General features: G+C 71.5%; 79 protein-coding genes and 1 pseudogene (1 of these 80 cut by a window edge). 41 read left to right on the top strand and 39 right to left on the bottom strand.

Annotation, left to right across the window (positions count from 1 at the left end; genetic code table 11):
* Window positions 1-128 precede the first annotated feature (128 nt).
* Window positions 129-1,046 (top strand): class A beta-lactamase, encoded by a 918-nt coding sequence (gene bla, locus ACZ6SD_RS05510; protein ID WP_465315692.1) that lies wholly within the window; start codon window positions 129-131, stop codon window positions 1,044-1,046.
* A gap of 22 nt (window positions 1,047-1,068) precedes the next feature.
* Window positions 1,069-2,067 (top strand): glycosyltransferase, encoded by a 999-nt coding sequence (locus ACZ6SD_RS05505; protein WP_465315691.1) that lies wholly within the window; start codon window positions 1,069-1,071, stop codon window positions 2,065-2,067.
* 30 nt (window positions 2,068-2,097) lie between these two features.
* On the opposite strand, the gene ACZ6SD_RS05500 is transcribed toward ACZ6SD_RS05505, so the two are convergent.
* Window positions 2,098-2,595, bottom strand: coding sequence for an FBP domain-containing protein (locus ACZ6SD_RS05500; protein WP_465315690.1), 498 nt, complete (start codon window positions 2,593-2,595; stop codon window positions 2,098-2,100).
* 80 nt (window positions 2,596-2,675) lie between these two features.
* Between ACZ6SD_RS05500 and ACZ6SD_RS05495 the strand changes: the two genes are divergently transcribed.
* Entirely contained in the window at window positions 2,676-3,257 is a 582-nt protein-coding gene (locus ACZ6SD_RS05495) for a TetR/AcrR family transcriptional regulator (RefSeq protein WP_465315689.1), read from the top strand.
* A 226-nt stretch (window positions 3,258-3,483) separates the two neighbouring features.
* On the top strand, window positions 3,484-4,902 hold the full coding sequence (argG, locus tag ACZ6SD_RS05490; RefSeq protein ID WP_465315688.1) for an argininosuccinate synthase: 1,419 nt from the start codon (window positions 3,484-3,486) through the stop codon (window positions 4,900-4,902).
* 82 nt (window positions 4,903-4,984) lie between these two features.
* Here the strand turns inward: argG and ACZ6SD_RS05485 are convergent, their stop codons facing one another.
* From ACZ6SD_RS05485 to ACZ6SD_RS05475, 3 genes are all read right to left on the bottom strand, one after another.
* Window positions 4,985-9,106, bottom strand: coding sequence for a caspase, EACC1-associated type (locus ACZ6SD_RS05485; protein ID WP_465315687.1), 4,122 nt, complete (start codon window positions 9,104-9,106; stop codon window positions 4,985-4,987).
* A 101-nt stretch (window positions 9,107-9,207) separates the two neighbouring features.
* Entirely contained in the window at window positions 9,208-9,729 is a 522-nt protein-coding gene (locus ACZ6SD_RS05480; protein WP_465315686.1) for an OsmC family protein, read from the bottom strand.
* A gap of 137 nt (window positions 9,730-9,866) precedes the next feature.
* Window positions 9,867-10,541, bottom strand: a complete 675-nt coding sequence (locus tag ACZ6SD_RS05475; RefSeq protein WP_465315685.1) for a helix-turn-helix transcriptional regulator — start codon at window positions 10,539-10,541, stop codon at window positions 9,867-9,869.
* A gap of 164 nt (window positions 10,542-10,705) precedes the next feature.
* Between ACZ6SD_RS05475 and folE the strand changes: the two genes are divergently transcribed.
* The gene (folE, locus tag ACZ6SD_RS05470) at window positions 10,706-11,257 is read left to right on the top strand and encodes a GTP cyclohydrolase I FolE (RefSeq protein WP_465315702.1); all 552 of its coding nucleotides are present in this window, start codon (window positions 10,706-10,708) and stop codon (window positions 11,255-11,257) included.
* Window positions 11,258-11,319: 62 nt separating this feature from the next.
* Complete coding sequence (locus tag ACZ6SD_RS05465) at window positions 11,320-11,967, top strand: dienelactone hydrolase family protein (RefSeq protein WP_465315684.1); 648 nt, start codon at window positions 11,320-11,322, stop codon at window positions 11,965-11,967.
* A 12-nt stretch (window positions 11,968-11,979) separates the two neighbouring features.
* Here ACZ6SD_RS05465 and ACZ6SD_RS05460 read toward each other — a convergent pair whose 3' ends face one another.
* The 3 genes from ACZ6SD_RS05460 to ACZ6SD_RS05450 form a co-directional block, all read right to left on the bottom strand.
* Window positions 11,980-13,101 carry a DUF6801 domain-containing protein gene (locus tag ACZ6SD_RS05460; protein WP_465315683.1) on the bottom strand — a complete coding sequence of 374 codons (1,122 nt, stop codon included), beginning with the start codon at window positions 13,099-13,101 and terminating at the stop codon, window positions 11,980-11,982.
* 183 nt (window positions 13,102-13,284) lie between these two features.
* Window positions 13,285-14,733 (bottom strand): ATP-binding protein, encoded by a 1,449-nt coding sequence (locus tag ACZ6SD_RS05455; RefSeq protein WP_465315682.1) that lies wholly within the window; start codon window positions 14,731-14,733, stop codon window positions 13,285-13,287.
* On the bottom strand, window positions 14,730-16,436 hold the full coding sequence (locus tag ACZ6SD_RS05450) for an NAD(P)/FAD-dependent oxidoreductase (RefSeq protein WP_465315681.1): 1,707 nt from the start codon (window positions 16,434-16,436) through the stop codon (window positions 14,730-14,732). Before ACZ6SD_RS05450 ends, ACZ6SD_RS05455 begins: the two co-directional genes overlap by 4 nt.
* 383 nt (window positions 16,437-16,819) lie before the next feature.
* Between ACZ6SD_RS05450 and ACZ6SD_RS05445 the strand changes: the two genes are divergently transcribed.
* Both ACZ6SD_RS05445 and ACZ6SD_RS05440 read left to right on the top strand, forming a co-directional pair.
* The gene (locus ACZ6SD_RS05445) at window positions 16,820-18,184 is read left to right on the top strand and encodes an FAD-dependent oxidoreductase (protein WP_465315680.1); all 1,365 of its coding nucleotides are present in this window, start codon (window positions 16,820-16,822) and stop codon (window positions 18,182-18,184) included.
* Window positions 18,181-19,131 carry a terpene synthase family protein gene (locus ACZ6SD_RS05440; protein WP_465315679.1) on the top strand — a complete coding sequence of 317 codons (951 nt, stop codon included), beginning with the start codon at window positions 18,181-18,183 and terminating at the stop codon, window positions 19,129-19,131. The genes ACZ6SD_RS05445 and ACZ6SD_RS05440 overlap by 4 nt, the downstream gene beginning before the upstream one ends.
* Here the strand turns inward: ACZ6SD_RS05440 and ACZ6SD_RS05435 are convergent.
* Complete coding sequence (locus tag ACZ6SD_RS05435; protein ID WP_465315678.1) at window positions 19,119-19,658, bottom strand: EF-hand domain-containing protein; 540 nt, start codon at window positions 19,656-19,658, stop codon at window positions 19,119-19,121. The genes ACZ6SD_RS05440 and ACZ6SD_RS05435 overlap by 13 nt on opposite strands.
* A gap of 367 nt (window positions 19,659-20,025) precedes the next feature.
* Here ACZ6SD_RS05435 and ACZ6SD_RS05430 point away from each other — a divergent pair, with 367 nt between their 5' ends.
* The 3 genes from ACZ6SD_RS05430 (at window position 20,026) to ACZ6SD_RS05420 (ending at window position 22,155) form a co-directional block, all read left to right on the top strand.
* Window positions 20,026-20,493: a DUF6194 family protein gene (locus ACZ6SD_RS05430; RefSeq protein ID WP_465315677.1), complete on the top strand. Its 468-nt coding sequence runs from the start codon at window positions 20,026-20,028 to the stop codon at window positions 20,491-20,493.
* A gap of 64 nt (window positions 20,494-20,557) precedes the next feature.
* Window positions 20,558-21,454: an alpha/beta fold hydrolase gene (locus ACZ6SD_RS05425; RefSeq protein WP_465315676.1), complete on the top strand. Its 897-nt coding sequence runs from the start codon at window positions 20,558-20,560 to the stop codon at window positions 21,452-21,454.
* A gap of 44 nt (window positions 21,455-21,498) precedes the next feature.
* Complete coding sequence (locus ACZ6SD_RS05420) at window positions 21,499-22,155, top strand: single stranded DNA-binding domain-containing protein (protein WP_465315675.1); 657 nt, start codon at window positions 21,499-21,501, stop codon at window positions 22,153-22,155.
* 45 nt (window positions 22,156-22,200) lie between these two features.
* Here the strand turns inward: ACZ6SD_RS05420 and ACZ6SD_RS05415 are convergent, their stop codons facing one another.
* Together ACZ6SD_RS05415 and ACZ6SD_RS05410 are read right to left on the bottom strand one after the other, a co-directional pair.
* Window positions 22,201-22,791 carry a dihydrofolate reductase family protein gene (locus tag ACZ6SD_RS05415; RefSeq protein ID WP_465315674.1) on the bottom strand — a complete coding sequence of 197 codons (591 nt, stop codon included), beginning with the start codon at window positions 22,789-22,791 and terminating at the stop codon, window positions 22,201-22,203.
* A 46-nt stretch (window positions 22,792-22,837) separates the two neighbouring features.
* Complete coding sequence (locus ACZ6SD_RS05410) at window positions 22,838-23,191, bottom strand: DUF6191 domain-containing protein (RefSeq protein WP_465315673.1); 354 nt, start codon at window positions 23,189-23,191, stop codon at window positions 22,838-22,840.
* A 52-nt stretch (window positions 23,192-23,243) separates the two neighbouring features.
* On the opposite strand from ACZ6SD_RS05410, the gene ACZ6SD_RS05405 reads away from it, so the two are divergent.
* Window positions 23,244-23,579, top strand: coding sequence for a J domain-containing protein (locus tag ACZ6SD_RS05405; RefSeq protein WP_465315672.1), 336 nt, complete (start codon window positions 23,244-23,246; stop codon window positions 23,577-23,579).
* 12 nt (window positions 23,580-23,591) lie between these two features.
* Here ACZ6SD_RS05405 and ACZ6SD_RS05400 read toward each other — a convergent pair whose 3' ends face one another.
* Window positions 23,592-23,789: a hypothetical protein gene (locus ACZ6SD_RS05400; RefSeq protein WP_465315671.1), complete on the bottom strand. Its 198-nt coding sequence runs from the start codon at window positions 23,787-23,789 to the stop codon at window positions 23,592-23,594.
* 169 nt (window positions 23,790-23,958) lie between these two features.
* On the bottom strand, window positions 23,959-24,195 hold the full coding sequence (locus ACZ6SD_RS05395) for a hypothetical protein (RefSeq protein WP_465315670.1): 237 nt from the start codon (window positions 24,193-24,195) through the stop codon (window positions 23,959-23,961).
* Between the two features lie 116 nt (window positions 24,196-24,311).
* Here ACZ6SD_RS05395 and ACZ6SD_RS05390 point away from each other — a divergent pair, with 116 nt between their 5' ends.
* Window positions 24,312-24,644: a helix-turn-helix domain-containing protein gene (locus ACZ6SD_RS05390; protein WP_465315669.1), complete on the top strand. Its 333-nt coding sequence runs from the start codon at window positions 24,312-24,314 to the stop codon at window positions 24,642-24,644.
* Between the two features lie 88 nt (window positions 24,645-24,732).
* On the opposite strand, the gene ACZ6SD_RS05385 is transcribed toward ACZ6SD_RS05390, so the two are convergent.
* From ACZ6SD_RS05385 to ACZ6SD_RS05360, 6 genes are all read right to left on the bottom strand, one after another.
* Window positions 24,733-26,190 (bottom strand): hypothetical protein, encoded by a 1,458-nt coding sequence (locus ACZ6SD_RS05385; RefSeq protein ID WP_465315668.1) that lies wholly within the window; start codon window positions 26,188-26,190, stop codon window positions 24,733-24,735.
* Window positions 26,191-26,219: 29 nt separating this feature from the next.
* Window positions 26,220-26,426, bottom strand: coding sequence for a hypothetical protein (locus tag ACZ6SD_RS05380; protein ID WP_465315667.1), 207 nt, complete (start codon window positions 26,424-26,426; stop codon window positions 26,220-26,222).
* Between the two features lie 72 nt (window positions 26,427-26,498).
* Window positions 26,499-26,663, bottom strand: coding sequence for a hypothetical protein (locus ACZ6SD_RS05375; RefSeq protein WP_465315666.1), 165 nt, complete (start codon window positions 26,661-26,663; stop codon window positions 26,499-26,501).
* Window positions 26,664-26,711: 48 nt separating this feature from the next.
* A complete protein-coding gene (locus tag ACZ6SD_RS05370) occupies window positions 26,712-26,885 on the bottom strand; it encodes a hypothetical protein (protein ID WP_465315665.1) in 174 nt (57 codons plus the stop codon).
* Between the two features lie 818 nt (window positions 26,886-27,703).
* Window positions 27,704-28,792 (bottom strand): ferritin-like domain-containing protein, encoded by a 1,089-nt coding sequence (locus tag ACZ6SD_RS05365; RefSeq protein WP_465315664.1) that lies wholly within the window; start codon window positions 28,790-28,792, stop codon window positions 27,704-27,706.
* A gap of 11 nt (window positions 28,793-28,803) precedes the next feature.
* Window positions 28,804-30,684: an alpha-keto acid decarboxylase family protein gene (locus tag ACZ6SD_RS05360; protein WP_465315663.1), complete on the bottom strand. Its 1,881-nt coding sequence runs from the start codon at window positions 30,682-30,684 to the stop codon at window positions 28,804-28,806.
* A gap of 318 nt (window positions 30,685-31,002) precedes the next feature.
* Between ACZ6SD_RS05360 and aspS the strand changes: the two genes are divergently transcribed.
* From aspS to ACZ6SD_RS05345, 3 genes are all read left to right on the top strand, one after another.
* Entirely contained in the window at window positions 31,003-32,310 is a 1,308-nt protein-coding gene (aspS, locus tag ACZ6SD_RS05355) for an aspartate--tRNA(Asn) ligase (protein ID WP_465315662.1), read from the top strand.
* A gap of 118 nt (window positions 32,311-32,428) precedes the next feature.
* Window positions 32,429-34,750, top strand: a complete 2,322-nt coding sequence (locus tag ACZ6SD_RS05350; protein WP_465315661.1) for an Orn/Lys/Arg family decarboxylase — start codon at window positions 32,429-32,431, stop codon at window positions 34,748-34,750.
* A 92-nt stretch (window positions 34,751-34,842) separates the two neighbouring features.
* Complete coding sequence (locus ACZ6SD_RS05345) at window positions 34,843-35,583, top strand: hypothetical protein (RefSeq protein WP_465315660.1); 741 nt, start codon at window positions 34,843-34,845, stop codon at window positions 35,581-35,583.
* 23 nt (window positions 35,584-35,606) lie between these two features.
* Here ACZ6SD_RS05345 and ACZ6SD_RS05340 read toward each other — a convergent pair whose 3' ends face one another.
* From ACZ6SD_RS05340 to ACZ6SD_RS05330, 3 genes are all read right to left on the bottom strand, one after another.
* The gene (locus ACZ6SD_RS05340; RefSeq protein WP_465315659.1) at window positions 35,607-36,977 is read right to left on the bottom strand and encodes a putative glycoside hydrolase; all 1,371 of its coding nucleotides are present in this window, start codon (window positions 36,975-36,977) and stop codon (window positions 35,607-35,609) included.
* 263 nt (window positions 36,978-37,240) lie between these two features.
* On the bottom strand, window positions 37,241-38,005 hold the full coding sequence (locus tag ACZ6SD_RS05335; RefSeq protein ID WP_465315701.1) for an SDR family oxidoreductase: 765 nt from the start codon (window positions 38,003-38,005) through the stop codon (window positions 37,241-37,243).
* Window positions 38,006-38,134: 129 nt separating this feature from the next.
* On the bottom strand, window positions 38,135-39,109 hold the full coding sequence (locus ACZ6SD_RS05330) for a sigma-70 family RNA polymerase sigma factor (RefSeq protein WP_465315658.1): 975 nt from the start codon (window positions 39,107-39,109) through the stop codon (window positions 38,135-38,137).
* A gap of 222 nt (window positions 39,110-39,331) precedes the next feature.
* Between ACZ6SD_RS05330 and ACZ6SD_RS05325 the strand changes: the two genes are divergently transcribed.
* A complete protein-coding gene (locus ACZ6SD_RS05325) occupies window positions 39,332-40,555 on the top strand; it encodes a hypothetical protein (protein WP_465315657.1) in 1,224 nt (407 codons plus the stop codon).
* Between the two features lie 72 nt (window positions 40,556-40,627).
* On the opposite strand, the gene ACZ6SD_RS05320 is transcribed toward ACZ6SD_RS05325, so the two are convergent.
* Window positions 40,628-42,070, bottom strand: coding sequence for a M20/M25/M40 family metallo-hydrolase (locus tag ACZ6SD_RS05320; RefSeq protein ID WP_465315656.1), 1,443 nt, complete (start codon window positions 42,068-42,070; stop codon window positions 40,628-40,630).
* Window positions 42,071-42,390: 320 nt separating this feature from the next.
* Here ACZ6SD_RS05320 and ACZ6SD_RS05315 point away from each other — a divergent pair, with 320 nt between their 5' ends.
* Together ACZ6SD_RS05315 and ACZ6SD_RS05310 are read left to right on the top strand one after the other, a co-directional pair.
* Entirely contained in the window at window positions 42,391-42,990 is a 600-nt protein-coding gene (locus tag ACZ6SD_RS05315; protein ID WP_465315655.1) for a TetR/AcrR family transcriptional regulator, read from the top strand.
* Window positions 42,991-43,111: 121 nt separating this feature from the next.
* The gene (locus tag ACZ6SD_RS05310; protein WP_465315654.1) at window positions 43,112-44,356 is read left to right on the top strand and encodes a PucR family transcriptional regulator; all 1,245 of its coding nucleotides are present in this window, start codon (window positions 43,112-43,114) and stop codon (window positions 44,354-44,356) included.
* A gap of 273 nt (window positions 44,357-44,629) precedes the next feature.
* Here ACZ6SD_RS05310 and ACZ6SD_RS05305 read toward each other — a convergent pair whose 3' ends face one another.
* Complete coding sequence (locus ACZ6SD_RS05305; RefSeq protein ID WP_465315653.1) at window positions 44,630-45,139, bottom strand: RNA polymerase sigma factor; 510 nt, start codon at window positions 45,137-45,139, stop codon at window positions 44,630-44,632.
* Between the two features lie 208 nt (window positions 45,140-45,347).
* On the opposite strand from ACZ6SD_RS05305, the gene ACZ6SD_RS05300 reads away from it, so the two are divergent.
* On the top strand, window positions 45,348-45,815 hold the full coding sequence (locus ACZ6SD_RS05300; protein WP_465315652.1) for a hypothetical protein: 468 nt from the start codon (window positions 45,348-45,350) through the stop codon (window positions 45,813-45,815).
* Window positions 45,816-45,943: 128 nt separating this feature from the next.
* On the opposite strand, the gene ACZ6SD_RS05295 is transcribed toward ACZ6SD_RS05300, so the two are convergent.
* From ACZ6SD_RS05295 to ACZ6SD_RS05270, 6 genes are all read right to left on the bottom strand, one after another.
* Entirely contained in the window at window positions 45,944-47,152 is a 1,209-nt protein-coding gene (locus ACZ6SD_RS05295) for a cytochrome P450 (RefSeq protein ID WP_465315651.1), read from the bottom strand.
* 31 nt (window positions 47,153-47,183) lie between these two features.
* Window positions 47,184-47,891: a TetR/AcrR family transcriptional regulator gene (locus ACZ6SD_RS05290; protein WP_465315650.1), complete on the bottom strand. Its 708-nt coding sequence runs from the start codon at window positions 47,889-47,891 to the stop codon at window positions 47,184-47,186.
* Between the two features lie 857 nt (window positions 47,892-48,748).
* Window positions 48,749-49,330 carry an SRPBCC family protein gene (locus tag ACZ6SD_RS05285; protein ID WP_465315700.1) on the bottom strand — a complete coding sequence of 194 codons (582 nt, stop codon included), beginning with the start codon at window positions 49,328-49,330 and terminating at the stop codon, window positions 48,749-48,751.
* A gap of 175 nt (window positions 49,331-49,505) precedes the next feature.
* Window positions 49,506-49,742, bottom strand: a complete 237-nt coding sequence (locus ACZ6SD_RS05280) for a hypothetical protein (protein WP_465315649.1) — start codon at window positions 49,740-49,742, stop codon at window positions 49,506-49,508.
* A 12-nt stretch (window positions 49,743-49,754) separates the two neighbouring features.
* A complete protein-coding gene (locus ACZ6SD_RS05275) occupies window positions 49,755-49,952 on the bottom strand; it encodes a hypothetical protein (protein WP_465315648.1) in 198 nt (65 codons plus the stop codon).
* Window positions 49,953-50,140: 188 nt separating this feature from the next.
* Window positions 50,141-50,941, bottom strand: a complete 801-nt coding sequence (locus ACZ6SD_RS05270; protein WP_465315647.1) for an alpha/beta fold hydrolase — start codon at window positions 50,939-50,941, stop codon at window positions 50,141-50,143.
* Between the two features lie 159 nt (window positions 50,942-51,100).
* Here ACZ6SD_RS05270 and ACZ6SD_RS05265 point away from each other — a divergent pair, with 159 nt between their 5' ends.
* Window positions 51,101-52,315, top strand: coding sequence for a vanadium-dependent haloperoxidase (locus tag ACZ6SD_RS05265; protein ID WP_465315646.1), 1,215 nt, complete (start codon window positions 51,101-51,103; stop codon window positions 52,313-52,315).
* A 460-nt stretch (window positions 52,316-52,775) separates the two neighbouring features.
* On the opposite strand, the gene ACZ6SD_RS05260 is transcribed toward ACZ6SD_RS05265, so the two are convergent.
* Together ACZ6SD_RS05260 and ACZ6SD_RS05255 are read right to left on the bottom strand one after the other, a co-directional pair.
* The gene (locus tag ACZ6SD_RS05260; protein WP_465315645.1) at window positions 52,776-53,861 is read right to left on the bottom strand and encodes a branched-chain amino acid aminotransferase; all 1,086 of its coding nucleotides are present in this window, start codon (window positions 53,859-53,861) and stop codon (window positions 52,776-52,778) included.
* Window positions 53,862-54,102: 241 nt separating this feature from the next.
* Window positions 54,103-54,888 carry an AfsR/SARP family transcriptional regulator gene (locus ACZ6SD_RS05255; RefSeq protein ID WP_465315644.1) on the bottom strand — a complete coding sequence of 262 codons (786 nt, stop codon included), beginning with the start codon at window positions 54,886-54,888 and terminating at the stop codon, window positions 54,103-54,105.
* Window positions 54,889-55,402: 514 nt separating this feature from the next.
* Here ACZ6SD_RS05255 and ACZ6SD_RS05250 point away from each other — a divergent pair.
* A complete protein-coding gene (locus ACZ6SD_RS05250; RefSeq protein WP_465315643.1) occupies window positions 55,403-56,623 on the top strand; it encodes an FAD-dependent oxidoreductase in 1,221 nt (406 codons plus the stop codon).
* Window positions 56,624-56,708: 85 nt separating this feature from the next.
* On the opposite strand, the gene ubiG is transcribed toward ACZ6SD_RS05250, so the two are convergent.
* Window positions 56,709-57,449, bottom strand: a complete 741-nt coding sequence (gene ubiG, locus ACZ6SD_RS05245; RefSeq protein WP_465315642.1) for a bifunctional 2-polyprenyl-6-hydroxyphenol methylase/3-demethylubiquinol 3-O-methyltransferase UbiG — start codon at window positions 57,447-57,449, stop codon at window positions 56,709-56,711.
* Window positions 57,450-57,647: 198 nt separating this feature from the next.
* Between ubiG and ACZ6SD_RS05240 the strand changes: the two genes are divergently transcribed.
* The 13 genes and pseudogenes from ACZ6SD_RS05240 to ACZ6SD_RS05180 all read left to right on the top strand — a co-directional run bounded on the left by ACZ6SD_RS05240 (window position 57,648) and on the right by ACZ6SD_RS05180 (window position 72,844).
* Window positions 57,648-59,369, top strand: coding sequence for a fatty acyl-AMP ligase (locus ACZ6SD_RS05240; protein ID WP_465315641.1), 1,722 nt, complete (start codon window positions 57,648-57,650; stop codon window positions 59,367-59,369).
* Window positions 59,366-61,111 (top strand): acyl-CoA dehydrogenase family protein, encoded by a 1,746-nt coding sequence (locus tag ACZ6SD_RS05235; protein WP_465315640.1) that lies wholly within the window; start codon window positions 59,366-59,368, stop codon window positions 61,109-61,111. Before ACZ6SD_RS05240 ends, ACZ6SD_RS05235 begins: the two co-directional genes overlap by 4 nt.
* Entirely contained in the window at window positions 61,108-62,784 is a 1,677-nt protein-coding gene (locus tag ACZ6SD_RS05230) for an acyl-CoA dehydrogenase (protein ID WP_465315639.1), read from the top strand. The genes ACZ6SD_RS05235 and ACZ6SD_RS05230 overlap by 4 nt, the downstream gene beginning before the upstream one ends.
* A gap of 36 nt (window positions 62,785-62,820) precedes the next feature.
* Window positions 62,821-63,126 carry an acyl carrier protein gene (locus ACZ6SD_RS05225; protein ID WP_465315638.1) on the top strand — a complete coding sequence of 102 codons (306 nt, stop codon included), beginning with the start codon at window positions 62,821-62,823 and terminating at the stop codon, window positions 63,124-63,126.
* Window positions 63,126-66,095: a type I polyketide synthase gene (locus ACZ6SD_RS05220; RefSeq protein ID WP_465315637.1), complete on the top strand. Its 2,970-nt coding sequence runs from the start codon at window positions 63,126-63,128 to the stop codon at window positions 66,093-66,095. The genes ACZ6SD_RS05225 and ACZ6SD_RS05220 overlap by 1 nt, the downstream gene beginning before the upstream one ends.
* Complete coding sequence (locus ACZ6SD_RS05215; RefSeq protein ID WP_465315636.1) at window positions 66,092-67,117, top strand: 3-oxoacyl-ACP synthase III family protein; 1,026 nt, start codon at window positions 66,092-66,094, stop codon at window positions 67,115-67,117. The genes ACZ6SD_RS05220 and ACZ6SD_RS05215 overlap by 4 nt, the downstream gene beginning before the upstream one ends.
* Complete coding sequence (locus ACZ6SD_RS05210; protein WP_465315635.1) at window positions 67,114-68,964, top strand: HAD-IIIC family phosphatase; 1,851 nt, start codon at window positions 67,114-67,116, stop codon at window positions 68,962-68,964. Before ACZ6SD_RS05215 ends, ACZ6SD_RS05210 begins: the two co-directional genes overlap by 4 nt.
* A gap of 11 nt (window positions 68,965-68,975) precedes the next feature.
* Complete coding sequence (locus ACZ6SD_RS05205; protein WP_465315634.1) at window positions 68,976-69,200, top strand: acyl carrier protein; 225 nt, start codon at window positions 68,976-68,978, stop codon at window positions 69,198-69,200.
* Between the two features lie 70 nt (window positions 69,201-69,270).
* On the top strand, window positions 69,271-70,137 hold the full coding sequence (locus tag ACZ6SD_RS05200) for a 2-oxo acid dehydrogenase subunit E2 (RefSeq protein ID WP_465315633.1): 867 nt from the start codon (window positions 69,271-69,273) through the stop codon (window positions 70,135-70,137).
* Window positions 70,109-70,648 carry a 4'-phosphopantetheinyl transferase family protein gene (locus ACZ6SD_RS05195; protein ID WP_465315632.1) on the top strand — a complete coding sequence of 180 codons (540 nt, stop codon included), beginning with the start codon at window positions 70,109-70,111 and terminating at the stop codon, window positions 70,646-70,648. The genes ACZ6SD_RS05200 and ACZ6SD_RS05195 overlap by 29 nt, the downstream gene beginning before the upstream one ends.
* A 1-nt stretch (window position 70,649) precedes the next feature.
* Entirely contained in the window at window positions 70,650-71,768 is a 1,119-nt protein-coding gene (locus ACZ6SD_RS05190) for an alpha/beta fold hydrolase (protein ID WP_465315631.1), read from the top strand.
* A pseudogene (locus ACZ6SD_RS05185) lies at window positions 71,737-71,979 on the top strand (hypothetical protein); the annotation flags it as partial. The gene ACZ6SD_RS05190 and the pseudogene ACZ6SD_RS05185, both read left to right, overlap by 32 nt.
* Window positions 71,960-72,844: a thioesterase II family protein gene (locus ACZ6SD_RS05180; RefSeq protein WP_465315699.1), complete on the top strand. Its 885-nt coding sequence runs from the start codon at window positions 71,960-71,962 to the stop codon at window positions 72,842-72,844. The pseudogene ACZ6SD_RS05185 and the gene ACZ6SD_RS05180, both read left to right, overlap by 20 nt.
* On the opposite strand, the gene ACZ6SD_RS05175 is transcribed toward ACZ6SD_RS05180, so the two are convergent.
* The 3 genes from ACZ6SD_RS05175 to ACZ6SD_RS05165 all read right to left on the bottom strand — a co-directional run bounded on the left by ACZ6SD_RS05175 (window position 72,768) and on the right by ACZ6SD_RS05165 (window position 75,064).
* Entirely contained in the window at window positions 72,768-73,163 is a 396-nt protein-coding gene (locus ACZ6SD_RS05175; RefSeq protein WP_465315630.1) for a hypothetical protein, read from the bottom strand. The genes ACZ6SD_RS05180 and ACZ6SD_RS05175 overlap by 77 nt on opposite strands.
* A gap of 26 nt (window positions 73,164-73,189) precedes the next feature.
* Window positions 73,190-73,522 (bottom strand): hypothetical protein, encoded by a 333-nt coding sequence (locus tag ACZ6SD_RS05170; RefSeq protein ID WP_465315629.1) that lies wholly within the window; start codon window positions 73,520-73,522, stop codon window positions 73,190-73,192.
* A gap of 456 nt (window positions 73,523-73,978) precedes the next feature.
* Complete coding sequence (locus ACZ6SD_RS05165) at window positions 73,979-75,064, bottom strand: glycosyltransferase family 4 protein (protein WP_465315628.1); 1,086 nt, start codon at window positions 75,062-75,064, stop codon at window positions 73,979-73,981.
* A gap of 214 nt (window positions 75,065-75,278) precedes the next feature.
* On the opposite strand from ACZ6SD_RS05165, the gene ACZ6SD_RS05160 reads away from it, so the two are divergent.
* Complete coding sequence (locus tag ACZ6SD_RS05160; RefSeq protein WP_465315627.1) at window positions 75,279-77,411, top strand: amylo-alpha-1,6-glucosidase; 2,133 nt, start codon at window positions 75,279-75,281, stop codon at window positions 77,409-77,411.
* A 171-nt stretch (window positions 77,412-77,582) separates the two neighbouring features.
* Here the strand turns inward: ACZ6SD_RS05160 and ACZ6SD_RS05155 are convergent, their stop codons facing one another.
* Window positions 77,583-80,936 (bottom strand): effector-associated domain EAD1-containing protein, encoded by a 3,354-nt coding sequence (locus ACZ6SD_RS05155; protein WP_465315626.1) that lies wholly within the window; start codon window positions 80,934-80,936, stop codon window positions 77,583-77,585.
* A 29-nt stretch (window positions 80,937-80,965) separates the two neighbouring features.
* Window positions 80,966-81,931, bottom strand: coding sequence for a trypsin-like peptidase domain-containing protein (locus ACZ6SD_RS05150; RefSeq protein ID WP_465315625.1), 966 nt, complete (start codon window positions 81,929-81,931; stop codon window positions 80,966-80,968).
* 375 nt (window positions 81,932-82,306) lie between these two features.
* Between ACZ6SD_RS05150 and ACZ6SD_RS05145 the strand changes: the two genes are divergently transcribed.
* The 4 genes from ACZ6SD_RS05145 to ACZ6SD_RS05130 all read left to right on the top strand — a co-directional run bounded on the left by ACZ6SD_RS05145 (window position 82,307) and on the right by ACZ6SD_RS05130 (window position 85,550).
* Window positions 82,307-82,792, top strand: coding sequence for a hypothetical protein (locus tag ACZ6SD_RS05145; RefSeq protein WP_465315624.1), 486 nt, complete (start codon window positions 82,307-82,309; stop codon window positions 82,790-82,792).
* A gap of 71 nt (window positions 82,793-82,863) precedes the next feature.
* Complete coding sequence (locus ACZ6SD_RS05140; RefSeq protein ID WP_465315623.1) at window positions 82,864-83,367, top strand: hypothetical protein; 504 nt, start codon at window positions 82,864-82,866, stop codon at window positions 83,365-83,367.
* A gap of 90 nt (window positions 83,368-83,457) precedes the next feature.
* Window positions 83,458-84,639, top strand: coding sequence for an MAB_1171c family putative transporter (locus ACZ6SD_RS05135; protein ID WP_465315622.1), 1,182 nt, complete (start codon window positions 83,458-83,460; stop codon window positions 84,637-84,639).
* Window positions 84,636-85,550 carry a class I SAM-dependent methyltransferase gene (locus tag ACZ6SD_RS05130; protein ID WP_465315621.1) on the top strand — a complete coding sequence of 305 codons (915 nt, stop codon included), beginning with the start codon at window positions 84,636-84,638 and terminating at the stop codon, window positions 85,548-85,550. The genes ACZ6SD_RS05135 and ACZ6SD_RS05130 overlap by 4 nt, the downstream gene beginning before the upstream one ends.
* Window positions 85,551-85,621: 71 nt before the next feature.
* Here ACZ6SD_RS05130 and ACZ6SD_RS05125 read toward each other — a convergent pair whose 3' ends face one another.
* Together ACZ6SD_RS05125 and ACZ6SD_RS05120 are read right to left on the bottom strand one after the other, a co-directional pair.
* Complete coding sequence (locus ACZ6SD_RS05125) at window positions 85,622-86,863, bottom strand: cytochrome P450 (protein ID WP_465315620.1); 1,242 nt, start codon at window positions 86,861-86,863, stop codon at window positions 85,622-85,624.
* Window positions 86,864-86,957: 94 nt separating this feature from the next.
* Entirely contained in the window at window positions 86,958-89,183 is a 2,226-nt protein-coding gene (locus ACZ6SD_RS05120) for an ATP-binding protein (protein ID WP_465315619.1), read from the bottom strand.
* A gap of 296 nt (window positions 89,184-89,479) precedes the next feature.
* Between ACZ6SD_RS05120 and ACZ6SD_RS05115 the strand changes: the two genes are divergently transcribed.
* Window positions 89,480-89,698: the 5' end (the start) of a hypothetical protein gene (locus ACZ6SD_RS05115; RefSeq protein ID WP_465315618.1), read on the top strand. 792 nt of this gene lie beyond the right edge of the window; the window shows 219 of its 1,011 coding nt (coding positions 1-219); the start codon lies at window positions 89,480-89,482; its stop codon lies beyond the right edge, outside the window.

Genomic DNA, 89,698 nt, shown 5'->3' with positions numbered 1-89,698 from the left:
CTCCGCACGTGTGAGGCCGAAGGCATCCCACCCGTCTTTCACACGGCGATCTTCCTTCGTAGGGGCCCCGAAGAAACCACTCCACCCCATCGAGCGCACCCCCGAGCCAGCCACCACGAGAGCCCCCAGTGACACGCCCCATCACCCGCCGCACCCTCCTCACCACAACACCACTCCTACCACTGGCCGCATGCACCCAAGGGCCATCCCAAAAAGCACCCCCAGCACCCCCAGCACCTCCAACAACCCCACCACCCTCCACCAAAGAAACCCACCACACCCTCACAGAACTGGAACACAAGTTCACCGCCCGCCTAGGCGTCTACGCACTCAACACCGCCACCGGCACCACAATCACCCACCGCCCCGACGACCGCTTCGCCTTCTGCTCAGCCTTCAAAGCACTGGCAGCGGCCGCCATCCTGCACCACAACCCACTGTCCCATCTGGACACAATCATCAAATACTCCACTACCGACCTAATGAAACACTCCCCCATCACCGCAAAACATGTCACCACCGGCATGACCATCCGCGACCTCTGCGACGCCGCGATCCGCTTCAGTGACGGCACCGCAGGCAATCTCCTGCTCCGCGACCTCGGCGGCCCACCCGCGCTCACCGAGTACGTTCGCAGCCTCGGCGACACAGTCACCCGCATGGACCGAACCGAGCCCGCCATCACCGAAGCCACTCCCGGCGATCCCCGGGACACCAGCTCCCCCCGCGCGTTCGGCTCCACCTATCACCGAATCCTGCTGGGCGACGCGCTCCCCACCGACAAGCGCGATTTCCTCCTCGACCTCCTGGATCGCGGCGTCGCGGGCGCCGACCGTATTCGGGCGGGGGTGCCGAAGGACTGGCCCGTGGCGCACAAGAGCGGGACCGGCGATTACGGCACCCTCAACGACTTCGCCGTCGTGCGACCGCCGAACGCCGCTCCTCTGGTCGTTTCGATCATGTCCAGCAAAGCCGACCGCGACGCCGATTCCGATCCCGCTCTGCTCGCCGAGGCCGCCGCGTACCTGGTGTCCGCGCTGACGTAGGCGCCCAGGTAGGTTCGACCGCATGCGCGTGCTGTTCGCCAGCCTGGGGTCGGTCGGCCACACCTACCCGCTGATCCCGTTGGCGATCGCGGCGCGGGAAGCCGGGCACGAGGTTCACTTCGCGGTGGGTGAAGAGGTGCACGAGCCGTTGTCAGCCAATGGGTTGCGGCCTTTTCGTCCCGCGAACGCGTTCTACGAGATTTACGCCGAAGACCTCGAACCGGAACTGGCGCGGCTGCGGCCGGACCTCGTCGTCCACGAGTGGGGGCTGCCGGGCGCCGCGGTGGCCGCGCACCGCGCGGGGATTCCCGGGCTGTGGCACGGTTTCGGCCGCATGTTCCCCGAGGGCATCGGCCTCCAGCCGCCCACGGCGACCGCGGGCCTGCCCGCGGTCCCGCACCTCGACATCTGTCCACCTTCGTTGCAGGACAAGGACTTCCTCGCCACCGAGGAACGGATCGAGCTGCGGCCCGTCCCGTTTCCGACTCCGGCCCCCAGCGGCGCGCGCGGCGCCAAGCCGCTGGTCTACCTGACGCTCGGCACCGCGTTCGGGACGCCCGCGCTGCTGGCCACGGCCATCGAGGGGCTGGCGCGGCTGGACGCGCAGATCGTGGTCGCCGCGGGCCGGGTGCCGGTGGGGAGCCTGGGCGACCTGCCGGACAACGTCTTCGCGCAGACCTGGGTGCGGCAGTCGGACCTGCTGCCGCGCGTCGATGTGGCCGTGCACCACGGTGGCAGCGGCACAACGCTCGGCGCGCTCGCCGTCGGCGCCCCGCAATTAGTCCTGCCGCAGGGCGCCGACCAGTTCGCCAACGCCGAGGCCGTGCGAGCGGCGGGCGCGGGCCTGCGCCTGCTCCCCGCCGAGTTCAGCGCGGACGCCGTCACCGAGCACGCCCGGAAGCTGTTGCCCCGGACCGGAAACCCCGACTACCGCGCCGCGGCCCAGGTGATCGCCGACGAGATCGCCCGGATGCCCGCGCCAGCCGAGGTGGCCCGCCGACTCCCGGACTACGCCGCCTGATTCACCGCGCTCAGCCCCGAATCACTACGGTCAAGCGCCCATCACCTTGTCCAGGAACGCGGCCAGGTTCGCCGTGGTTCGGTCGATCTGCTCTGCCAGGGTGAGTGACTCGCGGAGCCTGCCGCCGGGCTCGACCTCCTTCTTTCCGCGCAGGTAGAGCGAGCAGGCCAAATCGGCGCACAGGTAGGAGCCCACGGAGTTGCCCTGTTGCCCGGACTGCCCCGCCCGGCGCGCGGTCATCAGCGCGACGCCGCCGCCCGGGTGCGTGGTCAGGCACAGCGCGCACATGCTCCGCCGGGCACGCCCGCCCTGCGCGGTCGCCTGCCGCAGCGCCACGCCGACCAGCCGGTCGCCGGACTCGGCGACCAGGTAGGCCCGCTGCGGGGCGGCCGGGTCGCGCCAGCCGAGGAAGTCCAGGTCGTCCCAGGGCTGGGCGGCTAGATCCTTGGGCACGGCCAGCCGCTTCGCCTCGCCCTTGGTGCAGTTGACGAAGGACGCGCGGAGGTCGCGCTCGGCTATCGGTTTCATAGGCAACACGCTACCTCGCCTAGGGGTGACGAGCGACTAATTATGTAATATCCTAGGCACCCTAGGAAGGAAGGTGACAGATGGCCCGTGCGGGATTGACCGCTGAGCGCCTGGTCCAGGCGGCGGCGGACTTGGCCGACGAGATCGGCTTCGAGCAGGTGACCGCCGCCGCCCTGGCGCGGCGCTTCGAGGTCAAGGACGCGAGCCTGTACGCGCACGTCAAGAGCGTGCGGGAGCTGAAGGCGCAGGTCGCGGCGCTCGCCCTGGCCGAACTCGCCGACCGGGTCGCCACCGCGCTGGCGGGCCGCGCGGGCAAGGACGCCCTGGTCGCCTTCGCCAACGCCTACCGCGACTACGCCCGCGAGCACCCCGGACGCTACGCCGCGATGCGCATGGACCTCGCCCCGGAGTCCGCCGGGGCGGACGCGGCGCGGCGGCATTCGGCGATGACCCGAGCGCTGCTGCGCGACTACCGGCTGTCCGAGCCCGACCAGACCGACGCCGTGCGCCTGCTGCACGGCGCCCTCCACGGCTACGCGAACCTGGAGGCGTCCGGCGGCATGGGCCACCACCCGCGCTCGCTGGACGCCTCGTGGTCGCGGGCTTTGGACGCCCTCGACGTCGCTCTCCGAAACTGGCCCGCCACCGAAGCGAACGAATAATTATACGAAGGAAACCACCCGAGAAACGCATTCCCAGCGGCCCACGGATTTTCCGGCCGTAAATCAAAACCCTTGGACAGAGCCCAATCCGCCGCGCGCTGTCCTCAATGCACTGTCGTCCGGCCCGCGTGACCCGCGTTACGCGGAATCCGGACGCACGGCACGGTGTACGGTCGCCGCCTGCCCCGCCACCGCGCGAACCAGGGCCGTTCACTACGCTGAGCGCATGTCGAAGGTCCTCAGTGAACTTCCGGTCGGCGAGCGCGTCGGTATCGCGTTCTCCGGCGGGTTGGACACCTCAGTCGCTGTGGCGTGGATGCGCGAACGCGGCGCCATCCCCTACTCCTACACCGCCAACATCGGCCAGTACGACGAGCCGAACCTCGACGCCGTGCCCGACCGAGCGCTCGCGTACGGGGCCGAGGAGGCGCGCCTGGTCGACTGCCGCACGGCCCTGGTCGAGGAAGGTCTCGCCGCGCTGGCGTGCGGTGCGTTCCACCTGCGCTCCGCCGGGCAGACCTACTTCAACACCACCCCGCTCGGCCGCGCGGTGGTCGGGACCCTGCTGGTCCGCGCGATGCGCGCCGACGACGTCTCCATCTGGGGCGACGGGTCCACCTTCAAGGGCAACGACATCGAGCGGTTCTACCGCTACGGCCTGCTCGCCAACCCGAGCCTGCGGATCTACAAGCCCTGGCTCGACCGGGCGTTCGTCGAGGAACTCGGCGGCAGGCACGAGATGTCGGTGTGGCTGGAGCAGCGCGATCTGCCCTACCGTGACTCTGCGGAGAAGGCGTACTCGACCGACGCGAACATCTGGGGCGCCACGCACGAGGCCAAGCGGCTGGAGCACCTCGACACCTCGATGGAGATCGTGTCGCCGATCATGGGTGTCGCGTTCTGGGACCCCGAGGTCGAGATCCAGACCGAGGACGTCACCGTGGAGTTCGCCCAGGGGCGGCCGGTGGCCATCAACGGGCAGGCGTTCGACTCGGCGGTCGACCTGGTGATGGCGGCCAACAGCATCGGCGGCAGGCACGGGCTCGGCATGGCCGACCAGATCGAGAACCGCATCATCGAGGCCAAGAGCCGCGGCATCTACGAGGCTCCGGGCATGGCGCTGCTGCACATCGCCTACGAGCGGCTGCTCAACGCCATCCACAACGAGGACACCGTGGCCACCTACCACGTCGAGGGCCGCCGTCTCGGGCGGCTGCTCTACGAGGGCCGCTGGTTCGACCCGCAGGCGCTCATGCTGCGCGAGAGCATGCAGCGCTGGATCGGTTTCCCGGTCACCGGCAGCGTCACGCTGCGGCTGCGCCGAGGGCAGGACTACACGATCCTCGACACGCAGGGCCCGGAGCTGAGCTACCACCCGGAGAAGCTGTCGATGGAGCGCAGCGCCGACCCGGCGTTCAGCCCCGGCGACCGCATCGGCCAGCTCACCATGCGCAACCTCGACATCGCCGACTCGCGCAGCAAGCTGGAGCAGTACGCGGCGCACGGCCAGCTCACCGCCTGGGACGGGCTCATCGGCGAGCTGCCCCCGGGCGGGGCCGCGGCCATCGCCCAAGCCGACCACGAGGGCGAGGCGGCCGAGCCCGACGCGCTCGACCGCGCCGCGATCGAGTCCGGCGCCGACTAAGTCCCGGCGCCCGTAGCCGACAAACACCGGCTCCCCTTCGGTTTCCGAGGGGGAGCCGGTGTTTTGTCGTGCCGGGGGCGGATTACGGCGGTGGGGCGAGGCGGTCGGCGAGGACGTCGAAATGGCGCTGCGCCGACCACGCCGCGCGGTCGCCGATGACGTAGAGCCTGCGTTTGGCGCGGCTGGCGGCGACGTTGAGCAGGTTGGGCTTGCTCGCCGCCCAGCGGCGGGAGCCGGGGCGGCGGGGATCGCCGCCGAGGACGAGGATCACGATGTCCGCCTGCTTGCCCTGGGCGACGTGGATCGTGCCCGCCACTAGGCCGGGGTAGTCGCTTCTGCGCTTGCGCACCTCGTCGGCGACCTCGCGGAACGGGGCGATCACCAGCACCTCGGACATGTCGAACGACGACTCGGCGAGGAAGGCGAGGATCTTGCCGAGCCAGTCGCCCTCGGCGGGAATCCAGTGCCCCCGGGCCTTCTCGGCCTTGACGTCGATCCACTTCGACTCGGGCAGCTTCGGGTGCCGCTCGGCGAAGGCCCGCGCCTGGCCGGTTCCGGTGGCGTGGATCATCAGGCCGTCGTAGGCGATGTCGTTGGCGATGCCGAACATCGGCTCGTCGCACCGGCGGTGCACGCTCAGCGGCGTCCCCACCCAGATTTCGCCGTCCTCTGTAGACAGTGCGGTGCCCAACGGGGAGAGACGGTCGGCCAGCCGCTGCACGGATGTGCGGCGGGTGAGCCACTGCTCGTCCACGCCGAGTTCGTCGCGAATGGACTGTTCGGCGCGCAGCGGCACCGTCGTGATCGGTTCGAGTTGCAGCGGGTCGCCGACGATCACCGCGCGCTTGGCCCGCCAGAGCGCGCCGACGGCGCTCTGCGGGGTCGCCTGCCCCGCCTCATCGATCAGCAGCCAGCCCAGCGCGCCGTGGCGCAGGTGGGCGAACATGCGGGCGAACGAGGAGAACGTGGTCGAGACCACCGGGACCACCAGGAACAGCGCCTGCCACGCGGCCAGCGCCGCGTCCTCGGCCACGTCTTGCGGGGCCTCGCCGGAGAGGATGTCCATGGCGCCGTGCAGGGTCTGCCGCATCTTGTGCGCGTTGTGCCCCAGGAAAGCCTTGTGCAGCCGCAGCGCGGCCAGGAACGTCTCGGTGCGCGCGGTGTTCCACTGGGGGTCGGTCCACAGGGCGGTCAGCTCACGGCGGCGGCGGTTGGTGAACCAGTCCTCGTCGGGAAAGTGCTCGCCCAGCGAGGCTTGCGCCAGCGCCAGGGTGTTCAGCAGCGCGTCCAAGTCGCTTTCGGCGCGTTGGGCCGCGAACCCCAACCGGTCCACGGCCCCAGCCGCGGCGGAGACCTCGTTCACCAGCCCGGCCACCGCGGCCCGCGCCGCGCTTTCCGCCTGCTCGGCGGCCGCGACCTCGGCGGCCAGGTGGTCGTCCAGGCTCTGCCACTCCCGCAGCTTCCTGCCCCAGGAAACCAGCCATTGCAGGAATCCCGGCCGGAACCGCTGGTGCTCGGTGCGCTTGGCCAGCCGGTTGCCCCGTTCGGCCTGCCAGGCCACGGCGGCGTTCTGGGCTTCGGCGAGCCGCGCGCGCACGGTGTCGTGGTGCTGTCGGGCGGTGGCGACGTCCTGATGGGCTTGCCGAACCCGGTCCTCGGCCTGCGCTTTCCCGCACACGGCTTGGAAAACGCGGTCGCGCTCGGCGGCGACCGATTCCGCGCGCTTGAGCACCCGGCGGAAGTCGGCCACCGCGTCCGACCAGGACTGCCGCGGCGGGAACTCGGCGTAGTCCTTGAGGATCGCCAGCAGACCGGACTTGGCGTGGTCGGGCCTGCCGCCCTCGGCAGCACCGCGCGGCGCGGGGGCCTTGCGGTACCAAAACGCCTCGGTGAAGCGGCCCCGGTTGGCCTTGTTGCCCAGGCGCGCGGCCAGCAGCGCCCACGCGGAGTCCGCCGTCGACTCGTCAGCGGATTCCCGGGAGTCCTTGGCCGCGGCGAGCAATGCCGAGCCGACGCCGGTGAAGTAGTCCAGGCTCTCGGCTTGCGCGGGCCATGGCTCATCGATGGCCGCCCGGCCCGGGATCTCGTCGGTCACGTTCTCCACCGCGCCGTTGTTGGCCGACGCGACGACCATCTCGAACCCGGTCAGCTCGGGGCGCAACTGGTGGATCACCCGCGAGTAGTCGCCGACCTTCCACCCGCGCGCCTTACCGGCGAACGCGTCGTCCGGCTTGGCCAGCTCCGCCAGCGCGCGGGCCCGCTCCACGACCAGCGCGGCGACCAGGTCGCGCAGCATCGTCGTCTTGCCCGTGCCCGGCGGCCCGTTGACCGCGACGATCGGGTCGTCGCCGTCGCGGCCGCTCACCGCGCTGTTCACGGCCAGCTGCTGCCCGAGCGCCAGCGACCGGGTCGGGTCGCTCGGCCACCGGCCCAGCGGGACGCGCGCGGGCGCGGCGGCCATGAGCACCTCGGCCAAGCGCTTGCGCACGTCCACCCGCCGCCCCCGGTCGAGTTCGGCGTCCGGCCGCAGGTACTCCGCCAGCGCGCGGCCCGTCTCGCCTTCGCGGACCGCGGCGGCGACGGCCGCCAGGTCCTCGGCGATCATGCTGTTGACGAACTCGGTCCCGTCGGTGCTGGTGGCGTTGCGCTGGGAAACGATCTGGCTGTGCACGCGGATCTCGCCGTGCGGCACGGCCTCGCCCAGGCGCACGAGGTCCTCGGCGACCCGGAAGCAGGCGGCGAGCGTCCGCTCCCCGAGCACGTCCGTCAGCTCGGACAGGTCGTCGCCGTCGCGGCGCGCTTCCCGCACGGCGTCGGGGTCGGGGACCACCAGCCGCTCGAACAGGTCCGCGAACTCAGCGGTGGTCTCATCGAACCCGCTGAGCCAGCCCGGGGTGTCCGGCCCGGGGCTCAACGTCCGGCCGGTCGCCCAGGCGCACCCGGACAGCACCTGGGAGTCCAGCAGGGGGCGGCCGTCCGCGGTGACCACGAACGAGGCCAAGGCGCTTTCCCCCGACTGGCGGTCGTCGTGGCTGTTCTCGTCGGCGGGGAAAACGGCGCGCAGGACGTCGAACATCGGCTCCAAGCGGTGCACTCCCAGGTACACCACGTGCCGCCAGGTCTGCCGCTCGGTCAACCGGTGCCGCCGGGTCAGCGGGTGCCCCGGCTCCCACGGCAGCGGCTTGCCCGGCTCCACGACGGACACCAGTTTGCGCGGGTCCGCCTTGGGCGCCTTGCCCGGGCTGAACAGCTCGACGGCGCTCCAGAACTCGATGATGCGCGCCCGGTCCTCGTCCGGTCCCAGGCTCGGCCGCAGGCCAGCCGTCACCGGGCGCTGCCTGCGAACCGGCGTCACCGGTCGCGAGACCGCCGCCTGGGCAAGCACTTCCGCCAACGGGCTCGCACTGCTGCGCACCGGCGGCGGGGGTGGCGCGGCGTTGACGGCCGGGGCGTCCTCCACCGCGCCGGACCGGCCCGTGCCGCGCACGAGCACGACCCGGTTGGCGCTGTTCGTCGCCCGGCGCTGCGGCGCGGGCAGGCCGAGCCCGGTCAGCTCGGCCCGCACGTGCTCGTAGACCTCTTCCAAGGTCAGCGGCCCGGGTTCGGCCAGCGCCCGCAGCAGGGCGGCGGTGAACGCGGTCCGGTCGGCCCCCGGCGGGGCGTGCGAGGGGTCAGTCGCCGGACTGGAGGTGAGCGTGTAGGTGCCGCTGAAGTCGAGTTGGCCCGCGACCAGACTGTCCGGGGCGGCCATCGCGGCGATGGCGCGGCCGGAGAAGCAGCAGTCGAGGATCAGCACCCTGGCCCGGGCGCGGGCCTGGCCGAGGTCCTGCTTGATCCGCGAGACCGGGACGCCGGTGTAGCCGAGGTTCCACTGCTCGGTGTCGGTGAGCCCGAGGTGCAGGCTCCCGTCGTCGTCCAGCAGGCCGTGGCCCGCGTAGTAGACGACCAGCAGGTCCGTGGCCTCCCCGGCGGCCCGGCTCAGCGCCGTGCCGACCCCGGCCATGGTGGCGGGCCGGTCGAGCCCCTCGACCAGGCAGTGCTCGGGGCTGACCAGGCCGCCGGACGGGTCGGTCAACGCGTCCCGCAACGCCCGGAGATTCCCCCGCACGGCGGGAATCTCCGGCAGCTCCGGCGACTGGTAGTCGCTCGCGCCGATCAGCACGACGCGCGACGATCCACTTGCGGGAAGCCAGGGCTGGGTCATCGCACCAGGCCCCACCGAGGGCGCAACACCATGATCCGCATCATGCCAGCGGTCTCGTTCGCCCGGGAGCGGATTCCGGACACGCGGCTACCGCAGGGCGATCACGCCAAGGCGATGTCGACCGGAACCGCGGTGCCGAGCGTGTGGCCGACCGGGGAAGTGCGGGTGACCTTGGCGTGCAGGGCCTCGATGTCCGCGCGCGGGGCCGGGGACTCGATCCGGACCTTCGCGGTGATCGAGTCGAAGCCAGCGTGGCCTTCGGCGAGGCCGAGGAACACCCGCAGGTCGATGTCGCCCTTGAGGTCGATCACCAGCTTGTCGATCGCGATCCCGGCCACCGTCGCGTTCGCCGCGTAGCCCACCGCGAGGCAGTTGCCCAGCGCGCTCAACAGCTGTTCGACGGGATTCGCGGCGGTGTCCCCGCCGCCGAGCGCGGCAGGCTCGTCCGAGGGCGTCGGCGCGAACCCGCGCACCCGCGCCTCGGACTGGAACCCGCCTTTCCAGGTGACGTGCGCCGCCCAGGTGGTCTTGGCCTTGGCGTCGTCGGCCTGAATCGCGGCGACGAGATTTCCGACCGCCTCGATATTCACCGCGTTCAGGGCGTGCTGCGCTTCCACGGTCATCTGTTTCTCCTTCTGCGGGGGTGGCGAACGCCCCTCACCATGCCCGCGGGCGGCGGGAATGGCGACGGCAACCGCACTGTGGAAGCAGGTGACGGGAGGAACCGCTCGTGGTAGCGGCAGGGACCGAGGTCGACCGGTCAGGCGGGAGCGGACTGGTCGACGCGGACGCAGCAGTGGCCGGGTCGGGGGGCGAGGCGGGCGGTGCGGTCGGTGGCGGCGAGGCCGTCGAGGACGCCGCCGACCAGGCACAGGTTCATCCCGCAGACCAGTTCGGTGTGCCGCTGGGCGAGGCTGTGGAACGGGCAGTTGCCCAGCACCACCGCGGTTCCCTCGGCCCGGGGCGCGAAGCCCAGGGACCGCAGCGCGTCCATCAGCGCGGCGCCGCGGGCCGCCGCGCCGAGGTCGCGGCCGAGGTCGCGGGCAAGCCGGTGCAGGACGGCGCGGACCGGCTCGCCGGTGGCGTGGGACTCCTGGCAGGCGTCGGCGAGCAGGCGGGCGGCGAGTTCGTAGCGCTGCTCGGGCAGTGAGACGTCGATCCGCGCTGCCGAGCGGCGGTACAGCTTCGCGGGGCGGCCCGCGCCGGGGCCGCTGCGGCCGGTGCGGCGCTCGTAGACGACGTCGAGCAGCCCTTCCGCGACCAGTTTGTCCAGGTGGAAGGCGACCGTGGTGCGCGCGGCCCCGACCGCGGCCGCGGCGTCGTCGCGGCTCACCGGGGCCGGGTGGTCCACCACGAACTCGTACAGCCGCCGCCGGGTCGGCTCGTCGAGCGCGGCGACGGCGGAGACGCGCGCGGCCCAGGCTTCGTCGGCCATTCTAAAATCCACCTTCGTTGACGAAATGTCGGGAGGGCTTCTAAGGTTAGCCTGAGTTGTCGATAGAAGGAGGACTCGTGACCGCAGAGGCGCCCAGCGTCCACCCGACGGAGTGGCCAGCCGACTTCCCGGCGCTCACCCCGCCCTCCCGGGCCCACGGGGACATCGACCTCGACGCCGCGGGCCGGGCCGTGGCCGATCTGCTCGTCGCCCTCGGCCGGGCCCCGGGCGCCGAGCACCTGGCCGACACCCCCCGGCGCGTCGCGCACGCCTACGCCGAGATGCTCACGCCCCGCGAGTTCACCCTGACGACGTTCCCGAACGACGAGGGCTACGACGAGCTTGTGCTGGCCCGCGACATTCCCGTGCAGTCGCTGTGCGAGCACCACCTGCTGCCGTTCCATGGCGTCGCCCACGTCGGCTACCTGCCCGGCGAGCGCATCCTCGGCCTGTCGAAGCTCGCCCGCGTGGTGGAGCTGTTCGCCCGCGACCTGCAGGTCCAGGAGCGGCTGACCAAGCAGGTGGCCGACTGGCTGCTGACCCGGCTCGCGCCGCGCGGCGTCGGCGTGGTGATCGAGGCAGAGCACCTGTGCATGTCCCTGCGCGGGGTGCGCGCCACCGGGTCCAGCACGGTGACCTCGACCCTGCACGGCGCGCTGCGGGAGGACGCCCGGTCGCGGCAGGAGTTCTTCGCCCTGGCGGGCCTGCGCGGCTGAGGCCGCAAGGGTTTTCCGCGCCCCTGGGCGGGTAGGCCGATCGGACGACCGAGGGAGGCGGGATGGCCACCGTCGAGATCCCCACCGCGGGCGCGCGGCTCGCCGCGGCCGTCACCGTGCCCGCCGACGCCGTGGGCTTGGTGCTGTTCGCCCACGGCAGCGGCAGTTCACGGCACAGCCCCCGCAACCAGGCCGTCGCCGCCACGCTCACCCGGCACGGGCTGGCCACGGTGCTGATGGACCTGCTCACAACGGCCGAGGAACGCGTGGACGCGGTGGACCGGCGGGCGCGCTTCGCCGTCGACATGCTCGCCGACCGGCTCATTGGCGCCGTCGACTGGCTCATGGGCCAGCCCGACACCAGGGACCTGCCAGTCGGCCTGTTCGGGGCCAGCACCGGCGCGGGCGCGGCGCTGATCGCCGCCGCGGCCCGGCCGGACGCCGTGCGGTCGGTGGTGTCCCGGGGCGGACGACCGGACCTGGCGGGCCCGGCGCTGCCCGGGGTGCGCGCGGCGACCTTGCTCATCGTCGGGGACCGCGACCCGGAGGTGCTCGACCTCAACCGCCGCGCCCTCGCCGCGCTCACCGCGCCCGCCGAGCTGCGCACTGTCCCCGGCGCCACGCACCTGTTCGAGGAACCAGGGACCCTGGACGAGGTCGCCAGCCTGGCCGCCGAGTGGTTCACCCACCACCTCGGCGGAAACCGTTGACAGCGCTGGAACCTACGCGCCCGCGGCGGTGAGGCTGAGGGTGTTCCCCGGACCGGACAGCAGGTTGTTCAGGAAGCCGGTGTGCGGGCCGCAGCCGGTGAAGGCGGGAATGGCGTAGTCACCGCTCAACGGACCGCCGTCGGCCAGGGTGAAGCCGGGACCGGAAGTGACAGTGAGCGTGGTGGGCGCGGTCTGGCAGTCCGCGTCGGCGCGGATGAGCGGGACGCCGAGCACCGCGAGATCGGTGACCTTGACCGTCAGCGGCGCCTCAGCGCGCAGGACGCCGTCGCGGAACTGGCCCTTGACGGGCCCGCTCTGTGCCAAGTGGATGGTGGCGGTGGCGGGAAAGAGCCCCAGAAAAGCGAAGTCGGCCCGGACCGGCTCATCGAGCCGAAGCGCGCCGGTCACCGAGTCGTCGGCGTGGTCGAGGTCGGCGACCAGCGTCCCCGGCCCGGTGGCCGCCTCGACGCCGGGCCGCGCGAGCCGGGTGCTGCCGGAGACGGCCAACTCGGCGTGCTCGACGCGCGGCAGGACGTCAAGCCAGTGCCAGGGCTCGAAGTACGGGACGAAGATGCAACTGGTGTGCACGACGCCCAGGCTGGTGAGGGAGCCGTCAGCCTTGCGCGGGGTGAACCTGAAACCGAAACCGCCCTGGTGGACGGCGGGTCGCCTGCCGGGAGCGGGCATGGTGATCGGCCGCAGGGAACCCGCCCCCGACCACGGTTCCCGCACGGCCGAGTCGAGCGGCAGGCCGGTCACCGACCAGGTCGCGGGCGTGTACTTGTCCGGGCCGGTGCCGCCGTCGAGGTAGAAGGACACGTCCGCGGTGGCGTCCACCGTCGTCGCGCCCACCCGGAGGAACTCGGCGGCGAACTCATCGATGCGCGCCGACGCGGTGAACGGCGTGGGCCGAGTCGGCACCTCCGCGTAGGCGAGATCGGGGAAATCCAGGGAAATCTCGATACTCGTCCGGTATTTCGCCGTCTCGTCGCTGGAGAGCCTGCACGTGCTGCCCAACGGCCTCGTCACGGTGGTCGCGTCGGCTATCGCGGCGCCCGTCACGGCAAGCGCGCTCGCCGTCGAGACCGTGACCAGGAAACCCGCGAACGCTCTGCGCGCCTTCGTCAACCGCATGTGCTCTCCCCAGTGTTGGACGGCCCCGACGTCGCCGCGAACATAGCCTTTTCGGGAAATGCCCTCCAGAAACAAGGCGGGCATTTCGGAAAATGCCCACCCACCGCTAACCAGGGGCAGGTGAAGATGGCACGCGATGACAAACGCCGAATACGGCGATCGGCGTATCGCGCGGCATTCGGCCTATCGCGCGGCGAGCCCTTCGGTGGGCGGCGGGGCGGCGAGGGGCAGCCACACCTGGAACCGGGTGTCACCGGGGACGGACTCGAACCTCAGGTCCCCGTGGTGCTTGTCGACCACGATGCGCCAGGAGATGTCCAGGCCGAGGCCGGTGCCCTCGCCGACCGGCTTGGTGGTGAAGAACGGCTCGAAGACCCGGCTCGCGGTCTCGGGCGGGATGCCCGGACCGGTGTCGCCGATCTCGACCACCGCGAAGCCGTTCCGCTGGAACGTGCGCACGGTCAGGGTGCCGGAGCCGCCCATGGCGCCGATCGCGTTGTCGATCAGGTTGGTCCACACCTGGTTGAGCTCGGCCGCGTACCCGGCCAGCGGCGGCAGCGCGCGGTCGTAGTCCTTCACGACCCGCACGTCGTCGCCGATTTTGCGGCCGAGCATGACCAGGGTGGAGTCGAGCAGGTCGTGCACGTCGACCTCCTGGAACGGCGCCCGGTCGAGCTGCGAGTACTGCTTGGCCGCGCCGACCAGCGTCGACACCCGGGTGGTCGCGTCCTCGATCTCGCTCATCAGCGACTCGGTCTCCACCGTGTAGGCCAGCCAGCGCACGGCCGCCTCGGTGACCGAGCCTGGGCACAGGGCGGCGGCCTCGGCCAGCCACTCGACATCGAGCCCGGCCGCGACCAGGGTGGGCGCGAGGTCCCAACCGCCCGCGACGCCGTACTCGTCGAGCCAGTCGGCGACCTCGTCCTCGCGGTCGCTGGTCTCCATCGGCCCGAGCTTGGGCGCCGTCGCGACCCGCTCCACCGCGCTTTCCTGAAGCTTCACCAGGGCGGGCAGGGTGGCCGGGTCGATCGCGCCGTCGGCGAGCATGGCGAGCTTGTGCCGCATCCCGGCGACGCGTTCGCGCAGCGCGCCGGTCGCCCGCACCGCGGCGGCGGCCGGGTTGTTCAGCTCGTGGGTCAGCCCGGCCGACAGCGCGCCCAGGGCCAGCAGCCGCTCCCGCTGGCCGACCGTCGCCTCGGCGTTCCGCATCCCGAAGAACAGCCCCTCCAGCAGGTGCATGGCCATCGGGAACCAGGCGCGGACGACGTGGCCGAAGTCCGCGGCGGGGAGCCGGTAGAACCGCGTGTCGGTGATCGACTCGACGGTCATCTGGTAGATCGTCTTCGACGCGACGTCGGCTTCCAGGTACGCCTGGGTGGCGCCGAAGTACGCGCCGCGGTGGTCGGTGCGGTTGACCTCGACGCGGGCGCCGCCGATGGTGCGGCAGAGCGCGACCGTGCCGTCGAGCAGCACGGAGAAGAACTCGGCCGGGTCGCCCTCGCGGAGCACGCACGTGCCCGCGGCGGCGTGCTCGACCTGGCCGTGCTCGGCCAGCCAGGCAAGCTGGTCGGCGTCGAGGCGCTCGAACAGGAACAACTCGCCTAGCTCGTCCGCCGTCAGTCGCTCCGTCATGACACCTCCAGATAACGGTGGACCAGGGTGACGGCCATCGCGCCCTCGCCGACCGCGGAGGCGACCCGCTTGACCGACGTCGCGCGCACGTCGCCCGCGACGAACACGCCCGGCACGCTCGTCTCCAGGTGGTAGGGGGCGCGGTCGAGCGGCCAGCCCGCCGGGGCGGCCCCCTCGGCGACCAGGTCCGGCCCGGCGAGCACGAAGCCGTGCTTGTCGCGGGCGAGGGTGCCCGCCAGCCAGTCCGTTCGCGGCGCTGCGCCGATGAAGGCGAACAGCCAGGAGGCGGGCACGGTCGTCGTCTCGCCCGTCTGGTTGTCGCGCAGCGTCAGCGTCTCCAGGTGGTCCTCGCCAGAGCCCGCGACGACCTCGGTGTGGCCGCGCACCTCGATGTTGTCCACCCCGGCGATCTGGTCGATCAGGTAGCTCGACATGGACTGCTCCAGCGACGGGCCGCGCACCAGCAGCACGACCTGGCTGGCGTGCTTGGCGAAGTGCATGGCGGCCTGGCCAGCGGAGTTGGCCCCGCCGACGAGGTAGACGACCTGCCCGGCGCAGTGCGGCGCCTCGGTGGTCGCCGCGCCGTAGAACACGCCGCGCCCGGCCAGCCGGTCCAGCCCCGGCGCGGCGAGCATCCGGTAGGACACGCCGGTGGCCAGCAGGACGGTGTGCGCGGCCAGTTCGCTGCCGTCCTCGAACCGCACCACCCGCGCCGAGCCGCGCGCCTCCAGCGCCACCACGTCGCGCGTGGTGAGCATCTCGACGCCGAACTTCTGCGCCTGCCTGCGGGCGCGCTCGGTGAGCTGCCCGCCGGAGACGCCGTCCGGGAAGCCCAGGTAGTTCTCGATCCGGCTGCTGGTGCCCGCCTGCCCGCCGGTGGCCATCCGCTCCACCAGGACGGTCCGCAGCCCCTCCGAGCCGCCGTAGACCGCCGCGCCCAACCCTGCGGGCCCGCCGCCGACCACGATCAGGTCGTAGAAGTCCGCCGACGGCCGCGTGGTGAGCCCGACCCGGCCCGCCAACTCGGTGTCCGAGGGCTGCACCAGCGCGTCGCCGTCCGCGGTCACCACCACCGGGAGCTTGGCGCCGTCCTGGCCCGCGGCCTCCAGCAGCCGAGCGGCCTCGGCGTCGGCGCCGTCAAGGGCGTGCCAGCGGAACGGGACGGAGTTGCGGGCCAGGAAGTCGCGCACCTCATACGACCGCGGCGACCAGCGGTGCCCGATCACCTTGACCTGCCGCTGCGGCTGCCGGTCGGTCACCGACCAGGCCCGCAGCAGCTCGTCGAGCACGGGGTAGAGCTTCTCCTCCGGCGGGTCCCACGGCTTGAGCAGGTAGTGGTCGAGGTCGACCACGTTGATCGCGGCGATGGCCGCGTCGGTGTCGGCGTAGGCGGTCAGCAGCACCCGGCGGGCGTGCGGGAATAGGTCCATCGCCGCCTCAAGGAACTCGATGCCGTTCATCTGCGGCATCCGGTGGTCGGCGAGCAGCACGGCCACCTCCTCGCCGCGCAGCTTGATCTCCCGCAGCGCGGCCAGCGCCTGCTCCCCCGACTCCGCCCGCACGATCCGGTAGTGCTCGCCGTACTGCTTGCGCAGGTCGCGGGCCACCGCCCGGGACACGCCGGGGTCGTCGTCCACGGTGAGGATCGAGGGCCGCGCGGCCCGGGCGGACTCGGTTGCCTGCGGTGGCGTGGGTGGCGTCATGGCACCAGTGTGCGTCAGCGGCGCCGTCCACTGCCGACACCCCGGTGTGACCCTCGCCCCGCGCGGAGTCCGTCCGCGCGGACCGGCTCCGCGCCCCCGTTCAGCGGACCGCCGAACAGCTCATCGGGCCCGGTGGGACCCGCTCCCGCGGGCAGTGGGCCCGCCGCCGCTGCTCCAAGCGGGTTGGACCGCTACTGGATCGGCCCAACCTGTGCCACGGTTGCGTTATGCGGGGGGTAGTCGAGGCGGCTGGAGCGCCAGTGCCGCCAGAGTCGTCGGCGGCAGAGTCGTCCGGGTCGTCTGGGTCGTCCGGGTCGTCTGAGTCGTCGCCGTCAAGGTCGGCAGAGTCGGCGCGGCCGGGGTCGCTGTCGTCGCGCTCGGCGGTGCGGGGCCGGTGGCCGCGCCGGGCCGCCCGGGGGCGCGCGCGGTGGCGGCACGCGGTCGTGGTGGGCGCCGGGTTCGCCGGGCTGTCGGCCGCCCGGGTGCTGGCCGACCGGTTCGAGCGGGTCACCCTGGTGGAGCGGGACACCCTCGACGCGGACACCGAATACCGCAGCGGCGTCCCGCAGGCCCGGCACACGCACGCGCTGCTCGCCCGCGGCGCGGCCATCTTGGAGGAGCTGTTCCCTGGGCTGCGGGCCGAACTCGCCGGGCGGGGCGCGCCGGTGTTCGACCTCGGCGAGTCCGGGCGGCTGCTGCTGCCCACCGGCTGGGCGCCGCGCGGCGCCATCGGCGTTCCGATCCAGAGCGTCACCCGGGTCGCGCTGGAGGCGGGCATCCGCCGCCGGGTCATGGCGAATCCGGCGGTCACGGTCCTGGGCGGCGTGCGCGTCGAGGGGCTGTGCTGGGACGGCGACCGGGTCACCGGGGTGCGCGGCGGCGGGCGGACGATCGAGGCGGACCTGGTGGTCGACGCCAGCGGCCGGACGTCCACGCTGACCACCGACGCGTTGGCCGAAGCCGGGCGCCCGCCGCAGACCGAGCGCGTCGTGCGGGGCGATTTGTCTTACAGCTCAAGGCTTTTCCGGGTGCCCGCGGACTTCCACGCCGACTGGACCGCGACCGCGTGCATCACCTACGCGCCCGCCGCCCGCCGGGGCGCGGTCGTCTTCCCGGTCGAGGGCGGGCGGTGGCTGATCACCCTGATCGGCGCGGGCGGGGAGATCACCCCGGCCGACGACGCGGGATTCCTTGCCTACGCCCAATCCCTGCCCAACCCGCACATCGCGGCCAGCGTCGCCGCGGCCGAGCCGGTCGCCCCGCTGTACCGGGCCGTCAAGCTGAACAACCGGTGGACCCTGTTCCACCGGGCGCCGCGCTGGCCCGAGCGCCTGCTGTGCGTCGGCGACGTCGTGTGCGCGCTGAACCCGGTGTACGGGCAGGGAATGACGGTCGCGGCGATGCAGGCGCTGGCCCTGCGCGGCCTGCTCGACGACCACGCCCGGCGCGGCGACCTGACCGGTCTGGCGCGCCGGTTCCAGCGCCGGGTCGCGCGGGACCTGCGGCTGCCCTGGCTGATGGCGACCAGCTCGGACCTGGCCTGGAACCTGGACGAGGCGGCGGCGCACACCCGGCTCGCGCACTGGTACTTCGACCGGGTGCTCGACCTGATCCCCGGCGACCGCGACCTGTTCCGGCGCTTCTACCTCACCGCCCACATGGCGGCGAGCCCCGCGGCTCTGCTGCACCCCCGGGTCGTGGCGGCCATCGTGGCGATCTCGTTGCGGCGACTGGGAAGCGCGGCATGACCGGTCCCGTCGGCTCCTGCGTGCGCCCGCCGCAGGAGGTCCCGGAGACAGTCGCCCCCGACTGGCGCGCGGCCGCGGACGGCCACGTGGCCTGGATTCGGCTGCGCGACCTGGTGCCCGGGCGGGAAATCCACCGCTACCAGGCGCAGGAGCTGTGGAAGCTCATCGCCTACAGCTACCCGGACGCGCGCGGCGCGGCCCGGCTGCTCCTCATGGATATCCTCGGCTGGTTCACCGTCTTGGACGACCACTTCGACGGTCCGCGCGGCCACGACCCGGAACAGGCCCGCGCCCTGGTCGACCTGCTGGTGGACGACCCGGCCGACGCCCCAGCCGACCTACGGTCCGCCGCGATTCTCACCGCATGGCAGGACATTCGCCGCCGCCAGCGCCTCGGCATGTCCGACGCGTGGGCGCGGCGGACGGCGGCCGAGTGGGCGCTCTGCCTGGACACGTTCGTCACCGAGGCCCGCCACCGCGCCGACGGGACGCTGCCCACACCGGAGGAGGCTGTTCCGCTGCGCCGCCACGCGAGCTGCCTGTATCCGTTCATGAGCATGCTCGAACGCGTGCGCGGCGCGGAGCTGCCAGACGAGGTGCATGCCGACCCCGCGTTCCACCGGCTGCGCGCGCACACCGCCGACGCCGCCACCCTGATCAACGACGTGTTCTCGCTGCGGCGGGAGGAGGAGCGCGACAGCCCGTTCAATATGGTCGTGGTCCTCCAGCGCCACCAAGGCGGCGACCGGGCCGCCGCGCTGGCCGAGGTGCGCGCCCGCATTCAGGATCTGTGCCGGAAAAGCGACGCGCTGCGGGACAGTCTCAGCCGCGACTATCCGGAGCAGAGCTGGTACCTACGGCGCACCGCGCGGCTGGTCGACGGCGTGCACCGGTGGAGCAGCACCACGTTCCGCTACCACCACACGGCGACCGGTCACCCGAACTGAGCGACCGGGGCGGTGGCGTCGGTGTCCAGGTAGAAGTCCCGGATGAGCGCGCTGAGCTCGGCGCTGGTGATGAACCCGTCGCCGTCGCCGTCCAGGTCGCGGAAAACCCCCGCGATGTCGACGTCGCCGAAGCCGGCCACGGTCAGGTAGTCGCCGAACTCCTGCTCGTCCAGCCTGCCGTCGCCGTTCTCGGCCACCACCCCCACGATGGCGTCCGCGACCGGCTGCGCGACCCGCGACCACGGCTCGCTGGCGACGTCTTGGGGAAACCCGAGGAACAGGTCGATGTACTCCTCACGGGAGATCCGCCCGACGCTGTCGATCTCGGCCTGGTTGCGCAGCCACTCCCACAGCCCGTAGAACCGCTTCTCCAGCGTCTCGTGCCGCTCGGTGCCCGAGTCGGCGAACCGGGTGTTGAGGCGGTCGATGAACTGCTTCCAGTCCCGCCATTCCAGGTAGCCGCTGCGCGTCACATCGAGGGCGTCGAACTGGCTTTCGATCCGGCGGCGGATGTCTTCGAGGGGCATGGGCACTCCCGGGGTGTCACGAGGCGTGAGCGTGGCTAAACCCAACACGGCGGGGGAACCTTCCGCGCAGGGGGAAGCCACAGTAGTGCACGGTAAAGCACCCACCCCCGATCTTCACCCGATCGAGGCTTTCGTGACAGTGAGTAGCGGCGCGCTGCCCGCAGTGGTGGACCGCATCACCCAGCGTCATGACCGCCAGGACGAGCAGCCCGGCCCTTTCCCGATCGCGGCGCCGGTCTCGCGGATATGACTCCCCAGTTGAGGGTTTGCGCGAGTTGTCCTGCCGTTTCTTCTGCGAAGTCTCACCGGGTTGGTCAATGACACACTTGAGGGGTCAGCTTCCTGTGGCCGGAAGGAGTGATCGGCGTTGGACGCCGACGAGATGACGCGCTACATCCGTGAGAGTTTTCCCGGAGTCCGAGTCGCGGAGAACGCCGGGGACGCGTTCTTCATTTACGATCCGGACGGCGATTTGCCCCCGGAACGGGAGTTTCCCTTCGCGACGGTCGTGACCGGCGATCACTACGACCACGTCTCCCGATTGGACCGGCGGGGCGTCTACCGGGTCAACATCGGTCTCACCAAAGCGGGCTACAACGAGCTTTTGGGAACCACACCGACCATCCGCGACGAACACGGTGTGTGGGAATCTGGTGTCGATTACTCCACAGTGGACACTCTGTTGCCGCATCCGGTGTACGCGGTCCAGCACTGGGTTTGCGTGGTCGCGCCCGGGGCGGCGACGCTGGGCGTGGTGCGGGACCTGTTGGCACAGGCCCACCGGTTCGCGGTTCGCAAGCACGCCAACCAACGCGCCCGGCGGGGCACGGCATGACCGGCGTTGCGCCGCTCGCCACAATCCCGGGCGCGCGGGTGTGCTCGCTGGTGGAATCGAGGGCATGGGCGACCTGCTGCCACCCGAGTTCACCCGGCACACCGTCGACGCCGACGGGGTGCGCATAAATGTCCGCGTCGCCGGAAGCGGCCCGCCACTCCTGCTGCTGCACGGCTACCCGCAGACCCACCTGATCTGGCACCACATCGCGCCGAAGCTCACCGCAACCCACACCGTGGTCCTGACCGACCTGCGCGGCTACGGCGACAGCGACAAACCGCCGTCCACCCCCGACCACGCCCCGTACTCGAAACGCGCGATGGCCCACGACCAGTTGCTGGTCATGCGGAACCTGGGCTTCGAGCGGTTCGCCGTCGCGGGCCACGACCGCGGCGGCCGGGTCGGGCACCGCCTCGCCCTGGACCACCCGGACGCGGTCTCCGCCCTGGCGGTACTGGACATCGTGCCGACCCGGCACACGTTCCGCACCGCCGACACCGCCTTCGGCCTCGGCTACTTCCACTGGTTCTTCCTGGCCGCGGGCGGCGGCATCCCCGAACACCTGATCGGCAAGGACCCGGAGTTCTGGGTCCGCACCCGAATGGAGATCCGACACAGCGGCAGCACCCCGTTCTCCCCCGCCGCGCAGGCCGAGTACGTCCGCTGCTTCGCCACCCCGGAAGCCATCCACGCCTCCTGCGAGGACTACCGCGCGGCCGCCACCATCGACCTCGCCCACGACGACGCGGACGCGGAGGCGGGCCGCCGTATCACCGCGCCGCTGCTGGCCATCTGGGGCGAGCACAGTTTCGTGGGCCGCCACTACGACATCCTCGACGTCTGGCGCGACTACGCGGACGACGTGCGCGGCCATTCCGTGCCCAGCGACCACTACGTGCCGGAAGAGGCTCCGGAACCCACCGCACGAGGACTCGCGGATTTCTTGGCGGCAGTGGGATAATCGCAGTGGGATAATCACCGCCCGATGCCGAGGGAAGGCCCGCCATGGCGGCACTGCGCACGCTGCTGTTCCTCGCCCTGCTGACGACCGCCCTGGTCACCCCACCCGCGGCGGCCACCCCGACCCGAACCATTCCCATCGGCACCGCGAGGACTCTCCCACTGGGCACGGTGGTCACCGTGAGCGGCACGGTGACCACCCCGTCCGGCGCGTTCGAGTCCAGCTTCTTCGACCAGGGCTTCGCCCTGCAAGACGCGAGCGCGGGCATCTACATCAGCCTGCCGACCAACCTCGACGTCAAACCCGGCCGCCGCGCCCGAGTGACCGGCGCCCTGCGCGACAGCTTCGGCCTGCTGATCCTCGCACCCACCTCCGACGCCGACGTCACACTGGGCCACCCCGGTCCACCGGTGCCACCACAATGGGTGTCCACCTCCGCCATCAGCGAGTCAACCGAGGGTAGCCTCGTCCGAGTGTTCGCCACGGTGACCCGGGCGCCCATCAGCGACCTCCCCTTCGGCCACAAGTTCTGGATAAACGACGGCTCAGGCGAGACCCAGGTCTTCGTCAACCTCGAAACCAACATCGATGTCACCACTTTCCACACCGGCCAACGAATGCTCGTGACCGGCTTCAGCGGCCAATTCGACGCCGACTACGAAATCCTCCCCCGCTCCCCCCACGACATCCGCACGCGTTAACCCTGCGCTCCCACGTCCACCGCGCCTTCCGGGACGGCTCGCCGCTCAGCAGGCGTAGGTGAGATGGGTGACCAGGCCGGTGTGCCGCACGCCGAGCGGGGTGAGGTCGATCCGGCCGACCCCCTCGAACAGCCGCTCCCCGCGCCCGAGCAGCACGGGCGCGACGTGCAGGCGCAGCTCGTCGATGAGCCCGGCGGCCAGGAACTGGTTCACCGTGGCCGCGCCGCCCGCGATCGCGACGTCCCGGTCGCCCGCCGCCGCCCGGGCGCGCTCCATGGCCTCGGCGATGCCGCCGGTCACGAAGTGGAACGTCGTGCCACCGGCCATCGGCAGCGGCGCGCGCTCGTGGTGGGTGAGAACGAAGACCGGGGCGTGGTACGGCGGCTCGTCACCCCACCAGCCGGTCCAGTCCGGATCCCACGCGCCGCGCCCGGGGCTGAACATGTTGCGCCCCATGATGAACGCGCCCGCGTCGGTGATCTTGGCCAGTTCGGCGGCGTTCGCGTCGGGCTCCTCGAACATCCACCGGTGCAGGCTCGGCTCGGCCCCCTCGCCCAACGGCTGGTCCAGCCGCTGGTCCGGGCCCGCAACGTAACCGTCCACCGAGACCGAGATGTCGCAGGTGACCTTGCCCATCGCGCGCTCCTCCTGTCAGGCGGGACGCCGTCGCCCCGCGCTGCCCTTAAGACGGAGCGGAGCGACGGGTCTCGACGTCCTCGGGAGGAATACCCGGGACGGGCAGAACCACCACCCCGCGTTCCAGGTCGACACCGTGCGCGGGCGGACCGCCCTGGGCGTCGTCTTCGCGCATCATCGACATGGAGTCGCGGTGGTCCAGTTCCATTCGCTTGGTGCCGTAGAAGATGGCGGTGAACTCGTTGACGTAGGTGGCGGTGACGGGGGTCCCGGGCCGTCCGCGCCGCCGCTGCCGCCGCAGCTCGTACACCCCGCCAGCCACCAGCAGCAGCGTGCTGCCCGGGATGGCCAGGCTCAGCACCAACTCCGTCGTGTCCACCCAGCGGCAACGATCGGTCACCCGAACGGGTTCCGGGGCGGAACCGGGGCGGCTGCCGGGTCGTTGTCTTGGCGTGGCGGAGCAGGACCTCTACGCGGTCCTCGGGGTGGCGCCCACCGCGTCGGCCGAGGAGATCGGCCGCGCCTACCGGGACCTGGTCCGCAGGCTCCACCCGGACACCCGAGCCGGGGGCGATGCCGCGGCGGCCGAGCGGACGCTGGCCCGGGTGATCGCCGCGTACGAGACGCTGCGCGACCCAGCGCGCCGCACGGTGTACGACCGGGACCACGGCATCATCCGCGCCACACCGGCCGACACCAGCGCCAGGGACGACCTCGCACGCCGCGTCGCGGCCCGTCGTGTGCGGGAGCCGTTCATCCGCGTCGGGCCGGTCCGCCGCCACCGGTGATCCGGGCGAAGCTCAGGGCCACGGCTCAGGGCGCTCCGGGACCGGGCGGTGCTGGTCGGCGACGTCGGCCGGGTCGGCCTCGCCGACGATGGCCTCGTCCAAGTCCTGGGTCTGCTCCGCGTCGTCAATCTCGTCGCGCACTCGGGCGAACCGCTGCTGCTCAACGACATCGGCGATCGGCTTGTCGAAATCCTGGTCAGGAAGATCCATTGTGGACACCCCATCGAGTCGTCCGCGACCCGGGCACGCGGGATGGTCCCGGTGGCCGTCTCGGAAAAGCGTCTCCTGGACGCGAGGGCGCCCGCTGGGGGTTCACCACACCGGACCGGACAGCCACGGGACCGCACCCGCTCGGCACTGGGCTCACTACGGTTCGCGCTCAGCACCGCGCGGCCGGAGGCGACCGCTGCCGGGAGTCGGCGGCGGGTGTCGACCGGCCCGCGCGCCGCTCCACCGGACCGGACACCGGCCGGACCCGGACGCCGGGGACGTCGGGGCGCTCGCGCGACACCTCGCCGAAGTTGGCGGCGACGATGGCGTCGAACTCCGCCCGCACCCAGTCCTCGTCGTGGGACACCAGGTCCGCGAATGTCCAGTCCTGCCTCAGGTTCAGCACGTCGGCTCACTCCCCGGAAACATCACCAGGCAACTAACCGATGTAAGATTTGTATAGCAACGGCTGTAGGTTTCGTCAAGCACCGACTGCCGCTATCACCGGGAAGGGGAACGGCCGTGGGGCTGAGCGACCTCGATGACGAGGACTATCCCGCCTACACGACCGGCCAGGCCGCCGACCTGCTCGGCGTGCGGCAGGCGTTCCTGCGCAGCCTCGACGCGGCCGGAATGCTGGTGCCGCACCGGTCTTCCGGCGGCCACCGCCGGTACTCGCGCCGCCAGCTGGCGTTCGCGGTGCGCTTCCGCGCCCTGTTCGACGACGGCCACACCCTCACCGCGGCCGCCCGCATCCTGCGGCTGGAGGACGACCTGGCCGCCGCCCGCACCGAGATCGCCGAACTCCGCGTCCGCCTCGGCGACAGCGCGACCACCGACGACAGCACCGGGTAGGGCGTCGCCAGGTCGAAGCCAGGCGCGAGGCGGCGAAACTGGGCCGTCCGCGGCGGCTCCTCTCGGCATCACCCGGGATGTCCCCACATCAGAACAACTGCCGGTCGCGGTCGGCGGAGAGAACCGAGCCCTGTTCGGAGTGCGGCGCGTCGGCGCTGACGGGCAGCACGAAGGGAAACAGGTTCAGCCGCCGCCACCGTGGGAAACCCGCTGGTCGCAAGGATTCCGGTGTGGACTTCGGGGTCGCCCACACGATGAACTCTCGGCCCTCGAAGCGGATACTGGCCACCACCGTCACCGGCCGCCGCACCGCGACGCACACCCGGTGCAGTGCCTCGAAAAAGAAGTACGGCCGAAGCTCGAAGGCCCCCGGTTGCGAGAGGACGGTCCAGGCCAGTTCCGCAGCCTGGTCGCCGTCGAGTTCAGCCGCCGAGGGCAGCCCCTTGATCCGCTCGACGGTGAGATACCTGGCCCCGTCCCAGCGCCGCCACCGCGCGGGGAAAACCAGGTGATTCCACTTGGTGCAGTGCAGGTTGCTGAACATCGCCATGCTGAACTCGGTCTTGACGCCCAGATACGGGGCAACCCCGTTGACCGCGTACAGGCCGAGCACCAGCGCGAGCGGCACCCATAATCCAACCGGCACCTGATGATCCGCGACACCGGGATCGGCGAAAGTCTGCGCCACCGCCAACAGAAACGACGCGGTGAGCAGCCCGAACACCGTCTGGATCACCCACGCCGCACCACGGTGCCGGTAGGGCAGGTTCCAGTTGGCCCGGTGCGGGGTCACCAACCACACCAGCGCGACGGCGGCCACCCCCGCGACCGCACCCGTGACGTCGAGCGGGAGCGCGGGCCAGTCCGATTGGGCCGCCCACGGCAGAAAGGCGGCGAGCCCGGCGTACATCACGGCCGAGAAGTTCACGATGCCGACCAAAGCGAGGCCAAAGTGGAACGCGATGCCCACCAGCATCCCCACCCCTCGGGTCTGCGGCACGATCAGCAACACCGGCACAGCGAGTTCACACACCAGCGTGCCCGCGATCGCGCAGCGCTTGATCCGCTCGATCAGCCGCGGCTCGCGAACGCCGCGGTCCCAGCACACGAACGCCGCGAGCGCCCCCGCGTACCCGTCCAGGGAAAGAAAACCGCGGTTGAGCTTGTGCGTGAACGCCAGCAGGTAGGTGAGAATCACCAGCCATTGAACGCCAATCACCTGCACCGCCTGGCTTTCCGCCCCCGACGCGCCCACCAGCGCGGCCCCGTCGGCCAGCAGAATCACCGCGAGCATGAACAGCGCCAACACCAGATGGTTCGACACCCGCAGCGAGTAGCTAGCGATCACCAGGAGCAGCAACGCGAAGACCGCCAGATGTGCGAGCGCCGACGACGGCTGAACCGTCATCCAGACACAGGCCGCCATGAACGCCAGGTGCAGCACGGCATGCGTCCGGGAGCGCAGCCGCAAGCCCAGTGTGGGAACGAAACAGCGCCGCAGATACTCGCCACCATCGCGGGCCAGGTAAAGCAGTTCGTGCGCCAACAGCGCAGCACCGAGAAAACAGGCCACAATCACAACGACCGCCTACCCAAGACGACCGCGCGGCGGCCAAGCCCCCACGTGGCCTCGATACCGGTGCGGCCCGCGCCGTCAAGCAGGGTGGCGATCTCACCGAGATCCGCGACCGCAGGCAGGTCGGAGTCCGGAATCATTCTCGGCAGCACGCACCACCCCTGCTCGTGGACTCGTTCGGCGAGCGGGTCGAGATCGTCGGTCACCAGGGCCGTTCCTAGAGTTCGATGAGGTCGGAAAACTCACCGCTGCCGTTGGCCGCCCACGGCGGCCTCGGTCTACTCGACGGTGATACGGTTGAAATTGGCCAGCCTGCCCGAACAGAAGAACCGAATGCGCTCGCCCCCCTGGCTCGACTTCGGGGCGAACAGATGCAGGCGCAGCCGGGCCCGGATTTCGCCGATATTCACCTGCACAAGATGGTCGATCAGGTGTTCCCACACACCCCCATCGCCGCATCCCCTTTTCCGACCGAACGGAATACCCGAAAATCAGCGACCCGTGGTCTCCAGCTCAACAAAGTGGGCATTCCACGCACGGCATGACGACTCAAGCGGCCCATCCACCACCGCGACATCCGACTCCTCCGGCACGGAGGCAAGCACCGCTTCCTGGCCAGACGACAGCTCAAAAGAAAGCGTTTCCCACATTCTCACCACGGTCACCCCTAATCATTCACCCTGATCCCCATGCCACCACCGGATAGCGGCGCGGGCCATGACGTTACCGGCACACCGTGCACACAGCGATTCCCCGTTCGAGCGGTGCAGGATTCACCCAGGTAGCCCAAAGCCGTCACCACAACAACCACTGACATTGCCCATTCGGACCCCCAAACAAGCCCGATGACCGATAACCGCCAACCAGATCCAGCCCGCCAGCCTGCCACCGGACCAAAATCCCCAGAGGACGAGCAGAACGACAAAAATAAGGTGCGAGACGAGGTCAAGGAACACCCCCAGCCCCCCCCCCCGCGATAGCCGCACCCGACCCCCACCAAGCCGAACCAACGCCCGCCCAGTGCTCGATGGGGCGGAACGAGCAGCAGCAAACCCACGCCCCCAACCAGGCCGCACCGAGCCTGCCAGGTGCTCGACAGGAGCGGACAGCACAGCCGAGCATCTGCCAGGCCGCACCCACGCTCGCCCAGTGCTCGATGGGGTGGAGTGGTTTCTTTGGGGGTGAAGGAAGATCCCTAAACTCGCCGTGGTCGTGGGGCCGAAGGCTCCCCACCCGTCTTTCCCACGACGGGATCTTCCTTCGTAGGGGCCCCAAAGAAACCACTCCACCCCATCGAGCAGACAGACCCAGCCAGCCACCCGGGAACCCGCTCCACCCCCATCGAGCAACCCCACGCAAGCCAACCACCGGCGCCCCGGGGCAGTCTCGTAGTGCAGATCCCAGTGCGGCAGCCGAGCAGGTCAAAACCAGCCGGCGGCAGGCCGCCACCCTATCCACACGGGTGGCGGCCTGCCGCCGGTTTCTACGGGGTAGCGCCGTCGACGTACCGGAACTCCGGGCAGTAGCGCCAGCCGCTCTCATCGGGCAAGGGGAAGGTCATGATGTCCCTGGCCAGTTCGCGCATCTCGCCCATGCGGCCGATGGCGTTGCCCACCAGCGCCATGGCGCGGGCGGGATCGGTGGCGCGCCAGGCTTCCTGAAGGCTCAGGAGCATGCCGCTGTAGGCGTAGTTGAACGAATAGAGGGTGTCGAGCACATGCGGGTGGTGCTCGGGGATCCCGGGGTCGGCGGCCCACCCGCCCGCGGGGACCTCGGCCGCGGCGTAGGTCCGGGGCATGCCGATGGGGTCGCCGGTGAACGCCCAGATCCCCGCGGGCCCCTTGACGAGCTTGCGGCCGTGGTAGAGCTCGCGGAACGCGTAGTAGTGCGAGAGCTCGCCTTTGGTGAGGTAGTACGGGTTCTCCGGCGAGGTCGAGGTGCCTTCGCCCTGTTCGGTGATGATGTCGAGGCATTTCAGGACCGTGGTCAGGTTGGCCATCGGGATGATGGCGTTGCCCTCGCCGTGCTTCTGCGACAGGTCGAAGCTGAGCTGGCGCTCGGGCCGGATCAGCGTCGGGTCGATGGCCAGGAACGCGGCCTTGATCTTGGCGTAGAAGGCGCCGATCGACGGGTAGTGCTCGGAGTCGAGGGAGACGATGGGCACGTCCGGCTTCTCGATCTGGGAGTACATGTCCAGGCTCGCCCTGGTCAGCCCGCCGAGGCGGACCTCAAGTTCCGGGCGCACCCCGCCGGGGAGTCGGCCGGGGTAGTGGGGGACCACGTCCTGGCCCGTCAGCAGCGGCTCGCCGCCGAGGGCGGTGAGCATGTTGCCGACCAGCCCCAGGTGCGACATCTCATCGAAGATGATCTCGCGGATCGTCCGGTGGACGTTCTTGTCCCGCTCCGGGTCGATGATCGACCACAGCCCGCACGAGTAGGGCGGGATGGTCGCCAGTTCCAGGATGATCGCGTGCTGCAGCGCGGTCCGCAGCCAATCGACGTCCAGGTCCTCGTCCGCGGTGGCCATCAGGGTCGCGATGGACGTGTCCTGCCCGGCCGATGTGGTGGTCATGGTCGCCTCGCTCAGGTCGCCGGGATGGTGGTCGCGCCAACCGGCCGCGCGGATTCCACGCTTTCGGCCTGGGTGGGCACGGTGATCGAGCATTCGTCCACTTTGTACTGGATGGCCGCCGGGTAGTCGTCGCGGCGCAGCCGGACGCGGACCAGGATCGGGCCCTTGTTGATCTCGTCGGCCGGGTTGTCGATCCGGCCGAACGCCTGTTCGACCTGGTCGAGGTCGCGCACGTCGAACGCGGTCATCCTCGTCTCGTCCGTGGTGAACACCTCGGCGAGCGCCTGGTAGTTCCAGCGGTGCAGGATGTTGTAGAAGTCGGCGTCGGCCGCGGGCGGCTTCGTGTAGTAGCAGGATTGCACCAGCATCTGCTCGATGCCGTAGAAGCCCTCGTTGTCCAGCACGAAGATCACCGGCCGCAGGCCGTGCCGCACGTGCGTGGACAGCTCCTGGCAGGTCTCCTGGAACGAGCCGTCGCCGACGAACACCAGCGGCCGCCGGTCGCCGCGGGCCATGGCCGCCCCGGAGGTCGCGCCAACCGAGTAGCCGATGGACAGCCAGCTGTTCTGCGCCAGGTAGGTGTCCGGCTCGGCCATGTGCAGGTTCATCGAGCCCAGCAGCGCGAACGCCGCGTCGGACACCACGGTGTACCGGCCGGGCGAGTCGCGCAGCAGCCGGTTGACGCGGCAGAACAGGCTGTCGTAGGTCAGCTCGTTGCCTTGCGGTGCGGCGAAAGTCTCGCTCCGGTAGGCGGCGACGCTGTCCGGCACGTCCAAGCCGGTGGCGTTGCCGATGCTGAAGTAGTCGGCCTCGAAGGAGCGCGGGCCGAACCGCTCGACCAGGCGTGCCCGCAGCGCCTTGATGAACTCGCCCAGCTGCACGTCCGGGAAGTAGGAGGCGCCGACGCTGACGCCTTCCTTGGCCGCGACGACCCAGTCGGAGCCGACGCTCTGCTCGCCGCCCAGGTTCTTCGACGTGGCCCAGGACCCCATGCCGATCCGGCATCCCGCCACGTTCTTGAAAATGTCGCGGACCTTCGGCAGGCTGGCCTTGCCGTTGTAGACGCCGACGAAATCCGGGTTGTCCTCCGACAGCACGGCTTTGCCGCCGATGGTGGTGCAGAAGGGAATGCCGGTGGCGGCGACCAGGTCGGCGAACTCGCCCGCGAGGTCGAACCGGTCGATCTCCTCGCCCGCCCACAGGATCGGCGTGCCGAAGTCCTCGATCAGGTCGACCGCCGCGGTGACGGCCTTGTCGAGCATCTTGCGGTTGGCCGCGGTGACCGGCCGCCGCCGCGCGGTCAGCGTGCCCTGCGGCGCCTCGCACGGCGCGGTCCAGACGTCCTCCATGACCTCCAGGTACACCGGGCGGCGCTCGGACAGGCACGCCACGATCGCGCTGTCGATCTGCATCGGGGCCAGCCCGGGGTTGGAGATCACCTGGGCGTCCACGGTGACCTGCCGGTAGACCTCCAGGTTGCTCTCCCTGCGCTGGCTCATGTGCGAGGTGAGCAGCCCGATGGCCTGGTAGTTCAGCCACTGCTCGTAGGTCGGCGACGCGTTGATCGCGATGATCGGGATGTACTCGACGTACGCGCCGCCGATGGGGTTGAGCAGGCTGAACGACCCGACGCTGTAGGTGGTGGCCGCCGCGCCGATCCTCGGGTGCGCGCTGTCCACGCGCCGGGTGCGGGCGTAGGCGTCCGCGGCGAAACCGGCGCCGATCTCGGTCGGCGTGCCGACCCATTTCACCGAGGTGTGTTTATGCAGGATTTCCAGGAACGGGCCGAGGTGGTTGCCGGGAACACCGAACAGGTGTCGGATTCCGAGCTGTTCCAGCCTGGTCGCCAGGTATCGGCCGACTGTCCATTCGCTACTGTTCGTCTCCGCCATGAGATCATGGTGTCAGCGTCGCGGGAAACCGGGAACCGCCCACGCGGGCGGACGTCCGTTTGCCACCGAGCCGAACCCGATCAAGTGAGGCATTCGCTACCCACCGCTGCGGGAAAAGCGAATTCGCCTACCCGCGACCCGCATATGGGGGACAACGAAAGAAATCCGATCCGACAATGTGTGTCCGAGTGTGTCCGACGCCCGACAGCCGCGCGCCTGCCCGGCCGCCGCCGACGTCAGGACCGCCCGCACCCGCCGCCGGACGGCTCAACTAGGCTGGGCGGGGCTGGTAGTGATGGCAACCACGAGGATGTGCGAATGTCCAGGACACTTGTGCGGGATCTTTCCGCGCACGTCGGTGAGCGGGTGACCGTCTACGGTTGGGTCAACACGTCCCGGCTGCAGCGGAAGATGCAGTTCATCGTGGTCCGGGATCACACCGGGATGGTGCAGGTCACCAACAAGCGCACCGAGCCCGCGTCCGAAGTGGAGGAGACCTTCGAGCGGGTCCCCACCGAGTCCGCGGTGAAGGTGACCGGCACGGTGGTGGCCAACCCCATCGTCAAGCTGGGCGGGGTCGAGCTGGTGCCGGACGCGGTCGAGGTCGTCAACGCCGCCGTGTCGCCGCTGCCGATCAACGACCAGACCGGCATCGACCAGCGGCTGGACTGGCGCTTCCTGGACATCCGCCACCCGGCGCGGCAGCTGATCTTCCAGGTGCAGACCACGGTCGAGGCGGCCATGCGCGAGTTCGCCTATGCCGAGGGCGCGACCGAGCTGCACACCCCGAAGTTCATGGGCACCGCGTCGGAGTCCGGCGCCGAGGTGTTCAAGGTCAAGTACTTCGACCGCAACGCCTACCTGGCGCAGTCGCCGCAGTTCTACAAGCAGATGGCGATCTCCGGCGGCATCGACAAGGTCTTCGAGATCGGCCCGGTGTTCCGCGCGGAGCCCTCGTTCACCTCGCGGCACGCCACCGAGTTCATCAGCATCGACGTCGAGCTGGCCTGGATCGACGGCGTCGAGGACGTGATGAGCTTCGAGGAGCGGATGCTCGCGCACGTGCTCGCGGCGGTCGCCGACAAGCACGGCGAGGAGATCCGCGAGCTGCTCGGCGCCGAGGTCGTCGTCCCCGAGCTGCCCTTCCCGCGCATCCCGATGCACGAGGCCATCGAGTTGCTGACCGCCCAGGGCTGGAAGCCGGAGAAGGTCAAGGGCGACCTCGACCCGGAGGGCGAGCGGTCCATCTCGGCCCTGGTCAAGGAGCGGTTCGGGCACGAGTTCGTGTTCATCACCGAGTTCCCGGCCGGGGTCCGGCCGTTCTACCACATGCGCGCCGAGGGCAACCCGGACGTGACCGAGAGCTTCGACCTGCTCTGGAAGGGCATCGAGATCACCACCGGCGCGCAGCGCGAGCACCGCTACGACGTGCTGGTGAAGCAGGCCGAGGAGAAGGGGATGGACCTGGAGCCGCTGAGCTCTTACACCAACTCCTTCCGGTTCGGCACCCCGCCGCACGGCGGGCTCGGCGCCGGGCTCAGCCGCATCCTGATGGTCATGCTCGGCTTGGACAGCATCCGCGAGACCACGTTCCTGTTCCGCGGCCCGAACCGCCTGGAGCCGTAAAGCACAAGCCGTATGGCTGAGGATTCACCACATCGGTCATAGTTTTGTCCGGATCTCATCTCCGGCGTTTATTCTCGGCGGACGCGGTCGAGCGATATTCGCCGGAGATGAGTCCATTATGACCACTAAGTCGACCATTCTGATCGCCACGAACGGGACGACCGGCGCCAGTCGTGTTTACCGGGGCAAAATCGAGCAGCTCTGCCACACCCTTCGCGAGAGCGGGCACCGGGTGCTGGAGGTCGACACCGCGGGCGACGCCGCGTCGGTGGTCGCCTCCCAGGCCGACCTGGCCGCGGCCTTGGTGAGCTGGGACAGCTGGGACAGCTCGGATTTCGGGGACCCCGCCCACGACAAGTGCAGGCCCGCCGAGGGCATCTTGCAGTCGCTGCTGCACCGGTACTCCGCGCGCCTGCCGGTGTTCCTGCTGACCACCGGCGAGTACGACGACCACACGCCGCTGTGGGTGTCGGAGGTGGTCAACGGGTGGGTGTGGCTGCTGGAGGACACCCCGGAGTTCATCGCCGGGCGGATCGATTTCGCCGCCCGGCAGTACCTTGAGCACATTCTGCCGCCGTTCTTCGGGCAGCTTCGCCGGTTCGAGGACACGCACGCGTACTCCTGGCACACCCCCGCGCACGCCGGTGGCGTCGCGTTCCTGAAATCCCCGGTCGGGCGCGCGTTCTTCGACTACTACGGCGAGCCGCTGTTCCGCACGGACATCTCGGTCTCGGTGGGCGAACTCGGCTCCCTGCTGGAGCACAGCGGCCCCATCGGCGCGGCCGAGCGCAACGCGGCCAGGGTGTTCGGCGCGGACCGGACGTACTTCGTGCTGCACGGCTCGTCCACCTCGGACCGGATGATCGTGCACAGCGTGGTGCCCGACGACCGGATCGCGCTGCTCGACCGCAACTGCCACATGGCGATCAACCACGGCGCCATGATCACCCGCGCCCGCCCGGTGTACCTGGTGCCGACCCGCAACGGCTACGGCATCACCGGCCCGGTCCCGCCCAAGCGGCTCGCCGCGTCGGCCATCAGCGCGGCGATCGAGGCGAGCCCCACCGCGTCGGCGGCGCCGGACAAGGCCCCGGTGTACGCGGTGATCACGAACTCGACCTACGACGGGCTCGCCTACGACGCGGGCCGGGTCGCCGAGCTGCTCGGCCAGTCGACACCGGTGCTGCACTTCGATGAGGCGTGGTTCGCCTACGCCCACTTCAACCCGCTCTACGCGGGCCGCTACGGCATGTCGGTCGACGGGCAAACGCGGCCCACGGTGTTCGCCACGCACTCCTCGCACAAGCTGCTCGCCGCGCTGTCGCAGTCGGCGATGATCCACGTGAAGGAGGGGACCGCGGCTCCGTTCGACCACGAGCGGTTCAACGAGACCTACGCGATGCACTCGACCACGTCCCCGCTGTACCCGATGATCGCCTCCTGCGACGTCGCCGCGGGCATGATGGACGCGGGCGCGGGCGCCTGGCTGACCACCGAGGCGATCACCGAGGCCATCCGGTTCCGCAAGGCCATGATCGGGCTGGCCCGGCAGCTGGCCGCGGTCGAGGACCGGCCGCCGTGGTTCTTCGGGGTGTGGCAGCCGACCGAGGTCACCGACCCGCGCACCGGCCGCACCACCGACCTCTACGACGCGCCGCTGGACCTGCTGCGCACCGAGCCAAGCTGCTGGACCCTCGACCCGGCGGCGGACTGGCACGGCTTCCCCGACCTCGAACCGGGTTTCTGCCAGCTCGACCCGACCAAGGCGACGATCACCTGTCCCGGCGTGGACGCCGCGGGCGGGGTCGCCGACACCGGCATTCCGGCCCGCATCGTCACCGCGTACCTGGACCGGCGCCGGATCGTGGTCGAGAAGACCGACGCCTACACGTTCCTGGTGCTGTTCTCGATCGGCATCACCAAGGGCAAGTGGGGCACCCTGCTCGACGCCCTCACCGACTTCAAGCACTTCTACGACAACGCCGCCCCGCTCGCCGACGTGCTTCCCGACCTGGTGAGCGCCCACCCCAAGCGGTACGGAAACCTGACCCTGTTCGACCTCTGCGACGAGATGCACCGCTACCTGTCGGCCAAGGACGTCATCGGCCTGCTCAACCGGGCGTTCACCAACCCCACCCCGCCGACGCCGGTGCTGACCCCCGCGCAGACCTACCAGCGCCTCATCGGCGGCGAGACCGAACTCGTGCCGCTCGCGGACCTGGCGGAACGGGTCGTCGCCACTCAGATCACCGCCTACCCGCCAGGCATCCCGGTCCTGATGCCCGGCGAGCGCACCGGCCCGCACGACGGCCCGCTGCTGACGTACCTGCGCGTGCTGGAGGACTTCGACCAGCGCTTCCCCGGGTTCACCACCGAAACCCACGGCGTGCGCAAGGAAAAGGGAAAGTACTGGATCTCCTGCGTCACCGGCCTCGACTGACCCGTGCCGCTGGGCAAGGCGGACCCCTACCGAACTCGGCAGGCAGTGGCCATTGCGCGAAAGCCTTGTGCGCGACCGCTTACACTGCGCGCGTGGGCGAGTCGGGCGGAACGCGCAACGAGATCGGCGGCCCGGTCGACGGGGGAACCGTCATCCAGGCCGGGGTGATCCACGGCGGGGTGCGGATCGCCGCGCCCGGCTGGCGGCGGCCGGTTGTCGCATCGACCGCGCTCGTGGGGCTGCTCGGCGCGGCGGCCGTGTGGTGGCCGAGGCCGCCGGACGCCCCGGCCCCGCCGCCCCCGGCGGCGCTGGACGTCTCGGCTCGGGTGACAACCCAATGCGCGTACCGGCTCATCGGCGACGGCAGGCCAGCGGGCGTGCCGCCCGCGCTCACCGACAGCGCGGTCCTCCACCTCACGGCCCAGAACCGCAGCGAGGAGGAGGTGCTGATCCTCGCCGTGCGGATCGTGGTGCACCGCCGGGAACCGCCGCCCAAGACCGGCCGCCTCATCGCGGAAGGCTGCCCGTCGTCGGGGCTGCCTGTCCGGGACCTTGCGGTCGACCTCGACGCCGATCCTCCGCCGGTCCGGCCGGGACCTGCGCCCCCGGAGCCGCGACCGTCCGGCGCTTCGCCCGCGCCGAAAGCGGCCGCTTTCCCCTTCAAGGTCAGCCGGGGCGATCCGGAGGTCTTCCGGCTGGGCTTCACCGCGAAAACCTGCGACTGCACGTTCACGACGATCGTGGACTGGGTGTCCGGCGGCGAGACCCACGAGTCCTCGGTGGGCCCGCACCGGATCGTGCCCAAGGTCGACGCGCTCATCCGCCGTGAATGAGCGCGCCGACCGGATCGAGCGTCTTAACAGGTCTTTCGCAGGACCGAGCCGGAGGTGCCCGCCAGCGACACCGACGTGACGGAAGCTCCGTCCGGGCCGACGAACGAGCGGCCAAGCTGGACGTTCACCGCGCCCGTGCCGGTCTTGTTGGCGTTGACCACGGCCACTCCGCAGGCGAAGTCCCGGCGGAAGACGTTGGTCGCCACCGCCTGGTAGGGGCCGGTCGGGGCGCCGAGGTCCCAGTCGTACTCGGGGTGCCAGGGGGGCGGGTCGCCGTAAGCGTCGGTTTGGGCGACCTCGGCGATGGCGGTGTTGCCGCCCGTGGCCATCAGGTAGCTGGCGAGGACGTAGCGGAACGCCTGGTCGTCGCCGGTGTTGAAGTGCGGCTGCACCCAGGTGGTCTTGCCCGCGGCCTCGTTGGCGGCGATCTGGGCGACCTGCCTGCTCCACCCCTCGGGGTATTCCGAGAGCAGGTTGCCGCTGCTGAAGGCCAGCCACCACTCGTCGAAGCCGCCGTCGAGGTTGGCCATGTAGGCGTCCCACGCGCCGGTGTGCAGCCGCGCGTTCGACAGGTTGGCGACCGTCTTGAGGCCCGCCGCGGTGAACTTGGCGCGGGTGTTGGCGAACATCGCCCGGTACGCGTCCTGGATGGCGGCGTTGGTCGGGTACTTCGCCGGGCAGACGCCCGCGTGGTAGGCGTCGCAGGGGAACAGGGCGTTGTCCATGAACACGCCGTCGAAGCCGGACGCGGTGCTGCTGGCGATCACGTTGTCCGCCCAGGCGTTCTGGTACGCGGTGTTGCCGACGTCCATCTGCCAGTGTCCGGAGTAGCCGCTGTACTCGAAGCGCTGCCCGTCGGGGCCGAGCAGGAACCAGTCGGGGTGGTTGTTCTCCGCGTCGCAGTAGCCGACGCCGGTGGGCAGGTGCTGGTCATCGACGCCGTTGCGGCAGGCGTAGCTGCGGGTCGAGGTCAGGTCCTTGTAGACGAACACCTGGATCGCCGGGTTCGCCGCTTTGAGCTTGGCGACCAGCCCGCCCTCCCAGGCGTTGAGGACGATGTGGCTGCGCCGCTTCGCCTCGGTGGCGAGCATGGCATCGGTCGTGGGGGTGCTGTTCATGTGCAGCCAGAACGAGCGCACCCGCCCGGCCGTGGCGTCGAGCACGGGGGCGGGGGCCTGCCCGGACCCGGGCGCTGGGACGGACGTCGGGGCGGGGGCGGGGGCGGGCGCTGGGGCGGACCCGGGCGCAGGCGTTGGCGCGGGCCTGGTCGCCGAGGGGCGGTCGGGGCGCCGCCAGTCCGCTGCCGTCTCCGGCGCGGCCACCAGCGACGTGGTCAGGCCCGCGAGAGCCAGCACGGCCGCGACGAGCGCATGGGCAGACGGGAACCAGGGCATGACGAACTCCTTGCGCGGCGGCGGGCGGGCCATCGGGCAACGCCGGGCGAGCCGCGGTGTGACGGTGGGGACCGGGGAGCGCCCCGCGGGGGCGCTCGGAACGAGGCGCGTGCGCGCGTCGAAGTCGATATTCGCGTTGTGCTGGGGGATTCGGGGTTCAGTCGGCAGTCAAACCGCTGCTTTAGGGACAAGTCAAGTAATGCGCGTCACAGTCAAAAAAGGATCTCTTTTCGGGCCGCTTTTTTGAGATCACGCGACGGAAATCAATCCAGGACCGCGCCGCAGGTCATGTTGATCGCCGCCCCGGTCACGGTCCTGGCCCAGTCCGACGCGGCGAACACCGCCACGTCGCCGACGTCGGCCAGGGTCGCCGCCCGGCCGGTCACCGTGCGGGCGGCCAGGTCGGCGACGATGGCGGCGCGCTGGTCGACCTCGGCGGGGATGGACTCGGGGATGCCCGAGGTCTGGAGAGTGACCACCCGGACCCCGCTGGGCCCGAGTTCCGCCGCGAGTTGGCGGCGCATGGCCTCCACGGCGTCGAACGCGGTCAGCAGGCCGCCGAGGTGGTAGGCGCGCATCGGCGCGCGGTCCCCCGTGCCGCCGAACATCATGATCACCCCGGAGCCCTGCCGGACCATGTGCCGGGCCGCGGCGCGGGCGGTGAGGAACTTCGAGGTCACCGCCGTGACGACCGGGCTGAGATAGTCGGCGAGGGACATCTCGACCATCGGCGTGCCCTGGACGTCGGAGTCCGCGATGACGTTCAGTGACACGTCCACACTGCCCGCCGCGGCGGCCACGGCGTCGGCGTGCGCGTCGACCGCCGCCTCGTCCAGCGCGTCCACCACCGCCGTCTCCGCCACCCCGCCCTCGGCGCGGATCGACTCCGCCACCCGCTCCAGCGACGCCGCGGTCCGCCCCGCGAGGAACACCCGCGCCCCGGCCCGGGCGAACGCCCGCGCGACCGCCCCGCCGACCGAGCCGCCCCCGCCGTAGATGATCGCGTTCTTCCCGTCAAGCAGCAGCATGATCGCCTCCCGTGTCGACACCGAACACCACTACAACCCGGGCGGTCCGCCACACTCATCGCTCAGCGCGGCGCCACGTGGCATTTTTCTCCGCGGGCGCAGCCTCGCGAAACAACGGCGGGTATGGAGCTACTTGAGGATTTTCTCCGGCAGCCCGAACCGGGTGAGATCGGCGGTCAGAAAGGAGACGACCTCGGCGATTCGCGCGCCGCGCAGGGTGAGCAGGTCGAGACCGGCGGGGAGGTAGGCGGCCTGGTCGGGGTCCCACCGGTAGGTGCCGAAGGCGAGTTGGCCGTTGGCGCGGGCGCGCAGGAAGCGCCACCGCAGGGTCATGGGCTTGGCCAGCAGGAACGCGCGGATGTCCGCCTGACCGGTGTACCACTGGGGCAGCGGTGGCATGGAGTACCTGGCGTCCTCGGTCAGCATCGCCACGATGGTCTCGACGTCGCCGTGTTCCCACGCGGTGGCGTACCGGGCCGCGAGGGCGCGGACGCCGTCGGTGTCCAGGGACCGCAGGGTCTCCTGCTGGCTGCGCTCGGGCAGCCTGGCGCCGAGGACTTTGCGGGCGCGCTGCAGCGCGCTGTTGACCGACGGCACCGTGGTGTCCAGCAGGTCGGCGACCTCGGCCGAGGAGAACCCCAGGACCTCGCGCAGCACCAGCGCGGCCCGCTGGCGGGGCGCTAGGTGGTGCAGGGCGACGACGAACGCCAGTTCCACGCTCTCGCGGGCGACGTAGCGCGCCTCGGGGCCCAGGGCGTCGTCCGGGTACGGGCCCAGCCACCCGGACGCCGACCGCGGCGCGGCGTCCGGGCCGAGGTCGGTCGGCAGTTCCCGCTTGCCGCGGTGGTCGAGCAGGGTGAGGCAGCGGTTGGTGGCGATCTTGTAGAGCCAGGGCCGGATGGGGCCGCGGCCGTCGAAGCGGTCGAGGCTCCGCCAGGCCCGGGTCAGCGTCTCCTGCGTCATGTCCTCGGCGTCGTGCGACGAGCCCAGCATCCGGTAGCAGTGCGCCTGCACCTCGGCGCGCAGCGGCTCGACCAGCGCCCCGAAGGCCGCCGCGTCCCCGCCGCGCGCCGCGGCGAGCAGCCGTGCCGCGTCCCCGAGCATCCTGGACCTCTCGCCGACCTCACCGAGCTGTGCGCACGAATGATCACATGCCCCTGTCACGCGTCGTCGTCGCGGTGCGAACGGCCACCACCATGAGAACAGTGTCTCCCCGCCGTACGACATACACCCGATAAGAGCAGTCTGCGGCAGACCGTTCGGGGTAACTCGAAAGCGCGGTGATCTTCACCGTTGGCGAGGTTCCGAAGGGAGAAGCACACAAATATGCATCGCACACGTGCGACTTACGCCGCGGTGGGCGCGGCGGTGCTGAGTCTGGCCACACTCGGCGCTCCAGCGGCTGACGCCCAGGAAACCAGCCCGACGCAAAAGATCAGTGAGTTCACGATACCGGGCAAGCGGTCCATCCCGTTGTCCGACGACACCAAGACCGTCACCGTGTACGTCTGGGGCGCCGGTGGCGGCGGCGCCGCGGGCGGCGGTGGCGGCAGCGGCGCCGGTGGCAGCGGTGGCGGCGGCGGCAACTGGGGAGGCTCCGCCGGTGGTGGCGGCGGCGCGGGCGGCCAAGGCGGTGGCGGCGCGGCAGGCGGCAGTGGCGGTGGTTCTGGCTCGTTCACCGCCTGCACCTTCACGTTGAAGCCGGGGAAATCGCGGACGGCGACCCTCGACATCAGCTACCGCGGCATCGGCTCGGTCAACCCCGGCAAAGACCGCGAGGGCGGTCGGGGAGGCACCGGGGGAAGTAGCCGCTCCAACGGCAATGACGGCGCCGCGGGCACCGATGGCCGCGGTGGGTACGGCGGCTCAGGCACGGGCAACTTCACCTGGATCTCGTTCAAGGGCGGGCAACGGGCCACCGCCGCCGACGCGCCTGCCAGCGGGAACCCCGGCCTGCCTGGCTCAGGCGGACGCAAGGGAACGGCGGGCGAAGCTCCGCCCGCGGACGAGTACGGCGGTGAGGGAGGCGATCCGAACAACAACGGCGGGCAGGCAGGTCGCGGACGGCCCGGCGGCAGCGGGGGCTCCATCAGCGACGCCCGAGCCTGCTTCAACGGGACCCTGGTCGCCCGACAGAACGGCAACCAGGGCGGCGCGGGCGGGGACGGCACCCCGGCCGGGATAAACGCCAGTGGCGGCAGCAGCGGCTCACGCGCGTGCGGCCCCGACGGACCCACCTTCGCCGTCGGTGGCAGCGGCAGCCGCGGCGGTACCGGCGGCAAGGGCGGCGACGGCGGCGCCGCGGTCAGCTACACCATCGGGTCCAAGACCTACGCCTTCGGCGCGGGCGGCGCGGGCGGCCGCGGTGGTGACGGCGGCGCGGGCGGCAACGGCGGCAAGGGCGGCAGCGGTTGGCAGAGCTACTCCAGCGGCACCGCCTGCAAGCGCGACACCCAAGCCGAAGCCGGACAGGACGGATCGCCCGGCACCGCGGGCCAGAAGGCCGCCAACGGCAAGAACGCGGCCATCATCATCGTGGAAAACCCCTGACCGATGAGCACTCGCCTGCCCTGGGTCCCGAATCCCTCGGAACCCAGGGCAGGCCACTGGAATACGGGGTCATCATCCCCCGTCGTAGGAGTCGCCGGATTCGTTGGGAGCACCCATTTGCAACAGCAGCGCTTGGGCGAGGGTCATGGCCTCGAACTCGGCATAGCTGACGCTCTCATTCGGGGCGTGAATCGCGCAGCGCGGCTCCTCGCAGCCCCACAGTAGGATTTCCGCTTTCGGGTTGACTACTTTGAAGGAGTTCACGAGAGGAATCGACCCGCCCTGGCCGGTCTGGGCGACGCCGGGCGCCTTGGGATAGGCCGAGCGGAGCGCGTCCTGGGCCAGCCGCAGCCAGGGGCCAGACGGGTCGGCGTGGAAGCCGGAGCCGCCGCCCGCCCGGGTGAACTCCAGGTCCACTCCCCACGGGGCGACTTTCCGGAAGTGCTCCACCAGCTTGGTGTACGCGGTGTCCGGGTTCTGGTTGGGGGCGAGCCGGACGCTGACCTTCGCGGTCGCCGAGGGGCGCAGCACGTTGATCGCCTGGCTGAGCGCTGGCACGCCGTCGAGGCCGGTCACGTTGATCGATGGCTTGCCGTACAAGCGTTTCTGCAGCGACTCAGTGCCGATGAGCGACACGTTGGGCCGGACTCCCGCGTCGGCCCGGAACTGCTTCTCGTCCACCGGGGCCCAGCCCAGGTCCTGCTTGTCCAACTCGACGGCCACATCGCCCTTGTCGTCGTGCAGGGTGGCGAGCATGCGGACCAGCGCCATGAACGCGTCCGGGGCCGGGCCGCCGTACATCCCGCTGTGCACCGGGGCTTCCAGGGTCCGGACGGTGACGTTGAGCGCGATGAACCCGCGCAGGCTCGTGGTGACCGTCGGCATGCCGCGGCGCACGTTCCCGGTGTCGGCCACGACGATGTAGTCGGCGTGGAAACGCTGATCGTCGGGGTGTTCGACCAGGTACTTCTCCAGGATCCCGGTGCCGATCTCCTCCTCGCCCTCGATGAGGATCTTGAGGTTGACCGGCAGGTCGCGCTTGAAGGCGCGCAGCATGGCCAGGTGCATCAGCACGCCGGACTTGTCGTCGGCGCTGCCGCGCCCGTAGAGCCGGGTGTCGTCGGACTCCTGGACTTCCTTGGGCACGAACGGCTCGGTCACCGTCCACCCGGTGCCCGGCGGCTGGACGTCGTAGTGCGCGTACAGCAGCACCGTCGGCGCCACCGCCCGGCCGCCCGCCGAATCCCCGGGGATGACCGCCGGGTGCTCGCCGTAAACCAGCGGCGTCGTCTTCTTGTGGTCCGCTTCGACCACGATCTCCTCGATATGGGCGATCTCGGCCCGCTGGAACAGGTCGATGACTTTCTTCCGGGTTTCCGTCACACCCTCCGGGCAGGCCGCGTACCCCATGAGCCGCACCAGCGCCTTGAGATCCTCGTGCAATTGGGGCATCAATTCGCCGATTATGCGCGGCAGGTCCTGAAGCGTCCTCGGCTCACTCAGAGTACGGCTCATCATGTCCCCTTTATCGACAATTGACGTCGTTCTCAAGTATGACCCCGAAGAACTGACGGGCAACCCTGCGATGGCTTTTTCCTCATTTCGAGCGGCGCGTCACCCACGTGGTTCGCGCACGGCACGCGAGGGTGGCGCGCCGCCCCCGAAAGACGCCCGCCTCGGGAACCGGCGGGTGAGACGACGGGCGCGGCGGTGACTGGCGGGGGCGGGCTGGCCGAAAGTTGTGTGATTCGCGGCGGGGCACCGTAGAATCCGGGGGAACGCCCCGATTGGGGTGGTCAGAATCAGTCGGGGCAGCGCCCCGCGAGTCGGGAGGTGTGACGATTTCCGAGGAATCCGGCCAGACCACGCGGCGTCCGCAGCGCGCGGACGCGCTCCGCAACCGCGAGCGGGTGCTCGCCGCCGCCCGGGAGCTGTTCGCCACCCGGGGGCTGTCGGCCTCGCTCGACGACATCGCCCGGCACGCCGAAGTGGGCGCGGGCACCGTCCACCGCAACTTCCCCAGCAAGGAGTCCCTGTTCGCGACCCTCGTGGCCGACCGGGTGGCGGACCTGACGGCGCGCGGGCGGGCGCTGGCGGGCGCGGACGACCCCGGGGCGGCGCTGCTGTCCATGCTCACCCTCCTGCTGGACGCGGGCGCCGAGAACACGACGGTCCAGGCGGGCCTGGCGGGCACCGACTTCGACCTGCGCACCGCGGCCCCCCAGGCCGCGGCCGACCTGCGCGCCGCGGTGGGCGTCCTGCTCGCCGACGCCCAGCGCGCGGGCGCCGTGCGCGGCGACCTCGACGCCGACGACGTGCTGGCGCTGCTGGCGGGCGCCTTCGCCGCGGCGCGGCACGCGGGCGGCGACCCGGAGCGGACCACCCGGCTCAGGGGTGTCCTGTTTGACGCGCTCAAGGCCACGCCGCCCCAGTGAGCGGACCCGGCAGGGGAATACGTAAACAGGACAATACGTAAACAGGACGATGTGCGACCGGCTCGCGGCGGGCAGCTTTGACAGCTGTCGGAGTAACCGCGCTGAGCCGATCGGGGGCCTGATGAGCGTCCTGTCCATCGTCGAACAGGGAAGCACGGCGGCCGAGCCGGACTGGACCTTCGAGCAGCGGTTGCGCCGGGAGATCGTCACGGAGTTCGGGCAGACGCTGCCGGAGGCGTTCATCGAGCTGACCGACGTCATCGATCCCCTGGTCGAGACGATCCGCAAGGTCGTCCTCAGCGCGCTCGACAGCATGACGAACCCGCGGTCGGCCCGCCAGGAGGACTGGGGCGCGCTCCTGCGCGCGCAGCGCGGGCGGCTGTCGCAGATTTGCCCGCTGGGCGTGCTGGTGCGCGCGTACCGGATCAGCGGCGAGATCGCCTGGCAGCAGGTCCGCCGCTACGCCCGGCACCGCGACCTGCCCGCCAGCGCCCTGGCCCGAGGGGCTGAGGTCGTGTTCGCCTACCTGGGCGAGCTGTCGGGGGTGGCGGCGCCGGAGAACGCGCCGACGGCCGCGGCTCGCGGGCAACTGCTGCGCATGGTGCTCGCCAACCCGGCGCCGACGGCGGCCGAGGTCGCCGAGGCCGCGCGGGAGGCGGGCTGGACGCCGCCCGCGGCGGTCCGGCTGGTCGCCCTGCGCCGCCCCCAGCACCACCACGGCCACCTCGCCCACCTCATCGGCCACGGGAACGACATCTTGGCCGCGACCGACGGAGACGAACCGTGCCTGCTCGTTCCGGCGGCCATGGGCGGCGCGGAACTGGGCTCCGTGCTGCGCGAGGCGCTGCCCGGGTGGTCGGCCGCGCTCGGCCCGGCGACGGAGGTGGCGGGGGCACGGGAGTCGCTGCGGATCGCGACCCGCGCGCTCGACATGGCCGAGCAGGGCCTGATCCCGCTGCCCGCCCACGGCGTCGTCGACTACGCCGACCACCGGCTCGCCCTGGCCCTGTTCGCCGACGAGGCCCTGGTGGCCAACCTGGTCGAGCACCGCCTGGCGCCGTTGTCCGCGCTCACCCCGCAGCGCCGGGACCGCATGCTCGACACCCTGCACGAGTGGCTGGGCAGCCAGGGCCGGGTCAGCGAGATCGCCGCCCGGCTCAATCTGCACACCCAGAGCGTGCGCTACCGAATCCGCCAGATCGAGGAGGTGTTCGGCGAGCGCTTGGCCGATCCGGTCTACCGGTTCGAGCTGGCCCTGGCCACCCGCATGGCCATCGCACGACGCGACAACGAGCGCTCCGCCCGCAATCGGCCCGGCGACGGGCCGGGCCAGGCGGCCGTCCCGCTGAGCCGGATCGTCCCGTGAGCCGGATCGTCCGGTAAGCCGGACCGCCCACCGAACCGAACATCCACCGAACCGAACCGCCCACCAAACCGGACCATGCATTGAACCAAACCACCCACCGGACCGCCCACCAGACCGGACCGCCCACCAGACCGGACTGCCCATCGGAGCGGACCGCCCATCGGACCGGGCCATCCACCGGACCGGGCCGCCCACCGAGCCGGACCGCCCACTGAGCCGGTTCGTCCACCGGACCAGACCCGTCCGCCAAGCCATACCGTCCATTGAGGACAGTCAGCCCGCCGGGACCAGGTCCCACGGGGCGGGCCCGGTGACGTGGGTGCGCAGTTTCGCCAGCGCCCGCAACCGGTTGCGGTGCGCGGTTCCCTTGTGCACGCCCAACAGCGCGGCGGCCTCGTCCAGGGTGTGACCGTCGAGGTCGACCAGGACCACCACCGCGGCCTCCTTCACCGTCAGCGTCCGCAGCAGGTGCGTGAGGTCCTGGCGGGACTCGGCCGCGGGCACCCCGCCGTCGCTGAGCGGAGCCGTCACCTCGTCCAGCGGGACCCAGCGCCACTCGGCGCGCCAGCGGGCCCGGGCGAGGTTGACCGCGGTCGCCAGCGCGTAGCCGTAAGGGTTGGGGTGCCCGACGAACCGGCGCCACCGGGCCTCGCTGCCGCGCAAGCGCACGTACACGTCCTGAATCAGGTCTTCGGCCATCGGCCTGCTGCCGACCAGGACCGCCACCCGCGAGCGCAGGCGCGCCACCACGCTCATGAAAAGCCGGTCGAACTCGCCGTCCACGGCCCCACCCCCACCTGCGGACCTGCCCGGGAAATCAGGTATTCCTCTCGACAGTAACCAGCGCCGCCCAGCGCGCCAAACACCCGATCGGGTGGCACAGCTTTTCCCGTCCCGGCCGCGCTCACACTTTGGCGGGCCGCCAGGCGTGTATCCCTACGGACCCGCGTCCGGGTCCGGAAAATGCCTCACGAAGGAAGGCTGAGCGGCCATGAGAAGACTTTTGTCTGTTTTGTGTGGAACCGTCGCGCTATCCGTGGGCGCTTTGGCCGGGCCCGCGTCCGCCGACGCCGACCGGCACTGCGTGGCGAACCTGGACACCCGAGTCGTCCGGTGCTCGGACACCCCGGACCAGGCCATGCGACTGGCCACCGGCGCGGGCGCGCTGGCCCTGACCATCGCCATCTTCTACGACGGCACGGGATACACCGGCGCCACCTACACCTGGGTGCAGTCGCGGGCCTGCACGCCCAGCTACGACGCGGAGTGGCAGTGGGGCAACCTGGCCGACATCGGCTGGAACAACCGGGTCAGCTCCGTGCACACCTACAACCAGTGCGACGTGCGGTTCTACGACGGCTTTGAATTCACCGGCGCGGCGTCGACGTGGATCGACAATCATTCCGACCTGGGCGTTCTCGGCTGGAACAACCGGGCGGGCTCGGTCAAGTTCTCCTGAGTGGATGTTTCGGGTCCCAATTTCCTACTTTGGCCGGAAATCGCGCCCCGCGAAAAAACATCCCCAGCCCCGCCGGACAGGTGTCGGTCCGATCGGGCCTCCCCCGCCCGACCGGACCGACACCCCGCTCAGGCCGCCCGGACCCGCAGGGGCAGGTGCTTGGCGCTCACCATGCCGTTGCTCTCGTAGAACGTCGTCTCACCCGCGACCACATCGATGTCGGCGAAGTGGTCGAGCAGCAGCGGCACCGCCACCCGCGCCTCCAGCCTGGCCAGCGGCGCCCCGATGCACACGTGCACGCCATGGCCGAACGCGAGCTGCTTGCCCTCGCGGTGCAGGTCGAACCGGTCCGGGTCGGCGAAGACCCGGGGGTCGCGGTTCGCGGCCATCAGCCACGGCAGGACGAACACGCCCGCCGGGATGGTGTGCCCGCCGAACTCCACCTCGCGGGTGGTGACCCGCGCGACCCGGGTGAACGGGCTGCGCACCCGCAGCACCTCCTCGATCGCGGCCGGAACCAGCGACCGGTCGGCCCGCAGCGCCGCGGCGGCGTCCGGGTTCTCAGCCAGGCACAGGAACGTGTTGCCCAGCAGCGCGGTGGTGGTGATGTGGCCCGCGAGCAGCAGCAGCGCCACGAACCCCACCATCTCGTCGTCGGTGAGCGACTCGCCGTCGACCTCGACCGCGCACAGCTCGCTGATCAGGTCGTCGCCCGGGTTCGCCCGCTTCTCGGCGATGCGCTCCAGCAGGTAGTCCGACATCTCGTGGAAGACCGGCTCCTGCCCAGCCAGCGTCTCGGCGATGTCGTCCAGGCTCTCGGGCGACTCGATGTCAAGCAGCGTGTCCGCCCAGGTGCGGAAGCGGTCCCGGTCGGCGATCGGGATGCCCAGCATCTCGGCGATCACGATCACCGGCAGCGGGTAGGCGAAGTCCGACACCAGGTCGAACGTGTCCCGCTTCCCCAGACCGGCAAGCAGTTCCTCGGAAATCTCCCGGATGCGGGGCTCCAGCCCCGCCACCATCCGCGGGGTGAACGCCTGGCTCACCAGCTTGCGCAGCTTGCGGTGCTCCGGGTCGTCCATGCCGACGAAGTTCCCCCGCATGAACCGGTCGCGGCCCGGTGCGGGCGGGACAAGCTCGGAGAAGTCCGACGAGAACGTCGCCGGGTCCATCAGCACCGCCATGGTCTCGTCATAGCCGGTGACGTGCCACGCCTTCCCGAGGTCGTCCCAGCTGACCGGGCCGGGGCGGCGGGCCAGCCAGGCGAGCAGGGCCTGGCCGCCGTCGGCCATGGACCTGGGCATTGGGTCGGTCGGTTTTTCCGTTGTAGCGGTCATTCGCGTTTCCCCTCAGATGCGGCCAACCGTCCTACGGTTGGCGCAGAAAATCGGCGAGCTCGTCCCTGAACCCGCCGAGCACTCCGATGACCTCGCGCGAGACCTCGGCCAGCCGAGGGTGCGCCGCGGCGTCCTCGGGCTCGAACGCCCCGCGGATGACGTGCGCGAGGCACTCGACCTGCTCGTCCAACGTCGGCTCGTAGCCCGGCTCCGGACTCGGGTCGCCGAACAAAAAGCCCATCGCCGCGCACCGAATGGCGTAAAGCTGCTGGTCGACGGGCATGTCCGCGCGCACCAGCCCCCAGTCGCGCAGGACCGTGATCTGCCGCCTGCTCAGCTCGGTCTTGCGTTCCTGGATCACCCGCTGCTCCGGCCGCTGGGCCAGCTCGCCGAGCATTTCCACGTCGGCGGTGAACATCGCCCGCAGCAGCGGATTCCCCGCGATCAACCGGAACCCGTGCGCCGAATACCGGTGCATCAACACGTTCGCCGGATCCTCCGGCAGCCACGCCAACAACTCGTCCACATGCCGCAGTGACTCCCGCAGCAACACCGCCTCGAACAACGCCAGCCGCGTCTTGTAGTGCAGATAGACGGTGCCTTTGCCAATCCCCGCCGCCCGAGCGACATCGTCGATGGTGGTGCGCTTGTACCCCCACCGCCGAACCAGATCAGCGGTGGCGTCAAGGATCCGCCGAGCCCGAGTCTCGCGCTCCGACTCGACGACGGTCTCGTTCATCGGGGCCCCTTCTGACGGATGACTGATTATGAAATTTGGTCACGCCGTCATGATCGAGGCTAGACCTGGCGGCTGGGGCGGTCAAGCGATTACCGGAAAGACCCTTGGTGGGAAAACCTCCCCACCCGACCACGCGGCGGCGAGGTGGCACGCGGTGCCTGTGAGGTGCGCTTACCCTCGGGCGAGGTGATCACCGCGCGGCAACCGAACAGAGGCGAGCGCCCCGGCGGCGTGCTCGGGTCCGCCCGCTGCGGTCGTCCCGGTGGTTCCGGCCAGCCGCAGCTGGCGGGGCACACCGGCGGACGCGCCCACCTCAGGGTTCCAGCAAGGCAAGCCACCGTTGGTGAGCACACCGGTGGGCGTGCCCACCTCGGGATTCCAACAAGACGGGCCGCCGTTGGCGGAGCACACCGGTAGGCGCGCTTACCTCGGGATTCCAGCAAGGTGGCCACCACTGGCCGAACACACCAGAGGGGGCGCCCACCCCAGGATTCCAACAAGACGGGCCGCCGTTGGCGGAGCACACCGGTAGGCGCGCTTACCTCGGGATTCCGCCAAGGCAGGCCGCCGTTGGCCCAGCACACCAGCGGACGCGCCCACCTCAAGGTCCCAGCAAGGCAGGCCACCACTGGCCCAGCACACCGGTGGGCCCGCCCACCTCAGAATTCCAGCCAAGGCAGGCCACCACTGCCGAACACACCAGCGGGCGCGCGCACCTCGGGTACCGCACGCAGGGGCATCATCGGCCGAAGGCACTCGCCTGCGTGGCCTTTCCGGGTACCGCACGCAAAGCGCCAACGGTCGAGCGGCGGTGAGCATGGCGTTGGGTCAAGGTGCGGGCGGCCCGCAGGGCTTGCTCAGTTCGGTTCGGTGGCTGACGCGGACTCTTCGGCGATGGCCTTGATGCCGTCGAGGGTTCGCGCCATGTTCGTGCGTAGGGCGTCGAGTCTGCCCGTGACGATCGCCTCGGCGCGGTCGGGGAAGCGCTCCAGTGCCAGGGTGAGTCCCGAGCGGGCGGGGCCGAGGTGGACGGCGTAGCGCAGCAGCGTCCCGTCGCCGTGGGGAGCGAGGGTAAAGCGCCAGGTGGCGGCGGGCGCGGCGGGATCGGGCGCGGCGCCGCCGAAGCGGCCGTCCGGGTCGACCACCGCCCAGGCGAAGGTGTGCGGGGCGGACAGGTCGACCACGTGGGACACCGTCCGCCAGTCGCCCAGCATCGGGTTGTGGTTGTGTCCCTCGAACCGCGCGCCCAGAGTGGGCGCCGAGGTGCCATCGAGCCACCGAACGCGCCGCAGTTCCTCGCTGAACCGAACGGAAAGCTCGATGTCGGTCACCACCTCCCACACCCGCCCCACCGCCGCGTCGACGCGCACCTCGCACTCCACACCCCGACCCGCGACGCCCACACCGCCGACCTCCTGCCGATCGCCACCTTGGCCCATCACTTCGACACCCCCACCATCACCGTTCCCACCAACGACTTCCGAACCCCCACCGACTTCCAAACCCCCACTGCCAACACCCGACCCCACAACGCCACCATCCCAACCGACACCGCCAACCCTCTGACCACCGCCACCCGGGCCACCACTCCCCCAGCCGACGACATCGGAGCCCTCACCCCACGGCCCTGCCCAACGGCGTCGACACCCCGGCCATCACCACACCCAGCACCCTCCGCACCGAGACCACCACCACGCCCAGCAGGATCGCCACCCCGATCACCAGCGTCCCGGCCAACAACACCAACGTCCCCGCCAGGAACAAACGGGCCGTCGACGTCCCAGCCCCCGGCACCAACGTCCAGCCCAGCGACAGGCCAGGCACCAGTGCCCCGACCCCTCGCAGCGGCATCCCAACCAGCAACTAGCCGAGCGCCTGCGCCCCAGCCCACCGCACCAACACTCCGCCCAGCACCAAGCCGAGCATCGGCACCCCAACCCACCACACCAATATCCAGCCCAGCGACAGGCCAAGCACCAGTGCCCCAACCCACCGCAGCGGCGCCCCAACCAACACCAAGCCGAGCACCCACACCCACCACACCAACACCCCGCCCAGCACCAAGCCGAGCGTCGGTGTTCTGGTCGTTGGCGGGCTTGTCCGCGGTGCCCATGCCGCACCCTCCTTCGCGGTCGCCGGGTGGCGTTCGCCGGACGCGCGATCAAGTGGGCGCGATCGTTGTCCGCGCGCTCCATCCTGGCTTGGATCGGCGGTGTGCGGTCAGTGGTTCACACCACAGTCGACCGGGCTTAGTGGACGGAGTTGGCGAGGAAGGCGAGTAAGACCTGGTCGAAGTCGGCGCGGCGGTCGAGGTTGATCATGTGGGCCGCGCCGGGGACGACCTGTTTGCGCGCGTTGGGGGCCTTGGTCGCCACTAGGTCGGCCACGGCGTGGATGTCGCTGGAGTCCAAGTCGCCGACGAGCAGGAGGGTGGGCGCGGCCAGCTCGGCCACCCGGTCGATCGCGCCCAGTTCGGTCGCCAGGGTTATCGCGGTGGCGCTGTGGCGGGCGATCGTGTTGGTCATCAGCGTGCGGCACAGGGCCCGCGTGGACTCGTCCGTCTCCTCGGGCCCGCGGCGCGGGCCGTCCACCCACATCCGCAGAAGGCACTCGACGGCTTCGGCGGTGTCGACCGCGTCGGCGAGCCGGGTGAGCTGGTCCAGGATGAACGGGTCGCGCAGAGTCATGCCGCTGATGCCGGGGGCGGCCAGCAGCAGGCGGTCGACCAGGTGCGGGTAGGCCAGCGCGAAGTCGATCGACGTGCGCGCGCCCAGCGACAGGCCGACCAGGGCCGCCCGCTCGATGCCCAGCGCCGCGAACAGCCGCCGCAGGTCCTCGTAGTGGGCGAACGGCCTTTCCGGGGTGGACGACGCGCCGTGGCCGCGGGCGTCGTAGCGCACGACAGTGTGGCGCCAAGCCAACGCCGCCACCTGGTCGTCCCACATCCGGCCGCTGAGCACGCCCGCGTGCAGCAGCACCACCGGGCTCCCCGCGCCTTGAATTTCGTAGCTCAACTCGCCGTCGTCGACGACGACCGCTCCCATAGTCATGTCGCCCCCCCGATCCCCTACCGCCACGCTACCGAAAACGCCAGTGCCCGTGGGGGATCGCACCGGCACGTACCCGATCGTGGAACGCCGGTCGCGGACCGCCGCGGCCGGCTACGATGGTCAAGATCGAGCCGGAGCCGAGTCCGAAGTGGAGTCCGCATGCGCAGGCCCGTCCTCGCCACCATGACCGCCGTGCTGGCCGTGACGACCGCGGTCGCCCCCGCCGCGGCGGAACCGGTCGTCCGCACAGACACGGTGCTGGAATGGTTCGACACGACCGCAGCCACGATCGCCGCGGCCGGGGCGCCGACGCAGAGCACCAACAGCCGCACCTGGGCGATCGGCTGGCTGGCCGCGGCCAGGGCGACCCTGCGCGCCCCGCACGGCCGGGCCGACTTCGCCGACGCCGCGCTCGCCGCCGCCGTCCACGACACGCTGGTGCGCCTCGCGCCGACCGAAACCCCCGCGCTGGACGCGAAACTGGCCGCCACACTCGCCCGCATCCCCGACACCCCGGCGAAACGGGCAGGCGTCGCGGAAGGCGCCCGGCAAGCCGCGAGCGTGCTGGCGTCCCGGGCCGATGACGGGCTCGACCCGGAGTCGGTGAACAAGCCGTTCCCTACGCCAGCGCCCGCGCCGGGCGTGTGGCAGCCGACGCCGCCGACGTTCGTGCCCGCCCTGCAAGCTGGGAACCGCGACGCCAAGCCGTTTCTGCTGGAGCGGGCGGACCAGTTCCGGCCGGGGCCGCCGCCTGCTCTCGACTCGGCTCGGCACCGGGCCGATCTCGCTGAGGTTCGCGCCTATGGGGCGGCCGACAGCGCTGTTCGCACTCGTGCGCAGACTGATGTGGCGGCGTTCTGGTATCAGTCGTCTCTGGGTGGATACGTGACGCCGCTGCGGGTCGCGGTGGCGGACACCGCGTGGCGGGGGACGGCGTGGCGGGCTGGGCTGGTGGCGGCGTTCAATGTGGTCGCGGTGGACACGCAGATCGCTACGTCCGATGCGAAGTACGCGTATCTTGCCTGGCGGCCGGTGACCGAGATTCGTGCTGGCGGGGAGGTGGGGTGGACGCCGCTGCATGTGACTCCGGCGCATCCGGACTATCCGAGTGGGCATGCCAGTTACGCTGGGGCGGCTGAGGGTGTGTTGAGCGCACTCGTTGGGGCGCAGGCGAAGCAGGCGTTCGCGATGACCAGTCCTACTGCGCCTGGGGTTGTTTTCCGTTATCGGAGTTGGCGGGAGTTGACTCGGGACAATGTGGACGCTCGGGTGTGGTCGGGGATTCACACTCGGGTGGCTGATGAGGTTGGTGTCCTTGTTGGACGGTCTGTTGCCGCGTATGGGTTGGCTTCGTTTGGCAAGTTGTTGCGGTGAGCGGCTTGGGGCTGGGTTTCGTGGTGGGCTCGATGGGGTGGAGTGGTTTCTTCGGGGCCCCTACGAAGGAAGATCGCCGTGTGAAAGACGGGTGGGATGCCTTCGGCCTCACACGTGCGGAGCCAGCTTAGCGATCTTCCTTCTCCCCCGAAGAAACCACTCCACCCCATCGAGCACCTGGCGAGCCTCGGTTCGGCCTGGCAGGAGAGCGGGTTCGCTGTCCTGCTCCCACCGGGCGCCTGGCAGCGTTGGGGTGCGGCTGGCAGGAGCGTGGGTTCGCTGTTCCGCTCCCGTCGGGCACCTGGCAGCTTCGGGTGTGGCTGGCAGGAAAGCGGGTTCGCTGTTTGGCCCCATCGAGCAGTTGCAGGGGCAGGGTGGGGCGGTTTGGCAGGCGGGTGAGGTTGCTCTGCCCTGGCTTCTCAGCCGGGTGGGTGGTTCCGGTGCTGATCGGGCGGGCGGCTCAGGGGACGCGGTGTAGCCAGGATCGGGTGTCTGGGGTGCGTCCGTACTGGATGTCCAGTATGTGTTCGCGCAGGGTTAGGGTGGTTTTGCCGGGGGTGCCGTCGGCGACGGTGAAGGTGGTGGTGGGGGAGCGGAAGGCGGTGATGGGGGTGATCACCGCGGCGGTGCCGGTGGCGAAGACCTCGGTGATGGCTCCGGTGCGGCAGCCTTCGCTCAGTTCTGTGAGGGTGATGGGGCGTTCGACTGGGGTTAGGCCGTGGTCCGCAGCCAAGGTGAGGACGCTGTCCCGGGTGACGCCGTCGAGGATGGCGCCCAGGCCGGGGGTGATCAGTTCGCCCGCTGTGGTGAGCAGGCACAGGTTCATGGTGCCCGACTCCTCCAGGGTGGTTCGGTCGGCGCTGTCGAGGTAGAGGACCTGGTCGCAGCCGTTTTCGCGGGCCTCGCGTTGGGCGGCGAGGCTGCCCGCGTAGTTGCCGCCGCATTTGGCGGCGCCGGTGCCGCCGGGGGCCGCTCGGGTGTACTCGGCGCTGATCCAGAGGGTGACGCCAGCGACGCCCGCGGCGAAGTACGGGCCCGCGGGGGAGGCGATCACGGAGTAGACGAACTCCTCCGCCGGGCGAACGCCGAGGAACGCCTCGGCGGCGAACATGAACGGGCGCAGGTACAGGCTTTGCTCACCGCCGCCGTCAGGGACCCAGGACTCGTCGGCGCGGACCAGGGCCTCGACGCTGCGCACGAAGGACTCTTCGTCCAGCTCCGGCATGGCGAGGCGCTGGGCGGAGCGGGCGAAGCGGCGGGCGTTCATCTCCGGGCGGAACAGCCAGACGCTGCCGTCCGCGTGCCGGTAGGCCTTGAGGCCCTCGAAGATCTCCTGCGCGTAGTGCAGCACCGCGGCGCTGGGGTGCAGGCTGAACGGAGCCAGCGCGGTCACCCGGCGGTCGCGCCAGCCGGTGTCCGGGGTCCAGGTCGCGGTGGCCATGTGGTCGGTGAAGTGCTTGCCGAAGCCGGGGTCGGCCAGGATCGCCGCCCGTTCAGCCGCGGGCCGGGGGTGGTCCGACGGGTGGACCACGAACTCGACACTCATGACCGCACCCCTGTCTCTCGCCACCCCGCTCAGTGCCGAGAACTCTACCCAACGGTCGGCGAGCCCCGCGTCCGTGATCACCGGGGCGGCGGTGAAATCGCTTCGCTATTCGCGGGTCCGCAACCCCTATCCCCCACTAAATCCGCCGGACCCCTAACCGGTGAATTGACGTCGAGGCGAAACGCGGCCAACCCGAGATGGATTCGGGAAGCGACTTCCTTCATGCATTCCCAAAAGGGGATCACACCGCGGCGCGGGGGGCGAAAAAGGGATCGAGGGTCTGGTCCGCGCGCAGGATCGCCTGGTGCAGCGCGCGCAGCATTCGGCACGGTTCGAGGCCGAGTTCCCGATTGAGGGTGCCGCGCAGCTGGGAGTAGACCCGCAGCGCTTCGGACTGCCGCTCCGAGCGGTACAGGGCGATCATGAGCTGCCGGTAGAACGCCTCCCGGAACGGGTGCTCGCTGACCATGGTGAGCAGTTCGCCGATGAGGTGCCGGTCGCGGCCGAGGGCGAGGTCGGCCTCCACCCGCATCTCGACCGCGGACACCCGCAGCTCATCGAGGCGGATGGCGGCGTTGCGCAGCAGCGGGCTGTCGTGCAGGCCGTGCAGGGTCGACCCGCGCCACATCGACAGCGCGGCGGCCAGGGTCTTCGCCGCCGCCTCGTTGTCCCCGGCGGCGAGCAGCCTGCTCCCGTCCCCGATCAGGCGCTCGGCCACCAGGAAGTCGATGTCCCCCTGGTCGGCTTCGAGCAGGTAGCCGCCCGCGCAGGTCTGCACCGGGCTGGCGCCCGCGCCGTCCTCGCCGAGGAACTTGCGCAGCTGCGAGACGTAGACGTGCAGGGCGGTCCGCGCGCTGCGCGGGCCGTGGTTGCCCCACATCGACTCCAGGAGCGCGTCGAGGGTGACGACCTCGTTGGCGCGGACCAACAGTGTGGCCAGCAGGATCTTGACCTTGGCGGCTTTCAGCGTGCGAGGGGTCTCCCCGGCGCCGATCACCTGCAACGGTCCCAGTACTCGGTATTCCATTTCTCCGCATCCCCCGGCCTGAACCGGTACGACATGACGATGATTCACATTACCGGGACACGACCCCGACCACCGGTCCGGTGACCGAGGACGTGCGACTTTGTGATTCGCCCGCCGCTTCGCGCGACGAACCAGAGCATTCGACCATTGATGTCAGTGTGCCCGCTTTCAACAAGCGCGGGTAATCCACCGAGGAGCCCAACCAGGCTAGTCCGAATGCGTGATCATTCGCATTTAACCTCTCGCTAACAACATCGACGCATCGTAGCCGCGCATTGGCAGCGAACACGACGCGCGGGATATTCATAAATGGCGAGTCGATGACCCGTGAGGTAACGGGTTCGCCGACCGAGCGGACACCGCGCGGCCGGAAGCCGCTGTGCCGTGCGCCACCTCAGCGCCCGCCGGGTGGAACCAGGCCGGTTAAGCGCCGCTTCAGCGCGGCTCCCGCAGGCGGCATAGCGGGCCCGGGGAAGCTGGCTGGGAGAATCCGGCGGCTGGAGGAGACGAACCGATGGGTCCAATGGCAGTCGATGTCTGCGTCGTCGGGGGCGGGCCCGCGGGACTGGCCCTCGGGCTGGAGCTGGCGCGCCAGGGCGTCGAGGTCGTCGTGGTGGAGCAGAGCGGGCACTTCAACCGGTCCTTCCGGGGCGAGTCGGTCTCCCCGGACGCGGTGTTCGTGCTCGACCGGCTCGGCGTGCTGGAGAAGATCAAGGCCGAGGGCGCGCTGATCACCGAGCGGATGGAGATCACCGAGGCGGGCCGCACGGTGCTGCGCAGCGAGTTCCGCGACTACCGCTACCCGCACCGCTACCCGCTGGAGCTGCCGCAGCCCACGCTGCTGGGCGTGCTCGACGCGGCGGCGAGCGGGTTCGACAACTTCACCCTGCTGCGCAAGACCTCGATGGTCGGCCTGCTCCGCGCGGACGGGGCGGTGACCGGGGTGCTGATCAAGGGCCCGGATGGCGAGGCGGAGATCGCCGCGAAGGTCACCGTGGGCGCCGATGGCCGCTACAGCAAGGTGCTGGAGATGTCCGGCTTGGCGAACACGCGCATCCCGCTGGACCGGGACGTGGTGTGGTTCAAGGCGCCGCTGCCGCCGTCGTGGGACCCGGAGACCTACCGGGTGCGGATCTCCGGCGACCGGCACGGGCTGTTCATCCCGACCTACCCGGACATGGTGCGGGTAGGCTTCAACATCCCCAAGGGCGGCCTCAAGGAGCTGCGCGCGCAGGGGATCGGCGCCCTGCACGCCAAGATCGACGAACTGGCGCCGGAGCTGTCCGAGCTGGTGCGGGCGAAGGTCACCAGCTACTCCGACACCTCGATGCTCGACATCTTCACCACGATCGTGCCGCGCTGGTCCTGCCCCGGCCTGGTGGTCATCGGCGACGCGGCGCACACGCTGTCCCCGGTGCTCGGCCAGGGCGTCAACCACGCGCTGATCGACGCGGTGACGCTGGCGCCGATGCTCGCCAGGGCGGTGCGCCGACTCGACCACCGCGCAGCGACGACCGAGGCGACCGCAGAGTTCCAGCGGCAGCGTGAGCCGGAGGTGCGCCGGTCGCGCGCGCTGCAACTGCGGCAGGAGCGCATGTTCACCTTCGGCAGCAAGGCGGGCGTGTTCCTGCGCACCAGCCTCTACCGCGCCATGAACGCCAGCCCCTTCCTCCAGCGCCGGGTGCTCAGCGACGCCTACTTCCGGTTGCAGAAGCGGGAGAACTCGGGCCGCTGAGCGGCGGGAGTCCTCAGTGGTCGATGGTCGTGCGGCTCGCGAGCGGGCCGCACGACCGCGGCGCCGGGCGGTTCGCTGGCAGGGACTAGCGGACGGCGCTGAAGCGGGCGGGTTCCTTGACGCCGTGGCCGACGTAGCCCACGCCGACGGAGTTGTTCAACTCGAACTCGGCGAGGCCGCGGCCGCGCAGGACCGACCCGATCAGCCGGTGCGGCGGGCGCGCGGGCATCAGGCCCCTGATCTCGGCGAGGACGATGCCGTGCTCGGCCAGCGCGGCGCGCAACTCGCCGGGGCGGATGAACATCCGCCAGTCGTGCGTGCCGGGCCGCCGGACGCGCAGCACCCGTTCGGCGAGCAGGATCGTGACCAGGTAGCTGCGGACGGTCCGGTTGATCGCGTCGAACAGCAGCAGCCCGCCGGGGCGCAGCACCCGGGTGATCTGGGCGATTCCCGCTGGCACGTCGCGCAGGTGCGCGAGCACGTCGGAGACCACCACCACATCGGCGGCGCGGTCGGCGAAGGGCAGGTCGTACGCCGAACCCGGCCTTCTGTCCATAATGGACTCGACAGAGCGCCCGGCGCCCGCGGTCAGGTCGACGCTGGTGACGTCGTAGCCGACCTGGGCCAGCGCGGCACCGACCCGCCCGCCGCAGCCGATGTCGAGGACCTTCGCCGCCGAGCACGGCCGGTCCAGGAAACGCGACCGGATGGCGGCGTCGAAATACGCGATCCGGGCCGAATACATGTCGTGCAGCACCCGCAGCGAGCCCTTGGCGGTGCGCAGGCCGCCGCCGAACTCCGCGCCAGGCTCACCGACCGGGGTCATCGCCGACTCCGTTTCGCTACGAGTGTGTCTCCGTGCCTTCCCCCGACACGCTAGAGGCAGCGCCGTAGGGGTAAAACCCCTGTTCGGAGGGGAGTAAGACCCGCGATAGCCGGGCTTTAGGCCCGGTGCGCCGCGACCTTAAGACCACCCGTGGACAGTGGTGTTCCGGACTGGAAACACGGCCGTGAGGGGTTTTTCGTGAGCAACAGCGGCGATTTCGTCAGCCATTTCCGTGAGCGGGTCACCGAGCAGGGCGACAAGGCCGCGCTGGTGTTTCTGGCAGACTCCGGCACCGGCGTCTCCGAGCGCGCGATCGGGTACGCCGAGCTCGACCGCCGGGCCCGCCGGGTCGCGGCGTGGCTGGGCGAGCGGACCGAGCGCGGCGACCGGGCGCTGCTGCTGTTCCTGCCCGGGCCCGAGTTCATGGTCGGGTTCCTGGGGTGCCTCTACGCCGGGGTCGTCGCGGTGCCCGCGCCGATGCCCGACAGCAACGGCCGCGGCATGAGCCGGGTCGCCGGGATCGCCCGGGACGCCGACGTGCGGGCCGTGCTCACCCACGCCACCGCGATCGAGGCGGTCACCGCGTGGGCCGAGCGGTCGGAACTGGGGGCGGCGGTCGCCGCCGTGGACGCGCTGCCCGAGGACCTGGCCGACGCCTGGGCCCAGCCCGCGCTGGACGGCGCGACCATCGCCTTCCTCCAGTACACCTCCGGCTCGACCAGCGACCCCAAGGGAGTCGTGGTCACGCACGCGAACCTGCTGCACAACGAGGAGGAGATCCGGCTGGCGCTGGGCACCGGCCCGGACACCACAGTGTGCAGCTGGCTGCCGCAGTTCCATGACATGGGCCTGATCGGGCAGCTGCTGCACCCGCTGTACCTGGGCGGGACGTCGGTGTTCATGTCGCCGATGACCTTCCTCAAGCGCCCGTACCTGTGGCTGTGGGCGGTGGCCGAGCACCGCGCGGCGATCAGCGTCGCGCCGAACTTCGCCTTCGACCTCGCGGTGCGGCGGATCAGCGATGAGCAGCTCGCCACGCTCGACCTGTCCTCGGTCCGCTGGGTCCTCAACGGCTCCGAGCCGATCCAGGCGCACACCGTCGAGGCGTTCACCGAGCGCTTCGCCGCGGCCGGGCTGCGGCGCGAGGCGGTGTTCCCCTGCTACGGCCTGGCCGAGACGACGCTGTTCGTCACCGGCAGCCGCGACGGCCGCCGGTCCATTGTGGCCGATCCGAGGGCGTTGGAGCGCAACGAGATCGTCGCGACGGCCGAGCCGGGCGGGCGCGTCCTGGTCGGCAGCGGCTCGACGCTCGGGTTCGAGATCCGCATCGTCGACCCGGACACCCACACGGTGCTGCCCGATGGGCGGACCGGTGAGATCTGGGTGCGCGGCGACAGTGTCGCGGCGGGCTACTGGAAGCAGCCGGAGCTGACCGAGACGACGTTCAACGCGGTCGCCGACGGCGAGCCAGGGTACCTGCGCACCGGCGACATCGGCGCGCTGGTCGACGGCGAGCTGTATGTCACCGGGCGGCTCAAGGACATGCTGATCGTCAACGGCCGCAACCTCTACCCGCACGACATCGAGCACACCGCCCGCCAGGCGCACCCGGCGCTGCAAGCGGGTGTCGGGGCGTCCTTTGTGGTCGGTGAGCGGCCCGAGCGGCTGGTGCTGGTGCACGAGATCAAGGCGTCCGCGCTCAACGGCACCCCGGTGACCGACCTGCTGGCGAGCGTGCGCGCCGAGGTGCGCGCGGAGTTCGACGTGCACATCGCCGAGCTGGTGCTGCTGCCGCGCGGCGGTGTGGCGCGCACGACCAGCGGCAAGATCCGGCGCGGGGAGATGCGCTCGAAGTTCCTCGCGGGCGAGCTGGTCCCGCCGCCGGAGCTGGTGGCCGAGCCGTCCGGGGCCGCGCGATGAGATATTCCGCCTTCGCCGACGCCGAGCGCCTGGAGCGGGCGCTGGGCGACCCCGGCGACCCGGCCGCGGTGTTCTCCTACGCCAACTGCGCGGACCTGGACGACGCCGACGAGTTCCCGGCCGAGGTCTGCCGCGCGCTGGACGAGTTCGGCCTGGCGCGGCACTACGTCCCGGTCGAGTTCGGCGGCGGGCTCGCCGACTACCAGGACTGCCTACAGACGATGCGGATGGTGGCTCGGCGGGACGTGACCGTCGCCGTCGCGCACGGCAAGACTTATCTGGGCGCGGTCAGCGTGTGGGTTGGCGGGACCCGGGCGCAGGCCGAGCGGGTCGGCGCGCTGGTCGGCGCGGGCGTCCCGGTGAGCTGGGCGCTGACCGAGCAGGCGCACGGCAGCGACCTGCTGGCGGGCGAGGTGACCGCGACGCCCGAGGCCGGGGGCTACCGGCTCGACGGCGAGAAGTGGCTGATCAACAACGCCACCCGGGGCGGGGCGCTGTGCGTGCTCGCCCGCACCTCGGCCGAGGGCGGCCCGCGCGGGTTCGGCGTGTTCTTCGTGGAGAAGTCCGCGCTGGCGGCCGAGTCCTACCGGCATGTGCCCAAGCAGCGCACGCACGGCATCCGGGGCGCGGACATCAGCGGTGTCGCGTTCGACGGCGCCATGCTCACCCCCGACGACCTGATCGGCGGGCCGGGCGCGGGACTGGAGAGTGTCCTCAAAGGACTCCAGCTCACCCGGACGCTGTGCTGCGCGCTGTCGCTGGGCGCGAGCGACCACGCCCTGGGGGTGGCGACCCGCTTCGCGCTGGGCCGGGAGCTCTACGGGCGCGGGCTCGCCGACCTGCCCGCCGCGCGGCGCGTGCTGGCCACCGCGTTCGCCGACCACCTGCTCGCCGAGGCGGTCTCGGTGGTCTCCGCCCGCTCGATCCAGACGCTCACCGGCGAGATGTCGGTCATGGCCGCGGCCGCGAAGTACCTGGTGCCGACCCGGACCGAGGCGATGATCGCGCGGCTGCGCAGGCTCGTCGGCGCGCGGTCGCTGCTGCGCGACGTGCACGAGCACGGGGCGTTCGGCAAGGTCGAGCGCGATCACCGGATCGTGTCGCTGTTCGACGGCAACACGTTGGTGAACCTCAATTCCCTGGTCAACCTGTTCCCCATTCTGGTGCGCACGGCCGACAAGGCGGTGGAGCCGGACGCCGAGGGCGTCCGCGCCGCCGCGACCGTGGCCCTCCCCCTCGCCCCGGCGCGGCACCAGCGGTTGTCCCTGTTGCCGCGTCGGGGGTCCAGTTTCCTGCTGGGCCTGCCCGCCGCGGTCGCCGAGATCGAGGAGCTGGCCGCGCACGACGACCAACTGGCTCCGCTGGCCGCCGCCGCGCGACTGCTTTTGTCCACTTTGGACGAGCTGTACGCCGCGATCCGCGTCCAGCCTTCGGTTCCGGTGGCGGTTCCGACGTCGTCGTTCGTCCTCGCGGGCAGGCTGGCCGCCTGTCTCGGCGCCGCCGAGGTGGTGCAGCTGTGGCTGCGCAACCGCGACGCCGCCGCCACCGGGCCGGGCGCGGCGCTGTGGCGGGACGGGGTGTGGCCGACGCTGGCGCTGGACCGGCTGCTCGCCGCGGCCGGGGTGTCCGCCCCGGCCCCGGAGAGCATGTACGAGACCGCGTTCGAGGTGCTGCGCGAGCAGGTGGGCGCGGGCCTGCTGCCCTCGCTGTTCGACGTCCGACTCGCGGAGGCTGGACTGTGACCACGCACGGCAAGACCACACACGGCGGGACCACACCCGGCATCGACGACCTGGAAGCGCGGTTCGGCGACCCGTACGACGAGGCGAACCCGTTCGGCCACGCCGCGATCGTCGCCGCCGACGAGCGGGCCGAGCTGCCCGAGGGCGCGGAGGCCGTGCTGGACGAGGTCGGACTCAACGCCGAGTTCGTGCCCGAGCGGCTGGGCGGGCGGCTGACCGAAGTGGACGCTCTGGTTCGCAGGCTGCGCCCGGTTTTCCGGCGGGACGCCGCGCTGGGACTGGGCTACGGGGTCACCTCGTTCATGGCCGGGCTCAACGTCTGGCTGGGCGGCTCGGACGTGCAGCGCAAGTGGCTCGCCGACGCGCTGCTGGGCAACAGGAAAGTGTCCGTGGGCTACCACGAGCTGGGGCGCGGCAACGACTTGACGAGCAACGAGTTCTCCGCGAACCGCGCAGGCGACTCGCTGGTGCTCACCGGCCGCAAGGAAGTCATCAACAACGCGGGCCGCGCGGGGGCCGCAGTGCTGTTCGCCCGCACCGACACGCGCGGCGGCGGCCGGGACCACTCGCTGCTGCTGGTGGACCTTGCCCAGCTCGACCGGGACCGCTTCCGCCGCCTGCCCCGCTTCCGCACCCTGGGGTTGCGCGGCTGCGCCCTCGCCGGGTTCGAGTTCGACGGCTGCGCGGTCTCCGACAGCGCGCTCGTCGGCGAGGTCGGCGCTGGCTCGGATCTGGCGCTGCGCTCGTTTCAGGTCAGCCGCGCGGTGATGGCGGGCGCCGGGCTGGGCATCCTGGACGCCGGTCTGTTCGGGGTGCTGCGGTTCGCCCTGGACCGCAGGCTCTACGGCCGGACCGTCGCCGAGCTGCCGCACGCCCGCTCGACGCTGGCGGGCGCGTACGCCGACCTGCTCACCGCGGATGCCATGGTGACCGCGGTGACCCGGGCGCTGCACGTGCTGCCCGCCAGCGCGAGCGCGTACGCGGCCGCGGCGAAATACCTGGTCCCGCTGCTGCTCGAAGACGCCATGAACGCCCTGTCGGTGGTCCTCGGCGCCCGCTTCTACCTGCGCGAGGGCGAGTACGCGGGGTTCGGCAAGCACATGCGCGACCTGCCGCCGCTGGGCATCGGCCACGCGGGCGGGGTGTCCTGCCAGCTCACGATCCTGCCGCAGCTGCCCCGGCTGCTGCGCGGGACCGGCGACGCCGCGCCCGCCGCGGTGTTCGACACCGCCGCCCCGCTGCCCGAACTCGACCTGACCAGGCTGCGCCTGTTCACCCCCGCGGGCGACCCGCTGCTGGCCGTGCTGCGCGCGGACGGCACGCCGCCCGCCATCGCCGCCGAACTCGCCGCGCTGGCCGACGCCGCGGCCGCGGTGTCCCCACGCGACACGGGCGTCGCGGCAAGCCCGGCGGCGTTGGCGCTGACCGAGCGGTACGCGCTGCTGCTGGCCGCCGCCGCGGTCGTCGGGCAGGCCAGGCACGGCACGGCTCCGGAGGGCTGGGCGGACCTCGCGCTCGACCGGCTCGCCGAGCGGCTGCGCCCGTCCGCCGCGCTGCCCGTGTTCCGCCCCGACGCCGAGGAAGCCCTCTTCGCCGACCTCGTGGACCGCGCCGCCACTGGTGTCGGCTTCTGCCTCGACCGCGACCCCGTCCACCGATCCCTTGCCCCGTAACCGATATCAGCCCTCGAACGCAGAAGGACGCCTCTCATGCCCACTCCCGGGACTTCCACCGACGCCGCAACGGCCGCCACCGCAGCAGCCATCCCCGCCGACCTGGCCGAGTGGCTCGCGGACCGGGTCGCGGCGTACCTCGACACCACCGCGGACGCGATCGACCGGGACCTGCCGCTGGCCGAGTACGGCCTGGACTCGGTCTACGCGCTGAGCCTGTGCGGCGACATCGAGGACACCCTGAACCTGGTGGTCGAGCCGACCCTGGCCTGGGACTACCCGACGGTCAACGCGATGGCCGCGTACCTGCGCGCCGAGATCGAGCGTCCGGCGGCGACCTGATGACGACCGGGTCGGAGCACATCGCGGTGGTCGGGATCGACTGCCGGTTCCCCGGAGCGGGGGACAAGGACGCGTTCTGGGACATGCTGGTCCGCGGCGAGCACGGCGTGTCCGAGGTGCCCGCGCCGCGCTGGGACCTCGCCGCCTTCCACGACGCGGCGGGCGGCACCGGGCGGGTCAACACCCGGTTCGGGGCCTTCATGTCCGACCCGGACGCGTTCGACTTCGAGTTCTTCGGCATCTCGCCCCGCGAGGCCGCCGCGATGGACCCGCAGCAGCGGATGCTGTTGCAGGCCGCCTGGCGCGCGGTCGAGGACTCCGGGGTCGCCCCCGGCTCGCTGGCGGGCAGCGCGACGGGCGTGTTCGTCGGGATGATGTCGAGCGAGTGGGCGACGCTGCACCTGTCGGACTACCCGGGCCTGACCGCGCACCGCGGGTCGGGCAACGGCTACTGCATGGCGGCCAACCGGATCTCCTACCACCTCGACCTGCGCGGCCCCAGCACCGCGGTCGACACGGCCTGCTCGTCGTCGCTGGTGGCCACCCACCTGGCGGCGAACGCGATCCGGATGGGCGACTGCGACCAGGCGATCGTCGCCGGGGTCAACCTGATGCTCACCCCGGCGCTGTCGATCTTCTACACCCAGGCGGGGCTGTCCGCGCCGGACGGCCGGTGCAAGCCGTTCAGCGGGTCGGCCGACGGCATCGGCCGCGGCGAGGGCGTCGGCGTGGTGGTGCTGCGGCGGCTGTCGGACGCGCTGGCCGACCGGCAGCCGGTGTACGCGGTCATCGAGGGCAGCGCGGTCAACCAGGACGGGCGCAGCAACGGCATCACCGCGCCGAGCCGGTGGTCGCAGGAGAACGTGCTCACCGCGGCCTACGCGCGGGCCGGGGTGCAGCCGCGGGACATCGCTTTCGTGGAGGGCCACGGCACCGGCACCACGCTCGGGGACATGATCGAGGTCAAGGCGCTGGGCGCGGTGCACGGCGGGTCGCGCGCGCAACCGTGCCTGCTGGGGTCGGTGAAGGGCAACATCGGGCACGCCGAGGGCGCGGCCGGGATCGCCGGGCTGATCAAGGCGTGCCTGGCGCTGGACCGCCGGGTGCTCCCGCCGACCCTGCACAGCGAGACCGAGAGCCCCCGGCTCAAGCTCGCCGAGCAGGGGCTGCGGCTGGCGCGCGGCCCGGTCCGGCTGCCCAAGGGGACGGTGCGCGGGGCGGTCAGCAGCTTCGGGCTCGGCGGCACCAACGCGCACGTCGTGCTCGCCAGCGCGCCCGCGGTGCGGCGGCCTGCCGAGCCCGGCGGCGTCGGGGTCCTCACCGTCTCGGCGAACACCGCCGCCGCGCTGCGGCGCAACATCGCGGCGCTCGCCGAGGCCGTGGAGGGGCAGCCCGACGAGCGGCTGGGGCAGCTGTGCCACAGCACGAACCGGGTGAAGTCGGGGCTGCGGCAGCGGGTCGCGCTGGCCGCGGTCTCGGTGGCGCAGGCCCGGACCGAGTTGCGCGGGCTGCTGCGGGATGCCGATCAGCGGGACGGCCGGGCGGCGGGCAAGCCGAAGGTCGCGTTCCTGTTCACCGGGCAGGGCTCCCAGTTCGCCGGGATGGGCGCGGCGCTGCGCGCGGCGTGCCCGCCGTTCCGCGACCGGCTGGCCGAGGCGGACGCCGCGCTGCGCCCGCACCTGGGCTGCTCGATCAGCGCGATCGCCCTGGACGGCAAGGAACACGACGGCCTCGGCGTGGACGCCACCGCGCTGACCCAGCCCGCCCTGTTCGCGCTCCAGTACGCGCTCGCCGCGGCGCTGGCCGACCTGGGCGTGCGCCCGGACGCGGTGCTCGGGCACAGCGTCGGCGAGTTCGCCGCGGCCTGCGCGACCGGGGTGCTGACCCTGGCGGAGGCGGCGGCCATGATCGCCACCCGGGGCGCGCTGATGCAGGCGCTGCCGCCGGGCGGGGCCATGATCGCCGTGCAGGCGGGCGAGGACGAGGTCGCCGACCTGGTGGCGGCCGAGCCGCTGGTGTCGGTCGCGGCCGTCAACGGACCCGACAGCGTCGTGCTCTCCGGCGACGCGGACGGCGCCCGCCGGATCGCGGCCACCCTCGCCGATTCCGGCCGCAAGGTGACCGAACTCGTGGTCTCCCATGCCTTCCACTCCCCACTCATGGCCCAGGCTGCCCGGGATTTCGGTGACCGCGCCTTCAGCGGCATCTCGGCTCCCCGGCCCGCCACGGCGGCGTTCGCGTCCACTGTGCACGGTCGGTTCGTGGCGGGTGACGAGCTGGAACCGGCGTACTGGGTCGAGCAGATCACCGCGCCGGTGCGCTTCGCCGACGCGATGGGCGCGCTGGCCCGGCGGGAGCCGACGCACCTGGTCGAGATCGGGCCGCGTGGGGTGCTGGTCGGCCTGGCCGCCCGCGCCGGGCTGACCGGCGGGGCCAAGCGGCTGGCGCCGATCCCGGGCGCGGGCGCGACCGGCGCGGAGTTCGCCGCGACGCTGGCCACGCTCTACACCGACGGCATGGACCTGGACTGGGACCGCCTCTACCGCGACGGCCAGCGCGTCCCGCGCAGGCTGCCCGGCTACGTCTTCGCCGACACCGAGCGGTTCTGGGCCAGCGCGGCGACCGTGCGGGGGAACACCGCGTCGGTGGTCACCGAGAAGACGGTCACCGAAGACCAGGTGTCCCCCCGGTCCCAGCGCCCGGCGCCGCGAGCGGACGGGCCGGTCGACGCGGTGCTGGCCGCGGTCGCCGAGATCGGCGACTACGCGGTGTCCGACTTGGTGCCAGAGGCGAAGCTGCACGAGGACCTGGGCTTCGACTCGATCATGGTGATGCAGCTCGGCGACCGGCTGACCGACGTGCTGCGGCTGCCCGAGCCGATCCCGGTCGAAGAACTCCTCCCCCGGGTCACGACCGTCGGCGAGCTGCTGGCGTTCGCGGCCGAGGTCTCGCAGGAAGGCAAGCGGTGAATAGCGAGAATACCGACACATTCATCCTGGCGACCGGGGCGGCGCTGCCGGGCGACCCGGTCGACAACGACGCCATGGCGCGGCGGTTCGGCACGAACGCGCAGTGGGTGGAGCTGTTCGTCGGCACCCGGACCCGGCACTTCGCCGTCGACCTGGAAACCGGGGAGCAGACCCACACCCTGGCCGACCTGGCCTCGGCCGCCGCGGCGCAGGCGATGAGCCGGGCGGGCGTCGAGGCGGCCGACATCGACTTCCTGGTGCTCGGCACGGCCACCCCGGACATGCTGATGCCCGCCACGGTGAACCTGGTCGCCGACCGGCTCGGCATCGACCAGGTGGCGACTTACCAGTTGCAGTCCGGCTGCGCGGGCGCGGTGCAGGCCCTCGACGTCGGCGCCCGGCTGCTGGACGACGACCACCGCACCGGCCTGGTCATCGGCGGCGACGTCTGCGCCAAGCACCTGGTGCTCGACCGGGACACCAGCGCCACCCCGCCCGGCGAGCTGATCAACTACGTGCTGTTCGGCGACGGCGCGGGCGCTGCGGTGCTCTCCGCGGACGACGAAGGCGCCCCGATGCGGCTCACCAGCGTGCTCAACCGCTTCACCGGCCTGGGCCGCGACCCCGCGCAGGTCATCCACTGGTGGGGCGAGACGGGCCAGCCCGAGGGGGCGCAGTCGGTCGCCGAGGACTACAAGGCGATCGAGGAGCGGGTGCCCGGGATGGCCGTCGAGGTGCTGCACGAGCTGCTCGACCGGGCGGGCTGGGACAAGAGCTCGGTGTCGTTCCTGTTGCCGCCGCAGCTTTCCGGCCGGATGACCCAGCGCATCGTCAAGGAGTTGGCGGTCGACGGCGCCACCGAGGTGAGCTGCGTCGCCGAGACCGGCAACAACGGCAACGCGCTGCCGTTCCTGCAACTCGACGCCCTGGCGCCGCGACTGGGCCCCGGCCACCGGGCGGTCGCGGTCGCCATCGAGTCAAGCAAGTGGCTCAAGGGCGGCTTCACCCTGGAGGGAAGATGAGCCACACCGTCCTACGGGACCTGCACACCGCAGGCGAGCTGGCCGCGCGGTACCGGGAAGTGCCCGCCCTGCTCGCCGGGCTCGATGACACCGGGCTGCGCCGCGCGGGCGCGGTTCTGTCCAGAGTGGACATAGCGGAGATCGACCCGGCGCTGGCCCGGTTCACCGTCGCGGTCACCGGAAGCTCGGCGCTGCAACCGATCCAGGCCCCGCTGACCGCGCAGCTCGCCCGGCACGGGTTCGTGCCGGACGTGCGGCTCGGCGGCTACCGGCAGCACGCGATGGAGCTGCGCGACCCGGCGAACCCGTTGTTCGGCACCGAACCGGACCTCACCGTGTGCGTGCTCGACGCGGACGAGGTGTTCGACGCGCTCGCCACGCCGTGGACCGTCGAAGACGTCACCGCCGCGTTGGCCGCGCACGCCGAGTCGATCGAGGCGCTGGCCGCGGCCTACCGGCGCGACCACGCCGGGGCGCTGGTGCTCACCACCGTGCCGCTGCCCCGGCACTGGGCGGCGCAGATCGTGGACCTGCGCTCGCGGGCGATGCTGGGCATCGCCTGGCGCGAGTTCGAGGCCCGGCTGCTGCGGCTGGCTGTCGAGCACGCCGGGGTGTTCGTGCTCGACCTCGAACCGCTGGTCGGCGTCGCCGGGCCGCTGCTGGACCCGCGCATGGCCGCCTACACCAAGGTGCAGTTCTCTGACGGCGTGCTCGCCGCGCTTGCCCGCGAGATCGGGCACGTGGCGCGCGCGCTGCGCGGGCGCACCAGCAAGTGCCTCGTGCTCGACCTCGACGGCACGACCTGGGGCGGGGTGCTGGCCGAGGACGGGCCGACCGGCATCGTCACCGGCGAAGGCCCGGTCGGCGAGGCGTTCACCGCCGTGCAGAAGGCCGCGAAACAGCTTGCCTCCCAAGGGCCGCTGCTCGCGGTGTGCAGCAAGAACGACGAGGACCGGGTGCGCGCGGCGCTGCGCGACAACCCCGACCTGACGCTGCGCGAGGACGACCTGGTGGCGCTGGTGGCCAACTGGGGCGCGAAGCCGGACAACCTGCGCCAGATCGCCGAGCAGCTCAACATCGGCGTGGACAGCCTGGTCTTCATCGACGACTCGGCGAGCGAACGCGGCCTGGTCCGGGCGAACGTGCCCGAGGTGCCGGTGATCGCGGTCGACGCGGACGAGCCCGCCCTGCACCTGCACGCCCTGCTCGCCGACGGCTGGTTCACCACCCAGCGGGTCACCGACGAGGACCGGGTGCGCGGCGAGCGCTACCGCACCGAGCGCAAGCGGCTGGAGTTCCGCGAGCGCACCGAGTCGCTGGCCGAGTACCTGGCCCAGCTCGGCACCACCGTCGAGCTGTTTCGGCCGAGTGAAGCCGAAATCGGCCGGATCTCGCAGATCACCCAGCGCACCAACCAGTTCAACCTCACCACCATCCGGCTCGACGTCGCCGCGGTCACCGCCGCGCTCGCCGACCCGGGCCGCGAGGTGTTCGGGGTGCGCTGCGCCGACCGCTTCGGCGAGCACGGCGTCGTCGGCGCGGTCTTCCTCACCCGGGCCGGGGACACCTGCCACATCGACAACTTCCTGCTGTCCTGCCGGGTGCTCGCCCGCGGCGTCGAGGACGCGGTGGTGCACGCGCTGCTCGCCCGCGCCAGCGAGTCCGGGGCACAGGCGGTGACCGCCGAGTACCGGCCAACCGCCAAGAACGGCGCGGTGGCGGAGTTCTACCCGAAGAACGGGTTCCAACCGTCCATAGCGGACGCCGGTCACTTCACCCACGACCTGCTGACCCTGCCGCCCGCCGTGCCGCACGTCGACCTGCGCGTGTCCGACAATTCCCGCTAGGAGCACCGAAGATGACCGAAACCGAGTTCATCGACCTGGTCGGGGCCGAGAGCGGCCTGCCGCTGAGCGTGGCCGACCTCGCGACCGGGTTTGACGACCTGCCCGGCTGGGACTCCGTGCACCTGCTCAAGGTGCTCTCCGCGTTGGAGGCCGAGCGCGGCATCACCCTGCGCGTCGCCGAGTTGCTGAGCACCAAGTCCCTGGGCGACCTGCACCGAGCCGTGGCGGCGTCGTGAGCGAGCTTGCGAGCGAACCATCAACACAGTGCGTGGGCTTGCGCGGCCACCGAACTTGTGAGGTGGCCACGTGAGCGGGCCGACCATCGCGCCGATTCCGCCGGGGCGCAGGCAGACGCTGCACTTCCTGCGCTTCGCCGCGGCGGCCAGCCCGGTCTACCTCGACACCGAGGTCGACGCGACCGCGCTGCTCGCGCACCGGGCAGTCGGCCGCCGGTACTCGGTCGTGGCCTACGTCATGCACGCGCTCGGCCAGGTCCTGCCGCGCTACCCGCAGGCCAACGCCGCGTTCGCCGGGTCGCTGCGCCCTCGCGCGGCGACGCACGCGAGCGTGGACGTGAAGCTGACCCTGGACAAGGAAGTCGACGGGACCCGGGCGGTGCTCTCGGTCGTTCTGCCCGATGTGGACGGCTGCACGATCGACCACCTGCAGAACGCCGTGGACCGGCTCCGCGACACCCCGATCGAGCGGATTCACGAGCTCGACGGGGTGCGCAAGCTGCAGAAGCTGCCGGTTCCGGTGGGCAGGCTCGCGTTTCGGCTCGCCACCGGGCTGCGCGGGCGGCGGCTGCGGATGGGCACGGTCGCGCTGACCTCGCTCGGGCACCAGCCCGTGCGCCGGTTCTTCTCCTATGGCGGCACAACTCTCACCGTGGGGTTGGGCCGGATCACGCCGACCCCGGTGGCCGTGAATGGTGCGGTGGCGCTACGGCCGCTGCTGCCGCTGTCGGTCACCTTCGACCACCGGATGATCGACGGCGCCCTGGCCGCCGAGGTCATGGGCGAGCTGAAGAAGGTCTTGGAGGCCGCCGATGTGCCCCGATCCGTTCGGCCCCGTGACACCGGGCCTGCTCTCGTCGGAGTTCCCACGGTTGACCGAGACGGCGACGATCACCGTGTGGGCGACCGTGACACCGTGGAGCCATCCGCCCGCTGACGCCCGCGACCTGCTCGGCGACGAGCACGCCCGCTACCTGCGGTCCACGACGGCCGCGTTCCGGCGCAGGCTGATCGCGTCCCGGTCGATGGCGAAAGCGGTGGCGGAGGCGGCGTTGGGGCGTCCCGCGCGGCTGGCCAAAGACCCGCGCGGGCGACCCCTGCTGGTCGGCGAGTCCACAGTGGACGTCAGTCTGGCGCACACCGGGGACGTGCTGGTGACCGCGCTGTCGCGGGCCGGGCGCGTCGGCGTGGACGTCGAGGTCCGCGACCGGCCGCTGCGCACGGCGGCGTTCGTCGCGCGGGCGTGCCATCCGAGCGAGACCGAGCTGTCCACTGAGGACATGGTGTGGCTGTGGACGGCGAAGGAGGCGCTGGCCAAGGCCAGCGGCGAGGGGCTGGCGTTGGACTTCCGGACGATCCGGGCTGCCGAACCGCCCGCGGGCTGGCGGCTGCGCAGCGCGATCGTGGCGGGCCGGTATCGGATCACGACAGCGGTGGAAGGGAGATGACATGGTGACAGCGACGAAACTGTCCTATGCGGACGAGGTGGCCGACCTCGTGCTGCTGCACGCCCGCGCCCAAGGCATGACGCCCGCGCAGGCGGGGGCGATCATCGCCACCGGGGGCAGGCTCGGCGACGACGACCCCGGCTCTTGGTCGGCGGCGTGGACCGCGGCGGGCGACGTCGCGCTCGCCGACGGCGACCCGCTCGGCGCGTGCCGCCGCTACAACCTGGCGCGCTTCCCTTACCCCGACACCGAAGGACAGCGCGCCGCGGCGGCGAAGTGCGTCGCCGCGTTCGACCGGTGGCGCGCGGGGAAGCCGGGCATCGAACGGCGGACCCTGCGCGTGCTCGGCGAAACCGTGCCGGTGTGGGCGAGCGGCCTGGACACCACCGCGCGCAAACCCTTGCTGCTCATCATGGGCGGGATCGTCAGTATCAAGGAGCAGTGGGCGCAGTTCCTGGTGGCGGCCAGGAAACTCGGCATGGCCGTCGTGGTCGCCGAGATGCCTGGCGTCGGCGAGAACCCGCTGCGCTACCAGCCCGACAGCCACCTGATGCTCGCCGACCTCGCCGACGCGGTGGCCGAGCTGACCCCGTACGAGGGCGTCCACACCGTGGCGTTCAGCTTCGGCGGCACGATGGCCCTGCACTGGGCCGCGCGCGACCCCCGGGTGCGCACCGTGCTCACCGTCGGCGCCCCGGTCCGCGAGTTCTTCACCGACTCCGCATGGTGGGAAACGGTTCCGGAGACCACGAAGCGGACCCTCGCCCACGTCACCGGCCTGCCCCGCGCCGCGCTGCCCGACGCCCTCGCGGGCTTCGCCCTCACCGACGAGGAACTGGCCCGCGTCGCCATCCCGGTCGGCTACGTGATGAGCCGTCGCGACGAGATCGTTCCCGCCGCCGACAGCGCGCTGCTCGCCGCAGCCCTCCCCCGCTTCTCCCGAGTCGAGTTCGACGACGTGCACGGCTCCCCCGGCCACTTGACCGACACCAAGCTGTGGATCATCCGGTCGCTGCTGGCCCACCGCCCCGGCAAGGGCGTCCCGACCGCCGTCCTCGGCGCCGCGCTCCGCCTGCGCGCCGCCCGCCGTGCCCTGTCACCCGCCCGAAAGGCCCGATGACCGTGTCCACCGCGCCGAACTCCACCGCCCCGGCCTCGCCCACCCCGACCAGAACAAGCTCCACCGCACCCACCCAGACTTCGCACACCCCAGCCACCTCCACTCCGGCCCCCGCCGCACAGACCCCGACCGGGCCGAACCCCACGACGCTGACCCTGACCGTGCCGACCCCCACGACGCCGATCTCCAGCATGCCGATCTCCAGCGCGTCGATCTCCAGCGCGTCGATCTCCAGCGTGCCGATCCCGGCCACCCGGACCGCGCCGAACCCGACCGGGCCGGGCTCAACCGCGTCGACCCCCAGCCTGGCCGTCCCGACCGCGACGATTCCCGCCGCTCCCGGCTCGACCGGGCCCGCCCCGGTGACCCTGGTCTGCTTCCACCACGCGGGCGGGACGGCCTCGGTGTTCCGCGAGTGGCGCAAGCACGCCGGGCCGGACCTCGCCGTGCACGCCGTGCAGCTGCCCGGCCGGGAGAGCCGGATGGGCGAGCCGCGGCACACCGAGCTGGACGCGCTGGTCGAGGCGCTGCTGCCGGAGCTTGAGCCGGTTCTGGCTGGCCCGCACGTGTTCTTCGGGCACAGCATGGGCGCGCTGGTCGCCTACCGGGTGGCGCACCGCAGGCTCGAACTCGGCCTGCGGGTGCCCGAGGCGCTGGCGGTGGCCTCCTATGTCGCCCCGCATCTGGACCCGGTGCGGATCGCCGTGGACGAAGTGTCCGATGTGGACTTGGCCACCCACCTGTGCGACATCGACGGGCTGCGCCCGGAGCTGCTGCGCCGCCCGGACTGGCTGGGTCCGCTGCTGGCGGTGGTCAAAGACGACCTGCGGGTCTGCGCCAGCAACCGGCACCGGGAGATCGTCCCGCTCCCGATCCCGCTGCACGCCTTCGGCGGCACCCAGGACCCGCTGGTCACCCCGGCCCAGCTCGCGGCGTGGGGCGAGCACACCACCGCCGGGTTCGACCTCGTCTACCTGCCCGGCGGGGGCCACTTCCTGATCAGTCAGCGCGGGTCCGAGATGCGGGAGCGGGTGTTCGAACTGGCGCTGCGGCGCGCCCGCGCGCACGCCGCGTGAGCGCCGCCGTGGTCAGCGCCGCGGCGGCGCCCAGGCCGACCAGGTCGGACGGCGACCCGCCGAGGTGGGCGTCGGCGATGTGGTTGACCAGGTGCAGGACGGACGCCGCCGCCGCGCCCGCCAGCGCCGCCCCCAGCGCGTCGGACCACACCAGCGCGGTGAGCACGCACACCCCCACACCCGCGGCGAACGCGCCGTTGTCGTGCAGGTAGTGCGCGTTGTACGGCGGGAAGGTGGCGACCAGATCGGCGAAGGACCGCGGGTGGACCACCGCCCACACCCCTTGGACCAGGTAAGCCATCCCCGTCAGGGCGGCCACAACCCGAACCCAGCCGTGCCGCCCCGTCACCCCCTCGCCCCGGCCACCGGGTGCACCACCACGTCCACCTGACCCGCGTCCGGCCACGTCGACTCCACCTCGCCGAGCACGTCCCGGTAGGCGCCCGTGCCGCCCAAGATCGCCCCGCCCCCCGACCGCGGATACGCGCCGAACCGGTCGAACACCCGCTGGTAGTGGATCTCCCCCTCCGCCAGCCGCAACACCACCGCCGCCGCGACCACCGGCCCCGCCGCCGTCACATCGACGACCGAGCACGTCGCGAACCCCCGCCCCGCCGCATCGCCGCCGCCGTCGAACAGGTCGGACAGCACCACGTACGTCGCCCCCACCGTCGGCATGTCGGGCAGGGTGCTACGGATTCGGCGCGACACAAGCCGAAGAGGCGTCGCCATAAGCGGACTCCAGGTTCGAGGGATTCAGTCCGCCCACGATGACCACCCAGCCAAACGCGCGGCAAGAACGACCCCGCCTTCGAGTGACCCCCATCAGGGCCAAGATCCACAACCCCCCGATCTCACCCGATCGGACGATCATGGCCCGCGCCATCGCCGCCGATAACTAGGTTGTCGGCACAGTCCGACCACTCCCCCGCTTACGCCACGAGGGATTTCGCGCGGGCGGATGTGTCAGTCCCTCGCCCTACCGTCAGCCCCATGCCGTCCATCGCGAAACTGTGGGCAATGGCTGCTTCGCGTCCACCCGACGCCTGATGCGGCGCGCGGCCCCCCGTCCAACGCCAGCAATCGCGCCCAAGGATCAAGTTGACCGCAGCGGAACGGTCACGGCGCGTCGGGTCAGGTCGCCGCGATGGTGGCGGGGGCGAGGCGGGGGGCCGGGACTGGTTGGCGGTCGCGGAGGACTGAGCGGTAGACCTTCAGGTAGCCCTCGGCCATGGTGTCCGCGGTGAACCTGTCCGCCACCTCCTGGCGGCAGCGGGCCGGGTCGATGCGGTCCACGTCGCGCAGGGCGGCGGGCAACTGCTCGGGTGAGTCGCAGATCAGGCCGGTCTCGCCGTGGGTGACGACCTCGGGGACCGAGCCGCGGCGCAGCGCCACCACCGGGGTGCCGCACGCCATGGCCTCGATCATCACCATGCCGAAGGGCTCCTCCCAGCAGATCGGGAACACCAGGGCGCGGGCGCCGCCCAGCAGGCGGGTCTTGGCCTCGTGGTCGACTTCGCCGATCCACTCCGCGTCCGGGCCGAGCAGCGGCTCCACCTCGCTGGCGAAGTAGCGCTTCTCGTTCGACTCGCCGCACTTGCCCGCCAGGACGATGCGGACCCCCGCGGCGCGGGCGGCGGCGATGGCCAGGGGTGCGCCCTTGTCGGGGTTGGCGCGGCCGAGGAAGACCACGTAGTCCTCCTTGTCCGCGCGGAACGGGATGGCGTCCAGGCGCACCGCGTTGTGCACCATCCCCGCCCAGGGCAAGTCCGGCCGCGCGCGGCACTGCGCCGTGGAGATGGCGACCAGGCTCACCTCGGCCCCGATGTGGGTGTAGTAGTCCCGGAGTTCGTTGGTGACCGGGCCGTGCGCCGTGACCACCGTCGGCGCCGGGCTCTTACCGGCGAGCAGCGGGCCGGTCATGGTGTGGTCGTGCACGATGTCGACGTCGAGGTCGGGCAGCAGCTTCTGCACCGCGACGGCGTGCACCACGTCCGGGGCCACCTGGCAGAACCGCTCGTGTTGCGGCTCGCGGTAGGTGTTGACCAGCGTCGCCTTCGTCCGGCTCCGGCCGGGGGCGACCAGGGTGACCTGGTGACCTCGGTCGACCAAGGCGTCGACGAGGTCGGCACACACGCTCTCGATCCCGCCGTACGCGCGCGGCGGGAGTTCCAACCACGGCGGCGCGATCATCGCGATCCGCAGCGGACGACTCTCCATGGGCCGACTCCTTCCTGGATGGTGACTCGGGTACCCCGATCCGGAAGCGGTAAGACCCACCATCGTGTGTGGACAGTGCCGGGCGGCGGAACCGGCGAGCACTCTGCGTCATTTCCCGCGTGCGCACCGTCGGGGAAGTGTTGAGGATCTAGGGCAACGCGGGGATGCTGGGACGGGACCGGGTGACACGACACGCGGACGGCAGGTGGTTGACGTGAGCAGTGGGTGGGCCTTCGACGGGGAACCCGCCGCACTGGGCAACGGCACGGTCACCCTGGTCCAGGGCACCTCGTTCTGCGTCTGCGGCGGCGACGGCGAGATGGCGACCGACGCGGCGCAGGGCGTCTTCTTCCGCGACACCCGGGTGATCTCGACCTGGCACGTCCGGCTCAACGACCGGCCGGTCGAGCCGATCACCACGATGACGCCCAACCCGTTCCACGCGACGTTCCTCGGCCGCGCCCACCTCGACCACGACGTCGGCGAGGCCAGTCTGCTGGTGCACCGGGACCGCTACGTCGGCACCGGGATGCGCGAGGACATCGAGTTGCGCAACCTGGGGCAGCGCACGGCCGAGATCTGGCTCGCGGTGCAGATCGGCGCCGACTTCGCCGACCTGTTCGAGGTCAAGGAAGGCCGGGTCCGCTCGGCGGGCGAGTACAGCATCGACGTCGAGGCGGGCGAGATGCGGATGCGCCGGCGGCTGCGCGACCAGTGCCGGGGCGTGCGGATCAGCGCGCGCGGCGCGGAGGCGCGGGCCGACCGGCTGCTGTTCCGGGCGGTCGTCGGACCCCGCGAGTCGTGGCGGACCAGCATCCTGGTGCACCCGACCGTGGACGGGGTGGAGTGGCCCGCGCTGTTCCCCACCGAGCGCCCGGTCACCGAGTCCGTGCCGATGGTGCGGGCCAAGCAGTGGCGGCGCAGCGGCCCGGTCGTCCGGTGGGCGGACAACGCGGGCCTGGCGCGCACGCTGCAACGCAGCCGCCAAGACCTCGGGGCGCTGCGGATCGTGGACCCGGAGCGGCCCGACGAGGAGGTGGTGGCCGCCGGTGCGCCCTGGTTCATGACGCTGTTCGGCCGCGACTCCATCCTGGCCTCGCTCATGGCGATGTCGGTCGACCCGGCGCTGGCGCTGGGCACGCTGCGGACGCTGGCCCGCTACCAGGGCGCCCGCACCGAGCGGCACAGCGAGGAGCAGCCCGGCCGGATCGTGCACGAGATGCGGTTCGGCGCGGACGCCTCGCTCGCCCTCGGCGGCAGCAACGCCTACTACGGCACCGCGGATGCGACCCCGCTGTTCGTGCTGCTCATGGGCGAGCTGCACCTGTGGGGCATCGGCCGCGACCACGTCGAGGCGCTGCTCCCGCACGCCGACCGCGCCCTGGAGTGGGTCGAGCGGCACGGCGACCGCGACGGCGACGGCTTCGTCGAGTACGAGCGCGCCACCGACCGCGGCCTGGTCAATCAGGGGTGGAAGGACTCCTGGGACGGGGTGAACTTCGCCGACGGACGCATCGCGGGCGCCCCGATCGCGCTGTGCGAGGTGCAGGCGTACGTCTACGGCGCCTACCTGGCGCGGGCGAACATGGCCGAGGGCGTCGGCGACACCGAGCGCGCCGCGCACTGGCGCGAGCGCGCGGCGAAGCTGAAGCAGGCGTTCAACGAGCGGTTCTGGCTGCCCGACAAGGGCTGGTTCGCGGTCGGCCTGGACCGGGACAAGACCCCGATCGACGCGCTGACCTCCAACATCGGGCACTGCCTGTGGACGGGCATCGTGGACGCGGACAAGGCCGCCGCGGTCGCCGACCACCTGCTGTCCCCGGCGATGTTCTCCGGCTGGGGCGTGCGCACGCTGTCCGCGGAGATGGGCGCGTACAACCCGATGAGCTACCACAACGGCTCGGTGTGGCCGCACGACAACGCGATCGTCGCGGCCGGGCTGATGCGCTACGGGTTCGTGGAGCACGCCCAGCGGGTCGCCGCCGCCATCTTCGACGCCGCCAAGGAGTTCGGCGGCAGGCTGCCGGAACTCATGTGCGGGTTCGACCGCGCCGAGTACTACCGCCCGGTGCCCTACCCGACCTCCTGTTCGCCCCAGGCCTGGGCGTCGGCGGCCCCGGTCCACCTGCTGCGCACCCTGCTGCGCGTGGAACCGCACGTGCCCGACCGCCGAGTGTGGATCGACCCGGCGGTGCCCGCGTCGCTGGGCTACTTCCTCATCGACGACGTCCCACTCGGCGGCAGCCGGGTCTCCCTGCGCGTGGACTCGGACGGCCTGCACGTGCACGGCCTGTCCAAGGACATCGAGGTCATCCGCGCCCCCTGGCTCTACACCGACTCCCGTTAGCCGTGCCGCTTTGGTTGAACACGGCTCGCTCCTGGGCTCTGAACGGGCGTCTGGGGCTTGGAGTGCTCTTTCACGGAAATCCAGGGGAAAGATGTCGTGCAGGCAATAGCCGAGTGGGACGCCGACGAACCAAGGCAACCATCGCTTGGATGACCCGGCCCATGAAGGCCCTTATGCGGCCGGAAGCGGTGTGGGGATCAACAGATCGGTGTCGAGGCCGGTGAGGGCTCGGGGGAGGCGGGGGAAGTAGAACGCGGGGTGGGGCTGGATGCCGGGCGGCACGAGTTTCCAGATTTCGACCCATAAGAGGGGGTTGTCCTTCTCCGCCGGGGTCAGGTCGCGGTGGAGGCATTCGGCGAGGAAGCGGTGGGCTAGGGCGGGGTGTCCGGCGACGGCGAAGGTGGTGGCGTTGAGCCAGTTCGCCAGTTCCGCGGTGGCTTCGCGGTGGGTGAAGTTGGCGGCGATCTCGATCGCCTCGGGGTGGGCGCCGGTGCAGAGCAGGCCGAACACCTCCTGGCCAGCGAGGGTGGCGTTGAAGCCGCTGGCGCGCCGCAGGTCCCCGGCGATCCGGGCGGACTCGGCCCAGCGGTCCTGGTTCTGCAGGGCGAGGGTTTCCCACAGCACCCGGCTCAGCTCGTCGCCGCTGTCGGCGAGCATCGCGGCGACCTCGGCGGAGACGGCCGGGTCCCGCAGCTGGTGGGCGAGGAACATGGTGTGCGTGTGCAGCCGCTCCCGGTGCTGGTGGGCCAGGGTGGCGCTGGCGCCGATGAGGAACCGGACGGCGGCGGCGAAGTCGCCCTGCTTGGACAGCACGCCCGCGCGCGCCGAGTACAGCATCGCCACGGTCGGGTGGTCGGCGTGCTGGGCGATCGCGTGGGTCAGCACCTCGGTGGCGCGGGCGAACCGCCGGTGCTCCATCAGGATCTCGGCGGCGTCGTAGTAGGCGCCGACGGCCTGGTGGCTTTCCGTCACGTCCTCGATGCCGTGCAGCAACTGGTCGACCGCGGCGTCGGGGCCGTCGCGGCGGGCGAGCAGCCGGGCCAGGTCGCGCAGCAGGGTGACCGCGTGGTGGTCCTGGACGCTGATCTCGATGCCGCGCCGCAGCAGGGCGACCGCGTCATCGACCCGCGCCGCGTCGCCGTCCTGGGCGAGCAGCCGCGCGGCGGAGCGGTGCAGCTCGACCGCGTGCGCCTCGACGGTGACGGCCGCGATGCCGTGCCGCAGCAGGGCGATGGCCTCGTCCCGGTCGCCGCGCTGGGCCAGCGACCGCGCCGCCTCGCGGTAGAGGGCAGCGGCGTCGTAGTCGTTCTTCGCCGCCTCGGCGCCCTGCCGCAGCACGACGATGGCCTCATCGTCGTCGCCTCGGTCGCGCAGCAGCCGGGCCGCGTCGCGGTGCAGGCCCGTGCGGTCGTGGTCCGCGCCCGCCGCCGCGATCCCTTGTCGCAGCAGGACGATCGCCTCGTCGGCGTCTCCGCGCTCGGACAGCAACCGCGCCGCCTCGCGGTAGAGACCCGTCGCGTCGTGTTCGGCGGCCGCCGCCGCGATCCCCTGCCGCAGCAGCGCGATCGCCTCCTCGGCGTCCCCGCGCTCGGACAGCAACCGCGCCGCCTCGCGGTACAGGCCCGTCGCGTCGTGCTCCGCGCCCGCGGTCTCGATGGCCCGCAGGAGCAGGGCGACGCCCTCATCGACGCCGCCCTTGGCCACGACCAGCTTCGCTGCCTCCGCGGCGATGGCCACGATGTCGGCGTCCGGCACCGACAGCGCGGCCTGCTCGACGGTCGCCACGATCTCCGCGACGCCGCGCAGCTGCGCGATCACCTTCAGATGCAGCAGCCAGATGTCCGCGACGCACAACGGCAGGGCGGTGGCCGCGGCCAGTTCCTCGCTGGCCTTGACGCTGTCGGTGCCCTCGTCGCGGGCCAGCAGCAGCCGGGCCAGGTAGTAGTGCAGGTCCGGGGACGGGCTCCCGCCGGACAGGGCGGCGGTGAGCAGGACGATCGTCTCGGTCAGCGCGGTGGGGTCGCTGGGGATCGGGGAGCCGCGCTTGTAGTACTTCTGCAGGTCGAGCGCGTAGAGCTGGGCGACCTTGTTGAGGACCTCGACCTGGTTGGACAGCACCAGGTGGTGCCGGGCCTCGATGAAGTCGGCGCCGTTGCGCGGCGCGTTGGGCGACTTGGCGTTGAACGGGCGCAGGTAGTACTTCCCGGCGATCCGGTGCGCGCGCCGGGTCTGCTGCTGGTCGTGGCCGAGCTGGGCGAACCCGACCTCCTTGGCCACCGGGTTGAGCGAGTACCAGCTCTGCCGCCGCTCCAGCAGGAAGTTGTCGACCAGCTCGCGCAGCACGTCCTCGTGCCGCCCGTGCGGGTCGGCGAGGGTGAGGGCTTCCCGCTTGAACGACCGGCGGTGCACCGACAGCGTCATCAGCGCGTCGCGGCCCTCGTCGGACACCGTCAGCAGGGTGCGCTTGACCAGCTCCCGCTCCAGGCGCTTGAGCAGGGTCTCGCTGGTGCGCCGGTGCCGCAGCTCCCACGCCTGCGGCTCGACGCCGATGAGCTCGTCCAGCGGCGCGGCTTTGAGGCTGGAGGTGAAGATCTTGAACGCGCGCGGGTTGCCGCCCAGCCACTCGACCACGTCGTCCAGGCGCTCGGGCGGCACCTCGTCCTGGCGGCCCAGGTTGTGCAGGAACGTGGTGAGCAGCCGCCCGCCCTCGGCGGTGTCGAGCGCTTTGAGCGGGCGCACCTCGATCTTGTCGTCCCACGGGACGTCCTCGTTGAGCGCGCGGGACGACAGCAGCAGGACGCGCCCGGCGTGCCGGGCCGGTTTCAGCGTGCTGAAGAACTCGACCAGCTCGGGCAGCGGGTCGCCGTGGGCGTCCATGCAGTACTGGAAGTCGTCGATCCTGATCGTGATCGGCTCGCGCAGCGCGGTGCGCAGGAACTCCAGGATGTCCGCGCCCGGCGGGACGGACAGGTCGGTGCCGCGCAGCAGGGCCTGGCGGACGGCGAGCATGAGGTCGTGGAAGGACGTCTGCCCCTCGGGGATCTCCACGTCGATGAACTTGCGGTCCTTGGCGCGGGCCACCAGCTGGTCGCTCAGGTGCGTCTTGCCGACCCCGGGGAAGCCCTCGACCAGGCACACGCACGGCCCGGTGCGCGGCCACTCGTTCGCCAGCCAGGTCAGCAGCGCGGCCCGGTCGCCGCCGGAGCCGGGCGGCGCGGCGTCGGGCGCCTGCTCGTCCGGCGCGGCGCGGCCCAGGTCGTCCACCGCTGCCAGGGCCGAGTCCAGCAGCGGGTCGGCCGGGTAGTCGGTGCCCGCGGCCAGCAGCAGGTCGGCCAGCTTGTCGGGGGTGTGCTCAAGGCCGGTGATGATCTGGTGCCACACCACCAGGGGCGCCAGGTCGGTCCGCCCGACGACCGGGATCTCCGCGTGGTGCAGGACGCGGGCTATCTCGTCGCGGTCCCGATAGCGGGCGGCCAGGAACCCCTCCAGCCCTTGGCGGAGGTTCTGCCAGGCCGACCTCGCCATGCGTCATCCGTTCTCGGTGCGGACACCGGTCATGCGCCCCCCAACAACGCGTTCAGCCGGGCGATGGCGATTCCCTCGTTCCGGTAGACCCAGCTTTTCGTACCCGGATTGTAGAGTTGACCACCGGCGTGGTGGATGGCGACAAGATCCCAGGCGTCGTCGAACACCGGCGATCCGGACGAGCCCGGCAGGGTGTCGGTGTAGTACTGGAGCACCCGGTCGTCCTGGTAGCTGACCACGTTGTGGTAGAGCGCGATCTGCTTCGGGCCGCCGCCGGGGTGCTGGATGATGTTGACCCGGGGCACGTCCGGGCGGGCCGCGGCGCCGACCTCGATCCGGCCCCAGTCGTCGTTCGCGTGTTCCACCGTGCCGACGACGGCGAGGTCGTCAGCCCGGGACGCGGCGAACGCGCGGCCGGGCAGCAGCGGGACCGTGGTGGCCGGGAGCAGCGCCCCGTCGGCGTCGGTCTGGTGGTTGAACGTCGCGGTGGCCCCGGCCGCGGTGTCGGCGTCGGGCAGGACGTGGTGGTTGGTGACGACGCGGTCGCCGTCGATCAGGAAGCCGGTGCCGCTGGCGCCGCGCGCGGTCCGGATCCGGCAGACCGCCTTGGCCCGCCGCAGCCCGGTCTCCAGGAAGGAGACCGGCAGCAGCGTGCTCTGCGCGCCCATCAGCTTCTCCACGCCGCCGGTCCCGTCCGGCGCGGGCGTCCAGCGCGGCCCGTCCTCGGCCGGCTGGTCGAGCGCGTCCCGCAGCGCGTCGTGCAGCGGCGCGTTGTCCGGGTGCTCCAGCAGCACGACCTTGAGCAGGTCGGCGCGCCTGCGGCGGTTGTCGGCCTCGGTGACCGCGTTGAACCAGGTGTCCAGCGCGCGGCTGTGGAACCGGACCAGCTCGGTGGGGATGCCCGCGAACGACAGGACGCGGCGGACGCTGTCGTCGTCGGGGTAGAGCCGGGCGAGCTCGCGGGTCAGCCGGGCCGTCATGGCAGCGTCGTTCACGGGGTGTCTTCCTGAGGGGGTTCGTGACCTTCCGCACGCCGGGCGCGCGCGGCCATGATGGCGCATCGAGATCGTCCCCGCGGGCGTTTCACCAGCCGCGCGGCGGAGGGGGCCAAAGAAAGCGGCGCCGCCCTCAACAGCCTGGGGGTCGCTGGAGGGCGGGCGCCGCCTACAGACTACCCGTGTGCCCCCCTCACGCACATGGGCAGCCCCCAATTGATGCTGAAGAGCCCCCAGGCCTCCTCAGCACCTGTCCGCTATAGCGGACGCCCCACACGCAGAATAGGCCCCGACACCCAAGCTTTGTCAACCGCCCCACGGTGTTCCACAATGAGGCACCGTCTGGGGCATCCGCCTCAGCGGACGACACCGACCGTGAGGACCACCTGGATGGACCCGGAGCAGCGCGCGGACTCAGGTGCCGAGGGTCGGCTGGCCGAGAAGATCAACCACCTGCGCGACCGGCTGTACCCGGACAAGGCGAGCAGGCCCGGGTACGCCAAGCTCGCCGCCCAGATCCGCGAGCAGACCGGCAAGCCCATGTCGGCGACGTACCTGTGGGAGCTGGCCAGCGGACGCAAGCGCAACCTGACCCAGGACACCCTGGTCACCCTGGCCGAGTTCTTCGGGGTGCCCGCCGAGTACTTCCTGGACGACGTGGTCGCCTCCCGGGTCGACGCGCAGCTCGACCTGGCCATCGCGCTGCGCAACCAGAAAGTGCGGTCCATCGCACTGCGTGCGGAGGGGCTCTCGGACGATACGCTCGACGCGTTGCTGGCCATGGTCACCGAAGCACGGCGCATCGAACGGCTGGGGCCCGCGACGGACGCGGGGGACGGCGGGCAGGCGCGGGACGAGTGATGTCGCGCTCGGCGCAGCGGCGGCCAGGCCGGTTTCGGAGGTGCCCAAGCGGCGGAGGTGTCGGCGAGGACATGGTCAATCGACACGGCTACAGGAAGTGCCGGTCGCTGGTCGACGGCATCACCCTGCCCCGGCCGTTCTCGGTCTCCGCGCTGGTCGCCCAGCTCGCCGAGCAGCGCGCGCGGCCCATCGAGATCGGCACCCTGCCCGCTGGCCTGACCGTCAACGCCTGCGGCGCCTGGCTCCAGCTCGCCGACCGGGATGTGATCTTTGTCGAAGCCAAGACCACCCCGTTCCACCGCGACCACATCGTGCTGCATGAGATCGGCCACATGCTCTGCGACCACCACAGCAAGTCCGCGGACCTGGTCGCCGAACTCGGCCGGTTCCTGCCCGACCTCTCGCCCGCGCTGGTGCGCAGGCTGCTGGGCCGCACCAGCTACACCACCGACGAGGAGCAGGAGGCGGAGCTGGTGGCGAGCCTGATCCGGATCACCGCCCAGGCCCAGGCCCCCGGCGCGGCCACCGGAACGCTGGGCGAGCTGGAGTCCGCGCTCGGCCTGTGGAGCCGCTGACGACCGCCGCCTTGCGACCTCCAGTTCCCTGACCACCGACCGCTTGCCGACCACTGACAGGACCATGACCACCGACAGGACTTCTGCCGCATGACCACGACCGACCTCCGCGACTTCGGCAGCGACGTGGTGATGCTCGGCGCGATCGCCCTGTGGCTCGCCCTGGCCCTGCGCCTGCCCGGGGCGCTGCGCTCCCGGCCGCAGCGGCGGCTGCTGATCGCCGTCGCCGGCCTCGCGGGCTCCATCACCGTCTACACCGACCCGATCACCAAGGTGCTGACCGAGACCTACGTGTTCGGGCAGAGCTGCGGCATCGCCATGAACATCTGGGGCGTCATCAGCTCCGCGTTCATCCTCGACTTCGTGCTGGCCGCGATCGCCCGGCGCAGGCCGCTGCTGGTGTACGGGTCGGCGGCGGCGGTGAGCGTCACCCTGGTCTGGCTCAACACCGGGCCGGTCCCGGCGGCGGGCTGCGTCACCTCCATCGCGGTCCCCTGGTACAGCCCGTTCTGGTGGCTGCTGTGCGTGGCGCACGTGGTGGCGGTGCTGCCCTGCGCGGTGCTGTGCGCCCGCTACGCGCGGCAGGCGAGCACCGTGGCGCTGCGGGTCGGCCTGCGGCTGCTCGCGTTGGGCTTCGCCTCGTCCACGGTGTTCTGGTCCTTCGTCGTGCTGGGCTACCTGCTCACCGACGCGCCGTGGCTGGGGGCGTTCTTCCCGCTCAACATCGGCATCACCGCATGGCTGACCGTGGCCGCGGTGACCGTGCCGGTGCTCGCGCACGGCTGGGGACTGTGGCGGCGCCTGCGCACGCTGCGCGGGTTGGCCCCGCTGTGGCAGCGGCTGATCACCGCGGCCCCGCACGTCCGGCTGCCCGCGCCCGGCCAGCGGCTCACCCCGATCGACCTGCGGCTCTACCGGCGGGTCATCGAGATCCGCGACGCGCTGCTCATCCTGCGCGACTACGTCGACCAGGACACCGTGGCCGCGGCAAGAGCCCACGTCCTGGCCGCCGACCCGGACGCCGACCCCCGCACCGTCGAGGCCCGCGCCACGGCCTGCTGGCTGACCGTCGCCGAATCCGCCAAGGCCGCGGGCGCCGAACCGCACCCGGCCGAGCAGACCACCCCCACCCACCGCGACCCAGCGGGCGACGAGTGGACCCACGAACTCGCCTTCCTCGAACTGCTCGCCCAGGCCCAGCACTCGCCCCTGGCGCTGGAGTTCGCCGCCCGCCGGACGCCCGCCCCGTCCGCAGCCGAGGAGACCACGTGACCGACAGCACCACCCGCGACATCCCCCACGGCGCCGCATCCTCCAGCGCCTCCCCCACCGCCACCGCCAGCGGCACCGAGGCCGCCACCAGCGCGGGCAGCGCGGGCAGCGCGGGCAGCGCGGGCAGCTACCGGACCAGCGCGTTGAGCAAGGACCGTCCCGGCGAGCGCCGCAGGCTTGGCGCCATCCAGTCGTCGGTGGACGAGTTCAGCATGGACATCATCGAGGGTCTCGGCGCGCGCGAGGACTGGGACTGCCTCGACCTCGGCGCGGGCGCGGGTTCGATCGCCGCCTGGCTGGCAGGCCGCTGCCCGGCGGGCCGGACGGTCGCGGTGGACATCGACACCCGCTACCTCGACCCCGCCGAGGGCGGCTTCGAGATCGTCGAGGCCGACATCACCGACCCCGCCTTCGCCCCCGGCCGGTTCGACCTGGTGCACGCCCGGTTCGTCCTGTGCCACCTGCCCGACCGCGACGCCGTCCTAGCCCGCGCCGCGACCTGGCTCAAGCCCGGCGGCTGGCTGGTCGTCACCGACCCGTACCAGTTGCCCGCGGACACCTCCCCGTTCCCGGTGATGACCCGCATCATGGCCGCCTACCAGAAGGTCTACGCGGGCCACGGCGCCGACCTGACCTGGTCGCGCCGCCTGCCCACACTGCTCGCGGGCGCGGGCCTGTCCTCGATCGAGTTCACCGGCAAACTCGCCTGCATGGGCAACCTGGCCCGCGACCGGTGGCGCCCGCTCATCGACCAGGTCGCTCCCGGCCTGCTGGCCACCGACGAGGTCTCCCAGGCCGACCTGGACGAGTTCCACACCCTGCTCACCGACCCCACGTTCATCGACATCCCCCAGTTCACCCTCGCCGCCTGGGGCCGCCAAGAAGACGCCGCGAACGATCCGCACCAGTGACCTGACATCTCACAGCGGCATCCGGTCGACCACGACCGGTCCGGCGGCGCGCGGGTGCGGACGATCAGGGTTCAGGGTTGGGCTTTGGCGAAGCGCAGGGACAGGGATGTGGGGCCGAGGATGCCGACGGGCGGGCGCCAGGTGAACGGCTCGGCGACGGTCGGTGGGCCGAGGCGTTCGGTGAGGGCGGCGAAAGCTTCGGCTAGTTCGACCCTGGCCAGGGCGGCGCCCAGGCAGTAGTGCGGGCCACCGCCGAACTGGAGGGCGGGCTCGCGTTCGGGGGTGGTGACGTCGAAGGCTTCCGGGGACTGGTAGGCGCGTGGGTCGCGTTGCGCGATCGGGGTGCAGACCTGGATGAAGGAGCCCTTGGGCAGGAACTTGCCGTTGAAGTCCAAGTCTTCTGTGGCGAACCGGAACACGGTCACCGACGACGGGGACCAGCGGATGGCCTCCTCGACGGCCGTGGGCACCAGTTCGGGGCGCTTGCCGAGCAGCCGCCACTGGTCGGGGTGGTCGGCGAAGGCGATCATGGCGTTGGCCAGTTGGTGGCGGGTCGTGTCGTGCGCGGCGAAGACCAGGGTGACCAGGAGGTTGCGCAGTTCCTCGTGGCTGACCTGCTGGTCTTCGCGCTGCGCGAGGACCAGCCGGGAGATCAGGTCGTCGCCGGGCGCGGCGGCCTTGGCGTCCATCAGGGCGCCGACATAGCCGTCGAGGCCAACGACGGCCGCCGTGACGCGCTCGCGGAAGCCCGCGCCGTGGGCGATGCTGAACACCAGGCCGAGGTCGGTGGTCCAGGTGCTGAAGATGTCCCAGTCCTGCTCGGGAACGCCGAGCAGCCGCGACATCACGGCCAGCGGCAGCGGGTTGCCGAAGTCGGAGAAGAAGTCGCAGACGTCGGTGGCGGCGAGGTTCTCGGCCAGCCGCCGGGCCTGGGCGCGGATGAACGGGCGCAGGTCGTTCACGGTGCGCGGGGTGAACGCTTTGTGCACCAGGCCGCGCAGCCGCCGGTGGTCGGCGCCGTCGTGGTTGACCAGCATCGGGACGAACCAGTCCCAGATCGGGCCGTCCTCGACGCCGTTCATGCGCATGAACTCCGCGCCGTTGTGGTCGAACCGGGGGTCCCGCATGAGCTGCTGGGCTTCGGCGTGGCGCAGCACGAGCGGCCCGATCGGGCTCTCGGCGTACCAGCTTCGCTCCCGGGCCGCGGCCACTTCCGGGGAGTCGAAGGAGAACCCGGGCTTGGTGATGTCCAGAAACGGGACATCGCCCGGCTCGGGGGTTGTCTCGGGTGTCGTCCGCACGGAATTGGTCATGTCCGACCACCTCAAACATCAGGCCCGGTTCAACTGAAGTTTCGAGACTATCGCGGATCGCCCGCAGCGCCCTTCCGCCGAACGGGTAACGGATTCAGCGGGTTTCACCGTCCGATGTGGACAGTTTCGGCTGTTCGAGTGAGTCCCGGACCCGCACCTCGCCGAGCACGGTCGGGCTGAGGGCGGCGTGGATTTCCCGTGCCAGCGCCCAGTGTTCGGCCGCGCGGTCGCGGGAACCCGCCATGGCGTGGGTGTTTCCCAGGCCGGTTCGCGCGCGGGCGACCTCGTAGGCGCTGCCGCAGCGCTCGCCAGCGGCGGCGGCCTCGCGGTAGTGCCGGGCGGACTCGGCGAGCCTGCCCGCCCGGAAATGCGCCCAGGCAAGGCAGTTCAGCGACATGGCGACGTCCAACCCGAGGCCGAGGTCGGCGAACTGGGCGCGCGCCAGCTCCGCGTGGCGGACCGCGTCGTCAAAGCGGCCCAGTTCCGTTTCGGCGAGGGCGATCGCGCGCACCGTGATGGCCGCGTTGCGGGTCGATCCGGTGCGGCGGTAGAACTCCAGCGCGACCGCCAGATCGCGGCGGGCGGCGGCGTGGTCGCCGAGGTAGAGGTTCGCCCACGCGAGATTCGACAGCGCCGTGGCCGCGCCATGCTCGTCGCCCAAGGCGCGGAACAGCTCCAGCGCCTGCCGGTAGTGCTCGGCGGCGGTGTCGGGATCGTCGTGGTCGACGTGGGCCATGCCCAGGTTGTTCAGCGTCATGGCCAGCGCCCGCCGGTCGTCCGCGGCGCGAGCCGATGCCGCGGCGAGCCGGTGGGTGTCCACCCAGATTTCCCAGAGCTTGGCGTGGAAGAAGAAGTCGCGCAGCAGGAACGCCAGCCGCCAGCAGTGCTCGTGCCGCTGCCGGGCCGAGGCCAGCCCGCAGAGCGCGACCAGGTTGGGCCACTCCGCGTCGAGCCAGGCCGCGGCGGCGTCCCGGTCGGCGAACTCAACGGCCTGCCCGTCGGCCAGAGAAAGCGGCGGGCGGTAGCGCAGCGGCGACAGCAGCTCGTCGGCCGCGGTCGCCGTGGCCACCGCGTGGTCGAGCAGCCTGCCTTCGGCCGCGGCCAGGTCGGCCGCCGCGAGCGCGGGCAGCGCCTGCTCGACCGCGAAAACCCGCACCAGGTCGTGGAATCCGACCTGCCCGCCGGACCGCGGCAGGATCAGGTGCGCGTCGTGCAGCCGGGCCAGCAGCCGCTCGGTGGTCGCGTGGCCCAGGCCCGCGAGCGCGGCGGCGGCCGCGGTGGTGACGTGCTTGCCCGGGTGCGCGGCCAGCAGGGCGAACAGCCGCCGCTCGGCCGGGTCGAGCCCGTGCAGCGACAGCGCGAACGCGGCGGAGACGCTGCGCTCGCCGTCATCGAGCAGGTCGAGGCGGGCGGCGGTGTCGGCCAGCCTGCCCGCGAACTCCTCGATCGTCCACATCGGACTTCCCCGGAACCGGGCAGCGGCGATCCGTATCGCCAGCGGCAGCCTGCCGCAGTGCTCGACCACCGCGGCCACGGCGGCGTCGTCGGCGGGGGCGCGTTCGCCCGCCACGGACCGAAACAGCGTGACCGCCTCGGCGGCGGACAGTTCGCCGATCGGGACGTGGACGGCGTCGTCCAGGGCGTTGAGCCGGTTTCTGCTGGTGATCAACACTGCGCACCTCGGTTCGGCGGGAAGCAGGGGCGCGACCTGCCGGGCGCTGCGGACGTTGTCGAACACGAGCAGCATCCGCCGTCCGCGCAACCGGTCGCGGTACAGGTTGGCCCGCCCGTCCTGGTCGCGCGGGACGTGCGCGCCGGGCACGCCCAGCGTGCGCAGCACCCGGTCCAGCGCCACCGCCGCGGGCACCTCGGGGCCTTCGGCGGTGTGGCCGTGCAGGTCGAAGAACAGGCAGCCGTCGGGGAAGTCCGCCCCGACGTCCTGCCCGGCGCGCAGCGCCACCGCGGTCTTTCCCGCGCCCGCCAGGCCGACCAGCACGCAGGCGGTGGCGGTCGGGTCGGCGAGCGCGGCGCGGACCCGGGCGAGTTCGGCGCGCCTGCCCAGAAACAGCGGCGTGGCGTGCGGCAGGCCGGAAACCCCCGTGCGAGCCGGTGATTCGGCGGCCGTGAGCAGCCCGACGAGCGTGCCCGCCGCGCCGAGGGCAGCGTCGCAGGCCTCGGCGAACTCGCGCCTGGGCAGCACGCGTCCGTTCTCAACCTTGCTCAGGTGGCTTTTGCTGTAGTGGATTCGCGCGGTCAGCGCGGCCTGGGACAGGTCGGCGGCCTCGCGCAGCCGCCGCAATTCGGGCCCGAACTCGCTCATGGCCCACAGTGTGGCCCGGCCGGGAGTCGGCTGTGCACGCTCAGCCGAGTGCGGCGATCGATCGTCCGCGATGGGTGTGCATGGCAATTCACCTCCGATTCCCCGCTATTGGCTCTCGCATTTCCCGACGCGCTAGAGCCTGCCTCGCGAACAACCCGGCGCGGCAGGGGTTTCCGGGGATTGGAAACACTGGAAACCCCGGAAACAGCGATGACCAGCATGACCGCGCGCACGACTGCGTCAGCGGCCACCATGATCGGCGTCGCTATACTTCGGCGACCCGGATGGAGGTGGCGATGGGCTTCACGACCGAGGAACTCGTCGCCGAACTGAAGCGGCTGCGCAAGGGCCGGGGCATCGAGACCGCGGATATCGAGGACGCTGTCGGCCCGGCGCTGCGGGCGGCCGCCGGGGTGCGGGCTGGCGACGGGCCGGAACGGTTGCGGCGCAAGGTCGCCGACCGCCTGCGCGACCTCGTCGCCCGGCTGCCCGACGACCTGCGCTTGGCCACCGGG

Source organism: Actinokineospora sp. NPDC051303 (assembly GCF_055586285.1).
The sequence above is the reverse complement of the archived record's forward strand: the minus strand, read 5'-3'. Positions and strand labels throughout refer to the sequence as shown.

Coding starts and splice junctions, on each gene's coding strand:
- ACZ6SD_RS05505 (WP_465315691.1), top strand. CDS start 1,069: ATGCGCGTGCTGTTCGCCAGCCTGGGGTCGGTCGGCCACACCTACCCG.
- ACZ6SD_RS05500 (WP_465315690.1), bottom strand. CDS start 2,595: ATGAAACCGATAGCCGAGCGCGACCTCCGCGCGTCCTTCGTCAACTGC.
- ACZ6SD_RS05495 (WP_465315689.1), top strand. CDS start 2,676: ATGGCCCGTGCGGGATTGACCGCTGAGCGCCTGGTCCAGGCGGCGGCG.
- argG (WP_465315688.1), top strand. CDS start 3,484: ATGTCGAAGGTCCTCAGTGAACTTCCGGTCGGCGAGCGCGTCGGTATC.
- ACZ6SD_RS05485 (WP_465315687.1), bottom strand. CDS start 9,106: ATGACCCAGCCCTGGCTTCCCGCAAGTGGATCGTCGCGCGTCGTGCTG.
- ACZ6SD_RS05480 (WP_465315686.1), bottom strand. CDS start 9,729: ATGACCGTGGAAGCGCAGCACGCCCTGAACGCGGTGAATATCGAGGCG.
- ACZ6SD_RS05475 (WP_465315685.1), bottom strand. CDS start 10,541: ATGGCCGACGAAGCCTGGGCCGCGCGCGTCTCCGCCGTCGCCGCGCTC.
- ACZ6SD_RS05465 (WP_465315684.1), top strand. CDS start 11,320: ATGGCCACCGTCGAGATCCCCACCGCGGGCGCGCGGCTCGCCGCGGCC.
- ACZ6SD_RS05460 (WP_465315683.1), bottom strand. CDS start 13,101: ATGCGGTTGACGAAGGCGCGCAGAGCGTTCGCGGGTTTCCTGGTCACG.
- ACZ6SD_RS05455 (WP_465315682.1), bottom strand. CDS start 14,733: ATGACGGAGCGACTGACGGCGGACGAGCTAGGCGAGTTGTTCCTGTTC.
- ACZ6SD_RS05450 (WP_465315681.1), bottom strand. CDS start 16,436: ATGACGCCACCCACGCCACCGCAGGCAACCGAGTCCGCCCGGGCCGCG.
- ACZ6SD_RS05440 (WP_465315679.1), top strand. CDS start 18,181: ATGACCGGTCCCGTCGGCTCCTGCGTGCGCCCGCCGCAGGAGGTCCCG.
- ACZ6SD_RS05435 (WP_465315678.1), bottom strand. CDS start 19,658: ATGCCCCTCGAAGACATCCGCCGCCGGATCGAAAGCCAGTTCGACGCC.
- ACZ6SD_RS05425 (WP_465315676.1), top strand. CDS start 20,558: ATGGGCGACCTGCTGCCACCCGAGTTCACCCGGCACACCGTCGACGCC.
- ACZ6SD_RS05420 (WP_465315675.1), top strand. CDS start 21,499: ATGGCGGCACTGCGCACGCTGCTGTTCCTCGCCCTGCTGACGACCGCC.
- ACZ6SD_RS05415 (WP_465315674.1), bottom strand. CDS start 22,791: ATGGGCAAGGTCACCTGCGACATCTCGGTCTCGGTGGACGGTTACGTT.
- ACZ6SD_RS05400 (WP_465315671.1), bottom strand. CDS start 23,789: ATGGATCTTCCTGACCAGGATTTCGACAAGCCGATCGCCGATGTCGTT.
- ACZ6SD_RS05365 (WP_465315664.1), bottom strand. CDS start 28,792: ATGACCACCACATCGGCCGGGCAGGACACGTCCATCGCGACCCTGATG.
- ACZ6SD_RS05360 (WP_465315663.1), bottom strand. CDS start 30,684: ATGGCGGAGACGAACAGTAGCGAATGGACAGTCGGCCGATACCTGGCG.
- aspS (WP_465315662.1), top strand. CDS start 31,003: ATGTCCAGGACACTTGTGCGGGATCTTTCCGCGCACGTCGGTGAGCGG.
- ACZ6SD_RS05350 (WP_465315661.1), top strand. CDS start 32,429: ATGACCACTAAGTCGACCATTCTGATCGCCACGAACGGGACGACCGGC.
- ACZ6SD_RS05340 (WP_465315659.1), bottom strand. CDS start 36,977: ATGCCCTGGTTCCCGTCTGCCCATGCGCTCGTCGCGGCCGTGCTGGCT.
- ACZ6SD_RS05335 (WP_465315701.1), bottom strand. CDS start 38,005: ATGCTGCTGCTTGACGGGAAGAACGCGATCATCTACGGCGGGGGCGGC.
- ACZ6SD_RS05330 (WP_465315658.1), bottom strand. CDS start 39,109: ATGCTCGGGGACGCGGCACGGCTGCTCGCCGCGGCGCGCGGCGGGGAC.
- ACZ6SD_RS05325 (WP_465315657.1), top strand. CDS start 39,332: ATGCATCGCACACGTGCGACTTACGCCGCGGTGGGCGCGGCGGTGCTG.
- ACZ6SD_RS05320 (WP_465315656.1), bottom strand. CDS start 42,070: ATGAGCCGTACTCTGAGTGAGCCGAGGACGCTTCAGGACCTGCCGCGC.
- ACZ6SD_RS05310 (WP_465315654.1), top strand. CDS start 43,112: ATGAGCGTCCTGTCCATCGTCGAACAGGGAAGCACGGCGGCCGAGCCG.
- ACZ6SD_RS05300 (WP_465315652.1), top strand. CDS start 45,348: ATGAGAAGACTTTTGTCTGTTTTGTGTGGAACCGTCGCGCTATCCGTG.
- ACZ6SD_RS05295 (WP_465315651.1), bottom strand. CDS start 47,152: ATGACCGCTACAACGGAAAAACCGACCGACCCAATGCCCAGGTCCATG.
- ACZ6SD_RS05290 (WP_465315650.1), bottom strand. CDS start 47,891: ATGAACGAGACCGTCGTCGAGTCGGAGCGCGAGACTCGGGCTCGGCGG.
- ACZ6SD_RS05285 (WP_465315700.1), bottom strand. CDS start 49,330: ATGGGCCAAGGTGGCGATCGGCAGGAGGTCGGCGGTGTGGGCGTCGCG.
- ACZ6SD_RS05280 (WP_465315649.1), bottom strand. CDS start 49,742: ATGCCGCTGCGAGGGGTCGGGGCACTGGTGCCTGGCCTGTCGCTGGGC.
- ACZ6SD_RS05270 (WP_465315647.1), bottom strand. CDS start 50,941: ATGACTATGGGAGCGGTCGTCGTCGACGACGGCGAGTTGAGCTACGAA.
- ACZ6SD_RS05265 (WP_465315646.1), top strand. CDS start 51,101: ATGCGCAGGCCCGTCCTCGCCACCATGACCGCCGTGCTGGCCGTGACG.
- ACZ6SD_RS05260 (WP_465315645.1), bottom strand. CDS start 53,861: ATGAGTGTCGAGTTCGTGGTCCACCCGTCGGACCACCCCCGGCCCGCG.
- ACZ6SD_RS05255 (WP_465315644.1), bottom strand. CDS start 54,888: ATGGAATACCGAGTACTGGGACCGTTGCAGGTGATCGGCGCCGGGGAG.
- ACZ6SD_RS05250 (WP_465315643.1), top strand. CDS start 55,403: ATGGGTCCAATGGCAGTCGATGTCTGCGTCGTCGGGGGCGGGCCCGCG.
- ubiG (WP_465315642.1), bottom strand. CDS start 57,449: ATGACCCCGGTCGGTGAGCCTGGCGCGGAGTTCGGCGGCGGCCTGCGC.
- ACZ6SD_RS05235 (WP_465315640.1), top strand. CDS start 59,366: ATGAGATATTCCGCCTTCGCCGACGCCGAGCGCCTGGAGCGGGCGCTG.
- ACZ6SD_RS05225 (WP_465315638.1), top strand. CDS start 62,821: ATGCCCACTCCCGGGACTTCCACCGACGCCGCAACGGCCGCCACCGCA.
- ACZ6SD_RS05220 (WP_465315637.1), top strand. CDS start 63,126: ATGACGACCGGGTCGGAGCACATCGCGGTGGTCGGGATCGACTGCCGG.
- ACZ6SD_RS05210 (WP_465315635.1), top strand. CDS start 67,114: ATGAGCCACACCGTCCTACGGGACCTGCACACCGCAGGCGAGCTGGCC.
- ACZ6SD_RS05205 (WP_465315634.1), top strand. CDS start 68,976: ATGACCGAAACCGAGTTCATCGACCTGGTCGGGGCCGAGAGCGGCCTG.
- ACZ6SD_RS05190 (WP_465315631.1), top strand. CDS start 70,650: ATGGTGACAGCGACGAAACTGTCCTATGCGGACGAGGTGGCCGACCTC.
- ACZ6SD_RS05180 (WP_465315699.1), top strand. CDS start 71,960: ATGCCGATCTCCAGCGCGTCGATCTCCAGCGCGTCGATCTCCAGCGTG.
- ACZ6SD_RS05170 (WP_465315629.1), bottom strand. CDS start 73,522: ATGCCGACGGTGGGGGCGACGTACGTGGTGCTGTCCGACCTGTTCGAC.
- ACZ6SD_RS05165 (WP_465315628.1), bottom strand. CDS start 75,064: ATGGAGAGTCGTCCGCTGCGGATCGCGATGATCGCGCCGCCGTGGTTG.
- ACZ6SD_RS05155 (WP_465315626.1), bottom strand. CDS start 80,936: ATGGCGAGGTCGGCCTGGCAGAACCTCCGCCAAGGGCTGGAGGGGTTC.
- ACZ6SD_RS05140 (WP_465315623.1), top strand. CDS start 82,864: ATGGTCAATCGACACGGCTACAGGAAGTGCCGGTCGCTGGTCGACGGC.
- ACZ6SD_RS05135 (WP_465315622.1), top strand. CDS start 83,458: ATGACCACGACCGACCTCCGCGACTTCGGCAGCGACGTGGTGATGCTC.
- ACZ6SD_RS05125 (WP_465315620.1), bottom strand. CDS start 86,863: ATGACCAATTCCGTGCGGACGACACCCGAGACAACCCCCGAGCCGGGC.
- ACZ6SD_RS05120 (WP_465315619.1), bottom strand. CDS start 89,183: ATGAGCGAGTTCGGGCCCGAATTGCGGCGGCTGCGCGAGGCCGCCGAC.